This is a genomic window from Rhizobium terricola (genome assembly GCF_012927355.1).
Taxonomy (GTDB): domain Bacteria; phylum Pseudomonadota; class Alphaproteobacteria; order Rhizobiales; family Rhizobiaceae; genus Allorhizobium; species Allorhizobium terricola.
Genome location: NZ_JABBGK010000002.1, coordinates 262,037 through 373,755, shown reverse-complemented (window position 1 = coordinate 373,755; position 111,719 = coordinate 262,037). Strand labels below are relative to the sequence as shown.

The following is a 111,719-nucleotide window of genomic DNA, read 5'->3' as shown; positions in this document are numbered from 1 at the left end:
CGGCGAAGTCCAGGCAATCGTCGCTCTCGCGACCGATGCCGAACTCGATGCCGCCGTGCAGAACGCCAAGGCGGCTCAGCCGGGCTGGGCCAACACCAATCCGCAGCGCCGCGCCCGCGTCTTCATGAAGTTCGTCCAGCTGCTGAACGACAACATGGGCGAGCTCGCCGAAATGCTCTCCAAGGAGCACGGCAAGACCATCGAGGACGCCAAGGGCGACATCATCCGCGGCCTCGAAGTCTGCGAATTCGTCATCGGCATCCCGCACCTCTCGAAGAGCGAGTTCACCGAAGGCGCCGGCCCCGGCATCGACATGTACTCGATCCGCCAGCCGGTCGGCATCGGCGCCGGCATTACCCCGTTCAACTTCCCGGGTATGATCCCGATGTGGATGTTTGCCCCGGCGATCGCCTGTGGCAACGCCTTCATCCTGAAGCCCTCCGAGCGCGATCCGTCCCTGCCGATCCGCCTTGCCGAACTGATGATCGAAGCTGGTCTTCCGGCCGGTGTTCTGAACGTCGTCAACGGTGACAAGGGCGCGGTCGACGCGATCCTCAATCATCCGGACATCGGCGCGGTCTCCTTCGTCGGCTCGACCCCGATTGCCCGCTACGTCTATGCCGGCGCAACCGCCAACGGCAAGCGCGCCCAGTGCTTCGGCGGCGCCAAGAACCACATGATCATCATGCCGGACGCCGACCTCGACCAGGCCGCGAACGCCCTTATCGGCGCAGGCTACGGCTCGGCCGGCGAGCGCTGCATGGCGATCTCGGTTGCCGTACCGGTCGGCGAGGAAACCGCCAACAAGCTGATCGAGAAGCTCGTCCCCATGGTCGAGAAGCTCCGCATCGGCCCGTATAACGACGAGAAGGCAGATTTTGGCCCGGTCGTCACCAAGGAAGCCCAGACCCGCATCCTCGGCCTGATCGACCGCGGCGTCGAAGAAGGTGCCAAGCTCGTCGTCGACGGCCGTGGCTTCAAGCTGCAGGGTTATGAAAACGGCTACTTCGTCGGCGGCTGCCTGTTCGACAACGTCACCCCGGACATGGACATCTACAAGACTGAGATCTTCGGTCCGGTTCTGTCGGTCGTTCGCGCCTCCAACTACGAGGAAGCGCTGTCCCTGCCGATGAAGCACGAATACGGCAATGGCGTCTCGATCTACACCCGTGATGGCGACGCTGCTCGCGACTTCACCAGCCGCATCAATATCGGCATGGTCGGCGTCAACGTTCCGATCCCGGTTCCGCTCGCCTACCACTCGTTCGGCGGCTGGAAGGCATCGTCCTTCGGCGACCTCAACCAGCACGGCACCGACTCGATCAAGTTCTGGACCCGCACCAAGACCGTGACCTCGCGTTGGCCGTCGGGCATCAAGGATGGCGCCGAGTTCTCCATCCCGACGATGAAGTGACGTCCGTCACCGGTTGAGCCGATCTTCCTTTAGGTGGATCGGAAATACTTGGAAAGATTTGAAAACGGGCTCCGAAAGGGGCCCGTTTTTCGTTCGATCAACTTGCGGCGGGCAGAAAGCCGTGGCACCTCTGTCGATGCCGCACTGGTCGGGGGACAAGGTGGCGATCGATCATTGAGAGGGCAGGGGACATGGTGGAAGCAACGACCGCAGGCAACGTTACGAGAGGCGAGTTTCGCGGACGCGCCGGCGAATATTTCGGCATCTGGATCGTCAACATCCTGCTGACCATCGTCACGCTGGGGATCTATTCGGCCTGGGCGAAGGTGCGGCGCAACCGCTATTTCTATGGCAACACCTTCGTCGACAATCACTCCTTCGACTATCATGCGCGCGGCATGCAGATCTTCATCGGTCGCGCGATCGTGTTCGGCTTCTTCATCGCGATCCAGATCGTCAGCGCCGTCTTTCCGCTGGTCGGCATCATCGTGCCCTTCGTCGTGCTGCTGGCGCTCCCGTGGCTCTTGTCTCGCGGACTGCGTTTTGCCGCGCGCGTGACGAGCTATCGCAACATCCGTTTCGACTTCAAGGGAACCGCCTGGGGTGCGTTCAAGTCGGTCATTCTCGGCGGTCTTGCCGCTTTCGTCAGCTTCGGTATCCTCGCGCCGCTCGCCAGCCGTTGGCTCTATCGCTACATCTTCAACAACCTGCGTTATGGCGACCGCTCCTTTTCGACCGATCCGCAGCTCGGCAAGCTTTACCGGGTCTGGGTTTTGCCGATGATCGTGATGATTATCGGCGCGGCAGTGGCCGTGGGCATCGGGACGATGCTCTACATGGCGGCCAGCGCCGCCGAAGCCTATTCCGACGCGGAGGACGCCCCCGTCCAGATCATTGCCATGGTCTACGGCACCCTGATCCCGTTGCTGCTGATCTACAGTATCGCTGCCGTGCTCTACCGGATCGGCGTGCGTAACGTCGTGATGAATGCGGCTCTGCTGGATGGTCGCCATAGGCTGTTCAGTGACATGTCTCGCTTCCGCTATCTCTGGATCATGGTTTCCAACCTGGTGGTCTCGATGTTGACCTTCGGTCTGATGCGTCCCTGGGCCGCCATCCGCGAACGGCGCTACATGGTCGAGCATTCGGGCATTATATTCGACGGCGACATCGGCGAGGTCATGGCCTCGATCGAGGAGACGGGATCGGCCGTGACGGCGGAGTATCTCGATATGGAAGGTTTCGATTTTGGCTTCTGACGCTGAAGAGATCGCACGCGGGCACTGGCATCCGCCGCGCTCCAGCCGCGCCTTGCCGGCGCGGCTCGTCGCCCATGGCAAGACCCTGGTCGTGCGGCTCGACGGCGTGGCCGGAGATCCGGTTGCCGTCAACGACGCGTCGACGGTGACGATCTCGTCACGGGTCGGTCAGGTGCCGAGGCGCATCGGCTTCGTCGACGGATCGCTTTTCGAGACGCCGGACAACGATGCCGTGGATCGATGGCTCGCCGCCCGCCGGCTCAATCGCGGCGGCTTCGTCCACGAACTCGAGCGTTTCCACCCGAGACTTGTCGCCTTGGTTCTGGTCGTTTTCCTGCTTGCGGGGGCAACCTATCGCTACGCCTTGCCGGCTCTGGTCGAGGTAGCCGTCTGGATCACGCCGCCGGCCGTCACGGAGGCCATGGCTGCTGGAACGCTTGCATCTCTGGACCAGACGATGCTGTCGAAAAGCGAATTGCCGGATGGCAGGCAGACGGAGATCCGCGACAAGTTCGAGGCGATTGCGGCCCATTCCGCGCGCGGCGCGGACGGCTACAATCTCAACTTCCGCAAGGGCGGCTATGTCGGCCCGAACGCCTTTGCCCTGCCGGACGGCAGTCTGGTGCTGACCGACGAACTGGTGGAACTCGCAAAGGGGGACACCGAGATGATCCTCGGCGTGCTGGCCCACGAGATCGGCCATGTCGAGCGGGACCACTCGCTGCGGCAGTTCTACCGGGCGGCAGGCACGGCCGGCCTCATCATGCTGATCGCCGGCGATGTCGGCAGTGCCGGCGAGGACATCCTGACCAATGGTGCGGCCCTGCTGACGCTCTCCTATTCCCGCTCCGCCGAGAGCGAGGCCGACCGCATCTCTGTCGACCTGATGGCCAAGGCCGGTCACGACCCCGCCGCCATCGGTCGCTTCTTCGAGATCATCGAAAAGGAACTCGGCGATCACGGCGAGACCTCGATGTTCTCGACCCATCCCGGAACGCCGGACCGCCGCCGCCAGATCGACGAATGGGCGGGTGAGGCGAAAAAGCAAGAGGGCGGCCAGTAGCCGCCCTCTCCTGAATTCCTGTGTCGGACGCCGAAGCGATTACTGCGTCGGACCTTCGTTGAGACCGACCTTGTCGACCAGCTCGGAGGCCGCCTTGCGGTTCGCCGCGATATCGGTGAGCGGCAGCGTGTCGGGTTTGATCGGGCCGAATGAGGCGACGACGTCGGAGACCTTGGCGCCCGGCAGGACCGGATATTCGAAAACCTGCTCGGCATAGATTTCCTGCGCCTTGCCGGACGCGAGGAATTCCATGAACTTGACGGCATTGTCCTTGTTCGGCGCGTATTTTGCGAGCGCCATGCCGGAGATGTTCACATGCGTGCCGCGGTCGGCCGCATTGGGGAACAGGATCTTCGTCGCTGCCGCCCATTCCTTCTCTTCCGGATCCTTTTCGTTGGTGATCATCAGGCCGACATAATAGGTATTCCCGAGCGCGATGTCGCATTCGCCGGCCATGATGGCCTTGGCCTGGCTGCGGTCGTTGCCGTCCGGCTTGCGCGCGAGGTTTTCCTTCACGCCGGAGAGCCATTTCTCCGTGTATTCTGCGCCGTGATGGGCGACCATCGAGGCGAACAGGCCGATATTGTAGGAGTGCTGGCCGTCACGCATGCACAGGCGGCCCTTCCACTTCGGATCAGCCAGTTCCTCATAGGTGATGGCGGTTTCCGGTACGCGTTCCTTCGAGGCATAGACGACGCGGCCGCGCGTCGTGAGGCCGAACCACTCGCCTGCCGGGTCACGATACTGCGCGGGGATGTCCTTGTTGATGATGTCGCTCGAAAGTGGCTGCGTCACGCCGCCGTCCTTCGCCTCGACGAGGCGGCCGATGTCGACGGTGAGGATCACGTCAGCCGGAGAGTTCGCACCCTCGGCGGCGATGCGTTCGACGAGGCCCTTGTCGAGGAAGAGCACGTTGGCCTCGATGCCGGTCTCCTTGGTGAATTCGTCGACCAGCGGCTGGATCAGCTCCGGCTGACGGTAGGAGTAGATGTTGACCTCTCCGTCGGCGAGCGCCGCACCTGCCGTCGCGACGAACGCGACCGAGCCGAGCAGCATGTTGCGCAAGATGTTTGCCGGTATCATGGCGTATCCTTCCCTCAATACCTATATTTGTTGAGCGTGATATTCATGAATTGACCATGGCTGTCAATCTCGCCAGATTTCGGGTCACGGACACGTGATTTGTGAACTTGAGTATTTTGGAATTGTTCAAAACTAAGAAAGCCGCTATATAACGGTCGTTACGAGGCAAGGAGTCGGGCATGCGGTTGACAAAGCAGACGAATTACGCGGTGCGCATGCTCATGTACTGTGCGGCGAACAAGGATCACCTGAGCCGCATTCCGGAAATCGCCAAGGCTTACGGCGTCTCCGAGCTTTTCCTGTTCAAGATCCTGCAGCCGCTGAACAAGGCTGGACTGGTGGAAACCGTGCGCGGTCGCAATGGCGGCGTGCGCCTCGGCCGCCCGGCCGACAAGATCACGCTGTTCGATGTGGTCCGGGTGACCGAAGACAGCTTCGCCATGGCGGAATGCTTCGAGGACGACGGTGACGTCGATTGTCCGCTGATCGACAGCTGCGGCCTCAATTCCGCACTGCGCAAGGCCCTCAATGCCTTCTTCAACGTCTTGACCGAATACACGATCGACGACCTCGTGAAGGCGCGCCCGCAGATCAACTTCCTGCTCGGCATCGACGAGTTCGGCGGCAAGCCGGGTATCCGGGTTCCGAGCGCCTCGGCGCCGGCCGCCTGATCAGGCAATTCTCTCTCGATAGACCCGCTGCGCTCTCGCCAGCGGGTTTTTTCGTGTCCGCCGATGCCGGGAAAGGTTGGAAAAATCTCTTTTGTCGGTCTTCAGGCCCTTGAGCATCACTCGGCTCCGAAATACGTTTACGTAAACGGAAGCTTGGTTCGAGGCTTCGTGCGAGGTCGCCAGGATGCGGCCGCGGGGCTGGCTTTGGGAGGGGCGCCTTGCATGTTCGATTATGTGATTGCCGGCGGCGGCTCTGCCGGTTCCGTTCTTGCCGCGCGGCTCAGCGAAGACAAGGATCTGAAGGTCTGCCTGATCGAGGCCGGCGGGCTCGGCCGCGATCTCCTGTTGCGCGTGCCGTCCGGCGCCGCGGCGATCGTGCCGGGCCGACTGCGTTCCGCCAACTGGTGTTTCGAGACTGAACCCCAGCCGGGGCTCAACGGCCGGCGCGCCTATCAGCCACGGGGCAGGGGACTTGGCGGTTCGAGCCTGATCAACGCCATGCTTTATGTTCGCGGCCATGCCTCGGATTACGACGATTGGGCGGCGGCCGGCTGTGACGGCTGGTCCTTCGCGGACATGCTTCCCCACTTCCTGAAGTCCGAGGATAATGAGCGCGGCGCCTCCGCTCTCCACGGCGCGGGCGGACCGCTGCAGGTCAGTGAGGCGGATTGGGCCCGTCCGATCAACCAGGCCTTTATCGAGGCGGGCGTCTCGCGCGGCTTTGCCCGCAACGACGATTTCAACGGCGCGGATCAGGAGGGGCTCGGTCTCTACCAGGCAACCCAGTTCTGGAAGGGTCCGAAGAAGGGCGAGCGCTGTTCGGCGTCCGCCGCCTATCTGCACGACCATCTCGATCGTCCGAACCTGACGATCGTCACCGGCGCCAGGGCAAGCCGCATCCTCGTCGAGAACGGAAGGGCGGTCGGCGTCGCCTACCGCATCGGCCGCCGTGAGGAGATTGCAAGGGCTGCCCGCGAAGTCGTCGTGTCCGGCGGCGCCCTTCAGTCGCCCCAGCTTCTGATGCTGTCCGGCATCGGGCCAGCCGACCATCTGGGCCGCCATGGCATTCCGGTCGTTGCGGACAGTCCCGACGTCGGCGCCAATCTCCAGGACCATCTCGATTATACGAGCGTCTATCGCTCCGACGACACGAACATGATCGGTCTCGGCTATGCGGGCCTGCGCGACATGGCGCTCGCTTCCGGCGAGTGGCGCCGCGAGGGAACGGGCCTCCTGCGCTCGACCTTTGCCGAATCCGGTGCCTTCCTGAAGACCGACCCGGCGCTCGATCGTCCCGACATCCAGCTGCATTTCGTCGTCGCCATGGTCGATGACCACGCGCGGCGCATGCACCTCGGCTACGGCTATTCCTGCCATGTCTGCCTGCTCCGCCCGCATTCGCGCGGCCGCGTCTCGCTGAAAAGCGCCGATCCGCTTGCCGCGCCGTCGATCGACCCGGCCTATCTCTCCGATGGGCGCGATCTGGACGGCATGGTGGCCGGCACTAGGGTCATGCGCGACATCATGGAAGCCGGTCCGCTCGCCCGCTACCGGCGGAGCGAACTCTATCCGGCCGGCCGCAATGACGCGGAGCTTGCCGCCGCGATCCGTGCAAGGGCGGAAACCATCTATCACCCGGCCGGCACCTGCCGCATGGGGGCGGACGACGCTTCGGTCGTCGATCCGCAATTGCGGGTGCGGGGCGTCGATGGTCTGCGCGTCGTCGATGCCTCGGTTATGCCAACGCTCATCGGGGGCAACACCAATGCCCCGGTGATAGCCATGGCCGAGAAGCTCGCAGCCTCGATGCTCGCGGTCTGAACGCAGGCCACGGGTGCCGGTGGATGGCCTGATCCGGCGGGTTGGAATTCGCCGGTCCGCTGGCTAAGGTCTCGGCAGACCGCCCGTTGCCGCATCAGGGAGTGCATGATCTTGCCGCAAACGTCACCCAGCCGACCGACCGCGATCATCGTCATGGGGGTGAGTGGCTGCGGAAAGACGTCTGTCGGTGCGGCTCTTGCGGAAAGGCTCGGCCTTTCCTTCGTCGAGGGCGACGTGCTGCATCCGCCGGCCAATGTCGAAAAGATGGCCAAGGGAACGCCGCTCACCGATGCCGACCGCTGGCCATGGCTCGACATCATCGGCGCTGAGATGGCCACGGCCCTGGCGCGCGGCGAAGGCATCGTCGTGTCCTGCTCGGCCCTGAAGAAGATCTACCGCGAGCGCCTTCGCGCCGCGACCGGCGGAAGGCTGCGCTTTGTCTATCTCTCCGGCTCGCGCGAACTGCTGACCGAACGCATGGGCGCCCGCACCGGCCACTTCATGCCGCTCTCCCTGCTCGAAAGCCAGCTGGCGACGCTGGAAGTACCGAGTGGAGAGGAGGGCGTGGTGACGGTCAATATCGACCAGAGCGTCGAGGGGATTGTGACCGACGCCGCGATCGGTCTCTCGACCTGATCGCAGCTAGGCCTCTCGGTGAACGTTAGCCCTCGAAGTAATGTCCAGCGTCGAGATCGTCGATAAGGCTCATACCCTTGGGCATCCAGCCTGTCTTCTCCCGCGTGATGGCACTTGAGGCGCGGCAGTCCATCGCCGCGAAGTGGGCAAACCAGCCGAAGTGATCTGCGGCCTCTTCTGCCGGCTTGCCCCTAACGGGAACGCGGAGGCCGCGGCCGATCGCTTCGGCAATGTCGCGAAAATCGGTCCCTTCATCGGCCGCCGCGTGGTAACGCGCGCCCGCCTCGCCTCTCTCGACCGCCAGTCGGAACAGCGCGGCTGCGTCGTGGCGGTGCACTGCCGGCCACTGGTTGGAGCCCTTGCCCACATAGGCAGAAACGCCCTTGGCTCGCGCGATGCCGATCAGCATCGGCACGAACCCGTGGTCTTCCCTGCCATGCACGGACGGCGGTAGGCGTAGGATCGAGCAGTTGATGCCACGGGCGATCAAATCCTCGGCCGCTTGTTCTGTTGCGACACGCGGGGTCAGCGCGTCCCTCGGATAGCTTTCTGTCTCGACAATGGGATGGTCGGAGCGAAAGAGCCCGATACCTGAGGTTACGACAAGCGCTTTGCTGCTGCCTGTGAGCGCCTCGCCCATCGCCTCGATCGCGCGGCGATCGTTCTCGCAATTCTCGGCGAATTTCGAAAAGTCGTGGTTGAACGCGGCATGGATGATGGCATCGGCCATTTCAACACCCTGCCTGAGGCTGGCGAGGTCGGTGACATCGCCACGCAGCGCCTCGGCACCTGCAGCCGTGAGGTTAGCCGCCGATTGGTCCGAGCGCGCGAGGCCGATGACAGTGTGTCCGGCCGAAATCAGTTCTCGGACGACGGCCGATCCGACGAAACCCGTGGCGCCAGTTACGAAGATATGCATGGATTTTCTCCCGTCTTGTGCGATGCCGACGAGCCTCTGCCCCGGCCAGGAAGGGAATAAGGGATGGAATGTGGATGATCCATGCGATAGAGTTCGCAATATCTCTTCGATCGTCCGGAGTTGTGGATGGATCCCCTGTCAGATGTACTGTCTCTGCTTAAGCCCGAGAACCACATGTCCGCCGGCTTCGACGTCGCCGGCCCTTGGTCTATCGCTTTTCCAGATCAGCAAAAGAGTATCAAGTGCGGCGCGGTGGTCACTGGTACCTGCTGGCTGGCGGTCGAGGGGTTGGCCGGTGCGGTTCGTCTCGAACCCGGCGATGGTTTCCTTCTGCCGAGCGGCCGGCCTTTCAGGATGGCGAGCGACCTAGCTTTGGAACCAACGGAGGCGGGAGCGATTTTCGCGCCTGTGCGCACGGGCGGCATCGTTACCCGCAATGGTGGAGGAGGCGACTTTGTCGTGAGCAGCCGTTTTGGCCTCGGCGGCGAACATGCAGACGTTCTGCTCCGGATGCTGCCGCCGATCGTACGAATTCCTGCGGAAGCGGACCGAGGCGCCCTGCGCTGGGCCGTCGAACGCATGATGCAAGAACTTAAGGAAAACAGGGCGGGTTCTCATCTGATGGTACAGCATCTCGCCCATATGATGCTGGTCGAGGCTCTGCGTCTTCACCTCGAGGATCGGACGGGAAGCGAACGCGGCTGGCTCTTCGCGCTGGCCGACCGGCAGATCGGAACCGCGATGCGTGCCATCCATGACGGACCCGCCTATCGCTGGACACTCAAGGAACTGGCGGGCCTTTCCGGCATGTCGCGAACCAGTTTTGCCGAGAGATTTCGCGAGATCGTCGGAGAAACGCCGATCGACTATCTCATCCAGTGGAGGATGCGTCTTGCCGCTGATCGGCTCCTGCGCAGCGGGCAACAGGTTTCCGTCGTCGCTCTCGCGCTCGGCTACGAGTCTGAAAGTGCGTTCTCCACGACATTCAAGCGTGTCATGGGCAGTTCGCCTCGTCATTACGTGCGAGAGCGGCAGGACCGGCAGCCCGAGGAAGCAACCGGTGCATGACGTGGGATACTGAGACGGGTCGCGACGTCAGGTGACCCCGTCCATCGTCAAGAGAGGCGTATAAAGCTCCGGCCGCCGGTCGCGGAACAGGCCCCAGGCGGAGCGCTGTTTGGCGATGCCGTCGAGATCGAAGGTGGCCGTCAGCACGGTTTCACTCGTCCGGTCGGCTTCGGCCACCTTCTCGCCGGTCGGGCCGGCAATGAAGGACGAGCCGTAGAAGGTGAGTTCCGTACCCTTGCGACCGGGCTCCGTGCCGATCCGGTTGGAGGCGATGACGGGTATCACGTTGGCGGCGGCATGGCCCTGCATCACGCGCTGCCAGTGCGCGGCGCTGTCGATGGTCGGGTCCTGCGGTTCCGAGCCGATCGCCGTCGGATAGAACAGCAGTTCGGCGCCCTTAAGCGCCATGGCGCGGGCCGCCTCCGGAAACCACTGGTCCCAGCAGATGCCGACGCCGATCGTGGCGTGCTTCGTCTGCCAGACCTCGAAGCCGGTGTCGCCGGGCGAGAAATAGTATTTCTCGGTATAGCCCGGGCCGTCCGGGATATGGCTCTTGCGGTAGAGGCCGAGCACGCTGCCGTCGGCATCGATGATCCCGACGCTGTTGAAGAAGGCCTGGCCGGCCTTTTCGAAGAAGCTGATCGGCAGGACCACGTCGAGCTCGGCTGCAAGGGCTGCAAAATGCGCGATCAGCGGATTGTCCTCGAAGGGCTTGGCCATGTCGAAGAATTCGGCGATCTGGTCCTGGCAGAAATACGGCGCCTCGAACAGTTCTTGGATCAGCACGATGTTGGCGCCTTCTGCGACGGCCTTGCGGATCAGGCTTTCGGCGCGGGCGATATTGCCGGGAATGTCCCAGCTGCAGGCCATCTGGGTTGCAGCGACGGTGACGGTGCGCATGGGGGTTCTCCTTAAACGCCGAGCTTGTCGCGCATGCCGTACCACCATGCACCGAGCACGGTCAGCGGGACGCGGAAGGTCTTGCCGCCCGGGAAGGGCAGGGCGGTCAGCGACGACCACACGTCGTAGCGGCCGGAATGGCCGGCAACCGCCTCGCCCAGGATCTTGCCCAGCAGGTGCGTGGTGGTGACGCCGTGCCCGCTGTCGCCATGCGAGAAGTAGACGTTGTCGGCGAGCTTGCCCATGTGCGGGATGCGCGTCAGCGTCAGCGCGAAATTGCCGCTCCAGGCGAACTCGATCTTCGTATCGGCGAGCTGCGGAAAGGTCTTCAGCATGTTCGGGCGGATGACGCCGGTAAGGTTCGCCGGGTCCTGGCCGCCATAGCCGATGCCGCCGCCGTAGAGCAACCGGTTGTCGGCCGTGCGGCGGTAGTAGTCGAGCACGTAGTTCGCATCCTCGACGCAGTAGTTGGCCGGCAGCAGCTCTTCGATCAGCTTGGCATCGAGCGGTTCGGTCGCCATGACCTGGCTGGAGACCGGCATCATCTTGTCGGTGATCTTCGGCAGCATGGTGCCGAGATAGGCATTGCCGCAGACCAGCACATACTTCGCCGTGACGCAGCCCTTGGCGGTACGCACCACCGGATTGGCGCCGAAGTCGACGCCGATGACGCGCGACTGTTCGAAGATCCTGCCGCCGAGGCTTTCGACTGCTGCCGCTTCGCCGAGCACGAGATTGAGTGGGTGGATGTGGCCCCCGAGCCTGTCGATCATGCCGCCGACATAGCGGTCGGACTTCACATAGGTCCCGACCTCGGCCTTGGAGACCATTTCGAGGCCGGTGTGGCCATGCTTTTCCCAATGGGCCTTCACATGCGCCATCTCGCGCACCTGCTTGTCGGTGAAGGCGGCGAAGAACCCGCCGTCGACGAGATCGCACTTGATGCCGTATTTCGCCACGCGCTCGCGGATGATCTTGCCGCCTTCCAGCGACATTTCGCCGAGACGGGTCGCCTTGTCCGGGCCGTAGCGGCGGGCGATGGTTTCGAGATCGCGGCTGTATCCGTTGACGATCTGGCCGCCATTGCGCCCCGACGCGCCGAAGCCGACGCGCTCGCCTTCGAGCACGATGACGGAATAGCCGTTTTCGGCAAGCTGCAGGGCGGCCGAGATCCCGGTGAAGCCGGCGCCGATCACGCAGATATCGGCGCTCAGATCACCTTCGAGGCTAGGGCGAACCGTCTTGTCGTTGGCGGAGGCGGCGTACCAGGACGGTGCATGGCCCGGATTGGTGGCTGACGTGTTCATCTTGGTGTTCCTCTCACGCGGTCCGGATATAGGCGTCGTATTCGACATCGGTCACCCTGAGGGCGAATTCGGCCAGTTCCTGATGTTTGCAGGCCGCGTAGAGCCCGCGATACTGTGGGCCGAGCGCCGCATAGGCAAAGCTCGACTTGGCGAAGCGCTGCAGCGCGTAATCCCAGTTGGTCGGCAGCGGCTCGTGGCTGATGGCGTGATCGTCGCCGGAGATCGCGCCGCCCGGCGAGGTCTTCTCCTTCATGCCGGCGAGTGCTGCCGACAGGATCATGGCAATGACCAGATAGGGATTGGTGTCGGCGCCGGCGACGCGGTGCTCGATGCGGGTCGCCGGCTTCGAGGCGGTGATGACGCGCACGGCGGCCGAGCGGTTGTCGAAGCCCCAGGACGCATAGGTCGGTGCGTGTTCGGAAGGGGTCAGCCGCCGGTAGGAGTTCTGGTGCGGCGCGAAGATCGCCATGCTCTCGCCCATGGCTTCGAGCAGTCCGCCGACGGAATGCATCAGCCGCTCCGACGGGCCTTCCTCGCCGACATAGATGTTCTTGCCGTCCTCGTCGAGGATCGAGAAATGCACATGCATGCCGCTGCCGGCCTGGGTGCCGTAGGGCTTGGCCATGAAGGTGGCGTCGAGGTCGTTGCAGCGGGCAACGCCCTTGACGATGCGCTTAAGGAGCACCGCATAGTCCGCGGCGGCCAGTGCATCCGGCACGTGGTTGAGGTTGATCTCGTACTGGCCGGGGCCATTCTCGCGCAGCGTCGTGTCTGCCGGAACGTTCTGGGCGCGAGCGGCGGCCGAAATGCCATAAAAGACGTCTTCGAAATCCTGGAGCTCGGAGATCGACAGCACCTGGGTCTGGCCGGTGTGCCAGCGTCCGTCACGGGTGTTCGGCGGACGGACCGGATCGAGCGCGGACCGCACCGGATCGATCAGGTAGAACTCGAGCTCGGTCGCCACGACCGGCGTCAGCTTCAGCTTCTTGTAGCGCTCGAGCACGTTGGCGAGCACCTGGCGCGGATCGGCATAGAAGCCGGTGCCGTCCGGATTGCGCATCTCGAGTAGCACCTGGGCGGTCGGGCGCGACAGCCACGTGACGCGCGACAGTGTTCCCGGAACCGGGAAGCAAAGGCCGTCGGGGTCGCCGGTGCCTTCTGCAAGGCCCGCGGCATTGACGTCGCGACCCCACACGTCGAGTGCGTAGACCGAGCGTGGGATCGCCATGCCCTTGGTCAACACGTCAAGCGCCCGCTCGCGCGGGATCCACTTGCCGCGGGGAACGCCGTTCACGTCGATCACGAAGGCTTCCAGCACTTCGATGTCGGGATTTTCGGCAAAAAAGTTTCGTGCGTAACTATCGATATCCATGAGGCACCATGAAAGGAAAAGGGCAAACGTCTATTTGATCCGGGTGCGTGAAAACACGCGCGCAAAGATGCACCGCTAACGGTGGCCGGACTTCGCGTTATAGATCAGAAAGCGTGCCATGTTCCTTGCCAGTACCTGCGTAACCCCTCGACCGGTGGCGCCTCTTGTGCGCCGGTTCTTGTCCGGTCCGTCGTCTGCAGAAAACGACTTTTTGGTCGATCGACCGAAAATGACCATAGCACCGAATTTCCGGCATTTCCAGCCTGCACCGCGCACGAAGCGCAGGCAAGGGGATTTGCGAGCGACCATCGGCAGCAGGCGCCTGCAGAAACGCGAAGGGCCTTTCGCCTCCAGACACGTGGTGGGAGAGGCGAAAGGCCCTGCGGGCAAATCGTCTTCGAGATCCGTCGACCTTACGGGTTGAACCGCTCCGGGCGATAGGCAGACATGTCGAGGAAGGGTCTTTCGCCCGTCATCGCTTCGGCGATCAGGCGGCCGGTGACGGGGCCGAGCGTCAGGCCGTGATGGGCGTGACCGAAGGCGAGCCACAGGCCCTGGTGGCGCGGGGCCTTGCCGACGATCGGCATCATGTCCGGCGTGCAGGGACGGGCGCCCATCCACGGTTCGGCATCCAGCCGTTCGGCGAGCGGGAAGATGGTGCGGGCAACGCGCTCGGCGCGTTCGACCTGGACCGGCGACTTCGGCGCGTCGCGACGGGCGAACTCGGCGCCGGTGGTCAACCGGATACCCTTGTTCATCGGCGCGAGGAAATAGCCGCGCTCGTTGTCCATCAGCCAGTTGTTGAGGATCGCATTGCCGGCCGGCGCATAGTGCATGTGGTAGCCGCGCTTGACGCCGAGAAGGAAATTGTAGCCCAGCTTGCGGGTGACTTCTTCCGACCAGGGACCAAGCGAGACGACGACGTCCTTGCCCTCGACCAGGCCTTCATCGGTCTTGACCTGCCAGCCGGCACCGCCGGCGCGCGGGGCGAGCGTGGTGGCGTCGCCGACGACGAAACGGCCGCCCAGGCTTTCGAAATACTTGAGATAAGCCGCCGTCAGCCCGTGCGGATCGAGAACGTTCCACGGATCGTTCCACTTGAGGCCGCCGATGAAGTCACGGCTGAGATGCGGCTCTTCCTTGGCGAGTTCGGCCTTGTCGAGGCGCGTGTAGCTGATGCCGTATTCGCGGGCGAGGCGCTCGGCCTCGGCAAACTCGGAATCGCGCTTGGCATTGCTGCGGAAAGCCTCGACCCAGCCGCTCTTGCGGATCAGGTGTTCGGCGCCTGCCGCTTCGATCAGATCCTTGTGCTCGCTGATCGAGTTCTCGATGAGCGGCGCATAGGCGCGCGCGATGACCTGGTGCCGCGACTTGTTGGAGTTCCACCAGTAGCGCGACAGGAACGGCACCAGCTTCAGCATGGCACTCATGTGGTAATGCGCGTCGATGCGATTGTTCAATCCGTAGCGCAGGATCAGGCCAAGCTCCTGCGGGAAGCCGTAGGGCACGACGCCCTCGCGCTGAATGAGGCCGGCATTGCCGAAGGACGTTTCCTCGCCGGCGCCGCGGCGATCCACCAGCACCACCGACTTTCCACGACGCGCAAGATGGATGGCGGTGGAAACGCCGATAATGCCGGCGCCGAGCACGATGGTATCTGCAGACATGTTCTTAGAAATTCCATTTTAATGATGAAAGAGACGGGAACATGCAATCGCGACTGTTGTTGTGCAAACGAAAAATTGCCGCAATCCGGCATTTTCCGGAAGCCGTTGCAGAAATGCGGACACGGGGCGCCGCCCGGTCGGATTTCGCACCTGACGATTTGCGGGCGCGCGACCACGCGACGCACCTGTTGGGCGCGGCAAGGCTTTGCGGGCTGGTGCTCGGATAGACTATCTGATGATAATCCGGGTCTCGATCCGGTGCGCGGCCCGGTTCGCGGATAGGGCGCAATCGCGCCGGAGGGAGAGTGACGATGCGGATCCTGCTCCTGGCGGGTGGTTGGTTGATGGTCGGTATCGGCATTGTCGGCGTCTTCCTGCCGGTACTGCCGACGACGCCGTTCATGATCTTGGCCGCCGCGCTGTTCGCCCGCTCTTCGCCGCGCTTCGAGCAGTGGCTGATCGACCATCCGCGCTACGGGCAGCCACTCATCGACTGGCGCTGCGAACGGGCGATCTCGCGCAAGGCCAAGATCGCCTCTGTGTCGATGATGGCTGTCAGTTTCCTGATCGTCTGGTTCGTCGGTCCGCCGCAGCTCTGGCTGAAGCTCATGGTCGGCGCCATTCTCCTCGCCTGCTCCGCATTCGTCCTGAGCCGGCCCAGGCCGCACGGCTGATCTTTCGACGCAGTCCCCCTATTCGCTCAGTGCCCGGCGCAACCGCCTGAGGATGACCGCCCGCGCCTTGTCGTCGCCGGCCTGCTTGAGTTCGTCCTGAAGGTCGAGCACCAGGGATTGCAGGTCGTTGTGCCAGTCCTTGTGGCCGGGGCGGGCCGGATCGATGCGCGGTGGTCTGGTTGCGGAAATGTCGGCCGGGCCATCGGGTCTGAGTTCGAAAGCGGAATCGATGCGCGGCACGATGATCCGTTCGAGGGGCAGGAAGTCGGAGAGCCGCTGGCCCATCGCGGTCAGCGCCCCCTCTTCGCCGTGGACGAGGAAGGTGGCCGTGCGGATCGGTTGCCGGTTGCGCACCCATTCGGTGAGCTCGCGTCCGTCTGCATGGCCGCTATAGATGTCGAGTTGGCGGATACGCGCCCGAACCGTGATCTCGTCGCCCTGGATGCGAACGGTTGACGTTCCCTCCTGCAGCAGCCGGCCGAGCGTGCCGGTGGCCTGGTAGCCGACCAGAAGCACGGTCGCCTCCTCGCGCCACAGCCAGTTCTTGAGGCGATGCCGGATACGGCCCGCCTCGCACATGCCACTGGCGGCAATGACGATGTGGAAGCCGCGCATGTTGTCGATCGCCTTCGACTGTTCGACCGTTTCGGTGAAGCGCACATTATGCGCCTCCATTGCCTCTGCGAGCAGCTTTCCGTTCTCGAGCTCGCGGGCGTGACGGCGGAAGATCTCGCTCGCGCGCGTTGCGAGCGGCGAATCGATGATGATCGGGCAGGGCTCGATCGCGCCGCTTCGCATGAGGTGGACAAGGTCGGCCAGGAGCTCCTGGGTCCGCTCCACGGCGAAGGACGGGATGAGCAGTGCACCGTCCGGATTGCGCGCCATCTGCACCTCCGCCTCGAGCGCGTGGCGCCGTGCCCGTTCGTCGACGATGTCGCGGTCGGTGTCGCCATAGGTGCTTTCGCAGATCAGGTAGTCGAAATCCTGCGGCGCTTCGGGATCGAACTGCAAGAGCTTGTGACTCGGCCCGATGTCGCCGGAGAACATCACGCGCAGCCTTTTCTCCGGCGTTTCGATTTCCATCTCCACCGATGCCGAGCCGAGCAGGTGGCCGGCATTCCAGAAGCGGAAGCGGATGCCTTCGACCGCCTGCTGCCAGCTTTTCAGCGGAACGCTGCGCATCATCGTGACCGCCCGGGCCGCATCGAGTGCGTCATAGATCGGTTCGACCATGTCCCGGCCGCGCCGCTGGTTGCGGCGATTGAGCTGGTCGACTTCGCTTTCCTGGATATGAGCCGAATCCGGCAGCATGACCGAGCACAGATCGACCGTGCCGCGCGTCGCGAAGATCGGTCCCTCGAAGCCCGCCTTGGCGAGCTTGGGCAGAAGGCCGGAATGGTCGATATGCGCGTGGGTCAGGATCACGGCGTCGATTTCCGACGCGACGAAGGGGAATTCGCGATAGTTCAGCTCCTTTTCGCTCTTCGAGCCCTGGAACATGCCGCAGTCGACCAGCACCTTTGTTTTTCCGAGATCGATCAGGAAGCAGGACCCCGTCACGGTGCCGGCGGCACCGTGGAAGCGCAGGATGGGATGGCGTGTCATCGGATGTCCCTCTCGTCGTCTTCGGCATTCTTTTCGTGGAACCCGCCTGCGCCCGATGCTGGAGCATCGGCGGCAGGCAAGGGATGTCGGCGTGACTGTCACGCCGATGCCATGGTGCGTCAAGACTGACCGGGATGGCAGCTGTGGAACGCAAATTTGTGACAGGTGATTGCGCCGGTTCTCCTTCGCCACTATCAAACGTCGAAGAGAACTTGGTAGGTTCCCGCAAGAGAGAAGGCGGACGGAGTGAAGATAGGCGTCTATGTCATCAATCTCGACCGCTCTGTCGCTCGCCGAGAGGCGCTCTGGCAGCAGGCGGCGGCACTCGGTCTTGAACTGCGCCGCGTCGAGGCGGTGGACGGTCGCGCGATCGACCCGAAAGACTGGGTGGATCTCGACGAAGAGAGCTTCAAGCGCAACAACGGGCGTTCCGTCGTGCCGGGTGAATACGGCTGCTACCGCAGCCACCTGAAGGCCTTTTCCACCTTTCTCGAAACCGACGACGACGCGGCGATCGTCATCGAGGACGACATCCAGCTGGTCGGCGACCTGGTCAAGCGTGCTGCCGCGATCCTCGACGCGGTGCCGAAGGCCGAGATGGTCAAGCTGTTCAACCACCGCACGGTCTGGTTCCACCGCACCGCCACCTCGCGCCTTGGCGACGAGGTCGGAAGGGCTTTCCATGGTCCCCAGGGGTCGGCGGCCTGCAATCTCTACACGCGGGAAGGGGCTCGTAAGGCCCTGCAGAACCTGAAGGTGATGCGCTATCCGGTCGACATCGCGCTGGAACGCGGCTGGCAGAGCGGCCTGGCCGTCTTCACGGTGCGCGAGGACATTGTGAGCCTCGGGGCGCTGAAAAAGCAGACCGAAATCGCCAGCATTGCCGACTATAGGAAATACAAGTTTACCGGTGCGAAGCGCATGGTCACGCATTTCGTCCGCGCCAGAGAATATTTGCGTCGGATCGGCTTTGCCCTTCGGGCCTGAGAAGCCCAATGTCAGCCGAAAGTTCCCGGGACCCGGTCGGGCCGGACCCCGGGGAGGTGTTGGGTATCAGGCCGCCCGCTTCAGGGCGTCGCCGAGGATCGAGACGATGGTGGCGATCTCTTCCTTCTCGATGATCAGCGGCGGCGACAGCGCGATGATGTCGCCGGTGACGCGGATCAACAGGCCGTTGCGGAAGCAGTCGACGAAGACGTCATAGGCGCGCGTGCCCGGTGCGCCGTCGCGCGACGTGAGTTCCACGGCACCGACGAGGCCGAGATTGCGGATATCGGCGACATGCGGCAGGCCCTTGAGGCTGTGCAGCGCCTCCTGCCAGGTTTCCGCAAGTCCGGCAGCGCGGGTCAGCAGGCCCTCTTCTTCGTATATCTCCATGGTGGCGATGCCCGCCGCGCTGGCGACCGGGTGGCCCGAATAGGTATAGCCGTGGAAAAGTTCGATCGCGTTTTCCGGACCGGTCATCAGGCCGTCATGCACCTTGCGGCTGGCGAACACGGCGCCCATCGGGATCGCCCCGTTGGTGATGCCCTTGGCGGTGGTCACGAGGTCTGGCACGACGCCGAAGTAATCGGTGGCGAAGGGGGTTCCGAGGCGGCCGAAGCCGGTGATGACCTCGTCGAAGATCAGGAGGATGCCGTGCTTCTCGGAGATCGCCCGGATGCGCTCCAGATAGCCCTTCGGCGGCAGGATGACGCCGGCGGAGCCGGACATCGGCTCGACGATCACGGCGGCGATGGTTTCAGCGCCGTGCAACTGGACGAGACGCTCGAGGTCTTCGGCAAGCTCGATGCCGTTGGCCGGCAGGCCCTTCGAGAACGCATTGCGGTCGAGATCCAGCGTATGGCGCATGTGATCGGCCGGGATCTGCGGGAAGACGCGACGGTTGTTGACCAGGCCGCCGACCGAAATGCCACCGAAACCGACCCCGTGATAGCCCTTTTCGCGGCCGATGATCCGGGTCCTGGTGCCCTGTCCGATGGCGCGCTGGTAGGCGATCGCAATCTTGAGCGCGGTATCGACCGATTCCGAACCGGAACCGGTGAAGAAGACGCGGTCGAGCTGGGCCGACGGACCGCCCGGCGACATCGTGCCGAGCTTGGCGGCGAAATCGAAGGCGACCGGATGGCCCATCTGGAAGGTCGGCGCGAAATCGAGGGTGCGCAGCTGGCGCTCGACCGCGTCGGTGATGCGCTTGCGGCCGTGCCCGGCATTGACGCACCAAAGGCCTGCCGTGCCGTCCATCACCTTCTTGCCGTCGATGTCCGTGTAATACATGCCCTCGGCGCCGGCGAGCAGCCGCGGCGCGGACTTGAACTGGCGGTTTGCCGTGAACGGCATCCAGAAATTGTCGAGGACCGGCATGTTGGAGGACGGGGTCTGAGGCATGATCGAAAGCTCCTTTGAGATTGCCTCGTGTGTCAGTCATTTTTCAACGTCCAACAAGTCCTTTTCTTGGTGCCGGCAAGCTATTGATTTTTAATGAGTGATGGGGTCAATGTTGCGGAAACCGCAACACCTGAAACAGGAGCGCTCGTGTCGGTCGATATCGGAAACCGCCTAAGACACCTCCGCATGGCGCACAAGCTTTCGCAGCGGGAACTTGCCAAGCGCGCCGGCGTCACCAATTCGACGATCTCGCTGATCGAATCGAATGCCTCCAACCCGTCGGTCGGCGCGCTGAAGAGGATCCTCGACGGCATCCCGATAGGCCTCGCCGAATTCTTCGCCTTCGAACCGGAGCGGCCGCGCCAGGCCTTCTACGCGGCAGACGAGCTGATCGAGATCGGCAAGGGCGCGATCTCCTACCGGCAGGTCGGCGAAAACCTGTTCGGTCGCAGCCTGCAGATCCTCAAGGAATGCTACCAGCCCGGTGCCGACACCGGAAAGGTGCCGCTCGTCCACGAGGGCGAGGAGGGCGGCATCGTGCTTTCCGGCCGGCTGGAAGTCACCGTCGACGACGAGCGCCGGATCCTCGGCCCGGGCGATGCCTACTACTTCGAAAGCCGCCGCCCGCACCGCTTCCGCTGCGTCGGCCCGGTCCCCTGCGAAGTCATCAGCGCCTGCACGCCACCGACGTTCTAGCAAATCCGGGGCGTGAGCCGAACGGAGGAAGCGCCGAGTCGAACGACCGCGCCGGTTGGGCGGTCGCTGAGGTTTTGTCTGGCTGTAAAGGAAGGAAAGATTGGCTAGGGCCTGGATTCTCGCATGATTTCAATGACCTAATGGAAAATCCTTGAAATTCCCTCTGTTTTCCCATCGCGAGCGACCGTGGATGTCACCTTTGCGCCCTGGCTTTGGGCCTCAGTCAGCGGGACGGGCGAGCGGCAATTATTTCCGCTTTCAGATCTCGCGTTTGCGGTGCTGCAGCGATAGAGCGTGCGGCAGCTTTGCGCCCAGAGCGGACATTCAAACATCTGCCGATGTGGTCTGAATTCGGCTCCTAAGCGGGCATTGGAGGCATCGAGCTGACAAGCGGCTGTGCGCCAAAAGCAGTCATGGCGCTCTTCCGCGAGGCTGGTCGTCCTCCCGCGATCCTCTTATGGGGCTGCCGAGCAGCCCCAGCGCGCAGTGCGTGATGGCGGCGTATAGGCCAACAATCGACGCGTATCCTATAAAAAAGCCAACGGTGTTCTCGCTGAAGTCCCACATATCCAGCGAATAGGTCAGCATCAGCTTGGTCCCGAAAGCCATCTCGAACGAGCTATTCACACCCCAGATCGCAATGGCCAAGGCCGTCGCTCTCACAACTATAGTGCGCGAGGGGCTTGGCGAGGCAAGGCGCAAGGTTGACTGGATCGTGTTCACCACCACGGTCCAGCGTGTTCCCAGATGGATAGCGATGATCAGCAAAACCCAGTATCCGGCGAACATATGGATTTCCCGCACCGCAAAGGCACCGCTGAGGGCGGTGAACGGGAAGAGGTCACGAGAGACCAGCAAGCTCGTCACCAGCATGACCATCATGCCGATAGCGAGGCAAAAAATGGTGACCAGGTTAAAGATGCGACTGGCATCCATTCGGCGCTTCGTCACGCCGCCGTACCAACGCCTGTTGAAGACGTTGTGCACGATCACGAGAACGAACAGGGCAGTGCCGAACAGCTCGTGGGAGAGATTGTCGAGCCACCAATATGCCAGGCAGGCGATGACGAGTACGACGGCCACGAGGTCCAGGAGCAGACGGATACGGAAGACGTTCATTCGAATTCGAACCGCCGCATGTCGTTGAAGGTGTAGAGGAAATCACGATCCGCGCGGGACATGTGGCAGCTCTGGCAACGGGCGGTGTTTTCGGCTTCGTTGATCGTGCCATCCGGCTTGAACCATTGGAACTGCCAGTCGGCAGTGCGGCGGTTTTCGTCGTAGTCCTGGCCCCAGTTTTCGCCCTTTTCCATGATGAAGTACCGGAACACTTCACCGTCGCGGTAGTCGACGAGCGCAACATGCGTGCCGTTCGGGATCGGGTCGCCGCGCTTGACGGCCTCGATCGCCTCGCGTGTCGTCATGATGTGTTCGGTGACTTCGCCGCGCGTCACCGTCGTGTAGTGGACGAGCTTCGCGATGTCCGGCATTGTCGCGCGTGTGGGCTCCGCATGGACCTGCATGCCGACCATGAGAACGGTCAGTCCTGCCAACGCAGCGCCGCCTATGCTGCCAATAATCTTTCTCATCCAGACTCCATTGATCAGCGCGGGGCCAAAACCTCAGCGCGTGTATTGTTCGTCGGTAACGTGTTCCATCCATTCGACTGACTTGCCGTCCAGCGCCTCGGAAATAGCGATGTGGGACATGCCTGTGGTCGCGGTTGCCCCATGCCAGTGCTTCACGCCTGGCGGAATCCACGCGATATCGCCCGGACGGATTTCCTGGACTTCACCGCCCCAGTGCTGGACGAGGCCGACACCTGCCGTGACGATCAGCGCCTGGCCGAGAGGGTGGGTATGCCAAGCGGTCGGCGCACCGGGCTCAAAAGTTACGGTCCCGCCACCCACTGTGGCTGGCGCGGTTGCGGAGAAACGGGAATCGACCCGGACGGCTCCGGTGAAATTTCTGGACGGACCCGCCGTCGACGGGCTCGTCCCCGCCCGTGTCACCGACACGACGTTGTCGGGTTCAGCAGCCGCTACGGATGTGCCAAGGGATAGGGCTACTGTCATTAGAATCCTCATCTTCATTTTTGCGACTGTTGCCGGGTATTTAACGCTTCGCTCGATCTAGTTTTCGGCGAAGACTTGCCTGGCGATCGCGACCGCCGACACAGCACTAGGCCAGCCGGAATAGAACGCCATGTGGGTGATGGTCTCGACGAGCTGTTCTTCCGTCAGGCCGTTGACCTTGGCGCACACGAGATGCGAGCGGAGCTGGTCCGGACGGTTTTGCGCGCTGACTGTCACGAGCCTTCGGTCGCGCCGGGAAAGCTGCGGCCGTTCCCAGATGCCGGCGTAGAGGACGTCGTCTGTCAGTTCTGCCAGTTTCGGTGCGATATCGCCCATCAATTGCCGGGTCCAGAGCTAGCGGATCTAGGTTCGAGGCTGGTTCCTGTGCCATGCTGGCCTCCATTCCGACTGATATGACGATGGCTGAAACCGAGATTCTCGACATAGGTTTCTTCAAGTTCGTTTCCTTCATTTTGCGGTCCTTCGGCATCTGGCGAAGAAGGGACGGCAGCGCAGACACGCGCCAATGCGTCAGTCGAGCTTCTTGTCGGTGAGGAACTTTGCGACCTGATCGGCGATCTCGACATTGTTCAGGTCTGACATCAGGAAGTGGGTGCCACCTTTGATGCCGATCTCCGGCAGGTGAACGAGCGTTGCGTCGCCGCCATGCTTGTTGACGGTGTCGACCCAGAGTTTCGCCATTGCCAGACGAACCCGCCAGTTGTCCTGACCGCGCTCTGTCGTCGGGTCAACCGGGAAATTATCCCCGTAGTAGATGACGATATGCAGCTTGGTCAGCTTCTCGAAATCGGCAACCGGGACGGCCTCGCCCTTGAGCGTGCCGGCGGCGCTCGGCATGTCGGCCGGCACTTCACCTTCCGGGAAGACGAAGCCGCTACCGGGCTCTATCGCGACGATGCCCTTGACGTTCGGATTCTTGATCGCCGTCAGCCAGCCGGGTCCACCTCCCTGCGAGTGGGTGAACAGGATGCCCGGTCCGGTCTTCTCGAACAGGGCCGACATGGCGTCCGAGATCACGTTTGCATCGAAGGACCCGGTGTTCGGGGTGACCGAACGAAACAACTGCTCAAGGGCCGCAGGACTGCGGTCGAACTGGACGTTCTCGAAGTAGTTGGGCCATTTTCCGAGACGGGACTGGTCGAAGAACAACTGGTCATAAGGTGTCGGCTCGATCGTCGCTGCAACGGTGCTGTTGCCCGCGCGGCCGCGGCGTGGCTGGTCGACGATGTAGGTGGAGAAACCCTTGCGCAGGAAAATGCTCTGGAAACCTTCACGGCCATCCGGTGTGGTCTCCCAGCTGCGGCCGGACTGGAAGGCTCCGTGCAGCATCACGATGGGCAGAGGCTTGGGGTCCTGCGGAACCTGATAGAAGACGTAGGCGTGGTCGCCGTGCAGCGACTGGCCCTCGGCCGTCGGGGCATTGTTGTTATAGGTGCCTTCCGTCTTCGAAACCGTACCGCCCACCGCAAAGCTGCCCTGCTCTTGAATAACGAGCGGTTCAGGCTTGGAAGCCGACTGCGCAAAGGCGAGCCCGGCGATGGCGATGGCGCTTGAGAAAGCGAGGACGGATAGGGTTTTGGCGAGTCTGCGGGGCATATCGATCTCACAATGATGAAGTTGAGAGAAGGGTATGCAGACATCACTCAGGTGATTAGCCGCCTATTTCCGATTGAGGCCATTAGTCCAACTTATTAATCACAAACGGTTGATTAGCGCGTTATCCGCGATACCGGAGAGCTTCGACGACCAACGCAAAAGCCGGCGAGGTGTGTCTGCGGTTCGGGTAATAGAGGTGGTATCCGGAGAACGGCGCGCACCAGTCCTCGAGTACCCGCACCACCTCACCGCGCTCGATCAGACCGGAGACCTGATCCTCGGGCATGTATGCCAGGCCAAGTCCTCTTCTCACAGCGTCGAGGCGCATCGCGATGTTGTTGAACACCAGTTGCCCTTCCACCCTCACCTTCAGTTCATGTCCGTCCTTCTCGAACTCCCACGAAAGGATGTTGCCGTGCGTCGGCATCCTGATCTGAATGCAGTTGTGCCCCGTGAGGTCCTGAGGCACTTCGGGCCACGGGTTCTGTCGGAAATAGGAGGGTGCGCCGACGACAGCCATGCGCATTTCCGGGCCGATGCGAATTGCAATCATGTCCTTGGCCAGTTGCTCGCCCAGCCGCACGCCTGCGTCATAGCGCTCGGCCACGATGTCCGTGAGCCCATAATCGACCGTGATCTCGACCTTGACATCGGGATTGTCGGGCAGGAATTTTTCAAGCGCGGGTGCCAGCACCGAGATTGCGGCATGCTCGCCTGAGGTAATGCGGACGGTTCCGGCAGGCTTGTCACGCATTTCCGCAAGGGCCGCCAGTTCCGCCTGAATGTCTTCGAACCTCGGACCAGCTATCCTGAGGAGGCGTTCGCCTGCTGCTGTGGGAGACACGCGGCGCGTCGTTCTCGTTAGCAGCCGAAGCCCCAGTCTCTCTTCAAGCCCGCGAACGGTCTGGCTGAGTGCCGACTGCGACACTCCCAGTTTGACCGCCGCTTTCGTGAAGCTCTCCTCGCGCGCCACCATCACGAAGGCGACCAGGTCGTTGAAGTTCTCCTGCGGCATTCATTAGACACCCTTATAGCTTCATCCCGATTACTGCCCCTAATCCAAAGGGTCGGCAAGCGATATCTTGTTCGCATCGAAACAGGCACCGCCGTGGAGGAGGGCGGTGTCGACACTGAACGGAACTCGAAATGCCAATCGGCCCTGATGAAACAGCCTCCGCGAATAAGACGGCCATCCTCGCAATCATCCTGATCAGCTACGTGATGATCGTCCTCGACATCTCCATCGTGCTGACGGGGCTGCCACGCATTCATGCCGAACTCGGCTTCAGCGATGCGGGCCTTGCCTGGGTCTCCACTGCCTACACGCTGACCTTTGGCGGCTGCCTGCTGCTGGGAGCGCGTGCGGGCGATATTTTCGGGCGACGCCGGATGTTTCTTGTCGGCTTGACGATCTTCTCGCTTGCCTCGCTTGTGATCGGCGTATCGCAGACACCTGCGGTCATGATTGCTGCAAGAGCCCTGCAGGGGCTGGGCTCCGCTATTCTCGCCCCCTCGACGCTCGCTCTCTTGCAGACCAGTTTCGAACCGGGTCCGGAGCGGACGCGCGCCGTATCCTACTATGCTGCCGCGGCAGGCGTGTCGGCCGCGTTCGGCCTGGTGATCGGCGGACTTCTTGCCGACGGGTTATCCTGGCGCGTGGGGTTCTTCATCAACCTCCCCATCGGCATTGCAATGATGATGGCCGCGAAACGCTATGTTCGTGAAACGGAGAGAACCCCCGGCACCTTCGATATCGCAGGTGCGATCATATCGACGCTCGGTATTGTCGCGCTCGTCTACGGCGTCATCCGATCGGCGTCCAGCGGATGGTCGGATGTGGCGACCCAGGCTGGCGTCGGTTTTGGCATCGTCATGTTGATCCTGTTTGCTGTCGTGGAATCGCGTGCAAGCCAACCGATCATGCCGCTATCCCTGTTTGCCGACCGGGAACGGTCAGCCGCATACGCAGCCCGCGCCCTGTTTCTCGGCGCGAATGTCGGATTTTATTTCTTTGTTGCTCAGTTCCTTCAGAGCGTGGTGGGTCTGAGTTCCTCGCAAGCGGGCATCGCTTTTCTTCCGACGACGGTGGTGAACTTCATCATTGCCATGTCGGCACCACGTCTGATCGGGCGGTACGGCGCTGGCAAAGTGCTTGTCACCAGCGTTGTGACGGGTCTGATCGGCATGATCTGGCTGAGCTTTGCCATGCAGCAGGCATCACTTCTCACACTCGTCATTCCGATGATGCTGGTCGGAGCTGGCCAGGGTGGCGCACTCGGACCGCTGACGGCCTCCGGGATCGTCCGCGTGCCGTCGGAGCGTGCGGGAGCAGCGTCGGGTGTGGTCAATGTGGCCCACCAGCTTGGCAGTTCGCTCGGTCTCGGCGTCCTCGTCGCCGTCGCCGCAATCGGCTCGCAAGGCCTGCAGGGCACGGAACTTCTGGCCAGACGTGCCAGCGTGGCGATGGAAACCGGATCGATCCTCATCGCCCTGACCTTGATCCTCGCCGTCGTGTTCATGGCCCGCCCCCGTGCCCGCCTCCTGGAAAAGTAACCGTCGACGGCCTGAGAACAGCCGCAATGAAAACTCGGAAGGAAAGACAGATGGAAAAGCGCAGGCTTGGAAAACACCTCGAAGTTTCGGCTCTCGGCCTCGGCTGCATGGGACTGAGCCACGGCTATGGCGCGGCAACCGACACCGGCGAAGCAATCGCCCTCATCCGCGCTGCCCACGACCGTGGCGTCACCTTCTTCGACACCGCGCAGGTCTATGGGCCGTTCACCAATGAAGACGTCGTCGGTGAAGCCCTTCAGCCGATCCGCGACAAGGTCGTGATCGCCACCAAATTCGGCTTCGAGCTTCCGAGCGCCGATGGCGGCCAGCATTTGAACAGTCGCCCGGACTATATCCGCCAATCGGTCGAGGCCTCCCTGAAGCGGCTGCGCACCGAGGTGATCGATCTCGTTTATCAGCACCGCGTCGATCCGAACGTGCCTATCGAGGATGTCGCGGGAACCGTCAAGGACCTCGTCGCCGAGGGCAAGGTCAAGCACTTCGGCTTGTCCGAGGCGGGCGCGCAGACGATCCGCAAGGCGCATGCGGTCCAGCCCGTCGCCGCGCTGCAGAGCGAATATTCCCTGTTCTGGCGTGAGCCGGAGAAGGAAATCATTCCGACGCTTGAGGAACTGGGGATCGGCCTTGTCCCATTCAGCCCGCTCGGCAAGGGTTTTCTGACGGGCAAGATCGACGAGACGGCGACGTTCGGCCCCGGCGATTTCCGCAGCGTGGTTCCCCGCTTCCAGGCGGAAAACCTGAAGGCCAACCACGCTCTCGTTGCCGCGCTGACGCAGATCGCGGAAACCAAGGGTGTAACGCCGGCCCAGATCGCGCTCGCATGGCTGTTGGCGCAGAAGCCCTGGATCGTGCCGATCCCCGGCACCACCAAACTTCATCGCCTCGAAGAAAACCTCGGCGCGGCGGATGTCGAACTCTCCCCGGAGGACGCCACGGACATCGCCACAGCGCTCGCGAAGATCAACATCGTCGGCGACCGATACCCCGCCCACCTTCAGGCCCGTGTGGGCAAATGACAACTCGCGGTGAGCCGCAAGCTCCCGCCTCCATGAAAGGAAATAAACATGACCAGCACAGTTCCGACAGTAAAGCTCAACAACGGGGTCGAGATGCCGATCCTCGGCTTCGGTGTTTTCCAGGTGCCCGATCCCGCCGAGTGCGAGCGCAGCGTCCGCGACGCGATCGACGTCGGCTACCGCCTGCTCGATACCGCCACCTCCTATGGCAACGAAGAGGCCGTCGGCAACGCCATTCGCAATCACGGCATTCAGCGAAGTGAACTCTTCGTCACGACCAAACTCTGGATCGAAGACGTGACCTATGAAGGGGCGAAGGCCGCCTTCGAACGGTCCCTGAACAAGCTGCAGCTCGACTATCTCGACCTCTGGCTCATCCACCAGCCCTATGGCGACGTCTATGGCGCATGGCGTGCGATGGAAGAATTGTACAAGGCGGGTCGCATCCGCGCGATCGGTGTCAGCAACTTCTATCCCGACCGCCTGCTGGACTTCGTGCTTCACAACGAGATCGTGCCGGCCGTCAATCAGATCGAAATCCACCCGTTCCATCAGCAGGAGGACGCTCGGACGCTGCTTCAGGAATACAACGTTCAACCGGAAGCATGGGGTCCGTTTGCGGAAGGAAAGAACGGCCTGTTTTCGAACGAGCTCCTGCAGTCGATCGGCCAGAAACACGGCAAGAGCATAGCCCAGGTCGTGCTGCGCTGGCTGATCCAGCGCAACATCGTCGCCATCCCGAAGTCGGTGCGCAAGGAACGCATGGCCGAGAATTTTTCGGTCTTCGACTTTGAGCTTGATCAGGAAGACGTCGCAGCGATCGCGTCGCTTGACCAGAAATCCAGCAGCTTCTTCGACCATCGCGATCCGGCCATGGTGAAGTGGCTTGGCACGCGAAAGCTGTAGGCCGATCGCGTCGCGTATCGGCCTGTCGGCCTTTCGTTTTTGAACGCGATGCCGTTGGCCCGGCCTGGGACATTGAAGACGCCGGCGCCCCTCGGCGCCAACACCAGAGCGCCTGCACCTGGGCCCGCGGATCGTCTTGACCGCACCGATCGGCGGTGCCGCGATGCCTCGATCGCGACACCGAGAGCGTGAGCTTCCCACGACGGAACCGAGCAGCGCGTCGAGGTGTCGGACAATTTCGGGACGAGGTCTCCACCTGAGACAAGGATGATCGACATGGAAACCGAAGCTCGTTTGCGAGGAGGACGCCTTTGAACGGCCTCAAGACCATTCTTCTGGCTTCGTTGCCCTTCCTGTTCGGTCCCGCCGCAGGGATAACCGAATCGACGATTCCACAGTCAGAGCAAGCCCAGAGTACCGAGCGCCGGCTCCTATCCGCGACGAGCACGGTCGGTGACATCCTGCGCCATCCGGCATTCTCGGGATACGCCGATCGCGTCCTGCCTTGGGACGATCGTCCCTATGACGAGACAATGAAGCTGAGCGAAATCGGCAGGCTTCTTCCGTATCACAGTGCCGTCGAAACTGGCCCGGTGCTAGGCGGACTGAACCGGATGATCGAGGATGTCGCAGCGGGCCAGCAGGTATTTTACGACATCTATTTCGACGCCGACAAACGTGCAGACCCGAGCAAAGAGAACACGGGTCTGTTTTTCTTCCGCGGCCGGCCTGGTGCGCCCTTTGCGATCGTCTCCCCGGGCGGCGGATTTGCCTATGTCGGATCCGTCCACGAGGGGTTTCCCTATGCGGTCGAGATCAACCGACAGGGCTATAACGTCTTTGTCCTGAAATACCGTGTCGGCCAGGGCGGCAGGGTTGCAACGCAGGACCTCGCGGCCGCCATTTCCTATGTCTTCAGGAACAGCAGGACCCTTGATGTTGCGACCGAAGGCTATTCCGTCTGGGGCAGTTCCGCAGGCGCGCGCATGGCGGCGTTTATCGGATCGCACGGGGTCGCCGCATTCGGCGGGGATGCCCTACCCAGGCCTGCGGCGGTTGTCATGGCCTATACCGCGCATGCCGACCATTCCGACAGTGAACCGCCAACCTTTGCGGTCGTGGGGTTGGATGACGGGATCGCGCCTCCATCCTCCATGGAAAGCCGGATCGCCGAACTGAAGCGGCTCGGTTCCACCGTCGAATACAGAGAATTCCCGTTAGTCGGCCATGGTTTCGGCACGGGAGCAGGCACCAGCGCCGAAGGCTGGATCACCGAGGCCACGCGCTTCTGGGAACGGTCGCTCTGACCGCTGGACATTCCGATACGCTCACCACCAACGAAAGGAAAACGGATATGACCATGAAACATGGACCTGAGCTAAATCGGCGCGGATTGTTGCTCGCTGCTGGAGGTTTGGCTGCTGCGGCAACCGTCGACGTGGCAAATGCCCAGACAGCCACGCAGCCGACCGCTTCCACAGCGGCGTCCACATCGGCAATCGGACGGCGCAGGCTCGGCGCGCTGGAGGTTTCCAGTGTCGGCCTCGGCGTCCAGAACATGAGCCGCACCTACCAGCAGACGATCCCGACGCGAGCAGAGATGCACAACATCATCCGCGCCGCCTTCGACAACGGGCTGACCTTGTACGACGCCGCCGAAGCCTATGGTCCCCACGAAGTCGAGCGCATCCTTGGCGAAGGCGTCGAGCCGTTCCGCGACCAGATCGTCATCGCCACCAAATTCGGTTGGAACATCGATCTCGAGACGGGCGAGCGCAAGCCGGGCCTCAACAGCCGCCCGGAGCACATCAAACTGGTGGTCGAAGGTATGCTCAAGCGTCTGCGCACCGACCGCATCGATCTGCTCTATCAGCACCGTGTTGATCCGCAGGTTCCGATCGAGGATGTTGCGGGCGCGGTCAAGGACCTGATGGACGAGGGTAAGGTCCTTCATTGGGGCTTGTCGGAAATGGGCCTCGAAACGCTACGGCGCGCGCATGCGGTTCTGCCTATCACAGCGGTCCAAAGCGAATATTCCATGCTGTGGCGCGGTCCGGAGACCGGGGCAATTCCAGTCTGCGAGGAGCTTGGCCTTGGCTTCGTTCCCTGGAGCCCGCTCGGCGTCGGCTTCCTGAACGGCGCGATCGATGCGCGTACGCGCTTCGCCGAGGGAGACATCCGCGGCGTTGAGGGTCGCTTTGCACCGGAGAACCTGCCAAACAATCTGGCGCTGGTGGAACTGCTGAAGGTCTGGGCTGAACGCAAGCAGGCTCGTCTTGGTCAGATCGCCCTGGCTTGGCTGCTCGCCCAGAAACCGTTCATCGTTCCGATCCCCGGCACAACTCAGATGGCGCACATGATCGAGAACATCGGCGCGCCCGCGATCAGTTTTTCGTCTTCCGAAATCGTGGAACTGAACGCGGCAGTGGCCGCCATCGAGATCAAGGGGGAAAGACTTCCCGCCGCCGTCCAGGCGTTCTCGGATGTCGAGTCCCCCGTAAGATCCTGATCCTTGACAGGACGGCTGGCTGACCCCGGCCTTGAAGGGCGCTCGATCCAATCTGGCAAGCGTCCTTCTTGTTTCTGACGTCACTGTTCACTGAGACTGCAGAGCCAATGCATGCTGCCCATCAAGTATGCGTTGGCGGAGCCGAAGAGATTGCCTCCTGAGCCGCGATGCCGCCGCGTGACGCACGTCGCGTCGCAATGACCGCTTTGGGCCGAACTCAGGCAACAACCCGAGATGCTTAGATGTGCGCTCTTGCCTTTCGGCAACCCAACATCAGACAGTCCGTATCCGGCCCCAAAATGGCCATCGAGACAGCCAACGCCTGACTTGCTGAGGAGTTTTGTTTGAGCCGGCGTGCCAAATTCCGGGGGCGTCGGTTCGAATCCGTTCAAGGCGAAGACGACCGGCCATGCCCATGTGTGGCCGATGCCTATGGCAGGCTGTTACGAGCGCTTGGCCTGCAGGGGAGCCGGTGTGGTTCAGTCAGCGCGCCGGGGGGGCAGGCAGTCGCGGTGGTGAAAAGAACTCTGGGGTTGCAACCAGCTGCCGAATATTTCGGAAGTCGAAAACTAAAAGTTGACAATCCCTCCGCAAGAACTTATATGTCCATTATCGATATTTGCTTGCTTAGCTTTGGTTGTCGCGCATTTAGCACCGCGCCCTGAACGAACCTTTTCTTTCAAAAATCGCTATCACATCTGCAACGCAGCGTGCGTTGTGGTTCTCTTATTGCTATGAAAGGGTTCATCATGACCACTGGCACAGTTAAATGGTTCAATTCCACCAAGGGCTTCGGCTTCATTCAGCCTGACAATGGCGGCTCCGATGCGTTCGTCCACATCTCTGCCGTCGAGCGCGCCGGAATGCGCGAACTCGTGGAAGGCCAGAAGATCGGTTACGAGTTGGAGCGCGACAACAAGTCGGGCAAGATGTCGGCCTGCAACCTCCAGGCCGCCTGAATCATCCCGGTATCCGCTCTCCCTTGACCACGGATGTACTGGCACTGTCGAGAGTATGATACCAGCAAGGTCAGGCAGTTTGCCTGGCCTTTTTTGTTGCCGCTCTGCGGCGTCCCATCCGGAAAAATCCATGTCACAAACACCCAGCAAATCCCGCCAGAAGGCGGAGATTGCGTTTGCCGATGCGCAATCGCAATTCTTCGCCCGCAACAGTGCCGTAGAGGAACTCGATTCCCTCGTTCTGGCCCGCGAAGAAAAGACGCGGCGACTTCGTGAAGCCCGACTTGCGAAAGAATTGAAGGACCGCGAGACGGCGACCGCCTCTCTTCTCGCCAAACGGGCAGAGCGACCTGACCTCACTGCAACGCTATTTACAGGACAATGATTTGAAGAACGCCAGAACCAATGACCTTTCCGACCGTCGTACAGCGGCCGCGGAAGCCAAGGTCGCTCTCCTGAACGCCTATCGTACGGCAAAGGCTGTCGATGAACCCGCCAGATCGGCGAGACAAGCAGAACGCATGGCCGCCGCGGTTGCCAGGGAAGAGCGACGTCTAGAACGCGAACGGATCAAACGCGACGAGGCCGAGCGCCGGATGGCCGAGGCAATTGAGCGGGAGGCTGCCGCAGATGCGGCGGTACGCGCCGAAACAGAAGCGCGAGAGACCGTGGAAAAAAACCGTATTGCACGGGTGCTCGAGGACGAGGCCGCTCGCAAGGCTGAGCGTGATCGGCGCTATGCCAACCGTAAGGCCAGACGCGCCTAGCATTCGGGTTTTCGGACATTCGATCGAATCTGCGGGGCCTCGGGGCCCTGCGGCGTCTGGCGAAGACGGAGCCCTCCGGCCGTCTCCTCACGTGCAGTTGCAATCGGGCCCACAATCGCGGTGTAACCGCTGTCAAAGATCCGTTACATCGGAAGGAAACCCCATCGATGGCAGAAGACCCCGGCGAACTTCAGGCAATCAACACAGCCTGGCAGATCGCGATTCAGGAAATCCTGCGGATGGTACTCCGCGACATGTACCACGCAGGCGGAGAGGAAGCCTTCCGGGCGAATATCAAGCGTATCGAGGAGGCTGCGGTGGACAGCATCTATTCCGACCTGCGGCTACGTGGCACAAATGAATGGACCGAAGTGCTCGTAAAGGACAAGGCGAGCAATTTCGTCACGTCATTGCTGACGTCGTTTACATACGATCGCTCTTGACTAAAGGGTGAGACGACCGATCGACTCTGCCTCATGTCGTGATCGGAACGAGCGGCAAGCTTCGCCCAGCAAGGAAAGCGCCTTGGACGGCGGCAATGAGGTCGAAATCGGTCATGAAGGTCGCCCGCGCTTACGGCAGCTAGTTCTTCCAAACTCCGGGATCGGACAGTCAGGAAGCGGCCTTCGTGCCGTCGTTTGTCACAGACTTTGTGGAGCAATAAACAGGGTCCCCAGCCGTGTTTCCTAGCCGTGATCGAACACGGCCATGACGAATGCCCTGTCGTTCCCCTCAAGATTCGCCCATCGCGCAAATTTCGCGTGGGCATCACCTGTGGGCTACAGTTCTGGGCATCAGGTCGCCAATGACGCCAAAACGGTATCCCGCGCGACTGCAAAATCAAGGAATTAACGGCTTTTGGGAGAATTGGCTGGGGAACCTGGATTCGAACCAAGATTAACGGAGTCAGAGTCCGTCGTTCTACCGTTGAACTATTCCCCAGCAGGGGGTTACGAGCTTGCGTGACCCGTCGGTGAGGCGGGCTTATAAACAAAAGCCGGGCGATTGCAAATACCTGTTTTCAAAAAAAATCGCATGGCGGCGGCAGCGCGGCTGAAAGCGCCTGCTGCGCGAAGCGTGCCGCTTCCGGAGCCTTGTGGAAAAACAGTTTGGCGAATGGGCCTGGCGCTGTTATCATTTTCCCAACGAAAATCGAACATGGCGCCAGCGGCATGCCCAAGAGGCCTTGCGCGGTGCAACGGAAAAGTTCAGTGACAGACCCCGATCGCGGCCCGCGGCCGCCAAGCGAGGGACCGTCGACGGGTAAACGCAAAGGCGGGGGGTCCCGCCGGCGCGGCAAGGCCGGAAGGGGCGCTCCGAAGCATTCGGGCGTCGCCGCTTCGGCTTTGGAGGCGGTGGCTCTGGGGCCACAGGCGCCGCGACGCTCCGAAATCGACGAGGCCGAAGGTCCCGTCCGCAAGCGCAAGCGCCGGCGGCGGAACAAGGCAGCCCAGGTCCCAGCCGTTTCCAGTGAAATTGCACCTCCGCCACCGCGGACCGCGTCTCCGCAGCAGCCGGTTCCGCAGGCCGAGGACAAGCCGGGCAAGAAGCGTAAGCGCAACCGTTCGCGCCGCGGTCCCCAGGGACGTCCGCTTGCTCCTGCCGCGCCGCTTCCTGCAAGGCAGCCGGCCGCTGCCGTGCCGGTGGCACCTCCGTCCGGCCACAACACCCATCATGCGCAAGGCCCCCGTCGCGGGCCGGTGACGGCCGAACGGCCGCGTCCGCACGCCCCGGCGGAACAGTGGTCTGACGATCTCTATGCCGCGCTCGATCTCGGCACCAACAACTGCCGCCTGCTGATTGCGCAACCGACGCGCCCCGGCCAGTTCCGCGTGGTCGATGCCTTTTCGCGCATCGTGCGCCTCGGCGAGGGGCTGGGCGCCCATGGTCGGCTTTCCGCTGAAGCGATGGACCGTGCAGTCGAGGCGCTGCGCGTCTGCGCCGCCAAGCTGTCGGGCCGCCAGATCCGCCGCATGCGGCTGATCGCCACCGAGGCCTGCCGTGCTGCGGAGAATGGCGAGGAATTCCTGTCGCGCGTTACCGTCGAGACGGGGCTCGAACTCGAGATCATCAATCGCGAAACCGAGGCGCGGCTCGCCGTGTCCGGCTGCTCGTCGCTGGTCGGTCGCGAGGCCCGCTCGGTGGTGCTGTTCGATATCGGCGGCGGCTCTTCCGAAATCGCCGTGATCCGCATCGGCGACAACCGCTCCAGCCGGCTTGCCAACCACATCACCCACTGGACCTCGCTTCCGGTCGGCGTGGTCACGCTGTCCGAGCGCCATGGCGGCCGCGATGTGACGCCGGACGTCTTCGAAGCGATGATCGGCGAGGTCGAGGCCATGCTGTCGCGCTTCGAATGCCCGCCGCTTGCCGGACTGGATGGCCTTCCGCCTGAGGATTTTCATCTGATCGGCACATCCGGGACGGTGACGACGCTCGCCGGCGTGCATCTCGACCTGCCGCGCTACGATCGCCGCAAGGTCGACGGTCTCTGGCTCTCCGATGCCGAGGTGACTGCGATGCAGGCGAAGCTCCTTTCCTGGGATTATGCCGGCCGCGCCGCAAATCCCTGCATCGGCCCGGACCGTGCCGACCTCGTGCTGGCAGGCTGCGCCATTCTGGAGGCGATCCGCCGCCGTTGGCCGTCGAGCCGCATGCGCGTCGCCGATCGCGGCCTGCGCGAGGGGCTGTTGACCGACATGATGGCTGACGATGGCGTCTGGCGCAGGAACCGCCGCCGCCCGTCGCACGACAGGGAGCGCTGACGACGCATGACCAAGCCACCGATCGGCCGCAAGCTCGGCCAGAAGGTCAAGAAGGGCAAGCTGAAGGCGTCGTCGCGACGCTGGCTTGAACGCCATATCAACGATCCGTATGTCCAGCGCGCCAAGCTCGAGGGGTATCGCGCCCGCGCGGCGTTCAAGCTGCTCGAGATCGACGAGAAGCACCACATCCTCAAGGGCGCCCGGCGCATCATCGACCTCGGTGCCGCTCCGGGCAGCTGGTCGCAGATTGCCGCCAAGGTCACCAATTCGACGGACGAGGATGTCCGCGTCGCCGCGATCGACTTTCTCGAAATGGCCCCGCTGCCGGGCGTCAAGATCCTGCAGCTCGACTTCCTCGACCCGGCGGCCCCCGAGAAACTCATGGAGGCGATCGGCGGCACGCCTGACCTCGTCATTTCCGACATGGCGGCGCCGACCACCGGCCACCAGAAGACCGACCACCTGCGCACCATGCATCTTTGCGAAGTGGCGGCCCATTTTGCCGTCGAGGTGCTGGCCGAGGGCGGGCACTTCCTTGCCAAGACGTTCCAGGGCGGCACGGAGAAGGAACTGCTCAACATGCTGAAGCAGAATTTTCGCCAGGTGGTGCACATCAAGCCGGGGTCGTCGCGCGCCGAATCGGTCGAGATGTTTCTGCTGGCCAAGGGCTTCAAGGGCCGCCCCGCGGCTGCGGCCGGCGAGGCGGAAACCGACAACGACGAGGCCGGTGCCGAAGCCGAATAGGCCCGGACCAGAGGAACGGGCAGGGGAGGTCAGACCGCGATGCTGCTATACGTGACGGTCGGAACCAATGATCTGGCGCGCTCGATCGGATTTTACGACGCGGCCCTCTTGCCTCTGGGATTGAAGCGGCAGCGCACTGAACCGGTGGAAGCGGGCTATGGCGCAGACGATGACACGCGTTGCCGTTTCTGGGTGACGAAGCCTTTCGACGGTAATGCGGCGACCTTCGGCAATGGCTCGATGACCGCGCTCGAAGCGCCGAACCGCGCCGCGGTCGATGCCTTCTATCGCGCTGCCCTTGCCCATGGCGGATCGGACGAAGGTGCGCCGGGATTGCGGCCTTTTCATCAACACTTCTATGCGGCCTATGTCCGCGATCCGGATGGAAACAAGCTCTCGGCCGTGTGCGAGAGACCCGAATAGTCTCACTTCACGGTCATTTCCTCGGCAACCTCGCGCCGTCTGCCATGTCCGGAGACCGCGGCACCCGCATCGCGGGCCAGGCCGATGAAGGGCAGGACGGCGATCAGCGACAGGCCAGCCACCGCCGCGAAGGCGAGATGGAAGTCATCGAGGGCAAGCGGCCTGCCGTGATACGCGGTGCTGGCTTCGAGGATCGCGGCTGCTACCGCGACCCCGAGCGCCAGGCTGATCTGCTGCAGCACCGAACTCATCGACGTCGCCTGGCTCGCTTGCCGGTCGTCGATCTCGGCATAGGCGAGCGAATTGATGCCGGTGAAGAAGAAGGACCGGCAGAAACCCGCGGCAAGCAGGAAGCCCATGATCACCATGATCGGTGTGGCGGGCGAAAAGAATGCATTGGCAGCCGTGGTCGCCGCACCGGAGATCGCCGCGACGATCAGCACGCTGCGGAAACCGGCGGCGGCAAAGACCCGCCGCGCCAGAACCTTGGTGGTGATCGCTCCGATCGCCCCGATGAAGGTGGTGAGGCCTGATTGAAACGGCGACATGCCGAAGCCGAGCTGAAGCATGAGCGGCATCAGGAAGGGAATGGCGCCGGCCGCGATGCGGAAGATCGAGCCGCTGAGCGCCGAGGTGCGGAAGGCGGCATTGCGAAACAGCGAGAGATCGAGCAGCGGCGTCGGATGACGAAGGGCGTGAAGCAGGTAGAGCATGCCGGCGATCACCCCGATCACCGTCGCTCCGATCCCGGCCGCGACCGGTAGTGCCGGCAAGCTCATCACCGACAGGCCGAAGACCACGCCGGAGGCGGCGATCGCGCTGAGGAAGAAGCCCTTGAGGTCGATTGGCGGCGTCTCGACCGCCGGGACCTCGGGCAGGTAGATCGTCGACAGCCAGACGCCGGCAAAGCCGATCGGCACGTTGATCAGGAAGATCCAGTGCCAGCTGAAATAGGTGGTGATGAAACCGCCGACCGGCGGGCCGGTGAGCGGTCCGACGAGCGCCGGGATGGTGAGCAGTGCCATGGCCGAGACCAACTCGCTGCGCTTGGTCGTGCGCAACAGCACCAGTCGGCCGACCGGCGTCATCATCGCCCCGCCCATGCCCTGCAGGAAGCGGGCCGCGACGAAGGCAAGGAGGGAGCCGGAGACCGCGCAGAGGATCGAGCCGGCGACGAACACCAGGATGGCGATGCGGAAGATCTTCTTGGCACCGTAGCGGTCGGCCATCCAGCCCGAGACCGGAATGAAGATCGCGAGCGCCACCATGTAGGACGTGAGCGCCAGCTTGAGCGTGATAGGTCCGACGCCGAGGTCGGCGGCAATCGCCGGCAAGGCGGTCGAGATGACTGTCGAATCCATCTGCTCCATGAACAGTGCCACGGCGAGGATGAGGGGCGTGATGCGGTTCATCGGGGATGGCCTTGGGGGGACGGCGGGGGGCGATGGGGGCTTGCGCAAACGCGGAGAGCTTTAGATGCCGCGGCCGTCCCTGCCAATGCCTAGATATTGCGGTCTCAGCGGGATCACGACTTGGTGATGCGGGTTTCCTGCGGGCTGTCGGCTTCTATCTTTGCCTCGAACCCTCTCGGCCGAGAGGTTCAGGGACGGACAGAGGAGATTTCCAGATGGTGACGATCAACAGACGCATTCTCCTGGGCGGCGCGGGCCTGGCGCTTGCTGCCCCTTCGATCATGACAAGGGCCGCGCTGGCACAGGGCACCGATACCATGACGAGCATCGACCACGCCATGCCGCCCGAAACCCATCGGTTCAAGCTCGGTGCCTTCGAGGTGGTTGTCGTCAAGGACGGTGCGAGGCCCTCGGAAAAACCGGGCGAAACCTTCGGAACGGACCAGCCGCCGGAAGCCGTCGGTGAACTGCTCGAAGCAAACTTCCTGCCAGCGGACAAGTTCGTGAACAGCTTCGCGCCCGTGCTGGTCAATACCGGCTCCGAGGTGATCCTGTTCGACACGGGTCTTGGCGAGGGCGGGCGTGTCAACGGCATGGGGCGATTGATCGAAGGTTTGACCGCGGCAGGCTATACCCGCGAGGACGTCACGATCGTGGTCCTGACCCACATGCATGGTGACCATATCGGCGGCCTGATGGAGGGCGGAAAGCCGGCTTTTCCCAATGCGCGTTACGTGGCGGGCCAGGCGGAATACGACTTCTGGGTCGATCCGGCCCGCGCCGGCACACCGGCGGAAAACGGCCAGAAGGGTGTGCTTGCCAGCGTCAAGCCGCTCGCCGAGAAGACGACCTTCATCGGTGACGGAGCGGATGTCGTGAGCGGCGTGACCGCCATGGCGGCTTTCGGCCATTCTCCGGGCCACATGATCTACAGGCTGGAATCGGAAGGCCGCCAGCTCGTGCTTGCCGCGGATACCGCCAATCACTTCGTCCTGTCGCTGCAGCGTCCCGATTGGGAGGTGAAGTTCGACATGGACAAGGCGGCCGCCGCCGCGACCCGCCGCAAGGTGTTCGACATGATCGCCGCCGACAGGCTCGCCTTCCTCGGCTATCACATGCCGTTCCCGGCGGTCGGTTATGCGGAGAAGCTGGACACCGGCTATCGGTTCGTGCCGAAAGCCTACCAGTTCGATATCTGACGAAGATCAAAGGCCGCGGCTCCGCGCCGCGGCCCTGGCGGGTTGGTCAAGCGGACCGGCGGAGCTCGTCCGAAGCCTGGTCGAGAAACTCATCCATGCGTCGGCCTAGATCGGCTTCGGTGACGGTCACGCCGGCGAGAGCCAGATCGCGTTTCAGCCGGTCGAGAAGACGGTGCGGCTGAACCACCTGTTCTGCGGCAAGCGTCGAGGCATAGGCCTCGACCTCGTCGAGTCCCATGACATAACCGGCCCAGCGGCCGATCATTCGGTCGCGGCGCGCAAACGTCTTGAAGCGCAGCTCTTCCTGCCGGGCGTACTGGAATTCGAGAGCCTGGGCCCGTTGTTTCAATGCTGTCATGATAACCCCCATGTTTGTTGGTTTTTGGTTCCTTCCCCAAGGAACGCGAACACCATCGCATGGCGCTCTTTCAGGCTTCGTATGGGCCAATGCTAAAATTTGAATGATCTGTCGATTTTTGTGGGGGCCGCCGCATATTCGGTGCGCTGGAATTCAGGCAGGTCGTACAGGACGTTTTCTCTATTCCCTTCCTGTCATGAACGTGTTACCAGCCCTCGCCAACTTCCAAGCAATCTTGCAGGAGCAAGCGGGACGTATGATTCGTTCCCGAGCGTTTCCGGCATTCTCAAATGAAGGAATTGGCAATGGCACGCATCGTAATGTCGGCAACCGGAGCGGAAGCGCTCACCTTCGACGACGTCCTCCTGCAGCCCGGACATTCCGAGATCATGCCGGGTCAGACCAACATCTCCACCCGCATCGCAAAAGACATCGATCTTTCGCTCCCGATCCTGTCGTCCGCCATGGACACCGTGACGGAGAGCCGCCTGGCGATCGCCATGGCCCAGTCCGGCGGCATGGGCGTCATCCATCGCAACCTGACCCCGATCGAGCAGGCCGAGGAAGTCCGCCAGGTCAAGAAGTTCGAGAGCGGCATGGTCGTCAACCCGGTCACCATCGGGCCGGAAGCCACGCTTGCCGAAGCCAAGGCCCTGATGAGCGCCCACGGCATTTCCGGCATTCCGGTCGTTGAAGGGGCGAACCGCCCGGGCCGCCTCGTCGGCATCCTGACCAACCGCGACGTCCGCTTTGCCTCCGACCCCAGCCAGAAGATCTACGAACTGATGACCCGCGAGAACCTCGTGACGGTCAAGGACGGCGTCGACCAGCAGGAAGCCAAGCGCCTCTTGCATTCGCACCGCATCGAGAAGCTGCTCGTCGTCGACAATGACGGCCGTTGCGTCGGCCTGATCACCGTGAAGGACATCGAGAAGTCGCAGCTCAATCCGCATGCCGCCAAGGATGCCCAGGGCCGGCTGCGCGTCGCCGCCGCGATTTCGACCGGCGATGACGGCGTCGAGCGCGCCGAGCGCCTGATCGATGCCGGCGTCGACGTCATCGTCGTCGATACCGCCCATGGCCACAGCCAGAAGGTTCTCGATGCCGTCGCCCAAGTGAAGAAGATGTCGAACGCCGTTCGCATCATCGCCGGCAATGTCGCCACCGGTGAGGGGACCCTTGCCCTGATCGATGCCGGCGCTGACTGCGTGAAGGTCGGCATCGGCCCTGGCTCGATCTGCACCACCCGTATCGTTGCCGGCGTCGGCGTTCCGCAGCTCGCCGCCGTCATGGCCGCGGTCGAGGAAGCCAACAAGCATGGCATCCCGGTCATCGCCGACGGTGGCCTCAAGTTCTCCGGCGACGTTGCCAAGGCGATCGCCGCCGGCGCATCGGCCGTCATGGTTGGCTCGCTGCTGGCCGGCACGGATGAGAGCCCGGGCGAGGTCTATCTCTACCAGGGCCGTTCCTTCAAGGCTTATCGCGGCATGGGCTCCGTTGGCGCCATGGCGCGCGGCTCGGCCGACCGCTATTTCCAGGCCGAGGTCCGCGACACGCTGAAGCTCGTGCCGGAAGGCATCGAGGGCCAGGTTCCCTACAAGGGCCCGGTCTCGGCGGTCCTCCACCAGCTTGCCGGCGGCCTGAAGGCGGCCATGGGCTATGTCGGCGGCGTCGACATCAAGGATTTCCAGGAAAAGGCGACATTCGTGCGCATTTCCGGCGCCGGTCTTCGTGAAAGCCATCCGCATGGCGTGACCATCACCCGCGAAAGCCCGAACTATCCGGGCGGTGCGTGAGGACTGGCTGATGCGGCGGAGCGGCAGATGGGAACGAACAAGGTGATCCTGCTGCTGCTCGCCCTCTCGGGCGCCCTTCTCGCCTGGATGTTTTTCGGACTGGATCCGGAGTTCCAGCGCTTGAGCGGGGCAGGGAGCTTTCTCGATGCCCGGCTGTCCGGCTATGAGACCGATGCGGTGCTCGGTCTTCGGGCGGCGCTTGCCGATCCGGCGCGGGCCGATGCCCGCGACCTTCTCCAGCAGATGTATCTAGGCCCCGACCTCGTCCTGCCCTTGGTCCTGACGCTTTCGCTCTGCCTGCTCTTTCGCGGCTACGCCCCCGGCGCCGTGCTCTATGGCCGGCGCCTCGAGGTTCGCCAAGCCCGGCTGCTCTGCCTCTTGCCGATCGCCTACGGTCTTGTCGACTATGCCGAGAATGCGAGCTTTCTTTTCTACTTCCCGCCGGCGACGCCCGGACCGACGCTGTCGGCGCTGATCCCCGAGCTTCTTCCTTGGATGACGCGGGTGAAGCTCCTGTTCCTCGCCGTTTCCGTCATTGTGGTGCTGCGCCTCGCGCTGTTCAAACCGCCGGTCACGCGCGGGTAACGGACATTTGTTGTCGCGCCGTCGGCAAGCTGCCCTATCCTTCCAGAACGTTACCCCGCGCGTGGACGCGGCGGTCGTGTTCCGGAACGGAGGTCATCATGGAAACGCCGAAGATCACCCAGGCGATGATCAACGCCTATGACGAATATACCCACCTGACGCTCGATCGGCGTCGCTTCATGGAAAAGCTCACTTTGCTGGCGGGATCCGGCGCGGCTGCCGCCGCCATCGCGCCGATGCTGGCGGCCAGCGGCGCAAAGGCTGCCATGGTCGAGGAAATGGATGCGCGCCTGACGGCCGAGGACATCACGTATCCGGGCGCGGGCGGCGAGATGAAGGGCTATCTTGCCGTGCCGAAGGATGCGTCGGGAAAGCTGCCCGGCGTGATCGTCATCCACGAGAACCGCGGTCTCAACCCGCATATCCGCGACGTCGCCCGCCGCATGGCGCTGGAAGGTTTCGTCGCGCTGGCCTCGGACTTCCTCTCGCCGCAGGGCGGAACGCCCGAAAACGAGGACAAGGCGCGCGAAATGTTCTCGACCCTCGACATGGGTGCGACGGTCGCCAACGGCGAGGCGACCCGGGCCTTCCTCGCGGCCCATGACAAGGTCAACGGCAAGGTCGGTGCGATCGGCTTCTGCTGGGGCGGCGGCATGGTCAACCGGATGGCCGTTGCCTCTCCCGAACTCGGCGCGGGCGTTGCCTATTATGGTGCGCAGCCGCCGGCCGAAGACGTGCAGAAGATCAGGGCGCCGTTGATGCTGCACTATGCGGGCCTGGACGAACGGATCAATGCCGGGATCGGGGCTTATATGGCCGCGCTCGAAAAGAATGGCAAGACCTTCGAGATCTTCGTCTATGACGGCGTCAACCACGCCTTCAACAACGATACGTCGGCGGCGCGCTACGACAAGGCGGCAGCCGAACTTGCCTGGTCGCGCACGGTCGCATTCCTGAAGAAGAACCTGGCCTGATCGCAGGTTCTGACGTGACTGATTTTCGAGTGTCGCAGATTTGCGACGTTGCGAACGGCCCTTTCATGACAATCGAATGAAACTTTTCGGTGTTTGATATTGATCAAGTTGCGGGCCGGATGACGCGACTAGCCTTTTCCTCAACCGGCGCCTGCACGTGCCGGGTCATTCGTTTGGCTTCAACGATTTCAGGGAGAATGTCATGGCATCGACAATGAAGGCCGCCGTGGTGCGGGAGTTCGGCAAGCCGCTGGTGATCGAGGAAATGCCGATTCCGGATCCCGGTCCGGGCCAGATCCTCGTCAAGTACGAAGCCACCGGCGTCTGCCACACCGACCTGCACGCCGCCAACGGCGACTGGCCGGTCAAGCCCAATCCGCCGTTCATTCCGGGTCACGAGGGTGTCGGATACGTCGCCAAGCTTGGCGTTGGCGTTTCCCGCATCAAGGAAGGCGACCGTGTCGGCGTTCCGTGGCTGCACACCGCCTGCGGTTGCTGCTCGCCTTGCCGCACCGGCTGGGAGACGCTGTGTGGCAGCCAGCAGAACACCGGCTATTCGGTCAACGGCACCTTTGCCCAGTATGGCCTCGCCGATCCGGATTTCGTCGGCCGCCTGCCGGACAATCTCGAATTCGGTCCCGCCGCCCCCGTGCTCTGCGCCGGCGTCACCGTCTACAAGGGCCTGAAGGAAACCGAAGTGCGCCCCGGCGAATGGGTCGTCATCTCCGGCATCGGCGGCCTCGGCCACATGGCCGTGCAATACGCCAAGGCGATGGGCATGCACGTCGTTGCCGCCGACATCTTCGATGACAAGCTGAAGCTCGCCAAGGACCTCGGCGCCGACATCGTCGTCAACGGCACCGCCAAGGACGCCATCGAACAGGTGCAGAAGGCGACCGGTGGCGTGCATGGCGCCCTCGTTACCGCCGTGTCGCCCAAGGCCATGGAACAGGCCTATGGCTTCCTGCGCTCCAAGGGCACGATGGCACTGGTCGGGCTGCCCCCGGGCTTCATCTCGCTGCCGGTCTTCGAAACCGTCCTGAAGCGCATCACCGTGCGCGGCTCGATCGTCGGGACGCGCCAGGATCTCGAGGAATCGCTGGTCTTCGCCGGCGAGGGCAAGGTCGCCTCGCACTTCTCCTGGGACAAGATCGAAAACATCAACGACATCTTCCACCGCATGGAAGAAGGCAAGATCGACGGCCGCATCGTGCTTGATCTCAACGCCTGAGAGCGCTGAATGACAGAAGGGCTGGCGGCGCGCGATGGCGTGCCGCCGGCCTCTTTCTTTGCGTTCAGGCCTCGGCGCGTGCAGCTTCCGTCGCCGGCTCAGCAGTCGCCGCCAAATTCACCGTCTTCTGGCGGCTGGCGAGGATGGCCGTGGCCAGGGCCTCCATGTCGGCGCGGCGGGGGCTGGATCGGCGCCAGATGAGGCCGATTTCGCGCGAGGGCGGCGGATCCGCGAAGGGCACGATGCGGATCGATGTCCGTGCCGTTTCCGTTTCGATCGCCATTTCGGGGATCAGGGTAAGCCCCATGTCCTCGGAGACCATCTGCAAAAGCGTGGTCATTGAAGTCGCGCCGAAATTGACGAGGCTGCGCCGGCTCGCGGCCTTGCAGACCGAGAGCGCCTGCTCGCGCAGGCAATGGCCTTCCTCGAGCAGAAGCAGGCGATCCGGATCGACCTGCGTTTCGGTGAGTGGCGAGAGCAGCACCTCGGTGTCGTTGCTTGATGTCGCCATGTAGAACCGGTCGATGAACAGGCTGCGCGTCGCAACGTTGTCGGCCTCGATCGGCAGGGCGGCGATGATCGCGTCGAGCCGTCCTTCCCCGAGATCGGAAAGCAGACGATCAGTGATCGCCTCCTTGAGCTCCAGTTCGATCAGCGGATGCTCGCGCCGCAGATGCGGGATCAGTTTCGGCACGAGATAAGGCGCGACCGTCGGAATGATGCCTAGCCTCAGCAGGCCCTCCAGTGTTCCCGTCGAGTGGCGGGCGGCTTCTTCCAGCCGGTCGACCCCGGCGAGAACGGCACGCACATGGACCAGGAGTTCCCGGCCCTTGGCCGTCAGCAGCGTGTTGGATCGGGTTCGCTCGACCAGCCGGACACCAAGGTGTTTTTCCATCTCCATGATCTGCGCGGACAGCGCCGGTTGGCTGATATGCACCATTTCGGCAGCGCGGCCGAAGTGCAGCGTGGTGGCGAGCGCCTCGAAATAGCGCAGTTGACGGATGCTAATCATGATAAGTTTTTCCTATCAAAAATCACATTAAATACAATTGGAAATTATGGAACGTTTCGCCGAAGGTGGTCTCGGAAACACTCGTATCTGAGAAAAGAAACAGGAGGCGAAGATGAACGAGCACGTCAAATCAACCGGCAAATGTCCGGTCATGCATGGCGGCAACACCGCCATGGGCAAGTCGGTCATGGAATGGTGGCCGAATGCACTGAACCTCGACATCCTGCACCAGCACGACAGCAAGACCAATCCGCTGGGCAAGGACTTCAACTATCGCGAAGAACTGAAGAAGCTCGACGTTGCGGCACTGAAGGCCGATCTTCGCGCGCTGATGCTGGACAGTCAGGAATGGTGGCCGGCCGATTGGGGCTCCTATGTCGGCATGATGGCCCGCGTTACCTGGCATGCCGCCGGCTCCTACCGCGTCACGGACGGCCGTGGCGGCGCCAACACCGGCAACCAGCGCTTTGCGCCGCTCAACTCCTGGCCGGACAACGTCAACACCGACAAGGGCCGCCGCCTGCTGTGGCCGATCAAGAAGAAGTACGGCAACAAGATCTCCTGGGCCGACCTGATCGCGCTCGCCGGCACCATGGCCTACGACGTCGCCGGCCTGAAGACCTTCGGCTTCGCCTTCGGTCGCGAAGACATCTGGCATCCGGAAAAGGACACCTATTGGGGTGACGAAAAGGAATGGCTGGCGCCGAGCGACGGCCGCTATGGCGACGTGACCAAGCCGGAAACGCTGGAAAACCCGCTCGCCGCCGTGCAGATGGGTCTTATCTACGTGAACCCGGAAGGCGTGAACGGCAAGTCCGACCCGTTGGCGACCGCCGCCCAGATGCGCGAGACCTTCGCCCGCATGGGCATGAATGACGAAGAGACCGTCGCGCTCACCGCCGGCGGCCACACGATCGGCAAGTGCCATGGCAATGGCAGCGCCGCCAATCTCAGCCCCGATCCGGAAGCAGCCGGCCCCGAATTCCAGGGCCTTGGCTGGATGAACACCAAGGGTCGTGGGGTTGGCCGTGACACCGTCGTCTCCGGTCTCGAAGGCGCCTGGACCAGCGAGCCGACCAAGTGGGACAACGGCTTCTTCAAGATGCTGTTCAGCCATGAATGGCATCTGGTGACCAGCCCCGCCGGCGCCCACCAGTGGGAACCGATCGCGATCGCCGAGGAAGACCGTCCGGTCGACGTCGAGGATCCGTCGATCCGGCGCAACCCGATGATGACCGACGCCGACATGGCCCTGCGCGTCGATCCGATCTACCGCGAAATTTCGTTGAAGTTCCGCGACGATCAGGAGTACTTCTCGGACGTCTTCGCCCGCGCCTGGTTCAAGCTGACCCACCGCGACGTCGGCCCGAAGTCCCGCTATTTTGGCCCGGACATTCCGGCAGAAGACCTGATCTGGCAGGACCCGATCCCGGCTGGTCGCACCGACTACGACGTCGTCGCGGTCAAGGCCAAGATCATCAACAGCGGTCTGTCGATCGCCGAATTGGTCTCCACCGCCTGGGACAGCGCACGCACTTTCCGTGGCTCCGACAAGCGCGGCGGCGCCAATGGTGCCCGCATTCGCCTCGCCCCGCAGAAGGATTGGGAAGGCAATGAGCCGGCCCGTCTGGCCAAGGTACTTTCGGTCCTCGAAGGCATTGCCGCCGAGACCGGTGCCAGCATCGCCGACGTGATCGTGCTCGCCGGCAATGTCGGTGTCGAACTGGCGGCCAAGGCGGCCGGCTTCGATATCACCGTGCCCTTCGCGCCTGGTCGTGGCGACGCCACTGCCGAGCAGACCGACGCGGAAGGTTTCGCCGTGCTCGAACCGCTCGCCGACGGCTTCCGCAACTGGCAGAAGAAGGACTATGTCGTCAGCCCCGAGGAAATGCTGCTCGACCGCGCCCAGTTGATGGGGTTGACTGCCCCGGAACTGACCGTGCTCATCGGCGGCCTGCGCGTGCTCGGCACCAATTACGGCGGCTCGAAGCAGGGCGTGTTCACCGACCGCGTCGGTGCGCTCACCACCGACTTCTTCACCACGCTGACCGACATGGCCTATTCCTGGGTCCCGACAGGCAGCAACTCGTATGACATCCGTGACCGCAAGACCGGCGCGACCAAGTATACGGCCTCCCGCGTCGATCTCGTGCTTGGCTCGAACTCGATCCTGCGTGCCTATTCGGAAGTCTACGCCCAGGACGACAACAAGGAGAAGTTCGTGGCGGACTTCGTCGCTGCCTGGGTCAAGGTGATGAACGCCGACCGCTTCGACATTGCCTGACCCCGGTCCGGTGACCGGCTCCGGCCGGCCACCACCCAGGTTGTCGAAATGTGATGCCGACCGTCGGAATGGCACAGCCGCTCCGACGGTCGGCGCACTTTTTCAGCTATCGTTAAAGTGCGATCTTTCCTTTTAAGTCAAAGGGGCTAAAACGACGTCTAAGCGTACCGTGTCGGTATGCTGTAGGCTCTTGCCGCGGCGGGAGTCTGGGACAGGTGTGATGAGTACCAAGAAGTCGAATGGCCGCCTGCAATTGCGCAAGACGCCGCAGCAGGAACGAAGCATTCAGCGTCTGGAAGCCATTCTGGAAGCCGCTGTCGAGATGATCGCGCAGAATGGCGTTGGTAATCTGAAGATGACGGATCTTGCCGCCCGTGCCGGTGTTCCGATCGGATCGCTTTACCAGTTCTTCCCCGAACGTGCGGCCGTCGTCCGCGCCTTGCACGATCGTCACACGGAGCGTGTCGAGACCGGCGCGGAGCGGGTCTTTTCGAAGGTGACATCGATAGCCGAGGCCGAAACCTTGATGGAGTCGGCGGTCGATGTCTTTTACAGCACCTTCCGCGGCGATCCCGTCTATCTTCCTGTCTGGCTGGCGGCGATTTCGGATCCGGATCTGCAACGGCTCAACACCGATCACCAGGCCCGGCTGACCGCCATCATGTGCAAGATCTTCCGCCCTTTGCTGCCCGAAGGCAGTACGATCGATCTTGAAATCCGCGTGATGCTGTTCGTCTATCTGACCGGGGCCACGGTCCGCCGCGCGATGATCGAGGACGACAGCACGGCCCGCCGGATTCTTGATGAATTCAAGAGCAGCGTTCGAAAGGCGATGTTTACGCCCTGACGGCGAGTGCCTCCCGAAAGGAGGCCGCGTACCCCGTGCTTACCAGCCCGGCATCATGTTGCCGGTCCTCAGCCGCGGAAAGTAGCGCGGATAGGTCTTCACGTCGCTTTCCAGATCGTCCTCGACGACCGTCGGCGTGATGTTGTCGAGGCAGGCCGAAATATGGTCCGTGATCGCATTCATCAGCGACGTCGACAGGCCGGGACGCTTCATCAGGCCGATCTGCACCGGCGGAAGCGGCGGGAAGCCGTCGCTCTGCGTCAGCACCTTCATGCCCGTTCTGAGCGCCGATTCCGGCAGGATCGACACGGCCATGCCGGCGAGAACGGCCGCGGCGACGACCGTCGATGACCAGCTGGTGAACAGGATCTGGTAGTCGCGCCCGTCCGCGTCGAGCGCCGAGCAGGCGAGTTGCCGCCACTGACAGTCGCGCCGCCCGACCGCGAGCGGCACGGGGGCATCGTCCTTGAGTGGATGGTTGGCAGATCCTACCCAGCACAGCGGCTCGGTGCGCACGACGTCCGACTGCCGAAGCAGCGGATTGTGGGTGACGAGCGCGATGTCCAGCTCTCCCTTTGCCATCTTCTCGGCCAGGTCGACGGATGGCTCGCAGACGATGTAGAGCTCGACATTCGGATGTGTCTTGGCAAAACGCCCGATGATCTCCGGCATATAGCGGTCGGCATAGTCGTCCGGCGTACCGATGCGCAGCGTGCCTTCGAGGCGGTTGTCGTCGAAGGCGGCGATTGCTTCCGAATTCAGGCGGATGATCCGGCGTGCATAGTTCAAAAGCTTGTCGCCTTCTGCCGACAGCCGGTTGCCGCGCCCGTCCTTGATGAAGAGCTGCTTGCCGATACGCTCTTCGAGGCGCCGCATCTGCATCGATACCGCCGACTGGGTCTTGAATACCCGCCCCGCAGCCTTCGTGAAGCTGCCGGTATCGACGATGGCGACGAAGGTCTGCAACTGGTCAATATCGAGAGGAGCCGACATGAGGAAACATCCATAAGAACGATTGATGCTTACTATTAGAAACATTCGTTGGACTGATCAATACCATTTTGCCATTGTCAATTTGCAAATCAGCAATCAACGGCGGTGCCTTCTGCGCCGCAAACAGGTTTCGGTTGCACCCTGCCGCCATGCGACAGGGGCTGCCTTTTCTCGTGCCAATCGAAAGGATGACCACAATGCGCACGACCGAACGGATGATCGAGCTCGACATTATCGAACCCCGGCAGGCGTTTTTCGCCCGCCTCACGATGTCGCTCACCCATTTTCAGTCCGTCTGGCGTGCCATCCGCAACCGACGTGCAGCGAACCGTCTTGCCGATCTCGATGACTTCCAGCTGCGCGACATCGGGCTCAACCGCAGCGATGTCGAGCAGATCCTGAGGTCTTCCGGCGTGACGGACGATCCTTCGCTGCAACTGACGCGTTCGGCCCGCATGCGTGCGCGCCGCTCGCTTCATGGCTTGCCGATCGATTGATCGCCTTTCCAGAATCCCCGCAGGGTGACAGCCAATAAGCCCTGCTTCTTGCCCGGTATGGTTCAGATCCATGCCGGGCTTTTTTTGTTATGGATTATGCGCAATTTTGTTCTTTATCCACAAGCAAGGGATGCAAAAGTAACGGCTTGCTAACGCTGATCTGGAACGATGCCGATCCTCACGCGGCCTAACGCCAGTTCAGCGGAGCCATAGCTATGCGCCTTTCCAGGAAGTTGCCGATCGCGGCAGCACTTTTCGCCTTCGTCTCATTGAGCGCCTCTATGGCGATCAATTTCTATCTCGAAAGCCTCACGCTGACGGATCAGGTCTACCAGAAGCTCGAAGCGACGGCCGACGGTCGCCGCAACGAGGCGCGCGGTTATCTCGAATCCATCCGGCTGGACATGGCGGCGCTTGCGTCCACCTTCACGACGCAGCAGGCGTTCTACGGCTTCAACGGTGCGATGAGCTTCCTCGGCGAGGATCCGGCCAAGGAGCTCCAGGCGCGCTACATCGACGGCAACCCCTTCCCGGAAGGCGAGCGTTACAAGTACGACACCGCGAAAAAGGACGTCTACGACCGCTCCCACAAGCAGTATCACCCAGGCTTCCTGAAGCATCTGCAGGCCCAGGGCTACAGCGACCTGTTCCTCATCAATCCGGAAGGCATGATCGTCTACACGGCGATGAAGGAACGCGACCTCGGCACCAATCTGGTGACAGGCCCCTACAAGGACACGGGTCTCGGCGTGGTCTTCCAGAAGGCGCTGAAAGCCGAAAGCGGCGCTGCCGCGATGTCGGAATTCGAAGCCTATCAGCCGTCGAACGGCAGGGTTTCCTCGTTCGTCGCCGTGCCGATCCTGCAGAACGGCCGCGCCATCGGCGTGCTCGCCTATCAGATCCCTAATGATCAGTTCACCGCGATGTATTCCAACAAGAAGGGTCTCGGCGAAACGGGCGAGACAATTCTGGTGAGCGCACGCGGCGAGGTGGTCAACGACAGCCTCCACACCACCGAGAACGACGCGCTCGTCGCCCGCATCGACTCGGCCCTCGTCTCGGAAGCCGTTGCCGGCCGCGAGGCCAAGGGAAGCGTTGCCGGTTACCGAGACATGTCGAGCTATGCCGCGTCTTCGCCGCTCGAATTCGCCGGCACACGCTGGGCCGTGATCGCCCTTATCGACGAAGACGAAGTCGGCGCCGAACTCTGGTCCGCGGCGCTCGCCTCGATCGGCGTCGGTCTCGTGCTGGTCGTGATCGGCTCGGCCGTCGCCGTCCTCTATTCGCGAACCCTGACCCGCCCGATCTCATCGCTGGTCGGTTCGATGGGAGAACTCGCCAACGGCAACACGGAAATTGCCCTTGACGGCGAAAACCGCCAGGACGAAATCGGCGACATGGCCCGCTCGGTCGCGGTCTTCCGCCAGGCCGAAATCGAGAAGCGCGAGCTCGAGAGCGAAGCCGAGCATCGCCGCTCGGCAAGCGAAGGCGAACGGCGCGAGCGCGATGCCGAAAAGGCTGCCGAGCAGGCCCGCCTGACCGAGACCGTCGAAGTTCTGGGCGCCGCGCTCCAGCGGCTGGCGAGCGGTGACCTCACGGCAACCATCGACAAGCCCTTTGCCAGCGGCCTCGACCGTCTGCGCGTCGACTTCAACGCCTCGCTTGAACGCCTGTCGCGCACCGTCTCGGCCGTGCATTCGAACGTATCCGAGATCAATCACAAGAGCGGCAAGGTCTCTTCGTCGACGTCCGATCTGTCCAAGCGCACCGAACAGCAGGCCGCGGCCCTGGTCGAGACCTCGTCTGCGATCCGCCAGATCATGGATGCGGTTCGCCATTCGACCGAGAAGGCCGAAACCGCGTCGAAGCTCGCCCGCGAGGCGCGCGTCAATTCAGACCGGTCCGGCGAGATCGTCGGCGGCACGGTCGATGCCATGCAACGCATCGAAAGTGCCTCGAGCGAGATCTCGAAGATCATCAACGTGATCGACGAAATCGCCTTCCAGACCAACCTGCTGGCGCTCAACGCCGGTGTCGAGGCGGCCCGTGCCGGTGAAGCCGGAAAGGGTTTTGCCGTCGTCGCCCAGGAAGTCCGCGAACTGGCTCAGCGCTCGGCGAATGCCGCAAAGGATATCAAGGCCCTGATCACCAAGTCCGGCGAAGAGGTCGCGAACGGCGTCGGCCTGGTCAAGCAGACCGGAGAGGCGCTGTCCTCGATCGCCAGCCAGGTCGTTCAGATCGGCGACCATATTCACACGATTGCCGGCGCCGCGCGCCAGCAGTCGAGCGGCCTCAACGAGGTCAATGCCGCCGTCGGACGCATGGAGGACGTGACCCAGCAGAACGCCCGTGCCGCGGAGCAGACCAATGCCGAAATGTCGGCGTTGACCCGCGATGCCGAGATGCTCGCCGGACTGGTCGGCCAGTTTACCTTCGAGAAGGGGATGGCGCCTTCGGTCACCAAGTTCGCCGACATGCGCGAGACGAGCTTCACGCGTCCCGAAACGAGCTTTGCCCGCAACGACAAACCCATGGGTTCGAACGTGAAGCCGCTCGTTCCGCGCGTCATCCCTGCCGGTCCCAACACCCGTGCGGTCTCCTCACCGGCAAGGGCGCTTCTGAACAAGCTGTCCTCGGGCATAGGCAAGCCGCAGGCACCATCGACGTCCAAGGAAGATGGCAACTGGGAAGAGTTCTGAGCCCGGCTGATAACATTTGAACGCAGAAAGGGCGGCCTCGGGCCGCCCTTTCTGCATGTTATATGGAATGCTCAGGCCTTTGGCGCTTCTTCCGGTCCGTCGGCTTCCGGCTCCGCCTTCTTCTGCCCGTTGCCTGAGAGATAGCTTTCGAAGATCTGCTCCATGCTCTTCTGGTAGTTCTTCTGAACCTCGAGCCCGCTGTCGAACATCGCATTGACCAGGTCCGCCATGCCGGCTGCTGCTGCAGGGGCCTCCGGGCCGGGCTTCGCCGTTTCCTTTGCCGCTGCCGGAGCCGAGCCGTAACTCGCGCTCATCATGTCCTGGAACGCCTTCGTGAAGGGATTGTCGAACAGCGGGTTGGTCTGAGCCGGTTGGGGTTTCGGCTGTGCACCCATCATGTCCTGGAAGGCCTTCATGAAGGGATTGTCGAAGAGGTTGACCTCAGGCTTCGGGGTAGCCTTCGGCTGGAAGCCGGTGCTTTCCAGCCACTGCTGCATCATCGCACCCATCGGCGTGCCGGCGAAGGGATTGGTATCGGCCATCTGGCCGGTCGTCTGCTTGAACAGGCCGCCCATGATGGTGTCGGCCATCACCGGCAGCATCTGCTTGAGGATTTCCTGGCCGACGCCGGTGAACTGGGCCGCCTGCGCGGCAATCGCCCGCGACACTTCCTTGGAGCCGAACAGCTTTTCGAGCACCTGGTTGCCATCGGCGATGCCCTGCGGCGTGAACGCCTTGCTCATGTCCTCGAAATATTTCGCATACTGGCCCGAGGCCATGGAGGAGAAGAGGGCGGAGAAGTCGTAGGGATTGGCGGTGTTGCGTTTCAAACCGGAGGAAAAGGCAGGCATCAGTGCCGCCATGGCCTTTGCCACCTGATCCTGCGCCAGATTGAACTGCGCGGCCATCGCCTCCATGGCGTTGCCGTTCTGGGCCCGCAGCATCATATCGAAAAGTGGCAGCATCGGCGTTCCTTCCCCCGTGAGTGCGAAGCAGATGTCACGCACTATATCCGGAAAAGGTCGGTCGCAAACCGCTAATTTGCCACGCGCGGTTGCCGGCGGCTTAGATGACGGGCCCGGCATCGGATGCCGGGCATCGCAAGGGGACGATCAGTACTGGTATTCGTCGAAGACCGGATCGACCTTGCCGTTCCAGCGGCCGTGGTAAAGTGCAAGGAGATCGTCGGCGAGCGTCGACTTCTTGGCCAGCACTTCCTCAAGCGAGGCGAGGAAGATGCTTTCGTCCTGCCCCTCCGCGTTCAGCCTGTTGCGGCTCTTCAGGCCGTTCCGCGACACACCGAGCACCTCGCGTGCGACGTCGAGAAGGCTGCGGCCGGCGATCTCTGCCGTCAGACCCTTGGCCGGAACGGCATCGCGAAGTGCGTTGACGTCGGCGAAACTCCAGCCCCTGGTCAGTACATCTGCCGCCTCGAGTGCAGCGTCGTCATAGAGCAGGCCGACCCAGAAGGCCGGCAGCGCACAAATCCGGCGCCACGGCCCGCCGTCGGCGCCTCGCATTTCGAGGAAGCGCTTGAGGCGGACGTCGGGAAACAGCGTCGAAAGATGGTTGGTCCAGTCGCCGAGCGTCGGCTGCCAGGCCGCGATCTCGCCCTTCAGGGCGCCGGCCATGAACTGCCGGAACGTGACATGTGTGCAGTCGTGATAGCGTCCGTCGCGAACGACGAAATACATCGGCACGTCGAGTGCCCATTTTGCATAATCCTCGAAACCGAAATCGTCATCGAGAGAAAAGGGCAGGACGCCGGCACGCGCGTTGTCGGTGTCGCGCCAGATTTCTCCGCGCCAGGACAGGAGGCCGTTCGGCTTGCCTTCGGTAAAAGGCGAGGAGGCGAAGAGTGCGGTCGCCAGTGGCTGCAGCTTCATGCCGACGCGCATCTTGCGGCGCATGTCTGCCTCCGACGAGAAGTCGAGGTTCACCTGGATAGTGCAGGTCCGGTACATCATGTCGAGGCCATGGCTGCCGACCTTCGGCATGTATCGCGTCATGATATCGTAACGCGACTTCGGCATGCGCGGCGTCTCGGCCAACGTCCATTTCGGGCTGCCGCCGATGCCGAGGAAGCGGATGCCCATCGGCTCTGCAATCTCGCGCAGTGTCGCAAGATGCTGGCTGGACTCGCGGCAGGTGTCGTGCAGCGTCTCGAGCGGGGCGCCGGACAGTTCAAATTGTCCGCCGGGCTCGATCGAAATCGCGCCCATGCCGCTCTTTTCCCCGAGCCCGATGATGTTTTCGCCGTCCATGATCGGATCCCAGCCGAGCTTCGACTGCATGCCCTTGAGAAGGGCCGAGATGCTGGCGTCGCCGAAATAGGGAACAGGGCTATTGTCCGCCCGGAAGAAGGCGAATTTCTCGTGCTCGGTACCGATCCGGAACGCCTCTTTCGGCTTGCAGCCTGAAGCGAGGTATTCAGCCATCTCGGCGACGGACGAGAGAGGCGTATCATCGGTGGTATCACGAGCCATGGATCAAACCTTGTTTGGCGTTACCGGCACGCGCACCGGCCCATTGTGCAAGGTGATTGGACCGGATTTCAGGGCGGCGCAAGTGAAAATCTTTCAAGATCTGCTCAAAAAATCGGATCGTCGCAAAGACCGATACCAATGTCGTTATGGACCGCCTGAAGCCGCTTCAGCGCCAGTCGCCGATCGCCGCCTGAACGACCGCCAGGGCCGCAACGGCCGCGGTATCCGCCCTCAGGATACGCGGTCCGAGCGGGATCGCCGTCACGAAGGGAAGGGACCTTAGGAGCTCGCGTTCCTCGTCGGAAAAGCCTCCCTCCGGACCGACCAGCAGTGCGAGCTGGCGTTCTTCGATGCGCGAAAGCGCCGGCAGCGGGTTCTGCGTCTCGCTGTCCTCGTCGCAGAAGATGATCCGCCGGCTGGCGGGCCACCGTTCGAGAAGATCCTTGAGCTTCTGTGGTGCGGCAACCGTCGGGATCGCGAGCACGCCGCATTGTTCGGCGGCTTCCACCGCATTGGCTTGCAGCCGCTCGATGCTGGTGATCTTGCCCTGCACATGCTGGGTCATGACCGGCTGCAGAATACCTGCCCCCATTTCGACCGCCTTCTGTACGAGATAGTCCATGCGGCCCACCTTGAGCGGTGCGAACAGGAAATGCAGGTCGCAGTCTCCGGGTTGCGGCCGGGTCTGTTCGACCGGCATCAGGACGATCTTCTTGCGGGTCGGGAAGGCAAGCGCGGCCTTCCATTCACCGTCTCGTCCGTTGAATGCAAGGATCTCGGCGCCCTCGGTCAGGCGCAGGACGTTGGCGAGATAGTTGAACTGATCTGGGCTTACCTCCACCCCCTTGCCGAGGGCGAGGTCCGCCTCGACGTAAAGCCTTTGCATCCGGTAGTTCGCGCGCATTTTCTTGATCCGTCTCAGAAGAAGAGCTGGAACATAACCCAGTAGATCAGCGCCGCAAGCCCCGCCGAAGCCGGGACGGTGACGACCCAGGCGGCGATGATCGTCATGAAATGCGAGCGCCGCACGAGGCGACGCCGGCGCGTTTCGTCGGGATTGTGTTCGCGGCGGTCCTCGATCTCGAAATGCTCCGCCTTGAGGCGCATGTACGCGATGCGCCGTTTGGAGTTGCGGGTATACCATTCGCGGAAGAAACCGACCCCGAAGACCGCACCGACGGCGATGTGCGTCGAACTCACCGGCAAGCCGAACCAGGACGCGATGATGACGGTGAGGGCCGCCGAAAGTGCCACGCAATAGGCGCGGACCGGATTGAGCTTGGTGATCTCGGAGCCGACGAGACGGATCAGTTTCGGCCCGAACAGCAGCAATCCCATCGAGATGCCGAAAGCGCCGATGACGGTGACCCAGGTCGGGGCGACGAGAATGGCGGCCACGTCACGAGAGCGCTCGGCGTGCACGATCGCGGCAAGCGGGCCGATGGCGTTGGCAACGTCGTTGGCGCCGTGGGCGAAGGAAAGCAGTGCCGCGGAAAAGACCAGCGGCAGGCGGAACAGCTTGCGCAGCGATTGGTTCCGGTTCTCCAGTCCCTCCGACTGCCGGCGGATGAGCGGCACGCTGCCGAGCCAGGTCAGCACTCCAATTCCGACCCCGCTCAGCATGGCCGTGCGCATGGTGACGTCGATCACCTGTCCCACACCCTTGACGGTCAGATAGCTGGCGAAGGCGCCCGCCATCAGCGCCATCAGAATGGGCACCCAGAGGCGCGCGGCAGCGATCTTGTCTATACGGTAGAGGATCATCTCCTTGATGAAGAACAGGATCAGCGCAGCGACCGCACCGCCCAGCAGCGGCGAGACCGTCCAGCTGGCGGTGATGCTCACCATGATGCTCCAGTTCACCGAGGAGAAGCCCGCGGCTGAAACGCTTGCACCGAGCACCGCCCCGACGATCGAGTGGGTGGTGGAGACAGGTGCGTTCGTCCATGTGGCAATGTTCACCCAGAGCGCGGAGGCGAGCAGCGCGGCGATCATCGCGAAGGTGAGAACGTCCGGATCGGAGACGAGAGTCGGATCAAGAATGCCTTCCGATATGGTGCTGATCACGTCGCCGCCGGCGATGAGTGCGCCTGCGATCTCGAACACCGCCGCCAGGATCAAGGCGCCGGCCATGGTGAGCGCACGCGCCCCGACCGCCGCGCCGACATTGTTGGTGACGTCGTTCGCACCGATATTCATCGCCATGTAGGCGCCGATCGCCGCGGCGATGACGATGATGAGGCCACGCGGCTGATCGATCACGAAAGCGCTGGCAAAGAGCATCGCCAGCAAAAGGAAGATCAGTCCGATCCCGAAGGGAACAACGCCACGCCAGACCTGCTGTGCAGCTTCCTCGACATAGGAAACCTTGTCCAGGTCCTTGTCGAGTGTCGGCTTGAGCAGGGTTGGTGGCGACTTGGCCATTGATGTGGCGTCTCCAGCTGCGACAGGCGCGGCCGTCGAGCCAAGGATAGAGGGATTGCAGTGAACGAAACCGTTTACCGGCAAAGCCGGTGCCGTTCAAGCCGGCGGCGAGGAACTGCGCGGCTGTCAGTCGGCCTCGGGTCCCTCGTTTGCGTCGGTCGGAATAGCGCCGTTGCGCATCTTCTGTGAGAGGACGTGGAACAGCACCTTGAGCTCTGGTTCCTGCACACGGGCCGCCGCTTCCTCGCAACTGACCCATTCCAGCCGGCGCGTTCCCTTTTCGGGAAAGTCTTCGAGCATCTGCTTGACCGCCAGTGGGTGCACCTGCACCCGGCAATTGACCTTGAGCCCGTCGTTCATGCCCTTGTGATAGGAATAGTAGCCGATCGGTTCGCGGCATACCTTGCCTTTGACGCCTGCCTCCTCATAGGCCTCGCGCTCGGCGACGGCATGCGACTTCTTGCCGTTCATCGGCCAGCCCTTGGGGATTACCCAGCGCCCCGTGTCGCGGCTGGTGAGGAGCAGCACTTCCAGTTCACCCGGCCTGTCGACCTTGCGATAGCACATCGCGGCATATTGCTGCCGCGGCGGGCGCCGCAACATCAGCTGAACGTCGGACGCGATCCGGCTCACAATGGACAATGGGTGAATACCTCTTCTTTCTAAAATAAGATGCTACATTGATTCGCCGGAATTTCCTCATCTTCCGTGCGCCGTCTTGCCCGCGATAGGCGACGATACCGGCAGTTTTGTGAGCGTCGGCGCCGGCGTCAATGCCGTGCCGTCATGGACCCGAAAATGGCCGGGACGAACCGCCTATGACTTAAGAAGCCGGGGCCGGAATTTCCATCCAGTGACGCAGGCCCTGGATGACGCCGTCGGCCTCGCGGCCGGCAGCCTCGAAGACATGATCCGTGCCCGCAAAGCGTTCTCGCAACTCGTCCCGGGCATTGGCGGGAAGGATGCCCCTGACACCATCGATCGCGAACATGTCGCTGTCGTTTCCGGTGTCGCCGGCGACGACGACCTCGTCCAGGCTGTAGCCGAGCTTCCGGCAGAGCCATATGAGGGCATTGCCCTTGTCGGCATTGGCGGGAAGAATGTCGAGGTCACGGTTGCTCGAATAGACGATCTTCACCTGCAGTCCGTCCCGGTTGAACGCGTCCGCCAGGTCTTGCAGGCGCTCGGGGCTCGCCCCTTCGAGGAACCAGCTGGATTTTCGCTCATGCTGGTAACGTTCCGGCTGGCGTTCGAGATCGGGCAGGGGGGCGACAAGGGCCGCGATGCGGTCGGCATCATAGCCGCCGGCAAGGAAGCCTGCATATTCCCGACCGAGCTGCGACATCCCGTCGGCCGCCAGCATTGTTCCCACGCCGCCGATTAGCAGGTCCGCCGGGGGCAAACCTTCTTCGGCGGCGAAGGCGATCATGTCGTTGACCAACCGGCCGCTGTTGTAGACGAGCAGCGGCCGTGTGCTGTCATCGAGACTGTTCCAGAAATCGGCAAAGCGCCGCGAAGCGGCGCGATGACCCGCAAGCGTGCCGTCGAGGTCGGACGAGAAGAGCCGGACGGGTTTCAATCGCCGTCGTTCCATGGCTCGGCCCAGTCGGTTTCGTCGAGTGCCTGCGCGACCGGACGTCCTTCGACGAGCGCGACCAGCTGCTGCGCGATGCCGGTCCAGGTGAACAGGCTTCTGGCCTTGTGGGCGCCCATCCGCGACAGCCGGCCATAGAGCCGCGGGTGGCGAAACGGCTTCATCATGGTGATGCCGAGGTCTTCCCTGTCGAACGGGTCGGCAAACAGCGCATGCCGGCCATAGCTCACTGCGCGGAACAGGCCTCCATGCACGGTGACGATGGTCGGCGTGCCGCTCGCCATCGCCTCGATCGCGGTCATGCCGAAGGGTTCGTAGCGGCTCGACAGCACGAAGAGGTCGGCGGCACGATAATAGTCGGGCAGTTCCTCGTCGGGGATGAAGCCGGAGAAATCGACGCGATCCGTGAGGCCGAGATCAGCCACCTTCGCCTTCAGCCCGTCGAGGATGCCCTGTTCCTGCGGATCGAGGTTCTCGCCACCGAGCGCCAGCCTGAGCCGGGCCTCGGGCACTCGACTTGCCAGCACCGAAAAGCCGTCGATCAGCAGGTCGTAGCCCTTGTTGGTGGCGAGACGCCCGAGCGCCAGCACCACTTTGCCCTCGAAGCCAAGCCGCTGGCGGATCATCTGTCGCGAGGATTCCGAGACGGGATAGAAGCGGTTGTCATCATAGCCCGGCGGGATCATGTGCACGCGGTTGCGGTTGAGCCCGTAGTCTTCGAGCAGCATGTCGAGCTGGATCGGCGTGGTCGCGATCACCAGCTGGCAGCTGCGGTAGACGATCAGCTCGTGCTGGATCCGTTCCTTGAAGTTGAATTCCGTTTCGAACCTGTCGGCGCGCTCAGGATAGTCGGTTTCCATCTGCCGCTTCTTCCAGAGGCCGAGCGAGTGCGGCGTATGGATGTGCGGTATGTTCAGCGCTTCGGAAAGTCGCTGGCCGGCCACACCGGCGTCCCAGTAGTGGCTGTTGACGAACAGATAGGACAGCCCCTCACGCCGGATGTAGCGCAGGGCTTTTTCGTTCCACTCGTTGAGGTGACGGTGGAGATATTCCTTCGGGATGAAGTCCCGTCCACCGCACGGGATTCGAATGACCCTGACATCCCCGTCGACCTCGTCGATCTCGGGCTGGTCTTCGAAGCGGCGGGTGAAGATGTCGACCTTGTGCCCGAGCTGGGCGAGTTTCTTGGCCAGCTCCAGCACATAGACCACCTGGCCGCCGGTATCGGCGGCGCCGAGGGGCGGGTGGGCGGCGATATATCCATGGGTGGAAACGAGCGCGATCCGTGGCGCATCGCTGACTTCATTGTAATTCGGCATGTCTCTCACAATCGAAAATCGTTCCGGAAATACATTTCGCAAACGACTCGACGTAGAGATTGTTCCCTAGAAAAAGCGACCCGCTATCCGAGGGCAGGCGAACCGGCGCCGATTGCCCTCGGCGCCGGCAAGGCGGTCAGTGGGCCGAAGCCTCTCCGACGATGACGATATGCAGTGCCCTGGGGCCGTGTGCGCCGAGCAGCAGCGTCTGCTCGATGTCGGCGGAGCGCGACGGGCCCGTGATGAAATTCACCGTGCGTGGCATCGATGTTCCACGCGCTTCGCGGAGCCGGCTCCAGATGGTTTCCATGTCCCCGGCGATCTCGTCGGCCCGCACCACGACGATGTGGTGCTCGGGCAGGAAGTTCAGCGTCACCGGATTGTCGGGGCCGGAGAGGACACAGAGAGTGCCGGTCTCGGCAAGGGCGCCGAAGGCATGGCTGACGGCCGCAAGGTCGTGTCCGTCGGATGCCCCGTGCCGGATCTCCAGCGTGGCCTCGGCAGGCCACCGCGCATCCGCAAGCCGCGGATCGCTCCCGATCCGGATAGCGGCCGGCAGGTTGCGGCCTTTCAGATAGCCGGAAACTGCGGCCGGAAGCGCCGTGAGGCTATCGATCCGCTCCGTCGTGGCGTTGTATTTCTCCGCCATGGCGCGGAACAGCTGGACGCGTTCTTCCGCCGGCAGCTGGCCGCGGGCCGGGATGATGCCTTTCGGCGGCTCGCCGAGCCGTTGGGCGACGGTTGCCCGCCGTTCGTCGTCCCCGCCGGGAACCTTGAGCGAGGCGCGGATCTTCGCGAGGATTGCCTGTCTTGCATCCATGGTCAGGCTCCCTGGCGCTTGGCCTGGCGTGCCGCCCAGGCCTGGGTGAATGTCTGTCCCTGCGGTGCCGGAAGATCGCGATACTTGGTCCAGCCACCGGCCAAAGGCAGCGCGGCGATGCGGCCCTTGCCGCCGCCGAGCCGCGACAGGAGGCCGGCCCCGATCGAGGCCGCCATCCGGTAGAGCGTCGGCCGTTTGGCGAAGAAGGCCCAGACGGACAGGCCGTAGCGGGTGGCCGCAGGTGTAAGATGCCGCTCGAATTCCTTCTCGCGCCAGTGCCGCATCATCTTCGGCAGCGGGATATGCATCGGGCAGACGCTCTCGCAGCGCCCGCAGAAGGTCGAGGCATTGGGCAGATGGCCGGACTTGTCGACGCCGAACAGCGACGGTGTGAGCACCGCGCCCATCGGCCCCGGATAGACCGAGCCGTAGGCATGGCCGCCGACGGCATGATAGACGGGGCAATGGTTCATGCAGGCGCCGCAGCGGATACAGCGCAGCATCTCCTGGAACTCGGTGCCGAGCATCGAGGTTCGCCCGTTGTCGAGCAGAACGACATGGTATTCGTCCGGACCGTCCGGATCCTCCGGCCGCTTCGGCCCGGTGGAAAAGGTGGTGTAGACCGACATGTCCTGGCCGGTCGCCGAACGGGCGAGCAGACGCAGGATCTGCGAACAGTCCTCGAGCGTCGGCACGATCTTCTCGATCGAGGCGACCACCACATGCACCTTGCCGAGCGTCTGGGTGAGATCGCCGTTGCCCTCGTTGGTGACGATCACCGACGACCCCGTCTCGGCGATCAGGAAGTTCGCCCCGGTGATCCCGACATCGGCCTGGAAGTAGCGCTTGCGCAGCACTTCGCGCGCCTCGGACAGGAGCGATTCCGGCGCGGTCAGGTCGCGCTTGGCGTCGAGATGGGTGTGGACGCGGCGGAAATCCTCTTCCACCTGTTCCTTGTTGAGGTGCACGGCCGGCGCGATGATGTGGCTCGGATGCTCGCCACGGAGCTGGATGATGTACTCGCCGAGATCCGTCTCGACCGGCTCTACGCCCTGTGCCTCGAGGAATTCGTTGAGGTTGATCTCCTCGGTGATCATCGACTTGCCCTTGGTGACGGTCTTTGCCTTCACCCTCTGGCAGATGTCGAGGACGATCCGGCGCGCGTCCTCGGCGCTTTCGGCCCAGTGCACATGCCCGCCGGCCGCCGTCACCTTTTTTTCGTAGGCTTCGAGATAGAGGTCGAGATGCGCCAGCGTGTGGTTCTTGATCTCGCGTCCTCGGTCGCGCAACTGATCAAACTCGGGCAGCGCGGCTGCGGCGGCGGCGCGCTTGGCGATGAAGCCCTGTTCGACGTTTTTCAGCGCCTTCTGCAGTTGCGGATCATGAAGCGCCTGGGCGGCGTTCTGCTTGAAGAGGGGGGCGGTGAACTGCATGGTCCTCAATCCCTCACTTCGACGAGCCGGCGATCGGCGCCGTGTCGGTCATGCCGGCCAGCACCTCGGCGACGTGGCGCACCTCGATGGACGAACCTTCGCGTTTCAGCTTGCCCGCCATGTTCATCAGACAGCCCATGTCGCCGGCAAGCAGCATGTCGGCACCGGTCGCGGCGATCGTCGCGGTCTTCTTGGAGACGATCGTGCCTGAGATGTCGGAATACTTGACGCAGAAGGTTCCGCCGAAGCCGCAGCAGACGTCACTTCCCGCCATCTCCTTGAGCTCCAGCCCCTCGACGGTTGCAAGCAGCTTGCGCGGCTGCTTCTGCACGCCGAGTTCACGCAGGCCCGAACAGCTGTCGTGATAGGTGACCGTCCCCTCGAAGGCGGCGTCCACCTTGGGCACGAACATCACGTCGGTGAGGAAAGACACGAGCTCGAAGACCTTCTCCGAGAAGCGCCGACAGCGTTCTTCCCACTTCACGTCACCCTTGAAGATTTCCGGGTAGTGATGCTTCAGCATCGCCGCGCATGAGCCGGACGGCGCCACGACATAGTCGTAGCCTTCGAAAAGCTCGATCACCTGGATCGCCAGCGCTCGCGCATCCTTGCGGTCGCCGGAATTGTAGGCCGGCTGGCCGCAGCAGGTCTGTGCCATGGGCACGTCGACGTCGCAGCCCGCGTCTTCGATCAGCTTCGCGGCGGAGAAACCGACGCTCGGGCGGAAGAGATCGACCAGACAGGTGGCGAACAGGCCGACCTGCGGTCGCCGCATCGGGGTTTGCGAATTCATCGGGAAGGCTCCGTCTTGTCCTGGTTGTTCGGGCGCGAAGCGCGCGCCGTCGTCGGATTGTTGTCGCGGCGGATCAGGCGAAGTTTCGCCACCCGGCCCCATTCGTCCGCCCGTGCCGCTTCGTCGACGGCCTGCATGACGAAATCGATATGCGCCTGGGCGGCCTCTTTGGCCGCTTCGCCGTCGCCGGCCATGATGGCGGCATGGATCGCGAGGTGCTGCTCCAGCAGCCGCTCCCGCGCATTGGCGAGCGCGAACACGGCCTTGCGGTTGAAGAAGATGCCCTCCGACAGCAGCCGGTAGCACGCCCGCATGGTATGCAGCAGGATGATGTTGTGCGCCGCCTCGCCGATGGCGTTGTGAAACTCGACGTCGGCGGCGAGTTCGTCTTCGGGATTGCCGTTCTCGTGCGCCCGCCGCATGTCCTCGACGATGCGTGACAGAAGCGCCCTGTCGGTGTCGGTCGCGCGCCGGGCGGCAAGCTCGGCGGTCAGGCTCTCGAGCTCGCGGCGATATTCGAGGTAGTCGCGCGTCGCCCGCGCATGGCGCGAGATCAGTTCGGTGATCGGCCTGGAAAACACCTGGCCGATGATGTCGGCCACATAGGTTCCGCCCCCGTGGTGGGAGACGAGCAGGCCGCGCGCCTCGAGTTCCTTCAGCGCCTCGCGCAGGATCGGCCGCGACACGTCGAGGTCCTGGGCGAGATCGCGCTCGCCCGGCAGCCGGTCACCGTCGCGCAGCACCCCGTCGAGGATCAGCAGTTCGATCTGCTGAACCACCTCGCTCGCGGTGCGGCTATGGCTGATCTGGGCGAAAAGCCCTTCGTCCCTGTCTGTCACGTCATCCTCCTGCAGGGGGAGAATTAACAAGGAAGGGGATGATTGGTCAATTTATTTGTCCACTTTGCATCCGGGCGAAAAGCCGGCCCGGATGCATGGCGGGCGGGTGTCTTCAGCCGAACTTGAGGAAAAACTTGGAGTAGGGCGCCTTCAGGCCGCCGATCGCGGCCTTGACCTCTGTGGCGTCGCCGGTTTCCGAAGCGCTCGTCAGCTTGGCCACGCTTGCCTCGACTGCGCCGAACAATGCCTTGAAACTGTCGTCCGCCTCCTTCGGCGGGTGGGCGCCGATGTCGGCCAACAGGAATTCGAGAACCGCCGCTTCTGCGCGAACATGGAGCGCATCGGCCGGATCCATGCCGAGAACCTCTTCCATTCGTGCATGATAGGCGTTCATCCGGTCGGAGATGCCGTAGAGACCATTGCGGATGTGAAGATCGCCGATCTGGTCGCGAATGCCTTCCAGTGTTGCATGGGCCTTGGGAAGTTCTCCAGCCTCGACTTCTGCCGTTGCCTTACCGGCGATCGCCGTTACCGCCTGCAGCGTTGCGCCATAACCACCATCATCGACATATTGCGGCGGCGCGGGTTGTGCCGCGAGCGCAGCCCAGGCCTCGCTGAACTTGCCAAGGGAGGCCTTGGATTCCTCCGCCTTGCCCATGTTGGTGGTGAACAGGGCGGTCCTGTAGTCGCCATAAGCCGCTCGCAGTTTGGCCTCGAAATCCCCGACCTCACCCGCCCAGACGGGAAGGCCGATCGAGATCGCGAGAATACCGGCGGAAATCACTCGTCGCATGTCGTTTCTCCGTTGTTCGAAGTGCGAAGCCGCGCCTGCCGGATGCATGGCAGCGGGCTCTGATCGCCACGGCCGGATACTTGTCGACTTTCCGGGTTCGGGCAAGAATATATTTTAAAAACACTATATGTCGAGACAGGCGTTGCCCCTCGATCTGCGCGGTTGGCGCAGGCCTGCATCATCGCGACATTCTGCGTCGAAGCGACCCCTGCCATTGCGATCTTGCTTTTGCTAAGGATGGCCATGATCACGGCGCCGGGAGACAATGGGTGACCAAGGGTAATTTTGCATTTCCGATTGCGCCGGAGCGCGCACTGGCGCTGGGCGAGATCCATGCCCGTCCCTACGCACTGGTGAAGTCGGAGCGCGTCATCGTCCAGCTCGCTTTCATGATGGACGGCGGCTCGGCCGTGCACCACAGCGTGCTTGCCGAACTGTCGCGCGCCCGCGGCGTCGCCGTCCCGGACCGCAATGCCCGTCATCATGCCATGACCTGGGCCCAGGGAACGCTGCGCTGGGAGCGTCACACGGAGTTTTCCACCTGGTTCTGGGACGGCCCGTTACCGGATGCCTTCGGCGGCGAGATCATAGGCCATCCCTTCGGCGACGGATTTTCCGCGCCCGGACCTTTGATGTCCGGCATCCGCCTCGAGATCCGCCGCGACGGACCCGAGATCGCCGCGGCGATCGAGCTCTTCGACCCGGCGAGCCTCTGTTACAGCGACGTGAAGAATGGACAGGCGACGGTGATGACCGATTTTCGCCAGGATGGCGACGGGCTCACCCGCATCCTCGTCGTCGATCGCAGCCTGACCGAAGCCGGGCGTGGCGCGCTCGTCCAGCGCCTGCTCGACATCGAAACCTATCGCACGCTTGCCATGCTCGGCCTGCCACTCGCCCAGACGCTCTCGCCCGAGATCCGCCGCGTCGAGGACGGCTTGACCGCCGTCACCCAGCGCATGAAGGCCCATGCGCGCGAAGAGGCCGACACCATGCTGTCCGAACTGACACGGCTTGCCGCCGAGTTGGAAGCCAATGCGGCGCTCAGCCTCTACCGCTTCGGCGCCAGCCGCGCCTATGACGGCATCGTGCGCGAGCGCGTCAAGGCGCTCGACGAGGCCCCGAAGCCGGGCTACGAAATGCTGGGTTCCTTCCTGGAGCGCCGCCTCGCTCCGGCGATGCGCACGTGCCAGTCGATCGAGGAGCGCCAGGCGAACCTGTCGCGCAAGCTGTATCGCGCCACCGGACTGGTGCGCAGCTGGATCGACGTGGAGCTGGAGCGGCAGAATTCCGACCTGCTCGCCACCATGAACCGCCGCGCCGAGATGCAGCTGCGCCTGCAGCAGACGGTCGAAGGTCTCTCCGTCGCGGCGATTTCCTATTACATCGTCGGCCTGATCGGCTATGCGGCGAAGGCCGTGAGCCACGACCTTCTGCCGGTCGATCCCGCCGTCATCACCGGTCTTTCCGTTCCGGTCGCCGTGCTTGCCGTCTGGTGGGTGGTACGCCGCATCAGGAGGAGCCACGAGGAGCGGCATTGAAGGTCAGCTGGCGAAGCCGCAGCTCGTGAAAGCGTGACGTTTGTCCCACAATCAGCGTTCTGCCGCTTCCTCGATGACGTCGGATATCCACTCGTTGAGGCTCTTCTGCTGCGCCTTGGCCGCCAGCACGGCCGCTTCGTGCAGTTTCGGGTCAAGCCGAACATTGAACCTGCCCGAGAACTGTCGGAAGGGAGAAATTCCTTTCTCGGTGCACATATCCAGAAAAACCTTGAACGAGGCGGCGCCTTCCTCCCGAAGCTTGTCGATGCTGTCGGCATAGAAATCCGCCCCACCGTTCAGGCCGAGGAACTCCCCACGCAGCAAGCCGATTTCCGGGTCAAGCGACACGACTGCTTTCTGGCCTTCGATCTCGATGATGTTGTTCATGGCACGATTCCATTTTCTTCCAACCATTTGCGGATACTGGCGACGGCGCCCTTGTCTGTGTCAGGCGACGGATGGGGTCGGTGGAAGACCCGGATCTGATCGAACAGGTAGACGCCGATACGCGAGCCGTCTCGTTCTGTCACCTCGGCGCCGAGCGAGACGAACAGGGCTTCTATGTCGGTCCAGCGGATAGAACCGCTGAGCGGTCGGGAGAAGATCTGCTCAAGTGTCGCGCGGTGTTTCCGCTTCATCTGATTTTGATACCGCAAAATGGTACCATATTGCAATATCACGAGGCCGAGGCGGCATACCTTGCCGCCCCGCGCTTGCGAAATCTCCTTGCCCACCGTTGCCGTCCGTCGGATATAGGCGGCAATCGCAATGAACGGCACAATTGGAACGGAATGGCCCGGCAGACGCGCGCAAAACTCGACCGGAAGGGCTTGAGCGGCCTTGGTCTCGACAGGCTGGTCGACATCCTGCTGGAGGAAGCCTCCGCCAACAAGGCGCTGAAGGCGCGGTTGCAGGCAGCCCTTGCCGGCGGCACCGGACCGGCGGAAATGGCGCGGCTGATCGACAAGCGGCTCGAGGCCCATGAAGAGGCGCGCACACGGATCAACAATGCCCGTGCCAAGGATCTGGCGATCGAGTTCGCCGGACTTGCCCGCACGATCCTGTCAGAACTCGGTACCGTCGACCCGGCCGGTGCGGCCGAACGTATCCTGCGGTTGCTGGCGCTGCGGTTTCCGGTCTCGGTCCGGCTCGTCTCGGACAATGCTCGCCTGTGGAAAGTGTTCGATGACGCGGAGACAGCAGCGGCCGAACTGATCTGCGCGCTGCCGCCGGTCGATCAGGTGCCGCTTGCGCCTCTGCTCGAAAGGCTGCGGCTGCGCGACCGCTATGGTGAGCATGTCGGCTTCCTCCGCGGCCTGATCGTCGGTCTGGCCAGGCCGGCCGCCGACGCATGGAAACCACTTCTCGCCGAGGCGGTGCCGAAGGAGCCCGGCAAGCTCGGTGCCGTCGATCTGTTGCAGGCGCTTGCCGTCCATCAGCAGGATGCCGATGCCTTCGTGGCGCTCGAAAACGCCAAGGCCGAGAACCGCCGCGACACGCTGGCGGTCGCGCGCCTGCTTCATGAGGCGGGTCGCCACGAAGAGGCGCTGGAATGGGTGAAGATGCGCCCGAACGGCATGCGACTGTTGCCCGTCGGCGGCGAGATCGTCTCGGTCGGCCCGGAATATGGCGCGCGCGAGCGCCGCCTCCTGGAGGCGGACATCCTCGAGCGCCTGAGGCGAAAGAGCGATGCCCAGGAACTTCGCTGGCGGGAGTTTGCCGAAACGCTCGATCCCCAGGTTTTGAGGCTCTATCTATCGAAACTCGACGACTTCGCCGAATTCGACGAAATGGACAGGGCCTTCGCCTTCGTGATGGAGGCCGGCGACATCTACGGGGCTCTCGACTTCTTCGTGTCCTGGCCCAGGCTCGATCGCGCCGCGGATCTGGTGCTTCGCCACGAGGATCGCTGGGAAGGCCGCTATTACGAGGATCTGGCGCCCGCCGCCGAGGCTTTGGCCGACCAACAACCCCTCGCGGCGACGGTGCTCTACCGCGTGCTGATCATGGACATCCTGCGCCGTGGCATCGGCGTCGCCTATCCGCACGCCGCACGCTATCTCGTGGAACTGACCCGCCTCGTGCCGCATCTGCCCGCCGACGCGCGGCTCCGGCATCACGAGGATTTCGTCGACGACCTCCGGCGCACCCATCCGAAAAAGTTCGGTTTCTGGAGCGCCGTGCCCGAGGCCCTGCGCTGACCTCTCGGCTCAACGCTCCCAGTAGGGTTCCGGACCATAGAGTTCGGCGAGATAGTCGATGAACAGGCGAACCTTGGCCGGCAGGAACTGGCGGCTCGGATAGACCGCCGAAAGCGACACGCTGCGCGATCCTTCATAGGCCGGCAGCACCTGAACGAGCTTGCCGGATTTCAGTTCTGGACCGATATCCCAGGTCGAACGCAGGGCGATGCCGAGGCCGGCAATGACCGCCTCTCGGATGACCTCGCTCGAATTGGTGATCAGCATGCCGTCGGGACGGATGCTGAGCGAACCCTGCGGCCCTTCCAGCTTCCAGGCGTCATAGTTGTGGGCGGGCAGGCAGCGATGGTGCTTGAGGTCGTCGATCGACTGCGGCGTTCCATGCGCGGCGATGTAGTCGGGCGAGGCGCACAGGATGCGCCGCACCGGCGCCAGTCGCCGCGCGACCAGCGTCGAATCCGTCAGTTCGGCGATGCGGATCGCGAGGTCAAAGCCGCCGCCGACAATGTCGGTGAATTCGTCGGAGAGAACCAGATGGATGGTAAGATCCGGATGGGCCTCCATGAAGGGCTTCAGATTGGGGGCGATATGGAGCCGGCCGAAGGATGTCGGCGCCGAGATCTTCAGCGTGCCGGCGACTTCGGAAGAGCGGCCGGAGGCGTAGGCCTCCGCCTCCTCGAGGCCGGCGAGGACGGCAAGCACCCGCTCGTGAAAGCCCTGTCCGGCTTCGGTGAGCGAGATCTGCCGGGTCGTCCGTTGCAGCAGGCGGGTGCCGAGCCGATCCTCCAGCCGCTTGATCCGCTTCGACACGACTGCTGGCGATAGGCCGAGATCACGCGCCGCCGTCGACATGCTGCCGGCCGCGATCACCCGCGCAAAGACTTCCAGATCGCCGAGATTGGTCATCGCCTCGTCCACTCTTTCCGATTTCGTCATAAGTGCATAGCATTTGCTCGACTTTTGTTGAAGTGGTAAAGAAAAGATACCAGTTGAAGGCGAGGGGGCGGCGGTGTATGCCAAAATGCCTGAGCCAGGGAGGAAACCATGTCCGAAGCCATCCAGTTTCTGGAGCCGAATGCCGCGATCCTCTCGCGCCGCAGGGAGATCGTCGCGGACCTTGCCGAGCTTGTCCCGGCGGAGCGCCTGGTGCACGAGCCGGTCGAACTCGTTCCCTTCGAGACGGACGGCTTCCTCGCCTATCGCCGTCGCCCGCTTGCGGTCGTCCTGCCCGAAACGACGGCCCAGGTCGCAGCCGTCATGAAATATTGCCACCGATATGGCATTCCGGTCGTTCCGCGTGGCGCGGGGACGTCCCTGTCGGGCGGTGCGATCCCGCAGGAGGATGCCGTCGTGCTCGGCCTCTCGGCGATGACCCGCATTATCGATGTCGATTACGCCAATCGATGCGCCACCGTTCAGGCCGGCGTCACCAATCTTTCGATCTCCGATGCGGTTGGCGCGGACGGTTTCTTCTATGCGCCGGACCCGAGCTCGCAGCTCGCCTGTACGATCGGCGGCAACATCGGCATGAATTCCGGTGGCGCGCACTGTCTGAAATACGGTGTCACCACCAATAACCTGCTCGGGGTCAAGATGGTGCTGGTCGACGGCACGGTGATCGAGCTCGGCGGCAAGGCGCTCGATGCCGCCGGCTATGACTTGCTCGGCCTCGTCTGCGGTTCCGAAGGCCAGCTCGGCATCGTCACCGAAGCCACGGTCCGCCTCTTGGCCAAGCCGGAAGGTGCGCGCCCCGTGCTGTTCGGCTTCGACAGTGCCGAGGCCGCCGGCTCCTGCGTCGCCGACGTCATCGGCGCCGGCATCGTTCCGGTCGCCATCGAGTTCATGGACAAGCCGGCGATCGAGATCTGCGAAGCCTTTGCCCATGCCGGCTATCCGCTCGACGTCGAGGCGCTGCTGATCGTCGAGGTCGAGGGGTCGGATGCCGAGATGGAGGCCATGCTCGCCTCGATCGTCGAGATCGCAAAGCGCCATGGGGTGAAGACCGTCCGGGAAAGCCAGTCGGCCACCGAGGCCGCGCTGATCTGGAAGGGCCGCAAGTCCGCCTTCGGTGCGACCGGTCGTATCGCCGACTATATCTGCATGGACGGCACGGTGCCGCTCAGCCAGCTTGCCTATGTGCTTCGGAAGACGTCGGAAATCACCGACCGCTACGGCCTGCGGGTGGCCAATGTCTTCCACGCCGGCGACGGCAACATGCATCCTCTGATCCTCTACAACATCAATGACCCGGACGATGCGGCAAGGGCCGAGGCCGCCGGAATGGAGATCCTCAAGCTCTGCGTCGACGCCGGCGGCTGCCTGACCGGCGAACACGGTGTCGGGATCGAGAAACGCGACCTGATGCGCCACCAGTATGCGGATGCCGATCTCGCCCAGCAGATGGCGGTCCGCGCCGCCTTCGATCCGGCCTGGATCCTCAATCCCTCCAAGGTCTTTCCGCTGGAGGGCCGGTCATGAGTCACGGATTTCGGACCCGCCGGCGCGAGGCCCCTCATCCGCCTGCCGGCACCTTCTCCCCGTCGAACGGGGAGAAGGTCGGTGGGGGCATCCTCGTGGTCCACTCTTCCGCGGATGTGGGACCAACACGTGCGCCGTCGCGCAGTTTTGATGTCCGAGCGCCGTTTTGGGGTGCTGTGGCTCGCGGCACGGTTCCTTCTCCCCGCCTGCGGGGAGAAGGTGGCGGCAGCCGGATGAGGGGCGGCACCTCTGCGCCGAATGCCGGGAGACAACAAACTCTGGAAAGGCGCGCGTCATGCTGATCCCGCAGACTGAAATCGAAGCCGCCGGCCTGATCCGCGACCACGCTGAACGGGCGGCGCCGCTTGCCATTTCGGGCGGCGGTACGCGGGCCGGCTTTGGCAATGCCCTGGCCGCCGCTGCAACGCCGCTCCGCTCGACCGGCCTTGCCGGTATCGTCGCCTACAATCCGGCCGAAATGGTGCTGACGGCCCGGTCCGGCACACCGGTCGCCGAGATCGAGGCGGCGGTCGCCGCCAACGGCCAGTCCCTCGCTTTCGAGCCGCCGGACCATCGCGGCATGATGGGAACGACAGGTGAGCCGACGATCGGCGGACTGTTTTGCGTGAATGCCTCCGGTCCCCGGCGCTTCACAGCCGGCGCCGCCCGCGACCACCTTCTCGGCCTGCGCGTCGTCAACGGCCATGGGGAGATCGTCAAGGCAGGCGGCCGCGTGATGAAGAACGTCACAGGCCTCGACCTCGTCAAGCTGCTCGCCGGTTCCTACGGCACCCTCGGCTTCCTCACCGAAGTGACGTTCAAGGTTCTGCCGTCGCCGAAGACGGCCGTCACCATCGTCGTGTCCGGCCTCGAGGACGAGCAGGCCGCCCGCGCGATGGCCGCCGCGATGGCGACGTCGGTCGAGGTGTCCGGTGCCGCCCACCTGCCGGAAAGCGTACGCGGCCGTTTCGTCGCCGGACGCCTGCCGGACGGCGCGGCGACCGTGCTGCGGCTCGAGGGACTCGAGGCCTCCGTTGCCGTTCGAGCCGAGACGCTGGCGCGCGCAATGGCCGGCTTCGGCCCGGTATCGAGGCTCGATGAGCCCGACACGAAGGCGCTCTGGCGCGAGATCCGCGATGTGGCGCCCTATGCCGACGGTTCGCAACGCCCCCTCTGGCGCGTGTCCGTCGCTCCATCCGAAGGCTGGAAACTGGTCGCGGCACTCCGCCTCGAATCCGGCATCGATGCCTTCTACGACTGGCAGGGCGGGCTGATCTGGATGCGGATGGAAGCCGATCCGGAGGCAGACCTTCTGCGGCGCTATGTGAAGGCGGCCGGCGGCGGCCATGCAACGCTCGTCCGTGCCACGGATGCTATCCGGGCCGGTGTATCGGCCTTCGAACCGCAGTCGCCCGCGGTGGCATTGCTTTCGCAGCGGGTGCGGGAGAAATTCGACCCGCGCGGCATCTTCAATCCCGGCCGCATGGTGACAGGAGAAGCAGCATGACCGAACCGACGAACCAGCCGGACCTGACCCGCCCGGAAAACTGGCTGCAGCCCGGCAAGCTGAATGTCCAGCTCGTCTATATCCTCTATCTCGTCAGCTTCCTGATCGGCATTTCCGGCCTCGTCGGCCTGGTGCTTGCCTATCTCAACCGCGGCAAGGCCGGCGGCTGGATCGAAAGCCACTACACCTATGCGATCCGCACCTTCTGGATCGGCCTGCTCTACGGTCTGGTGTCGGTGGTTCTGACCTTCGTCTTCGTCGGCGTGCTGCTGGCGCTGGGCACTGTTGTCTGGGTGGTCGTCCGCTGCGTGATCGGTCTGCAGAAGGCCAATGCCGGCGAGCCGATCGCCAAGCCCGAGACCTGGTGGGTGTGACGGGGCGCATGCCCCCGCAAGGAGCGAATTGATGCAGACCAGTTTCACTGCCGAACAGCTTGCCGATCCGCATGTGGCCGAAGCCGAGAGCATTCTGCGCAAATGCGTGCATTGCGGCTTCTGCACGGCCACCTGTCCGACCTATGTGACCCTCGGCAACGAGCTCGACAGCCCGCGCGGCCGCATCTATCTCATCAAGGACATGCTGGAAAACGGCCGCCCGGCCGACAAGCAGATCGTCACCCATATCGACCGCTGTCTTTCCTGCCTTGCCTGCACGACGACCTGTCCGTCGGGCGTCGACTACATGCATCTGATCGACCATGCCCGCATCCATGTCGAGAAAACCTATCGGCGCCCCCTGGTCAACCGGCTGACGCGCGGCATCCTGGCGATGACCCTGCCTTATCCGGCCCGCTTCCGCGCGGCGCTCGGCCTGGCACGCCTCGCCCGGCCCTTGGCCGGCCTGCTGAAGCGCTTTCCGGCATTGAAGCCGATGGGCGCCATGCTCGACCTCGCACCGCGCAGCATCCCGGCGGCCGGGGACAGTGCTCGTCCGGGGGCCCGCGCGCCGCAGGCTGAAAAGCGGGGCCGCGTCGCGATCCTCACCGGCTGTGCGCAGCCCGTGCTCGATCCCGGCATCAATGCCGCGACGATCCGCCTGCTCACCCGTCTCGGCATCGAGGTGGTCGTGCCCGAGGGGGAGGGCTGCTGCGGCGCCCTGGTGCATCACATGGGCCGCGAGGCGCAGGCGCTCGACAGCGCACGCCGCAATGTCGACGTCTGGACCCGCGAGATCGAGCGCGGCGGTCTCGACGCGATCATCATCACCGCATCCGGCTGCGGCACGACGATCAAGGACTACGGTCACATGCTGCTCCTTGATCCGGCTTATGCCGAGAAGGCGAAACGGGTTTCGGCCCTGGCAAAGGACGTGACGGAATATCTCTCGACCCTGGATCTGCCGCAGCAGGAGAGGAAGGGTCTGACCGTCACCTACCATTCGGCCTGTTCGATGCAGCATGGCCAGAAGATCACGATGGCGCCGAAGATTCTCTTGAAGAATGCGGGCTTCACGGTGCGCGATCCGGCCGAGGGGCATCTTTGCTGCGGTTCGGCCGGCACGTACAACATCATGCAGCCGGAGATCTCGGCCAAGCTGAAGGCCCGCAAGGTGAAGAACCTCGAAGCCACCCGGCCGGACGTCATCGCCACCGGAAACATCGGCTGCATGACCCAGATCGGCTCCGGCACCTCGGTGCCGATCGTCCACACGATCGAGCTGCTCGACTGGGCCTATGGCGGCGACAGGCCGGCCGGACTGCCGGCCGCTTGATCGGAACGCTGCTTTCGGTCTTCAATGCTGCCGTGATCCGCACCCGGAGGAACGGCATGAAGCACGCAGCAAGCATGGTCCTGTTCTGTCTCGCGGGGCTGGCCTCGACGCCGGCCTTCGCGACGGCTCGTTTCGACTGCACGATCGCCGACGCCGATTTGACGCTAGACGTCACCGGCATCGTCGGCGACGGACTGGGCGATGTCATCAGCGGGTTTGCCGGCACGCTCGCCTTTTCCGATGCCCTGCTGGGCGAGCGCCTGCCGACCTTCGAGCTGACCGGCGAGAACCTCCCGCATCACTGGCTGTTCGACGGCGAGTTCCGGCTCCATGTTCACGTGCCGGCGCCGGCAACCACCGCGCTCGGCGATCTCGATCTGGCCCTTGTCACGATCGGCGGCGGGGATGACGAGACGCATTTCTCCGGCGAATACCGTCTTCATTTGCTGGCGACCGGCCATGACGGCCTTGAGGTTCGGCATGATCGCGTCGGTCGGGTGACCTGCGTGATGGGCTAGGACCCTGAGCGTCGGAAATCGGCGGCACTGGACGTCGTCTCGGAAGAAATATGCCGACCGGGTTGCCGATCGCTCTCGCGATTCATGAAGTTTAAGATATTGCTGATATGATGATCCTCCGAAATACCGGAATCTGTTTCCGGAGGAGAGTCCGATGCGTGCCCTGGTTCTTTCGCTTGCTGTCGCCATTGCCGTAGGCGCACCACCGGCCAGTGCGGCGGTGGGCATTTACTGCGCCGCGTCCGACGATGTCCTGAAGCTCTCGATAGAGAGTGGGTTCAGCGCGAGGGACGGACGCAAGCTGGTACATTTCCGCGGCATCGCCGATGTGTTGGCCGAAAAGGCACCGGCGGCCTTCCACAATCTGAAGCTCAATTCGGGCATGCTCAAGCAGAGCTGGGTCGACAACGACGAACTGCGCCTGCAGATCTACACCGACACGCGCAGTGCCGAACCGTTCGAGATCTTCGAGTTGTCGATCCTGACGACGGCAAGCGGCAAGAACCCGCACCGCCTGACGGGCCGCTACTTGCTGAGGCTCAGTGCTGCTGACACAAAGAAAACGGCCCCGCGCGACATTGTCCTGTCACACGAGGCCGCGGTTTTCTGCGACATCAAATAGGAGGCAGGTCTAGACACCCGCCTAACGATCAAAAGTGGAAGCTGACGCCGGCGTTGATCGCGTTGGTCATCACATTGGTCTTGAGGGTGGCGCCGCTGTCGATGTCGACGTCGACCCACGAATAGTTGCCCTTGTATTCCACGAAGGTCGACCAGCGGTCGTTGAACTTGTATTCGACGCCGGCCTGGGCCTGCACCGTTGCGCCGCCGAGCTGGTAGTTGAAGGTCTCGCCGGAACCACGCGTGACTTCGACATGCGGAATGTTGACGCCGGCGCCGAGACCAGCATAGGGCACGAACTTGGTGCCTTCGATCGGCATACGGTAGAGGGCGTTCAGCGTCAGCAGGTTGATGCCGTCGGAGAATTCGAAATGGCTCCAGCCAGCTTCGGCAAGCGTCGAGTCGTCGGCGTAGACCTTGGCGTGGGTGAAATCGAGCGACACGCCGAGGTTCGGCTGGCCGAGATCTTCCATCCACCAGGTGCCGCGAACGCCGTAATAGGGAGGCATGGCGAAGGACTTGCCTTCCCAGCCGGCCGTGAAATCGGCCTGGTCCGAAACCTCGACGTCGCTGTGCGGAGCCGTCTGGAAACCGCCATAGACGGAGACGGCCATTTCAGCACTGGCAAACGAGGCGGACAGGGCAAGCACGCTTGCCGCGACAGAGGCGCCGAAAAGGGCACGAAGCTTGGTGTTCATAGGACGCGATCCACGAATCTGATTTTGATGTAAGACTAGATAGGAGATTTTCGCCGGAAAGTCTGTTTCCCATTTGCTACACCGCAGGGCGAATGGCCAAAATTGGGCCTAGTTTTGGCGATCGTCAATTCTGCGGGCGGAACTCTGGCAACCAGGCGGGGCGGCCAAAAAGGAAAAGGCGCGGAAGCCTTGGGCTCCGCGCCTTCGCTTGAGACGGTGGCGTGATCAGCCGCCGAACATCGTGCGCAGGATGTCGATGCCCTTGTCCTCGAAGCTGACCTTGCCCTGGCGGTTGCCCGGGCCGATGACGATGACCTTGTTGCCGATGTCGGCGCGCTCGTAGAGGTGCTCGACGTCCTTGTTCATCATGCGGATGCAGCCGGACGACATGTTGAGCCCGATCGTCCAGGGCTGGTTGGTGCCGTGGATACGGAAGATCGTGTCGCGACCGCCCTTGAAGAGATACATGGCGCGGGCGCCGAGCGGATTGTCGATCCCGCCTTCCTGCACGACCGGCAGCATGTGACCCTTGGCGGCCTCGCGGCGACGCATTTCCGCCGGCGGACGCCAGCTCGGCCACTCTTCCTTGCGGCCGATCTTGACGACGCCCGACCAGCCGAAGCCCTCGCGGCCCACGCCGACGCCATAACGGGTGGCGCGATTGTTGGCCTCCACATAGTAGAGGAACTTGTTGTTCGTATCGATGATGATGGTGCCGGGCTTCTCATCGGTGATCAGGCGGACGACGCGGCGCTTGAACTTCTCGGCCGGCTGCTTCTGCTGGGCGACGAGCGTGACGTCGCCCTGAACTGCCGGATGGTTGCCGTTGATCGCGCCGGCGGAGGCGGGCGCGGCGAAGCTGCCGATGGTGATCGATGCGGCCGCAACGGCGACCAGAAGTTTCTTCATGTCGGTATCCCCCAAATCAAAGTGCAGGGAGGTTAACCAACTCGTGTGCCGATGCAAGTCCCCCTGCATTGCATCATAAGAAAATGAAGCCGCGCCAGGTGGACTTGGCGCGGCAAGAAGAGTGCGGTGATTTACATCACGATGACGGTGGTGCCGACTTTGACGCGCTCGTAAAGATCGACCACGTCTTCGTTGCGCATGCGGATGCAGCCGGAGGAAACGCCGTTGCCGATCGTCCAGGGCGCATTGGTGCCGTGGATGCGGTAGAGCGTGGAGCCGAGATACATGGCGCGCGCACCGAGCGGGTTTTCCGGTCCCCCGTCCATGCGTGCCGGCAGGTAATGCCCTTTGGCGGCTTCGCGGGCGATCATCTCCTGCGGCGGCGTCCAGTCCGGCCACTCCTTCTTGGCGGTGATCTTGTGTTTGCCGGCCCATTCGAAGCCGGGCTTGCCGACGCCGACGCCATAGCGGCGCGCCTGGCCATTGCCCGCAACCAGGTAAAGGAAGCGGTTGTTGGTGTCGATCACGATCGTGCCTGGCTTGTGCGGTGTGTCATAGGCGACCGTCTGCGGCAGGAACATCGGGTCGAGCCTGGTCTTCATCGGTGCGTTCGGGCGCACCGCGGCAGGCTGCACGAGGGCCGGCTGCTGCGGCGTGCGGCGCAGGATCTGGCGCTGGTAGGTGCGCGGCTGTGCGGCGCGCGGCGCATAGACGACCGGGCGGACGGCGCCGCCGAGCTGCATGACCCAAGGGGCCGAAAGATCGGGGCTGACGATCACCGGCGGACGCGCCTGGTAACGGTCGTTCGCCTGGGCTGGTGCCACGACGGAAAGGCCGACAAGCGCGGCCAGAACAACGGATTTCTGAAACATTCGGACAACTCGCTACATGGGACCGAAGACGAAGCCGGACAGGCTCTGGCGCCGATGATGCCGCGGCTTCCGGGACATTTGGTAAACGCGTGTTCATTAAGATGCGAGAGCACCCGTAAACCTTTCATCAGGGTTAGCGGTGCGTTTGGAAAAGTGGTGAACAAATGGTAAACGCAGCAGCGGCGCAACGGAGGAATCATCATTCATGGACAAGACCGGCCTGATCACCGGCGACGACGGCCGCGATCGCTGCTTCTGGCATGGCGGCCTCGACGACTACCGCCGGTACCACGACGAGGAGTGGGGTCGTCCCGTCACGGACGACAACAGGCTGTTCGAGAAGATCTGCCTCGAGGGCTTCCAGTCCGGCCTGTCCTGGCTGACGATCCTGCGCAAGCGCGAGAATTTTCGCGCCGCCTTTGCCGGTTTCGATTTCGAAAGGGTTGCCGCCTTTGGTGACGAGGACGTGGCCCGCTGCCTTGCCGATGCCGGCATCATCCGCCATCGCGGCAAGATCGTCTCGACCATCAACAATGCCCGCCGGGCGATGGCGCTGAAGGATGAATGGGGATCGCTCGCACGCTATTTCTGGAGTTTCGAGCCGGGGCCGGAAGAACGTCCCGCCCGGATGGACTACGCGACGCTGCGGGCGAACCCGACCTCTCCGACCTCCGTTCGACTCTCCAAGGATCTGAAGAAGCGCGGCTGGACCTTTGTCGGCCCGACAACGGTCTACGCCTTTATGCAGGCCATGGGGCTGGTCAACGACCACATAGAGGGCTGCTGCTGCCGCGACGAGGTGGAGGTCCTTCGTAGGCTCTGTAAGCGCCCCTGATCGAGGTCGGACGGGTTAGGGTCTTGATAAGCGGCGCGGGATGCCTCTCGTGAAGAAGCTTTCGCGACGCCTTGCATCTCGCGGCTTATGAAATTTAGTACATTATTAAATTCGAAAACTTATGGTTCCTGCTGAAGTGGGAGGCGATGAGAATAGATGTTTTCGAGGTTCAGACAGCAACAATCGAGCGCAGCCATCAAGATGGAGGATGCGCAACCGCTAGATACCCTTCCTGAGCCAAAGTCTCCGCCGACCCTGGTGCCGTTAGAATACGAACATGCTGACCCGTTCGTCGAGGCTGCAGACGAAATGATGCGTGTGGTGCGCACCACCGCGGCCCTTGCGGATCTTTCCTCCGATGCGTTCAGCTTTGCCGGGCGTCCCGCACGTCTTGCCATGGCTTATGTCTCGCCGCATGTGGATTTCAACGCCGTGGTGGAAGGCCTGCGCCGAAGGGCCGACGGCGTTCCGGTCATCGTCTCGACCACGGCCGGCGAATTGTGCAGCACCGGCACATCGGCCTCCGAGCCGCTCTATTGTACCGCCGGCAATGGCTGGGACAACGTGGTTGTGCAGATCTTCAGCCCCGAACTCCTTTCCGAGCTTTCGATCCAGTCCATCCCGCTTGCAAACGAGGACATACGGGCGGGTCGACCGACGAAGAGCCATGAGGCGCGCATCGGTGAAATCGAACGCAACCTCGCACGCGTGCGGGTGCCATTCGAAATTCGTTCGGATGACACTTTGGCGCTGACGCTGATCGACGGCTTGTCGGCGTCTGAGAACTACTTCATGGAAGCGGTCTATCGCACCGACCGCTTTCCTTGCCTGTTCATCGGTGGATCGGCTGGTGGAAAGCTCGATTTCAAGCACACCTACATCTTCGACGGTCAGCGGGTCCTCGAGAACCACGCGGTGGTCGCGTTCGCCAAGGTCGCGCCCGGCGCCCGCTTCGGTATCCTCAAGACGCAGAACTTCACGGAGACCGGAAAATCGATCGTGGTCATCGAGGCCCAGGCCGAGACCCGGCAAGTCAGGGCGACGGTCGACACCGCGACGGTCGAAGTTGTGCCGGTTATCGACGCACTCTGCCGGATGATGGGCTGTGCGCCGCACGATCTGTCGAAACGGCTGGAGGGCCACACCTTCGCAGTGCGCATGAACGGCGAATTGTTTGTTCGCTCGGTCGCGGGGATCGACCTCGAAAAAGGTGTCGTCAGCTTCTATTGTGACGTCAATCCCGGCGACGAACTGCATCTCGTCAAGGCGACTGATTTTGCCGGGCAGACCCGTCGCGACATGGAACTCTTCTTCCGTGACAAGCCGGCGCCGGTTGCCGCCATTCTCAACGATTGCATTCTTCGGCGCCTCGGCAACGATCGCGAACTGGGCCGGCTCGCCGGCAGCTGGAACATTCCTGCCGCCGGGTTCTCGACCTTCGGCGAACTGCTGGGCATCAACGTCAACCAGACGCTGACGGCTGTCGTCTTTTTCAAGGTGCGCGATGGCGAGCGTTTCCGGGATCCCTTCGTCGACCAGTTTGCCATTCACTACGCCCGCTTCTCGCGCTACTTCACGGAAACGCGGTTGCTGCGCCAGCAACTGATCAACCAGATGCGCAAGAAGGTCATCGGCCGGTTGACGGAGTTCATCCAGCGCACCTCGATGCTGAGCGGCCAGCTCGACCAGGTCGTAGGACGCACCGACGAGATGCGCCAGAACGTCGAGACCATGCAGGCAGACATGGAGGAACGCATCCGCAGCGTTGCCCATGTCGAGGAGCAGGGCGTGCTTGAGGAAGAGTTCCAGAAGGTCGCGGCAATGATGCAGCGGCTGAACGACATTGTCGGCATCATCGACAAGATCACCATGCAGACCAATCTCCTGTCGCTCAACGCCACCATCGAGGCGGCACGGGCGGGTGAGGCTGGACGTGCGTTCGCCATCGTTGCCAACGAGGTGCGGGCGCTTGCCACCAACACCAAGCAGACCCTCGACACCAGCCGCGAATCCCTCTCGCAGGTGGACGCCTCGATGAAGGTGCTGGGCGAGCATATCGCTGCATCTGAAACGAAGCTGTCGAGCGCCGAGGCAGGCTACAGCGACATCTTTGGTCAGCTTGGATCGTTGTTCTCGTCCTTCTCCAGGATCAATGAAGTGATGAGCGAACTCGGCACCATGTCCCATCACCAAAAGTCGATGATGGGACAGGTCGAGCTCGACATCGAGCGGTTGCGACGTATCGAGGGCTGACGGGCTGCTGCCCTCAGTCGATGCTCATCGCGAGCACCCGGCTGATCTCGGTCAGTGAGCGACCGGACTGTGTCCGCCAGGTGTTGAAGGCGACCTGGACGGCCGCCTTGTCCCGGGCCGAAGTCGGCGCCTTGGTGATCACGCCTTCCGCAATCAGCCGGTTCACCACGCTCGCCGAAAGGATGAAGCTCTCGACACCGGCGAAACGCAGGAAATACTGGCCGGTATTGCCGCCGAGCCGCGATCCCTTCTTCTGCAGGAGATCGAGAAGGCCGACATAATCTTCGGCCGGCCAGCCGGCAAGGAATGCGCCGGCGCTGCCGTGATCGCGGGAAAGCCCGGCGAGGAACACGGCGTTTTCCTGGACGGATCGGATCTTCGGCCCGTGCCGGACGATGCGGGTGTCGGAGACCAGCCGCTCGAAGTCCTCGTCGTGCAGCATCGAGCAATAGCCGATGTCGAAACCCTCGAAGGCGGCCTCGAAGCCGGGCCACATCGCTTCCACGACCTTCCAGTTGAAGCCGGACTGGAAGATGCATTTGGTCATAAGCGACAGGAAACGGTCGTCGGGCGTGGCCGCGATCTCGTCCCGGGACTTGGGAAACTGCATGGCTTCGCGGATGGCTGCCTCGCCCTTTCGTTCGACGGCGATGGCGTGGATCTCGTCATAGGAGCGCATGTCCGGTCCTGTCCCTATTGGCCGATGGTGTCGATCAGCGGAATGAGCCCCGCCAGGTCCGCAATCTCGCGGAAGCGCGGCGCCTCGGCAGGCTTGTCGACGTGCTCCACGACCCAGGTCAGCTCATGCGGCACGAAGACCCCCCACGAGCCGGCAGCGATCGCCGGCACGATGTCCGACTTCAGCGAGTTGCCGACCATCATGGCCCGCTCGGGTGCGTGGCCGGTCTTGCCGAAGATCCGGCGATAGGTGGTCGCGGTCTTGTCCGAGACGATCTCGACCGCATCGAAATAGTCGCCGAGCCCCGACTGGGCGAGCTTGCGCTCCTGGTCGAACAGGTCGCCCTTGGTGATCAGCACGAGAAAATAGTCGCCGGCGAGCGCCTCGAGCGTTTCACGCGCATGCGGCATGGTCTCGACGGGATGGCCGAGCAGGTCGCGGCCGATCGACAGGATCTCGCCGACTACCTGGCTGGACACCCGGCCTTCGGTGATCTCGAGCGCCGTCTCGATCATCGACAGGGTGAACCCCTTGATGCCGAAACCGTAGTGCTGGAGATTGCGCTTTTCCGCTTCGAGAAGCCGCTGCGACACATGCTCGCCCTCGGCGAACTCGGCGAGCAGTTCCTTGAAGCTCTCTTCCGTCAGGCGGTAATACTGCTCGTTCTGCCAGAGCGTGTCGTCGGCGTCGAAGCCGATCACGGTAAGGGGACGCATGCTCATGGAAGGCTCTCGCTGTTGACAACGTTTCGGCAAAATAGCGCCTTCGTTCGGCGATTGCGAGACCGGCGGTTTCGGGTCACGCCATGCCGATCAGCGTGATCATCCCCAGGCTCAGGCCGCAGAGCGTGAGCAGCGAGGCGAGCGCCGCCAGCACCACGCGGCCGCCGGCCTGCCGGAGCTTGCGCAGGTCGACGCATAGTCCGAGACCTGCCATGGCCACGATGGTGAGCATCCTGGAAGACGATGACAATAGTGACAGTGTGGCCGGGCCAAACAAGTCTGCTGACCGCAACCCCGCCATGATGGCAAAGCCGACAATGAACCAGGGGAGGACATGGGAGACGGACAAGCGCCGTCCGCCCAAACCCCGTGCAAGACCAACAAGAAAGAGCAGCGGCCCGAGCATCAGCACCCGGATGAGCTTCACCAGCGTTCCGGTCTGCAGGCTGACGGCACCGATCGGCGCCGCCGCGGCGAGCACTTGCGGCACGGCATAAACCGTCATCCCGGCAAACACCCCGTATTGCACAGCCGAGAGATGAAACGCCACGGACAGCAGAGGCATGGCCACGACCGCTATCACGCCGAGCACCGCGGTAAAGGCAATCGATGCCGCCACGTCCTCCGCACTGGCGCCAACCACCGGAGCGGACGCGGCGATGGCGGAGTTTCCGCAAATCGAGTTCCCGAAGGCGATGAGAAAGGCGAGCTTTGGAGAAAGTCCGAACAGCCGGCCGATCGTGAAGCTTATGCCGATCGACAGGAGCACGACCAGGGCGATCCCTGCCACCAGCTGCGGCCCTGCCTCGCGGATGGCCGCGAAGCTGACCGAGGCGCCGAGCAGAACGATGGCCAGTTCCAGAAGAAAGTGTGCCGAGAGCGTGATGCCGGGATTGAATGCCGGAGAAAGTCTGAAGCCGGAGTTGACCGCCGTGCCGATCAGGATGGCGAGCACCAGCGCCTCGAGCGGATGAACACCGACGAGGATGAACTCGGCTCTTTCAACGAGCAAGCCAAGGCTCGCTACTGCGATGGAGAGGCCAAGGCCAGGAAGGTATGGGAGGAGGCGGGAGAACAGGAACATGACGATGGAGACCAGTGGCGAATGGCCGATTGTCCATCCGAAGATCGTCGACTTCCATTGCATAATTCTGTATTGATTGTTCGCTCAAAACGAATGATTTGCGATGACTTTCGAACAACTCTCCATCTTTGTCGCGGTAGCCGAGCGCGAACACCTGACCCGCGCCGCTGCGAGCATTGGACTGACCCCGTCGGCGGTGAGTGCCGCGATCCGCAATCTTGAAGCCTATTATCGGGTGGCGCTCTTTGATCGTGTCGGCCGCCGGATCGAGTTGACGGCGGAGGGCCGGCTCTTTCTTGAGGAGGCCCGCGCCACGCTGGCCCGCGCTCGGGCTGCCGAACTGCTCTTGTCGGAACTGGGCGGGCTGTCGCGCGGCCGACTGGCCGTGCACGCCAGCCAGACGGTGGCCAGCCATTGGCTACCCCCGCTGCTGATGCGGTTCCGCACCGCATACCCCGGCATCGAACTCGAGCTGACGATCGGAAATACGCTTTCGGTCGCCCGAGCGGTCAACATCGGGACCGCCGACATCGGCTTCGTCGAGGGTCGGATTTCCGATCCTGCTTTGGCCGAGGAAAAGGTCGCGGACGATGCCCTGCTCGTTGCGACGGGGCCGGATCATCCGTTTGCCGACGGCAGACCGCTTACGCCCCGGCAATTGGTCGAGGATACCGGGTGGGTGATGCGCGAGCCGGGTTCAGGCACCCGCTCTACATTCGAGGAGACCCTGAGACGGCTCGGCGAGGACCCGGGGCGCTTGCGCACGGTACTTACACTGCCGTCCAACGAGGCTGTTCTTTCGGCGGTCGTTGCTGGACCTTGTGCGGCGGTTGTGTCGGGGGTTGCTGCTGCCTGCAGGATCAGCGACGGCAACCTTGTTGCCGCGAATTTTACCCTGCCTTCCCGGCAGTTCTCCCTTTTGCGCCACAAGGAACGCCGCCCAAACCGGGCGGCGTCCATGTTGGAGAGGATGAGCCGGGAAGCGTCCCCTCTTCCGACCAAAGGTTAAATCAGGTTCGGTCCGGCCGGCTTACTTGCCGTGCTTGGCGAGCCAGTCCTTCATCATGGCGATCTCGCCCTCCTGGGCCTTGATCACCTCTTCGGCCAGCTTGCGGATTTCCGGATCCTTGCCGTATTGCAGCTGGATCTTTGCCATGTCGATCGCGCCCTGGTGGTGCGGGATCATACCGCGCACGAAGTCGACATCGGCATCGCCGGTCGGCTCGATTGCCATGTCGGCATGCATCTTGGCGTTTGCCTCCATGAAGGCGAGGCTGGAGGGCGATTGGTCGCCTGCCGGTGCGCTCATGTCCATGGTGCCGTGATCGTGGGTCATGGTCTCCTGCGCCTGCACCGAGGAGGCGACGAGGAGGGCGGATGCGGTGAAGAGTGCTTTGATAAGCATGGTTTGTCCTTGTCTTCAAATATGTAGTTGGGGATCCGGCGCGTGCCGTGCCGTGCCGGTCGGGGAGATCCGGAGACTCAGGCGCGGGGAGGCGGCAGCAGTGGCGGTGCCGTTCGCGAAATCAATTGGTGTTCGGGTGCTGCCGCTTCCACCGGCCTTGGCGGCTTGCCCTCGTTCTTGAAGGCCGGTTCGACCGGAAGCGTCAGGCAGGCGGCACAGTGAAAGTCGCCTGCCGGGGTTTTGCCGGGATGCGGACAATCGCCACCGGAGGGGGCGTCCATTGCCGTCTGGTGGCCCGAGGCTTGCGCACCATCGTGAGGCCCTTGCCCGTGCATGGTGTGGTTCGCATCGCCGCCCGCCTCGACGGTCGCCATCGCTATCCGTGGCACGCCGGCCATCGCCATACCGGCAAACGGCATGGCCGCATAGGCAAGGGCGGCAATCAGGACGGTGATGCGCATCAACGGCTTCATGGTGCGGAAGGTAAGGCCGATTCCGGCGAAAGCAAGGTCGGGGGGCGCCGGGCCCCGCGCCAGACGGCGGCGGTTCAGACTGAAATGACCCGGTGCACGATCCGATAGTCCTTGCTCTCCTCCCCGATCGGCACGACCGGCCAGTCCCACGCCTGCTGGTGCTCCGGCACGGCGATGCCGTGCAGCAGGTCGAAACGCTCGTGGACGTGGCCCGTGCGGTCGATCACCTCATAGGCGATGTCGGTCAGCAGGCTGTAGCGGCAAGTCAGTCCGTGAAGCCCGTCGAGATGCGCCTTGATCAGGCGCGCCACGCTGTCGGGCGGCATTCTTCCCGATGTGTCCGCCTCCAGCCGCTTGCGCGCGCCCGTGCCGATCTGCGACAGGAGGTTCGCGGAGATGACGAGGTCGAGATAGGGCACCTGCCGCAGGAAGCCCAGCGGATCGGGCGTCTCGCCCCCTTTGATCGCCTCGTAGCCGGAAAGATCCCGCTCGATCAGCCGGACGTTCTTCAGTCCCTTGAGCTTGAGCCAGGCCCGAACGCTGGCGAGATGGACGAGATCGATGAGAACGACGGTGTCGAAGCTTCGTGAAAGTTCGATGATCGGTACGTCACGCAACAGGCCGGACCCGAGCACGACCACGGTCCGGCGTTGCCGGAGCGAGCTGACCGCGGCGAGGATCGAGGCTTTGCAATTGTCCTCGTGTGCCTGCCAGTCCCCTGCACAGCGATTGGCGCGCGCCCACAGGTTGACCGAATAGCGGATCGCCTTGCGGTGTCCGGCCGTGGTGAGCGGCCAGGTGGCGGCATAATTCAGGGCTTCGAGGATCATGGATTTCGGCAGGCTTTTGCGCGATGTGCGACGGTCAGGGGTCGGTCTTGCCTGCCGAACCGGCATCGACTTCCGCGCCGGTCTCGTGAGGGGAATGTTCGCGCGATACGCGGGTGATCACGACGCCGGTCAGGTATTCCTCGAGTGTCATGCCGGCTGCCGCAGCCTGCCGCTCGAGCTCGGCATGCATTTCCTCTGACATTTCGATCGTCATTTGCCTGTTCATAAGCCTGTCCCTTTATTAGACACAATATAGCATTGGCCCTCGTCGCCTGCCAGCCTTCACCCTTGCCGCCAAAACCTTGATCCTCTAAGACACCGGCACGCCAAATTCAAAAAAAGTCCGGTGCCTGCCTCATGAACGAGAAGAACAAGAAGCCGCAGAAACTCAAAGCCCGCCTGCCGCGCGGCTTCGTCGATCGCGCGACTGCCGACATCCGCGCCGCCAACCAGATGATGGAGACCATCCGGGAGGTTTACGAACGCTATGGTTTCGACCCGATCGAAACCCCGCTGTTCGAATACACGGATGCGCTCGGCAAGTTCCTGCCCGATGCCGACCGGCCGAACGAGGGCGTCTTCTCGTTGCAGGACGACGACGAGCAGTGGATGTCGCTGCGCTACGACCTGACGGCACCGATGGCCCGGCATGTCGCGGAGAACTTCCAGGAAATCCAGCTGCCGTTCCGCACCTATCGCGCCGGCTATGTCTTCCGCAACGAGAAGCCCGGCCCCGGCCGCTTCCGCCAGTTCATGCAGTTCGACGCCGACACCGTCGGTGCCCCGGGCGTCCAGTCGGATGCCGAGATGTGCATGATGATGGCGGATACGTTGGAGGCCCTCGGCATCAAGCGCGGAGATTATGTGATCCGCGTCAACAACCGCAAGGTTCTCGACGGCGTGATGGAAGCGATCGGTGTCGGGGGTGATGACAATGCGGGGCGCCGTCTGGGCGTGCTGCGCGCCATCGACAAGCTCGACAAGTTCGGCACCGAGGGCGTCACCCTGCTGCTTGGCGAGGGCCGCAAGGACGAGTCCGGCGACTTCACCAAGGGTGCAGGCCTGACCCCCGAGCAGATCGAAAAGGTTCTCTTCTTCGTCGGGATCACCGACTACGCCGAAAGCGCCGTTCATCTGGCCGAGCTCGTGGCCGGGACGGAAAAGGGCGCCGAGGGCGTCGATGAGCTCAACACCATCCGCAGCCTCGTGCTGGGCGCCGGCTACGGTCCCGATCGCATCAAGATCGATCCTTCCGTCGTCCGTGGCCTCGAATACTATACCGGCCCCGTCTACGAAGCCGAACTCACCTTCGACGTCACCAACGAGAAGGGCGAGAAGGTTGTCTTCGGCTCGGTCGGCGGCGGCGGGCGTTATGATGGTCTCGTCTCGCGCTTCATGGGCCAGCCCGTTCCGGCGACCGGCTTCTCGATCGGCGTCTCGCGGCTGATGACGGCGTTGAAGAACCTCGGCAAGCTCGGCCAGGACGAAGTCGTCGGACCGGTTCTCGTCACCGTCATGGACGGCGACGTCGAAAGCATGGGCCGCTACCAGCGCTTCACGCAAGCACTGCGCGCCGAAGGCATCCGGGCCGAAATGTACCAGGGCAACTGGAAGAAGTTCGGCAATCAGCTGAAATATGCCGACCGCCGCGGCGCGCCGATCGCCATTATTCAGGGCGGCGACGAGCGTTCTCAGGGCGTGGTGCAGATCAAGGACCTGATCGAGGGCAAGCGCCTCTCCGGCGAGATCACCGACAACGCCGAATGGCGCGAGGCCCGCGTGGCGCAGGACGTCGTGGCCGAGAGCGAACTGGTCGCCAAGGTGAAAGAGATCCTCGCTGCCCAGGCCGAGGATCGCCGTCGGGCGAAGGGGCTTTAAGTTGTTGCTCCGCTGCTACCCCCCTCTGCCCTGCCGGGCATCTCCCCCTCAAGGGGGGAGATCGATCCGCGGCAGGGGCGGCATGCTCCCGCCGATCTCCCCCCTTGAGGGGGAGATGTCACGAAGTGACAGAGGGGGGTGTTCTTTCGACTGTGGTGTACCATGCCCCTGACCGACATGCCCGATTTCGCCGGCACCATCCTGCAGGAATTCACGTCCCGTGGCACGACGCGGGTGGACACGCCCGTGATCCAGCCGGCCGCACCCTTCCTGGACATGGCCGGTGAAGACCTGCGCCGCCGGATCTTCCTGACCGAGAACGAGCGCGGTGAAAGCCTCTGCCTCAGGCCCGAATTCACCATTCCCGTCTGTCTGCGCCACATCGAGACCGCGACCGGTACGCCGAAGCGCTACGCCTATCTCGGCGAAGTCTTCCGCCAGCGCCGGGAAGGACCCCAGGAATTTTACCAGGCCGGCATCGAGGATCTCGGGGACATCGCGATCGCGGCCTCCGACGCGCGCGCCGTCGCGGACAGTCTGCAGATCCTCACCCGCCTCCTGCCGACGAAGCCGCTCGCCGTCACGCTCGGCGACCAAGCGGTGTTCGAAGCCGTCGTCAAGGCGCTCGGCCTGCCGGCCGGCTGGCAAAAGCGCCTGATCCAGGCCTTCGGCAATCCGGACCAGATCGACCAGCTGCTGCGCAAGCTTGCGACACCGAGCCCCGTCCCGGGGCTCGATCCGGCCGTGTCGGCGCTTCTGGTCAGCGGCGACCAGGATGCCCTGATTGCCCATATCGACCGCACCATGCAGGAAACCGGCTACCTCACCAATGCGAGCCGCACACCGGTGGACATCGCCCGCCGCCTCAAGGAGAAGCTGGAGCTTTCCGAGACGCGGCTCGACGGTGCCGCCCTCCTTCTGCTGCGGGAATTCCTCTCACTCGAATTGCCGCTCGCCGATGCGTCGGCGGCTCTCGCCGGTTTTGCCGATGCGGCGGGCCTGAAGCTCGGCGCGGCGCTTGCCCGCTTCGACGAGCGGGTCGCGGCCCTCGCCAATACCGGCGTCGATCTCGCCCGTATCACCTATCGCGCCGCTTTCGGCCGTCCGCTCGACTATTACACCGGACTGGTCTTCGAGATCGCGGTTGAGGGCCAGCCCGCCGTGCTGGCCGGCGGTGGCCGTTTCGACCGGTTGCTGACCCTGCTCGGCGCCGAAGATCACATTCCTGCGGTCGGCTTTTCGCTCTGGCTCGATCGCATCGAAACTGCGAGGACGCAGGCATGATTACCATCGGGCTGCCGTCCAAGGGCCGCATGAAGGACGACGCCTCGGCGATCTTCGAACGCGCGGGCATGAAGATCGTCGCCGTCGGCAACGACCGCTCCTATCGCGGCCGCGTCGAGGGCGCCGACGACATCGAGATCGCCTTTCTCTCGGCCTCGGAGATTTCCCGTGAGATCGGTGCAGGCACCGTCGATTTCGGCGTCACCGGCGAGGACCTGATCCGCGAAGGCCTCGCCGAGGCCGACAAGCGGGTCGAAGTCTGCGTGCGCCTCGGCTTCGGCCACGCTGACGTGGTGGTCGCCGTTCCGGAAATCTGGCTTGACGTCGACACCATGGCCGACCTCGGCGACGTGGCCGCCGATTTCCGCGCCCGCCACGGACGCCGCCTGGCGATTGCCACCAAATACTGGCGCCTGACGCAACAGTTCTTCTCCAGCCAGCACGGCATCCAGCTCTACCGCATCGTCGAGAGCCTCGGCGCCACCGAGGGCGCGCCCGCAGCCGGCCAGGCCGACATCATCGTCGATATCACTTCGACCGGCTCGACGCTGAAGGCCAACCACCTGAAGATCCTCTCGGACGGCGTGATCCTGAGGTCCGAGGCCTGCCTGGTGCGGGCGAGAAAGCCCGAACACGAGGGCGATCCGCGGATCGCCGAGGTGATCGCGGCGGTCCGCAAGGCCCTGTGAGGCGGTGATGGACGACGCGGAGCGGGTGATCGGCCTCTACGAGCGTCACGCCAGCGCCTTCGACGATATCCGCTCAAAACATCTCTTCGAAAAGCCGTGGCTCGATCGCTTCGCCGGGCAGCTGCCGCAAGGCGCCTGCGTGCTGGACCTCGGCTGCGGCTCCGGGGAGCCGATGGCGGCGGATCTCGTCGCCCGCGGTCTCTCCGTGACGGGGATTGATTCTTCCGAGAGCCTTATCGCGCTCTGTCGGTCACGCTTTCCCGGAGAAGCCTGGCATGTCGGCGACATGCGCCGGCTGGCCTTGAACCAGAGCTTCGACGCGATCCTGGCCTGGCACAGCTTTTTTCATCTGAATGCCGCCGACCAGCGTGCGATGTTTCCCGCCTTTGCTGCCCATGCGGCCGCGGGCGCAATGCTGATGTTCACCTCGGGGCCGGGGGAGGGTGTCTCGATCGGATCTTTCGAAGGGGAGCCGCTCCACCACGCCAGCTTGGCGCCGGACGAGTACAGGCATCTGCTGCGGGAGAACGGTTTCGAGGTGGTCGCCCATGTGGTCGAGGACCTGGCCTGCGGCGGCGCCACCGTCTGGCTCGCACGAAAGGCCTGAACGTTTCTAAAATCGAATGAACAGCAAAAAAGCCCGCCGGGGTGACCCCCGGCGGGCTTTCCGTTGCCGTGTGAGGCAGGGATGGCTCAGGCTGCGACGGCTGCACCGCGGCGGGCGTCGAGCGAGTAGGCGCCGGGGCCGAAGGTGGCGAGCAGGATGTAGGCGCCGGCCAGCGTGATGTTCTTCATCATCATGATCTGGTTCAGCACGGTCAGCCAACCGTTGGCGGCAGCCGGGAAATCCGGAACGTTGATGGCCGAGCCGTGGAAGACGACGCCGGTGAACACGCAGAACAGAGCGAGCAGCCAGCCGGTGATCTTGGTCTGGAAGCCGACGAGGACGAAGAGGCCGGCAACCAGCTCGAACAGGCCGGCGAGGTAAGCAAGCGCGGTCGCAGCCGGAAGGCCGGCGCCGGTGATCATGCCGGCGGTACCGGCCGGGTCGATGAGCTTGCCGTAGCCGGAATAGATGAAGATGAACGAGAGGAGGACGCGGGCGATGAGAATGATGGCGTTGTTGCTGCTGGACATGTTCGGCTCCTTGATGCACCGACGGCGGATCGTGGCCGGGTGCCTGTGGTGAATTTCTGGAGCGAGTTGTGCCACTTACGGCTTGTATGCGATAGATGGACAGTCTTTGACTGATCGTTCGACAATAGTGAACGAGATGGAATTGCCGGACCGATCAACCCAACCCTCCATTCCTGTTCGAACGGTGGGATGGGTGATGTTGCCGATACGGGTGGAACCGCAAGGAATGGTCAGGAATAGCTTCGCAGATGCGCGCCGGCCGCCAGCTTGAAGCGGGGGAAGACGAAGATGCCGAGCATGCTGCCCGTGCTCTTCTCTTCAAGGCCGTCAGACTCACCGATGCAGAAAACCGGCTGGCGCTGGCCGGAACCCAGGATGATGGTGGTCGAATAGCAGAAGTTGGACGACGAGGTCGCCGCCTGTTCGAACAGCTCGAGAATGTGGGCGCGGTCGTTCGGCTCGTAGCAGCGCATCATGCTGAGCAGGCCACATTCCGGATTGTCCAACCCGTGCAGCATCGTCGCTCGCTCTCCGAGCTTGATCACGCCGTTCGACAGGTCTCCGACCCAGCCTTCCGACACGCTGAACTGGGACGAGACATAGCTGTCGCCGTCGCCTTCTTCGGGTAGGCCCGAGGCGAAGGATGTATTCAAGTTGGCTCTGGCAATCTTAAACAAGGCAGTCCCCAAGAAAGCCGAATATGCGTTGTTGCGCTCGGACCAGTTTCAGATGCGGGCGCCGTAGGCGTCCGTCATTGCTCCGTCTGTATTCGGTGTTCCGGTCGCCGATGCTCGCTTTAACGCGCGCTCGCCCGACGAAACGCCGAACTGTCACCAACTAATGTGAACGCATGCTGTAGAGTAGGCGCATTCGCGCATAGGTTACAAGCACCCAATCCCCCATTTTACGCCCGGCCCCATGCCGGATTACCGATGGTGGTGCCGCCCCCGCAGCTTGTCACCCCAGCTTCTTGCCTTTGTTGCAGCGATATAAATTTTTCAGGTTGTCCGCAATGCGAATTTTTAGGTCAACCGTCAAATTTTCAGAATTGCCAGTCCACAGCAATAGCCCCTAGCGAACTAGGGATTTCGTTTCTGATAATACGGTGCGCCGTAAAATCGAAGCGCCTCGGATGCATCTATGAATACAGAAAAACTGCGGTTTGACAATTTTTTGTCGAGAATTTTATCAACTTCTTCGCGTCTTGCCGAATTGCGTGGCTTGGCCTGAAGCTTAGGTGTTTCCAGCGGGTTATATAATCTGCAATTTCATTAAGACATGCGAATTTAAGCATAGAAGGATTGTCGCACGTGACGTCCGGTTGCATCAGGTGTTGCTTGCCAAGATCCAGCTGATTCGATGAGAGGTTGGTGTACGGGACGGACTATGCTCGTCAGCCGCTCCGCTTCATCAGGTCGCACCTGTGTCGCCGTGTCAGCCAAGCGCAAAAAAGGGCGGCCCGAAGACCGCCCTTTCCGCAAACTGAACCGGATGGATCAGCGCGATAGGCTGGCGCCTATCACTATCCATGTCCATGCCGCCCGTTCAGCGCGCTTGACGCGCTGAACCACTTGAAGTGCTTGGGCGAAGCTTTATGGCCATGGCTGCGATAGGCTGGCGCCTATCACATCATGTCCATGCCGCCCATGCCGCCCATGCCGCCCGGCATGCCGCCGGCTGCTTCCTTCTTCGGAAGCTCGGCGATCATGGCTTCGGTGGTGATCAGCAGCGATGCGACCGAAGCGGCATCCTGCAGGGCGGTGCGAACGACCTTGACCGGGTCGACGATGCCCATGGCGATCATGTCGCCGAACTCGCCGGTCTGGGCGTTATAGCCCCAGTTGTCCTGATCCTTGTCGAGGATCTTGCCGACGATGATGGAGGCTTCGTCACCAGCATTCTCGGCGATCTGGCGGCAAGGAGCCTGCAGCGCGCGACGGATGATGTTGATGCCGGCTTCCTGGTCGTCGTTGACGCCCTTGACCGAGATCTTGACGGACGAGCGCAGCAGAGCCGTGCCGCCGCCCGGGACGATACCTTCCTGAACGGCTGCGCGGGTTGCGTTCAGCGCGTCGTCGATACGGTCCTTCTTTTCCTTGACTTCGACTTCCGTCGAGCCGCCAACGCGGATCACGGCAACGCCGCCAGCGAGCTTGGCAAGACGTTCCTGCAGCTTTTCGCGGTCGTAGTCGGAGGTGGTTTCTTCGATCTGGGCCTTGATCTGTGCGACGCGGCCTTCGATGTCGGACTTCTGGCCAGCACCATCAACGATGGTGGTGTTTTCCTTCGAGATCGAAACCTTCTTGGCGCGGCCGAGCATGTCGAGCGTGACGGTTTCGAGCTTGATGCCGAGGTCTTCGGAGATGACGGTGCCGCCGGTCAGGATGGCGATGTCTTCCAGCATGGCCTTGCGGCGATCGCCGAAGCCCGGAGCCTTGACGGCAGCGATCTTCAGGCCGCCACGCAGCTTGTTGACGACGAGCGTTGCAAGGGCTTCGCCTTCGACGTCTTCAGCGATGATGAGGAGCGGCTTGCCGGTCTGAACGACGGCTTCGAGCACCGGCAGCATGGCCTGGAGGTTCGAGAGCTTCTTCTCGTGGAGCAGGATGAAGGCGTCTTCGAGGTCGGCGATCATCTTTTCCGGGTTGGTCACGAAGTAGGGCGACAGATAGCCGCGGTCGAACTGCATGCCTTCGACGACTTCGAGTTCGGTTTCGGCGGTCTTGGCTTCTTCAACCGTGATGACGCCTTCGTTGCCGACCTTCTGCATGGCTTCGGCAATGTCGAGGCCGATCTGCTTCTCGCCGTTCGCCGAGATCGTGCCGACCTGGGCAACTTCTTCCGACGTGTTGATCTTCTTGGCCTTGGCCTGGAGATCCTTGACGACTTCTGCAACGGCGAGGTCGATGCCGCGCTTCAGGTCCATCGGGTTCATGCCGGCTGCAACAGCCTTGGCGCCTTCGCGAACGATGGCCTGGGCGAGAACCGTTGCGGTCGTCGTGCCGTCGCCGGCGATGTCGTTGGTCTTCGAAGCGACTTCGCGGACCATCTGGGCGCCCATGTTTTCGAACTTGTCTTCAAGTTCGATTTCCTTGGCGACCGAAACGCCGTCCTTGGTGATGCGCGGAGCGCCGAACGACTTGTCGATGATGACGTTACGGCCCTTCGGACCGAGGGTGACCTTCACTGCGTCAGCGAGGATATCGACGCCGCGCAGCATCTTTTCGCGCGCGGTACGGCCGAATTTGATTTCTTTAGCTGCCATTTTCAAAACTCCCGGGTTTCAGCCCAATGGTGATTTTGTTGAGGTGGGAAAGGATCGGCAATCAGCCGATGATGCCCATGATGTCGGCTTCCTTCATGATCAGAAGGTCTACGCCGTCGAGCTTGACTTCGGTGCCGGACCACTTGCCGAACAGCACGCGGTCGCCGACCTTGACGTCGAGAGCAACAACCTTGCCGTGGTCGTCGCGAGCACCCGGACCAACGGCGACGACTTCGCCTTCAGCCGGCTTTTCCTTTGCGGTGTCGGGAATGATGATGCCGCCCTTGGTCTTTTCTTCGGACTCAACGCGCTTGACTACAACGCGGTCGTGAAGCGGGCGGAAAGATGTGCTTGCCATTGTCTAATCCCTCGATCAAATGACATTCGCGGGTCGCGGTGGACCCGCATGGATACTGTTAGCACTCCCTGTCGGCGAGTGCTAGCGGGGTTGAGATAAGGACGGGTCCCGGATGAGTCAAGCGCGGCCTGTCGAAAATATTTCATCGACCATTGTTAACACCGCCGCATGACAGATCGTATGACGACGACGTTGCAGGACCCGCCGCAATCGGCTGCCTTTTCCGACATGTTCCGGGCCTTCCTGCGCATCGGCTTGATGAGCTTCGGCGGTCCGGCCGCTCAGATCGCCCTGATGCACCGCATCTGCGTCGAAGAGCGGCGGTGGGTGTCCGAGGACCGGTTCCTGCACGCCTTGAATTTCTGCATGCTCTTGCCCGGACCCGAGGCACAGCAGCTTGCCACCTATATTGGCTGGCTGACGCACGGCGTTCGGGGCGGCCTGGTTGCCGGCCTGCTTTTCGTCCTTCCCGGGCTCGCCGTCATTCTCGGCCTGTCGACGCTCTATGCCTACTATCATGACGTCGGCTGGGTCGCCGGCCTGTTTTTCGGCCTCAAGGCCGCGATCCTCGCGATCGTCGTCGAGGCCGTCGTGCGGATCGGGCGCCGTGCGCTAAAGACGGGCTTCCATCGCCTCGTTGCCCTTGTGGCGTTCCTGGCCCTCTTCGCCTTCGCTCTGCCCTTTCCGCTCGTCGTGTTGTTCGCCGGGCTCGCGGGTCTCGTCGAAGCGCGTGCCGTCACCCGCGATGCGCCGCCGCATGTCTTGGAAACGCGCGGCGTGGGTGCTGCCGCCGTCAGCCGGCCGGGGCGCTCGCTCGCCACGCTGGCCTTCTGGCTCCTCGTCTGGCAGGCGCCGCTTCTTGCTCTCTGGCTGTTCGCCGGTGACAGCGGTCTTGCCGAGATCTTCGCCTTCTTTTCCCGCATGGCGCTCGTCACCTTCGGCGGAGCCTATGCCGTTCTCTCCTATGTCGCGCAGGTGGCGGTCGACCAGTATCACTGGCTGAGACCCGGCGAAATGCTCGACGGCCTTGCGCTGGCCGAAACGACGCCCGGCCCGCTCGTCTTGGTGCTGTCCTATGTCGGCTTCCTCGCGGGCTTTCGCGATGCCGGCGGCCTGCCGCCTTTCTTGGGCGGCCTCCTCGGCGGTCTGCTCGCTGCCTGGGCAACCTTCGTCCCGAGTTTCGTCTGGATCTTTGCCGGCGCGCCCTATGTCGAGCGGCTGCGCGGCAATCGCTGGGTGACGGCAGCCCTTTCGGCGATCACCGCCGCCGTCGTCGGCGTGATCCTCAACCTCGCCGTCTGGTTTGCCCTGCACGTCCTGTTCACGACGGTCAACCGCTGGGTCATCTGGCCGTCTCCGGCCGGTGCGGGAGACGGTGAGGCGGCCGGGTTCTCGGTTTCGCTGCCGCTGCCGGAGCTCGCCACGCTCGACGGCGCAGCCCTCGTCCTTGCCGGGTTCTCGGCCGCGATGATCTTCGGCCTGCGGCAGGGAATGGGACGGACCCTCGTCGTCGCGGCCGGCCTCGGACTTGCCTGGCGTCTCATGGCGTGATGCCGCTGGCTTGCGGCTATTTTCCGCAAAAGCCCTTGCCTTCCCGACGTTCCTTTGCGATGTCAGCCTTGCATTTTTTCAGTCAGGAACAGCGCATGGCCGACCGCATTTCCACCTTGAGCGACGTCACCGAACGTTACGACGTCATCCTGTGCGACGTCTGGGGCGTCCTGCACAACGGGGTCGATGCCTTTCCCGCCGCATCCGAGGCGCTGACCGCCGCCCGCGCCGCCGGCGTAACGGTCGTCCTGATCACCAATTCGCCGCGCCGGTCTGAGGACGTCATCAACCAGCTGCGGATGATCGGCGTCGCCGATACCGCCTATGACCGTATCGTCACCTCCGGCGACGTCACCCGCACGCTGATTGCGGCCGGCCCGAAGCGTATCTTCTTCCTCGGTCCGGATCGCGATCTCAACCTGCTGGAAGGCCTCGGCGTGACGGCCGTCGCGCCCGACGACGCCGAGGCGATCGTCTGCACCGGCTTCTTCGACGACGAGACGGAGACGCCCGAGGACTATCACGACGTGCTTGTGGCCTTCGCGGCCCGCAAGGCGCCGCTCATCTGCGCCAATCCGGACCTGATCGTCGAGCGCGGCCACCGCATGATCCCCTGCGCGGGCGCGGTTGCCGCCTATTACGAACAGCTTGGCGGCTCGACCCGCATCGCCGGCAAGCCGCACCGCCCGATCTATGAAGCGTCACTTGGCGCAGCACGCGAGGAGCGCAAGGGCGAGGTCGCCAGGGATCGCATCCTTGCGATCGGCGACGGCATGCCGACCGACGTGCGCGGCGCCCTCGACGCAGGCCTCGACCTTCTCTACATCTCCGGCGGCATCCATGCCGCCGAATACACCGTCAACGGCAAGCCGGACGAAGCGATCCTCAACGCCTGGCTGAAGCGCGAGAATGCCGCGCCGAGCTATTGGATGCAGAGGCTCGCCTGACACGAGGGCCGACCAGATGAACTTGCTGCAATTCACCCCCCTCTGCCCTGCCGGGCATCTCCCCCTCAAGGGGGGAGATTGGCAAGACGCGCGGCTGGCATTCCCTGGTGTGATTTCCCTTGGACTGTATCGGGACCGGGCGGGGCATGACCCCGGATCGATCTCCCCCCTTGAGGGGGAGATGGCCGGCAGGCCAGAGGGGGGTACCCGGATGTTTCTCGGTCTACCGTCTCGTGGAGGCAGATCATGACGGTTTTTCATCGAAACGAGAAGAAGAACCCGCTGCCGGAGAAGCTGAAAGGCGGCGTGATCGCGATCGGCAACTTCGATGGCGTGCATCGCGGTCACCAGACCGTGCTGACCCGGGCGCTCGAGCTGTCGCAGAGCCGCGGCGTGCCGGCCCTCGTCCTGACCTTCGAGCCGCATCCGCGCAGCGTCTTCAATCCCGACAAACCGGTCTTCCGGCTGACCCCGGCACCGCTGCGAGCGAGCCTGCTCGAGGCCATGGGTTTCCACTCGGTGATCGAATATCCTTTCGACCGCGAATTTTCCGGCCGCTCCGCCGAGGATTTCGTCCGCTCGATCCTCGTTGAATGGCTCGGCGCGACCGAGGTCGTGACCGGCTTCGACTTCCATTTCGGCAAGGGACGTGAGGGCGGACCGGCCTTTCTCATGGACGCCGGGCAAAGGAACGGCTTCGGGGTCACACTGGTCGACGCCTTCCGCGACGAGGGCGCCGAGGTGGTGTCGTCGAGCCGCATTCGCCGCCTGCTGTCCGAGGGGAATGTCGCCGAGGCCGCAGGTCTGCTCGGCTATCGCTTCACCGTCGAGGCGGAGGTCATCAAGGGCCAGCAGCTCGGCCGCACTCTGGGCTATCCGACCGCCAACATGGCGCTTGCGCCGGAAGTCGAGCTGAAGCCCGGCATTTATGCCGTCCGTCTTCGGCGCACCGATGGTCGTCTCTACGACGGCGTTGCGAGCTTCGGCTATCGGCCCACGGTCACCGAGAACGGCGCGGCCCTGCTCGAAACCTATGTCTTCGATTTCGAAGGCAATCTCTACGGCGAGAACTGCCGGGTGTCCTTCTTCGGTCACCTGCGCGACGAACTGAAATTCGCCGGCCTCGAGCCGCTGGTCGCGCAGATCCGCAAGGACGAGGAGGAGGCGAGGGGGCTTCTCTCCGGTGTACGCCCGCTCGGCGAACTGGACGCGAAGATCGCCTTCTGATGTCGGGCGCCGTTCGTGCGGCAAAACATTTCCGATCGGACGCTACAAATATAAATATATACCTATGTAATTCGGACTGCCGCGCATAGATTGCCGCCGTCGGCACAGGCCGGCCTTCGTTATCGATCCCGGACCATCTTCCTTCATGACTGAATTCACGCCACTGCTGTCCTTCACCGGCGGCCTTCTCATCGGCCTTGCGGCCGTTCTCCTGATGCTCTCCTGGGGACGCATCGCCGGCATGTCGGCGATCGTCATCGGCGTCTTCCCGCCGCTCAGTGCCGACTGGGCCTGGCGTGCCGCCTTTCTCGTCGGCGCGATCGGAATGCCGGCATTGCTCCAGCTTTTCGGCTACGGCGCCGCTTTCTCCGCGCCGGTCTCGCTCGGTGCGCTCGTCGTCGGCGGCCTTGTTACCGGCCTCGGCGTGACTTTCGGCTCGGGGTGCACTTCGGGCCACGGCGTCTGCGGCATGGCGCGCCTGTCGCCCCGTTCGATCGCCGCGACCGCGAGCTTCATGGCCTCCGGCTTTGCCACCGTCTTCCTGATGCGCCACGTGTTCTGAGGGAGCGTCCGATGAAATATCTCGTTGCAGTGGCGATCGGCGCCATCTTCGGCCTCGGCATCGTGCTCTCCGGCATGGCGGATCCGGCCAAGGTCATGAATTTCTTCGACCTCGCCGGCTCCTGGGATCCGAGTCTGGCCTTCGTGATGGCGGGTGCTCTCCTGGTTACCGGACCGGGCTACGTGCTGGTCCAGCGCCGCCGCAAGGCACCGGTCTTCGACGACGGTTTCCACATCCCGGCCAAGGGCCGCATCGACGCCCGCCTGGTCGGCGGCTCGCTGCTCTTCGGCGTCGGCTGGGGTATTGCCGGCTTCTGCCCGGGCGGCTCCGTGCCGGCGCTCGGCCTCGGTCATCGCGAGGCCTTCGTGTTCTTCGCCGCCCTGGTCGTCGGCATGCTCGTCGCGCGCCGGCTGCTGCGCATGAATGTCTTCAGCTTGTCGGTCCGGCCCGCCTGATCATTTGCCACTGCCTCTTCACCGGGGGCAGGCTCCGCGTGCCATCGACCTGCATGTTAGCCGGACAAGGGAACCGTATGAAATCCTGATGTCCGCGGGCCGTCTTCGGCATCGATACCTGATCTGAGCCCGCCTAAGTTCATTCTTGTCTTCAACAAGGTGGACGAAAACGACTTTGCAGCAGCTCCGGCCTGTACATCCTTGTCGTCATGCCCGGTGCCGCTCCGCTCAGGCGCAGCGGTTTCAAGTCTGCAATGTCCCTTCGTCCTTCCGAAAGGGATGAAACTCATGCAAACCACCATCTTTTGCGATGGCGCCCCGCTGTCGTTGAGCGCGCGCGCCGACCTCCTGTCGGATCGCCTCGCGGAGCTTCCAAGGGCATCCGAGCATCATATCTGGGAAGCCTTCAACGTCCTGGATAGCCTTGCTGCCTGCCGTCAGAATCCAGTGGACCGTCGGCTATTTCGAGCAAAAATGGACGCGCTCGCTTACTTCGATGCGCTGCTGTTTCTCGTCGGCCGCTGCAATCCGCCTCTCGAACTGGCCGATCTGTCGTTCTCCGCCGAGGTCTGGTTCTGCCGGCTTGGCGCGCGCTCACCGGATCCTGCGGCTGGCGGTGCATCCACCCATCGCGATCGCAATGCCGCGGTATTGCTGGCCCTGATTGCGGCCTCGCGCCACGCGGCAGGATCCAGGTGAGGTTCGGTCCGATGTTTAACCCAGCAAACCTGCCCGATGGGCTCTACACGGAACTCGTCACGCCGTTTCGCGGAGGTGCCCTCGACCGCGTCGGATTGATGAGCCTGATCGAATGGCAGATACGTGGTGGTGTGGCCGGTATCTGCGTTTGCGGAGCAGCCGGAGAAACCTCGACCCTCACCCACGAAGAGCGAATGGATGTAATCCGGATCGCCGTCGAGGTTGCCGGCAGCGAAGTTCCCGTCCTCGTCGTCACCGGGACGAATTGCACGCGCACCACTGTCGAATTCACGCAGGAGGCGTGCGCACTCGGCGCCCGTGCCGCCGTGATCGTTGCGCCCTACTACTCCAAGCCGACCCAGGAAGGTGTGCTGCGCCATTTTCAGGTGATCAGCGAAGCCGTCGACATTCCGCTGGTGATCGCCAACGCACCGCTGCGCACGGCGATAGACGTCGGCCAAGGTCTGGTCGAACGGCTTTCCGGCCTGCCGAACGTCGTCGGCTTGATCGACTACACCGGTGACCTTGCGCGGCGCGGAACTTTCCCCGTCGCCTGCGGCAGGAGCCCACGGCACTATTCCGGCCATGAACTGACCGCATTGCCGTTCTGCCTCCTCGGCGGGCGCGGGGCCTTCTCCGTGGCCGCCAATGTGGCACCACGCCTGCTCACCTCGATGTTTCACGCCCAGCAGAGCGGCAACATCCCGGCGGCGTTGGAACTGAACCGAAGGCTTCTGCCGCTGGTGCAGGCGCTTGAGCAGGAACATTCCGTCGCTGCCGCCAAGCTGGCTCTGTCGTGTCTTCTCGGCCTGAGCCCCGAGGTACGCCTGCCGCTGACGCCGGTGGAGCCGTCGACGGAAGAGGCCATACGCGGTGCGCTCGCCCTTCTTGGCGACCATCGCCGGACCCGGGCAGCCAGAGCGTAATCGGATTGCAGTCCCAGATGAAGAGGAAACACGAAACCATGAACGCTCAAACCGCACCTGTCGACCCTGCCGGGGGCGCGACCCGTTTTACTGTCGGGCGTGATCGTCACGGATGGTGGGTCGTACACGACGCCGCCGGGCTGGTGGGTGGGATCTTCGCGAACGAAGAAGCGGCGATCCATTTCGCGAGAGGGGAATGCGGGAACGGCACCGGCAGGGTACGGCGCGCAGGACATCGCGAGATCGTCGAGCTCGAAGGCCTTACCGGTGGCCGCCTGCCGGCCAGGACCGTACCGGTGCGCCGATGCTCTCCCGCGGCGCGATGATGGCGTAGGCCGGTCTCTGCGGCGCGGAACGATCAGCTTGTAGCGTTCGGCGCTATCGCGGCGCGGCCGGCCGTTTCGCGTCGGCCGCCGGATGGAGCCGCATAAACCTGTGCGGCCCCCTTCCTTTTCGCGGTAAAAACCCTTAAACAACCGCCACAATGACCAGGGTTCGGCTGACCATATCCCTTCGAATTATTGGCCCGGCCTTCCGCGCGCTTTGAGAGCTGCCGGAGGGTCCGGGTTTTCGGCGTTCTTCGCGACGCTCTCCGTCACCACGAATTCCAAGACAAATACGCGACCGCCTCCCGGTCGCCCTTCGATGGCAAGATCATGACCGACACCACTGAAAAAGTTGACTACTCGTCCACCCTCTACCTGCCCCAGACCGAATTCCCGATGCGCGCCGGACTGCCGCAGAAGGAACCAGAGATGGTCAAGCGCTGGCAGGAAATGGGTCTCTACAAGAAGTTGCGCGCTTCTGCCGCCGGCCGGGAAAAATTCGTCCTGCACGACGGCCCGCCCTATGCCAACGGCAACATCCACATCGGCCACGCGCTGAACAAGATCCTCAAGGACGTCATCACCCGCTCGTTCCAGATGCGCGGCTACGACTCCAACTACGTTCCCGGCTGGGACTGCCACGGCCTGCCGATCGAGTGGAAGATCGAGGAAAAGTACCGCGAGAAGGGCAAGAACAAGGACGAGGTTCCGGTCAACGAATTCCGCCAGGAATGCCGCGACTTCGCCGCCGGTTGGATCAAGATCCAGTCGGAGGAGTTCAAGCGTCTCGGCATCGAGGGTGACTTCGACAATCCCTACACCACGATGAACTTCCACGCCGAAAGCCGCATCGCCGGCGAGCTTCTGAAGATCGCCATGAGCGGCCAGCTCTATCGCGGCTCGAAGCCGGTCATGTGGTCGGTCGTCGAGCGCACCGCGCTGGCCGAAGCCGAAGTGGAATATGCCGACGTCGAGAGCGACACGATCTGGGTGAAGTTCCCGATCGTCGAGGGCCCCGCCGACCTCAAGGGCAACTTCGTCGTCATCTGGACGACTACCCCCTGGACCATCCCGGGCAACCGCGCGATCGCGTTCTCCTCGCGTTACCCCTACGGCCTGTTTGAGGTTGAAAGTGCTACGAACGACTTCGGTCCGCAGCCCGGTGAAAAGCTGATCTTCGCGACCCGCCTTGCCGACGATGCGGCCGCCAAGGCCAAGGTGACGCTGAAGCTCGTGCGCGACATCGCGCCTGAAGAGCTCGCAGCCCTCACCTGCGCCCACCCGCTGGTCGACCTCGGCTACGACTTTGCCGTTCCGCTTCTCGATGGCGACCATGTCACCGACGACGCCGGTACCGGTTTCGTCCACACCGCGCCCAGCCACGGCCGCGAGGACTTTGACGCCTGGACGCACCACGCCCGTGACCTCGAGGCGCGCGGCATCTCGTCGAAGATCCCGTTCCCGGTCGACGATGCCGGCTTCTACACCGCCGATGCCCCCGGTTTCGACGGCGCCCGCGTCATGGACGACAACGGCAAGAAGGGCGATGCCAACGATCGCGTCATCAAGGCGCTGATCGCTGCCGAGCGCCTCTTTGCCCGCGGCCGCCTGAAGCATTCCTATCCGCATTCCTGGCGCTCCAAGAAGCCGGTCATCTTCCGCAACACGCCGCAGTGGTTCGTCTACATGGACAAGGACCTGGCCGACGGAACGACCCTGCGTTCACGCGCGCTGAAGGCGATCGACGACACCCGTTTCGTTCCCGCCGCCGGCCAGAACCGCCTGCGCGCCATGATCGAGACGCGTCCCGACTGGGTCCTCTCGCGCCAGCGCGCCTGGGGCGTTCCGATCTGCGTCTTCGTCGATGAAAACGGCGAAGTGCTGCAGGACGATGCCGTCAATGCCCGCATCCTCGAAGCCTTCGAGGCCGAGGGCGCCGATGCGTGGTTCGCCGAAGGCGCCCGCGAGCGCTTCCTCGGCAACCGCGCCGGTGAGGGCTGGACGCAGGTCCGCGACATTCTCGACGTCTGGTTCGACTCGGGCTCCACCCACACCTTCACGCTGGAGGACCGCCCGGACCTCAAATGGCCGGCCGACGTCTATCTGGAAGGCTCCGACCAGCATCGGGGCTGGTTCCATTCGTCGCTGCTCGAAAGTGCCGCGACCCGTGGCCGCGCGCCCTACAACGCCGTCATCACCCATGGCTTCACCATGGACGAGAAGGGCGAGAAGATGTCGAAGTCCAAGGGCAACGTCGTGGCCCCCCAGGACGTCATGAAGGAATCGGGCGCCGACATCCTGCGTCTCTGGGTCATGACCACCGACTATTGGGAAGACCAGCGCCTCGGCAAGACGATCATCCAGACCAACATCGACGCCTATCGCAAGCTGCGCAACACCATCCGCTGGATGCTCGGCACGCTGGCGCACGACATGGGCGAGGAAATCGCGATCGCCGACATGCCGGAACTGGAGCAGCTGATGCTGCACCGCCTGGCGGAACTCGACAAGCTGGTGCGCGAAGGCTACGACGCCTTCGACTTCAAGAAGATCGCCCGTGCGCTCATCGACTTCTCCAACGTCGAGCTCTCGGCCTTCTACTTCGACGTTCGCAAGGACGCGCTCTACTGCGACGCCCCGTCGTCGCTGCGCCGTCGTTCGGCGCTTGCGGTCATCCGCAAGCTGTTCGATTGCCTCGTCACTTGGCTTGCACCCATGCTGCCCTTCACCACCGAAGAAGCGTGGCTCTCGCGCAATCCACAGGCTGTTTCGGTTCATCTCGAACAGTTCCCGACGGTCCCGGCCGAATGGCTGAATCCGGCGCTGGAAGCGAAGTGGGACAAGATCCGTCAGGTTCGCACCGTCGTCACCGGCGCTCTCGAAATCGAGCGCCGCGAAAAGCGCATCGGTTCGTCGCTGGAAGCGGCCCCGGTCGTGCACGTTGCCGACCCGGACCTGTTCAAGGCGCTGGAAGACCAGGATTTCGCGGAGATCTGCATCACCTCGGCGGTCTCGGTCGTCGCGGACGAAGGCCCGGCGGATGCCTTCCGCCTGGCCGAAGTCGCCAAGGTTTCGGTCGAGCCGAAGCTGGCCGAGGGCACGAAATGCGCCCGCTCCTGGAAGATCACGCCGGACGTCGGTTCCGATCCGGACTACCCGGATGTGTCCGCACGCGACGCGGCGGCACTGCGGGAACTGGCTGCCCGCCATTAATGAAATGTTACCGGATGATTTGCTCTTTGGCGTGTCATCCGGTAAATGTGCCTGAAAATGGCCGGAATCTTCGCTCAGGCGAGTATCGAAGACAGTCGGCGGAAGCATAAACAGCGGCGAGGCTCGTAGGCATTCATGAAATCGGCAGATCTGTTCAGAGTTGGTGTCGGGATGACCGGCCTGCTTGTCGCTTGCTCCATGTTGGCCGGCTGCGTCGGCAGCCCGACCTACGGCACCGACAAGACGGCCATGGAGCAGCTGGTCGATGACGTCGGCTCCGCCGTTTCCCTCGGCTCCGATCCGAACAAGAACAAGGGCACGAAGTACAATCCGCGCCCGGCACTGGTGATGCCGCCGGAATCGGCCAAGGCCAGCCTGGCTGCCCCGCAGCAGTCGCTCGCCGGCAAGGACAATCCGGAGTGGCTCGAGACGCCGGAAGAGGCCCGCGAACGTCTGGTCGCCGAGGCCGACGCCAATGCCAACAATCCGCGCTACCGTTCGCCGCTGCTCGCCGGTTACGGCACCAACGGCACCATGACCGAGAGCCAGAAGTGGCAGGCCTTCCGCGAGGCACGCCAGCTGCAGAAGGGCGCGTACCTCGACCAGCGCCGCTTCCTCTCCGACCCGCCGACCGAATATCGCCAGGCGGACGAGACGGCTCTGACCGATCTGGGCGAACCGGAAGCCAAGAAAGAAAAGCGCCGCAAGAAGCTGGCCAAGGCTGCCAACCAGCAGAACAATCAGTGGTGGATGCCTTTCCAGTAAGTCTGGCGGCTGCATCGCATTCGAACGGACAGGGCAGGGCGGAAACGGCCTGCCCTTTTTCATGGCCTGACACCTGGGGAACCCGATGAACTTCACCATCCGCGACGCCACGCCCGACGATGCCGGCACCATCCTGCGCTTCATCACCGAACTCGCCGTCTTCGAAAATGCCGGCCACGAGGTCGAGGCGACGGAAGAGAGCCTGAAGGCATCCCTGTTCGGCCCCGGTTCCGTCACGGGCGCGGCCATCATCGAGGCGGATGGCCTACCCGCCGGCTTTGCCGTCTGGTTCTTCAACTATTCCACCTGGCAGGCGAAGAACGGTCTCTATCTCGAGGATCTCTACATTTCGCCCGATTACCGGGGCTCGGGCGCCGGCAAGCGCATGCTGCGTCATCTGGCGAAGATTGCCGTCGACAAGGGGTGCGGCCGGTTTGAGTGGAGCGTCCTCGACTGGAACGAACCGGCGATCCGCGTCTATGACGCCATCGGCGGAGAGCCCCAGAATGAATGGATCCGCTATCGCCTTGCCGGCGACCGCCTGAAGGCCTTTGCCGAAGGCGCCTGACCGGCGTTCCTTCCCGGGAGAGTTTTTTCGAGCGGTATCATGTTGCGTTAACCCGTCGGGCATAGCGTGCGCGCATGCGTGCCATCAGCCGGAAAACAATCGTCAAATCAGCGGTCACGACGCTCGCGTCGGTGCTCGCTTCCGTCTCTATCGTTCTTCTGGTGGTTCCGCTGCTGGGCGGCCATCCGGACGGTCCCGGTTTCTGGATGAGCGTGTTCTGCCCGCTGGTCATCGCCGGGCCGGCAAGCCTGTGGCAGTTTCACCAGACGGATGTGATCGAGCGGCAGCGCGACGAACTCGCCCATATGCATGTCGCATTGGAGGACATGCATATCGAGCTTCGACGTCTGCATGACGATCTTCGCTGGCGGGCCCGGCGCGATGCTCTGACCGGCGGATTGAACCGCGAGGCGCTCTTTGCCGCTCTCGACGACCTGGCCGGACGTGACCCTGGGCCGGTGGCACTGCTGATCGCCGACGCCGATCACTTCAAGCGCATCAACGATACCTTTGGCCATCTGGTCGGCGACGAGGCCCTGCGCCGCATTGCCGCGACGATCGATGCAACATTGGGGCCTGACGATCTGTGGGGCCGCATCGGCGGAGAGGAGTTCGTCATCTTCCTCGCCAAGGCCGATCCGGAGCAGGCCCGCCGGATTGCGGGCAGCATTCGCCGCGCCGTCGCAGACGTGGAGCTCCAGGCAGACGGACGCCGCGTGCCGCTGAGCGTGAGCATCGGCGCCGCTTCGACGACCGGTGTCTTCGACCCGATCGATCTTTTCCGTCAGGCCGACCAGCACCTCTACGGCGCCAAGGACGGGGGCCGCAACCGTGTCGTCATCGACGGACGCGAGATCGACCCGGTCACCGCCTGACACGAGCCGCGCGTAGACAATCGGCCGCCAGTCCTACCGCCGGCTCTGGAAGAAACGCTTCAGGAGGTCCGCGGACGACGTCTCGCCGATCCCCGCATAGACCTCGGGCGCATGGTGGCAGGTCGGCTGCGCATAGAAGCGCACGCCGTTGTCGACCCCGCCGCCCTTCGGATCCTCCGCGCCGTAATAGAGCCGGCGGATCCGGGCAAAGGAGATCGCCGCGGCGCACATGGTGCAAGGCTCAAGCGTGACGTAGAGGTCGGCGCCCGTCAGCCGCTCGTCACCGATCGCCGCCGCGGCCCGGCGGATCGCGAGGATCTCGGCATGGGCGGTGATGTCGTTCAGCGCCCGTGTTTCATTGCCGGCGCGCGCCACGATCGCGCCGTCCGAGACGACGACCGCGCCGATTGGCACCTCGCCGCGCTCTCCGGCTGCCCGTGCCTCATCCAGTGCGGCAGCCATGAAACCGTTCGTCTGCGCCACTTCCACAACTTTCCTCTTAACCAAGCGGTCTTGACCTGATAGGACAGCCCAAACCACAGGCAAACAGCAAATGACATTCAAAGACAAGTCCAGACGCCCCGGACCGAAGACGTCCGACCGCGGCGGCAAGCCGTTCACCCGCAAGCCGAGCGCGGAATCCGACAAGCCCGCGCGCAAGCCGGCCAGGGTCGAGGCCACGATCGCCGCCGATGAAACCAAGCCCGAGCGCATCTCCAAGCTGCTCGCGCGCGCGGGCGTTGCCTCGCGTCGCGACGTCGAGCGCATGATCATGGAAGGTCGCGTCACCCTGAACGGCAAGGTGCTCGATACTCCGGTCGTCAATGCGACGCTCTCCGACACGATCGAGGTCGACGGCGCGGCGATCCGCGGCATCGAGCGCACCCGCCTCTGGCTCTATCACAAGCCTGCCGGCCTGGTGACCACCAACTCCGATCCAGAAGGCCGTCCGACCGTTTTCGACAACCTGCCGGAAGAACTTCCCCGGGTCATGTCGATCGGCCGCCTCGACATCAACACCGAAGGTCTGCTGCTGCTGACCAATGACGGTGGCCTGGCGCGCGTGCTCGAATTGCCGACCACAGGCTGGCTGCGTCGCTACCGCGTTCGCGCCCATGGCGAGATCGACCAGGCGGCACTCGACAAGCTGAAGGACGGCATTGCCGTCGACGGCGTGCTCTACGGTTCCATCGACGCGACGCTCGACCGCACCCAGGGCCACAATGCGTGGATCACGATGGGCCTGCGTGAAGGCAAGAACCGCGAGATCAAGAACGTGCTCGGCGCGCTGGGTCTCGAGGTCAATCGGCTGATCCGCATCTCCTACGGTCCGTTCCAGCTCGGCGACCTGCCGGAGGGCAAGGTCATCGAGGTGCGCGGCCGCATGCTGCGAGACCAGCTGGGGCCCCGCCTGATCGAGGATGCCAAGGCCAATTTCGATGCGCCGATCTACAGCGCCGGCCCGGTCGGCGACGAGGATGATGCCGCCCCCGCCAAGGTGCCGGCAAAGGCCGAGCGTTCGAAGTGGGCCAAGCCCGAGGACCGCCGCGAACAGGCTCTCGGTCGTCTCGACACGAAGCGCGACGGCGACCGTGATGGCCGCAAGGGTTCCTTCGGTGGCAAGCGCGACGATCGCGGCGGAGACGATCGTCGTGGTGGTTACGGCGACAGCCCAGACAAGCCGAAGCGCCGCACGCCGGGCTCGACCCGGACCGCGAATGTCTGGATGGCGCCCGGCGCCCGCCCTGTCTCCGAGAAGAAGGCCGCCGAGGCGGAAGCTGCCGAGAAGCGTGCAGCTCGCGCCCGTCCCGACGGCGGTGCCGACAAGCGCTACGGCCGCACGAAGGATGGCAAGCCGACCAAGTCGCTCAACCGTTTCGACCCGGACCGCAAGGGTGGCAAGCCGGAATACGGTCGTCCGGATCCGGGCCCCCGCGTACAGGTCAGCCGTACCCGGGACGAAGAGGGCGAATGGATCCGCGCCGAACAGCCGGCCCGTCGCAAGGACGATGAAGGTTTCGGCGGCCGGCGCAGCTTCGGCGATCGTCCGGAACGCGGCGATCGTGGTGACCGTGGTGACCGTCCGGCCCGTGGTGGCGATCGCCCTCGTGGCGAACGCGCCTTCGGCGACCGTCCCCGTGATGACCGTCCCCGCGATGATCGTCCCCGTGAGGACCGCCCGCGCGGTGACCGGCCTTTCGGCGACAAGCCGCGCGGTCCCCGCTCCGAGGGCCGTCCGGGCGGTGACCGTCCGTTCGGCGACAGGCCCCGCGGTCCGCGCAGCGCCGACAGCCGCCCCACCGGAGATCGCGCCTTCGGTGACAAGCCGCGGGGCGCAAAGCCCTTCGGCGGCAAGCCGGGCGGAAAGCCGGGTGGCGCGAAGTCCTTTTCCGGCAAGCCCGGCGGCGGACGTCCCGGTGGCGGCAAGCCTTCCGGCGGCCGCGGTCCTGCCAAGGGCAAGAGGTAAGGCGCGGTGCGGATTGTCGGCGGTGAATTTCGTGGCCGCGCCCTGGCCGCGCCGAAATCCAATGCGATCCGGCCGACCACCGACCGGACGCGCGAAAGCCTGTTCAACATCCTCGCGCATGCCCATCCGGGCGTGCTCGACGGCACCCGGATCCTCGATCTTTTCGCCGGTACCGGCGCGGTGGGCATCGAAGCCCTGTCGCGGGGCTGCAAGTCGGCGCTGTTCGTCGAAAACAGCGTCGAGGGCCGCAGCCTGCTCTGGGAGAACATCGATGCGCTCGGCCTGCACGGCCGGGCCCGGATTCTCCGGCGTGACGCCACCCAGCTCGGGCAGGCATCCAACATAGAACCCTTCGATCTCGTCTTCGCCGATCCGCCCTATGCCAAGGGCCTGGGCGAAAAGGCCTTGCTCGCCGCCCATCTCGGCGGCTGGCTGGCGCCGGGCGCGATCGCCGTGCTCGAGGAGCGCGCCGATGTCCTGGTCGAGGTGGATCCCGTATTCGCCTTCATCGAGGACCGCAGCTTCGGTGACACGAAAATGTACTTCTTTTCCTATAAGCCTGCCTGACGTTCCATCCGGGGAAGTCTGCCATGCAAGAAAACATCGCCTTGACCGTCGCTCCGACTGAGCAATCGGCCGGGGCGCCTTCCATCGCGCTTGCGCTCGGGGCGGGCGGTGCGCGTGGCTTTGCTCATATTCCGGTCATCGAGGCGTTGGACGAACTCGGGATCCGCCCGACGGTGATCGCAGGCTCGTCGATGGGGGCGATCATCGGCGCCGGCATGGCTGCCGGCATGACCGGCAAGGAAATCCGTGACTACACGGTCCAGACCATCGGCCATCGCGGCACGGTCGCCAATCGCCTGTGGAGCCTCGGCCCGTCCACCATGCGCGATGCGGTCGGCGGCTTCAAACTCGGCCAGTTCAATCTGGAGCGCATCCTCAAGGCCTTCCTGCCGGAGGCGATCCCCGCGGATTTTTCCCAACTCGGCATTCCCCTGAAGGTAATCGCCACCGACTATTATGGCCAGTGCGAGGTGGTTTGCGAGAGCGGCGATCTCTACGAGGCGCTGTCCGCTTCGGCCGCCATTCCGGCGCTCTTCATGCCGATCCATCGCGACGGCCGGCTGATGATCGACGGCGGGATCTTCAATCCGGTTCCCTATGACCATCTGATCGGCCAGGCCGACATCGTCGTCGGTGTCGACGTGATCGGCGGCCCGGAAACCACCGGCAGCTTCGTCCCGAACCGCATCGACAGCCTGTTCGGCGCGACCCAGCTCCTGATGCAGTCGAACGTAGCGCTGAAGATGAAGCTGTGCCAGCCGGACCTTTATCTCAGACCCGAGGTTAATGCCTTCCGGGTGATGGATCTGCTCAAGGCCCGCCAGATCATCGAGTCGAACGAGGCGATCAAGGACCGTTTCAAGCGCGATCTCGAAGCGCGGATCGAGGACCTTGTTCGCCGTTGAGGCGGCGGGTAGCCGGAATCGTTTCGCAGGTCTGGGTCAGCTCGGACTGAAATCCCTGTTGGATTCCTGTTCCTCGGTCAGCGCCGTCGTCCGTTTGGGCTTGAGCAGCGGCTCCGGACGGACCGGGCGGTTGTGCAGCATGTGGCGCCCGGCATGCACGCCTTCTGCCGACTGGATCTTCAGTCGCTCTTCGTCGCGCCGGCGAATATCCTCGCCGATCTTGTAGGCATCCTCTTCGCTCATCCCGAGCGCCTCGATCGTGCGTCGCCCGAACAGCAGGCCGGACTCCAGCGTCTCGCGCAGCTCGTATTCGATGTCGCGTTTCCGGAGCGAAATGCTGTGCAGGCGGTCATAGGCGCGCACGAAGAGCCGCGCATCCGGAAAGTCTGCGCGTACCAGATCCACGATCTTGTCTGTCACCTCGCGCTTCTGG

At 63.3% G+C, this 111,719-nt stretch carries 109 protein-coding genes, 1 tRNA gene and 1 pseudogene (2 of these 111 running past the window's edge); 61 read left to right on the top strand and 50 right to left on the bottom strand.

All coding sequences use genetic code 11. The features are described from left to right. From HHL25_RS11555 to HHL25_RS11545, 3 genes are all read left to right on the top strand, one after another. Positions 1–1,414 carry the 3' portion of a CoA-acylating methylmalonate-semialdehyde dehydrogenase gene (locus HHL25_RS11555; protein WP_169590522.1) on the top strand. Its footprint begins 83 nt before the window's first position, so only the last 1,414 of its 1,497 coding nucleotides appear in the window; its start codon lies off the left edge, out of view; the stop codon is at positions 1,412–1,414. 191 nt (positions 1,415–1,605) lie between these two features. Beyond that, a complete protein-coding gene (locus HHL25_RS11550) occupies positions 1,606–2,673 on the top strand; it encodes a YjgN family protein (protein WP_169590520.1) in 1,068 nt (355 codons plus the stop codon). Then, entirely contained in the window at positions 2,663–3,736 is a 1,074-nt protein-coding gene (locus HHL25_RS11545) for a M48 family metallopeptidase (RefSeq protein WP_169590517.1), read from the top strand. The genes HHL25_RS11550 and HHL25_RS11545 overlap by 11 nt, the downstream gene beginning before the upstream one ends. A gap of 39 nt (positions 3,737–3,775) precedes the next feature. On the opposite strand, the gene HHL25_RS11540 is transcribed toward HHL25_RS11545, so the two are convergent. After that, positions 3,776–4,792: a Fe(3+) ABC transporter substrate-binding protein gene (locus tag HHL25_RS11540; protein WP_246701817.1), complete on the bottom strand. Its 1,017-nt coding sequence runs from the start codon at positions 4,790–4,792 to the stop codon at positions 3,776–3,778. Between the two features lie 206 nt (positions 4,793–4,998). Here HHL25_RS11540 and rirA point away from each other — a divergent pair, with 206 nt between their 5' ends. From rirA to HHL25_RS11525, 3 genes are all read left to right on the top strand, one after another. Continuing rightward, a complete protein-coding gene (gene rirA / locus HHL25_RS11535; RefSeq protein ID WP_169590512.1) occupies positions 4,999–5,490 on the top strand; it encodes an iron-responsive transcriptional regulator RirA in 492 nt (163 codons plus the stop codon). A gap of 222 nt (positions 5,491–5,712) precedes the next feature. Next, positions 5,713–7,311: a GMC family oxidoreductase gene (locus HHL25_RS11530; RefSeq protein ID WP_169590510.1), complete on the top strand. Its 1,599-nt coding sequence runs from the start codon at positions 5,713–5,715 to the stop codon at positions 7,309–7,311. 105 nt (positions 7,312–7,416) lie between these two features. Further along, a complete protein-coding gene (locus tag HHL25_RS11525) occupies positions 7,417–7,947 on the top strand; it encodes a gluconokinase (protein ID WP_246701783.1) in 531 nt (176 codons plus the stop codon). 25 nt (positions 7,948–7,972) lie between these two features. On the opposite strand, the gene HHL25_RS11520 is transcribed toward HHL25_RS11525, so the two are convergent. After that, positions 7,973–8,866, bottom strand: coding sequence for an SDR family oxidoreductase (locus HHL25_RS11520; protein ID WP_169590508.1), 894 nt, complete (start codon positions 8,864–8,866; stop codon positions 7,973–7,975). A 126-nt stretch (positions 8,867–8,992) separates the two neighbouring features. On the opposite strand from HHL25_RS11520, the gene HHL25_RS11515 reads away from it, so the two are divergent. Next, entirely contained in the window at positions 8,993–9,934 is a 942-nt protein-coding gene (locus HHL25_RS11515) for an AraC family transcriptional regulator (protein ID WP_169592801.1), read from the top strand. Positions 9,935–9,961: 27 nt separating this feature from the next. Here the strand turns inward: HHL25_RS11515 and aguB are convergent, their stop codons facing one another. The 4 genes from aguB to HHL25_RS11495 form a co-directional block, all read right to left on the bottom strand. Next, the gene (gene aguB / locus HHL25_RS11510; RefSeq protein WP_169590505.1) at positions 9,962–10,834 is read right to left on the bottom strand and encodes an N-carbamoylputrescine amidase; all 873 of its coding nucleotides are present in this window, start codon (positions 10,832–10,834) and stop codon (positions 9,962–9,964) included. 11 nt (positions 10,835–10,845) lie between these two features. After that, positions 10,846–12,141 carry an NAD(P)/FAD-dependent oxidoreductase gene (locus HHL25_RS11505; protein WP_169590502.1) on the bottom strand — a complete coding sequence of 432 codons (1,296 nt, stop codon included), beginning with the start codon at positions 12,139–12,141 and terminating at the stop codon, positions 10,846–10,848. Between the two features lie 13 nt (positions 12,142–12,154). After that, positions 12,155–13,513, bottom strand: coding sequence for a glutamine synthetase family protein (locus tag HHL25_RS11500; protein WP_169590499.1), 1,359 nt, complete (start codon positions 13,511–13,513; stop codon positions 12,155–12,157). 413 nt (positions 13,514–13,926) lie between these two features. Further along, positions 13,927–15,180, bottom strand: a complete 1,254-nt coding sequence (locus HHL25_RS11495) for an NAD(P)/FAD-dependent oxidoreductase (protein WP_169590497.1) — start codon at positions 15,178–15,180, stop codon at positions 13,927–13,929. Between the two features lie 311 nt (positions 15,181–15,491). On the opposite strand from HHL25_RS11495, the gene HHL25_RS11490 reads away from it, so the two are divergent. Next, positions 15,492–15,854 carry a YbaN family protein gene (locus HHL25_RS11490; protein ID WP_169590494.1) on the top strand — a complete coding sequence of 121 codons (363 nt, stop codon included), beginning with the start codon at positions 15,492–15,494 and terminating at the stop codon, positions 15,852–15,854. An 18-nt stretch (positions 15,855–15,872) separates the two neighbouring features. Here the strand turns inward: HHL25_RS11490 and HHL25_RS11485 are convergent, their stop codons facing one another. After that, positions 15,873–17,459, bottom strand: a complete 1,587-nt coding sequence (locus HHL25_RS11485; RefSeq protein ID WP_169590491.1) for an MBL fold metallo-hydrolase RNA specificity domain-containing protein — start codon at positions 17,457–17,459, stop codon at positions 15,873–15,875. 246 nt (positions 17,460–17,705) lie between these two features. Between HHL25_RS11485 and HHL25_RS11480 the strand changes: the two genes are divergently transcribed. Then, complete coding sequence (locus HHL25_RS11480; RefSeq protein ID WP_169590489.1) at positions 17,706–18,446, top strand: glycosyltransferase family 25 protein; 741 nt, start codon at positions 17,706–17,708, stop codon at positions 18,444–18,446. Between the two features lie 66 nt (positions 18,447–18,512). Here HHL25_RS11480 and HHL25_RS11475 read toward each other — a convergent pair whose 3' ends face one another. After that, complete coding sequence (locus HHL25_RS11475) at positions 18,513–19,847, bottom strand: aspartate aminotransferase family protein (protein ID WP_169590487.1); 1,335 nt, start codon at positions 19,845–19,847, stop codon at positions 18,513–18,515. A 147-nt stretch (positions 19,848–19,994) separates the two neighbouring features. Here HHL25_RS11475 and HHL25_RS11470 point away from each other — a divergent pair, with 147 nt between their 5' ends. Next, a complete protein-coding gene (locus HHL25_RS11470; RefSeq protein ID WP_169590485.1) occupies positions 19,995–20,543 on the top strand; it encodes a cupin domain-containing protein in 549 nt (182 codons plus the stop codon). 411 nt (positions 20,544–20,954) lie between these two features. On the opposite strand, the gene HHL25_RS11465 is transcribed toward HHL25_RS11470, so the two are convergent. From HHL25_RS11465 to HHL25_RS11440, 6 genes and pseudogenes are all read right to left on the bottom strand, one after another. Further along, on the bottom strand, positions 20,955–21,662 hold the full coding sequence (locus tag HHL25_RS11465) for a DUF4405 domain-containing protein (RefSeq protein ID WP_169590482.1): 708 nt from the start codon (positions 21,660–21,662) through the stop codon (positions 20,955–20,957). After that, on the bottom strand, positions 21,659–22,132 hold the full coding sequence (locus tag HHL25_RS11460) for a cytochrome P460 family protein (RefSeq protein WP_169590479.1): 474 nt from the start codon (positions 22,130–22,132) through the stop codon (positions 21,659–21,661). The genes HHL25_RS11465 and HHL25_RS11460 overlap by 4 nt, the downstream gene beginning before the upstream one ends. A gap of 33 nt (positions 22,133–22,165) precedes the next feature. Next, complete coding sequence (locus HHL25_RS11455) at positions 22,166–22,636, bottom strand: (R)-mandelonitrile lyase (protein WP_169590477.1); 471 nt, start codon at positions 22,634–22,636, stop codon at positions 22,166–22,168. 39 nt (positions 22,637–22,675) lie between these two features. After that, positions 22,676–22,963, bottom strand: a pseudogene (locus HHL25_RS11450) (carboxymuconolactone decarboxylase family protein); the annotation flags it as partial. 186 nt (positions 22,964–23,149) lie between these two features. After that, entirely contained in the window at positions 23,150–24,235 is a 1,086-nt protein-coding gene (locus HHL25_RS11445; RefSeq protein ID WP_169590472.1) for an alpha/beta hydrolase, read from the bottom strand. A gap of 121 nt (positions 24,236–24,356) precedes the next feature. Next, a complete protein-coding gene (locus HHL25_RS11440) occupies positions 24,357–25,250 on the bottom strand; it encodes a LysR family transcriptional regulator (protein WP_169590469.1) in 894 nt (297 codons plus the stop codon). Between the two features lie 131 nt (positions 25,251–25,381). Between HHL25_RS11440 and HHL25_RS11435 the strand changes: the two genes are divergently transcribed. The 9 genes from HHL25_RS11435 (at position 25,382) to HHL25_RS11395 (ending at position 33,409) form a co-directional block, all read left to right on the top strand. Continuing rightward, positions 25,382–26,788 (top strand): MFS transporter, encoded by a 1,407-nt coding sequence (locus HHL25_RS11435; protein ID WP_169590466.1) that lies wholly within the window; start codon positions 25,382–25,384, stop codon positions 26,786–26,788. A gap of 50 nt (positions 26,789–26,838) precedes the next feature. Beyond that, the gene (locus HHL25_RS11430; RefSeq protein WP_169590463.1) at positions 26,839–27,825 is read left to right on the top strand and encodes an aldo/keto reductase; all 987 of its coding nucleotides are present in this window, start codon (positions 26,839–26,841) and stop codon (positions 27,823–27,825) included. A gap of 48 nt (positions 27,826–27,873) precedes the next feature. Continuing rightward, a complete protein-coding gene (locus tag HHL25_RS11425; RefSeq protein WP_169590460.1) occupies positions 27,874–28,731 on the top strand; it encodes an aldo/keto reductase in 858 nt (285 codons plus the stop codon). A 311-nt stretch (positions 28,732–29,042) separates the two neighbouring features. After that, the gene (locus tag HHL25_RS11420; RefSeq protein WP_246701782.1) at positions 29,043–30,038 is read left to right on the top strand and encodes an alpha/beta hydrolase; all 996 of its coding nucleotides are present in this window, start codon (positions 29,043–29,045) and stop codon (positions 30,036–30,038) included. A gap of 47 nt (positions 30,039–30,085) precedes the next feature. Continuing rightward, entirely contained in the window at positions 30,086–31,240 is a 1,155-nt protein-coding gene (locus tag HHL25_RS11415; RefSeq protein ID WP_169590457.1) for an aldo/keto reductase, read from the top strand. 749 nt (positions 31,241–31,989) lie between these two features. Next, positions 31,990–32,199: a cold-shock protein gene (locus HHL25_RS11410; protein ID WP_169590455.1), complete on the top strand. Its 210-nt coding sequence runs from the start codon at positions 31,990–31,992 to the stop codon at positions 32,197–32,199. A gap of 130 nt (positions 32,200–32,329) precedes the next feature. After that, the gene (locus HHL25_RS11405) at positions 32,330–32,584 is read left to right on the top strand and encodes a hypothetical protein (protein WP_169590452.1); all 255 of its coding nucleotides are present in this window, start codon (positions 32,330–32,332) and stop codon (positions 32,582–32,584) included. Position 32,585: 1 nt separating this feature from the next. Next, positions 32,586–32,966, top strand: coding sequence for a DUF6481 family protein (locus tag HHL25_RS11400; protein WP_169590450.1), 381 nt, complete (start codon positions 32,586–32,588; stop codon positions 32,964–32,966). A gap of 167 nt (positions 32,967–33,133) precedes the next feature. After that, positions 33,134–33,409, top strand: a complete 276-nt coding sequence (locus HHL25_RS11395; protein WP_169590448.1) for a hypothetical protein — start codon at positions 33,134–33,136, stop codon at positions 33,407–33,409. Positions 33,410–33,834: 425 nt separating this feature from the next. Here the strand turns inward: HHL25_RS11395 and HHL25_RS11390 are convergent. Next, a tRNA-Gln gene (locus HHL25_RS11390) sits at positions 33,835–33,908 on the bottom strand. A gap of 230 nt (positions 33,909–34,138) precedes the next feature. On the opposite strand from HHL25_RS11390, the gene HHL25_RS11385 reads away from it, so the two are divergent. The 3 genes from HHL25_RS11385 to HHL25_RS11375 are packed head-to-tail and all read left to right on the top strand — an operon-like array spanning position 34,139 to position 36,898. Beyond that, complete coding sequence (locus tag HHL25_RS11385; protein ID WP_169590446.1) at positions 34,139–35,731, top strand: Ppx/GppA phosphatase family protein; 1,593 nt, start codon at positions 34,139–34,141, stop codon at positions 35,729–35,731. Positions 35,732–35,737: 6 nt separating this feature from the next. Then, complete coding sequence (locus tag HHL25_RS11380) at positions 35,738–36,475, top strand: RlmE family RNA methyltransferase (RefSeq protein ID WP_169590443.1); 738 nt, start codon at positions 35,738–35,740, stop codon at positions 36,473–36,475. A 39-nt stretch (positions 36,476–36,514) separates the two neighbouring features. Continuing rightward, positions 36,515–36,898 (top strand): VOC family protein, encoded by a 384-nt coding sequence (locus HHL25_RS11375; RefSeq protein ID WP_169590441.1) that lies wholly within the window; start codon positions 36,515–36,517, stop codon positions 36,896–36,898. A gap of 2 nt (positions 36,899–36,900) precedes the next feature. On the opposite strand, the gene HHL25_RS11370 is transcribed toward HHL25_RS11375, so the two are convergent. After that, positions 36,901–38,310 carry a DHA2 family efflux MFS transporter permease subunit gene (locus tag HHL25_RS11370; protein WP_169590438.1) on the bottom strand — a complete coding sequence of 470 codons (1,410 nt, stop codon included), beginning with the start codon at positions 38,308–38,310 and terminating at the stop codon, positions 36,901–36,903. Positions 38,311–38,525: 215 nt separating this feature from the next. On the opposite strand from HHL25_RS11370, the gene HHL25_RS11365 reads away from it, so the two are divergent. After that, on the top strand, positions 38,526–39,509 hold the full coding sequence (locus HHL25_RS11365) for an MBL fold metallo-hydrolase (protein WP_169590436.1): 984 nt from the start codon (positions 38,526–38,528) through the stop codon (positions 39,507–39,509). A 46-nt stretch (positions 39,510–39,555) separates the two neighbouring features. Here the strand turns inward: HHL25_RS11365 and HHL25_RS11360 are convergent, their stop codons facing one another. Further along, positions 39,556–39,867, bottom strand: coding sequence for an ATPase inhibitor subunit zeta (locus HHL25_RS11360; RefSeq protein WP_169590434.1), 312 nt, complete (start codon positions 39,865–39,867; stop codon positions 39,556–39,558). Positions 39,868–40,172: 305 nt separating this feature from the next. Between HHL25_RS11360 and guaB the strand changes: the two genes are divergently transcribed. The 4 genes from guaB to adhP all read left to right on the top strand — a co-directional run bounded on the left by guaB (position 40,173) and on the right by adhP (position 44,453). Then, positions 40,173–41,663 (top strand): IMP dehydrogenase, encoded by a 1,491-nt coding sequence (guaB, locus tag HHL25_RS11355; protein ID WP_169590431.1) that lies wholly within the window; start codon positions 40,173–40,175, stop codon positions 41,661–41,663. A gap of 27 nt (positions 41,664–41,690) precedes the next feature. After that, entirely contained in the window at positions 41,691–42,248 is a 558-nt protein-coding gene (locus tag HHL25_RS11350; protein ID WP_169590429.1) for a hypothetical protein, read from the top strand. 98 nt (positions 42,249–42,346) lie between these two features. After that, a complete protein-coding gene (locus HHL25_RS11345; RefSeq protein WP_169590427.1) occupies positions 42,347–43,222 on the top strand; it encodes a dienelactone hydrolase family protein in 876 nt (291 codons plus the stop codon). 202 nt (positions 43,223–43,424) lie between these two features. Then, positions 43,425–44,453 (top strand): alcohol dehydrogenase AdhP, encoded by a 1,029-nt coding sequence (adhP, locus tag HHL25_RS11340; protein ID WP_169590425.1) that lies wholly within the window; start codon positions 43,425–43,427, stop codon positions 44,451–44,453. A 64-nt stretch (positions 44,454–44,517) separates the two neighbouring features. Here the strand turns inward: adhP and HHL25_RS11335 are convergent, their stop codons facing one another. Further along, on the bottom strand, positions 44,518–45,465 hold the full coding sequence (locus HHL25_RS11335) for a hydrogen peroxide-inducible genes activator (RefSeq protein ID WP_169590423.1): 948 nt from the start codon (positions 45,463–45,465) through the stop codon (positions 44,518–44,520). Positions 45,466–45,577: 112 nt separating this feature from the next. On the opposite strand from HHL25_RS11335, the gene katG reads away from it, so the two are divergent. Continuing rightward, positions 45,578–47,749: a catalase/peroxidase HPI gene (katG, locus tag HHL25_RS11330; protein WP_169590420.1), complete on the top strand. Its 2,172-nt coding sequence runs from the start codon at positions 45,578–45,580 to the stop codon at positions 47,747–47,749. 253 nt (positions 47,750–48,002) lie between these two features. After that, complete coding sequence (locus HHL25_RS11325) at positions 48,003–48,596, top strand: TetR/AcrR family transcriptional regulator (protein WP_169590417.1); 594 nt, start codon at positions 48,003–48,005, stop codon at positions 48,594–48,596. Between the two features lie 39 nt (positions 48,597–48,635). Here the strand turns inward: HHL25_RS11325 and HHL25_RS11320 are convergent, their stop codons facing one another. Then, positions 48,636–49,589, bottom strand: coding sequence for a LysR substrate-binding domain-containing protein (locus HHL25_RS11320; RefSeq protein ID WP_169590415.1), 954 nt, complete (start codon positions 49,587–49,589; stop codon positions 48,636–48,638). 197 nt (positions 49,590–49,786) lie between these two features. On the opposite strand from HHL25_RS11320, the gene HHL25_RS11315 reads away from it, so the two are divergent. Both HHL25_RS11315 and HHL25_RS11310 read left to right on the top strand, forming a co-directional pair. Next, positions 49,787–50,086 (top strand): DUF1127 domain-containing protein, encoded by a 300-nt coding sequence (locus HHL25_RS11315; RefSeq protein ID WP_169590413.1) that lies wholly within the window; start codon positions 49,787–49,789, stop codon positions 50,084–50,086. A gap of 215 nt (positions 50,087–50,301) precedes the next feature. Further along, complete coding sequence (locus HHL25_RS11310; protein WP_169590410.1) at positions 50,302–52,785, top strand: methyl-accepting chemotaxis protein; 2,484 nt, start codon at positions 50,302–50,304, stop codon at positions 52,783–52,785. A gap of 71 nt (positions 52,786–52,856) precedes the next feature. Here the strand turns inward: HHL25_RS11310 and HHL25_RS11305 are convergent, their stop codons facing one another. The 12 genes from HHL25_RS11305 to HHL25_RS11250 all read right to left on the bottom strand — a co-directional run bounded on the left by HHL25_RS11305 (position 52,857) and on the right by HHL25_RS11250 (position 65,286). Then, on the bottom strand, positions 52,857–53,750 hold the full coding sequence (locus HHL25_RS11305) for a DUF937 domain-containing protein (protein ID WP_169590407.1): 894 nt from the start codon (positions 53,748–53,750) through the stop codon (positions 52,857–52,859). 147 nt (positions 53,751–53,897) lie between these two features. After that, positions 53,898–55,271 carry a glutamate--cysteine ligase gene (locus HHL25_RS11300; protein ID WP_169590405.1) on the bottom strand — a complete coding sequence of 458 codons (1,374 nt, stop codon included), beginning with the start codon at positions 55,269–55,271 and terminating at the stop codon, positions 53,898–53,900. A gap of 166 nt (positions 55,272–55,437) precedes the next feature. After that, positions 55,438–56,175 carry a 16S rRNA (uracil(1498)-N(3))-methyltransferase gene (locus HHL25_RS11295; RefSeq protein WP_169590402.1) on the bottom strand — a complete coding sequence of 246 codons (738 nt, stop codon included), beginning with the start codon at positions 56,173–56,175 and terminating at the stop codon, positions 55,438–55,440. Between the two features lie 14 nt (positions 56,176–56,189). Beyond that, positions 56,190–57,695, bottom strand: coding sequence for an inorganic phosphate transporter (locus tag HHL25_RS11290; protein WP_169590399.1), 1,506 nt, complete (start codon positions 57,693–57,695; stop codon positions 56,190–56,192). A gap of 126 nt (positions 57,696–57,821) precedes the next feature. Further along, complete coding sequence (locus tag HHL25_RS11285; protein ID WP_169592794.1) at positions 57,822–58,298, bottom strand: NUDIX hydrolase; 477 nt, start codon at positions 58,296–58,298, stop codon at positions 57,822–57,824. A gap of 220 nt (positions 58,299–58,518) precedes the next feature. Next, positions 58,519–59,274 carry an HAD-IIB family hydrolase gene (locus tag HHL25_RS11280; protein ID WP_246701781.1) on the bottom strand — a complete coding sequence of 252 codons (756 nt, stop codon included), beginning with the start codon at positions 59,272–59,274 and terminating at the stop codon, positions 58,519–58,521. Next, a complete protein-coding gene (locus HHL25_RS11275; protein WP_169590394.1) occupies positions 59,271–60,608 on the bottom strand; it encodes a glycosyltransferase family 4 protein in 1,338 nt (445 codons plus the stop codon). Before HHL25_RS11275 ends, HHL25_RS11280 begins: the two co-directional genes overlap by 4 nt. Before the next feature lie 136 nt (positions 60,609–60,744). After that, positions 60,745–61,428: a LutC/YkgG family protein gene (locus HHL25_RS11270; protein WP_169590391.1), complete on the bottom strand. Its 684-nt coding sequence runs from the start codon at positions 61,426–61,428 to the stop codon at positions 60,745–60,747. A 2-nt stretch (positions 61,429–61,430) separates the two neighbouring features. Continuing rightward, complete coding sequence (locus tag HHL25_RS11265) at positions 61,431–62,861, bottom strand: LutB/LldF family L-lactate oxidation iron-sulfur protein (RefSeq protein WP_169590389.1); 1,431 nt, start codon at positions 62,859–62,861, stop codon at positions 61,431–61,433. A gap of 13 nt (positions 62,862–62,874) precedes the next feature. Next, positions 62,875–63,654 carry a (Fe-S)-binding protein gene (locus HHL25_RS11260; RefSeq protein WP_205927811.1) on the bottom strand — a complete coding sequence of 260 codons (780 nt, stop codon included), beginning with the start codon at positions 63,652–63,654 and terminating at the stop codon, positions 62,875–62,877. After that, positions 63,651–64,493: a FadR/GntR family transcriptional regulator gene (locus HHL25_RS11255; protein ID WP_169590387.1), complete on the bottom strand. Its 843-nt coding sequence runs from the start codon at positions 64,491–64,493 to the stop codon at positions 63,651–63,653. The genes HHL25_RS11260 and HHL25_RS11255 overlap by 4 nt, the downstream gene beginning before the upstream one ends. A gap of 112 nt (positions 64,494–64,605) precedes the next feature. Continuing rightward, on the bottom strand, positions 64,606–65,286 hold the full coding sequence (locus HHL25_RS11250) for a hypothetical protein (RefSeq protein WP_169590384.1): 681 nt from the start codon (positions 65,284–65,286) through the stop codon (positions 64,606–64,608). Between the two features lie 269 nt (positions 65,287–65,555). On the opposite strand from HHL25_RS11250, the gene HHL25_RS11245 reads away from it, so the two are divergent. Next, positions 65,556–66,827, top strand: a complete 1,272-nt coding sequence (locus HHL25_RS11245; protein ID WP_169590382.1) for a DUF3422 family protein — start codon at positions 65,556–65,558, stop codon at positions 66,825–66,827. Between the two features lie 51 nt (positions 66,828–66,878). Here the strand turns inward: HHL25_RS11245 and HHL25_RS11240 are convergent, their stop codons facing one another. Both HHL25_RS11240 and HHL25_RS11235 read right to left on the bottom strand, forming a co-directional pair. Next, positions 66,879–67,214 (bottom strand): type II toxin-antitoxin system HicB family antitoxin, encoded by a 336-nt coding sequence (locus tag HHL25_RS11240; protein WP_169590379.1) that lies wholly within the window; start codon positions 67,212–67,214, stop codon positions 66,879–66,881. Beyond that, on the bottom strand, positions 67,211–67,561 hold the full coding sequence (locus HHL25_RS11235; protein WP_315853062.1) for a type II toxin-antitoxin system HicA family toxin: 351 nt from the start codon (positions 67,559–67,561) through the stop codon (positions 67,211–67,213). Before HHL25_RS11235 ends, HHL25_RS11240 begins: the two co-directional genes overlap by 4 nt. Positions 67,562–67,618: 57 nt before the next feature. On the opposite strand from HHL25_RS11235, the gene HHL25_RS11230 reads away from it, so the two are divergent. Continuing rightward, positions 67,619–69,028, top strand: coding sequence for a DUF6880 family protein (locus HHL25_RS11230; protein ID WP_169590377.1), 1,410 nt, complete (start codon positions 67,619–67,621; stop codon positions 69,026–69,028). Positions 69,029–69,037: 9 nt separating this feature from the next. On the opposite strand, the gene HHL25_RS11225 is transcribed toward HHL25_RS11230, so the two are convergent. Further along, positions 69,038–69,934 (bottom strand): LysR family transcriptional regulator, encoded by an 897-nt coding sequence (locus tag HHL25_RS11225; RefSeq protein ID WP_169590374.1) that lies wholly within the window; start codon positions 69,932–69,934, stop codon positions 69,038–69,040. A 138-nt stretch (positions 69,935–70,072) separates the two neighbouring features. On the opposite strand from HHL25_RS11225, the gene HHL25_RS11220 reads away from it, so the two are divergent. From HHL25_RS11220 to HHL25_RS11195, 6 genes are all read left to right on the top strand, one after another. Beyond that, positions 70,073–71,506, top strand: a complete 1,434-nt coding sequence (locus tag HHL25_RS11220; RefSeq protein WP_169590371.1) for an FAD-linked oxidase C-terminal domain-containing protein — start codon at positions 70,073–70,075, stop codon at positions 71,504–71,506. 295 nt (positions 71,507–71,801) lie between these two features. Further along, positions 71,802–73,013, top strand: a complete 1,212-nt coding sequence (glcE, locus tag HHL25_RS11215; protein WP_169590369.1) for a glycolate oxidase subunit GlcE — start codon at positions 71,802–71,804, stop codon at positions 73,011–73,013. Then, complete coding sequence (locus HHL25_RS11210; RefSeq protein ID WP_169590366.1) at positions 73,010–73,387, top strand: DUF4870 family protein; 378 nt, start codon at positions 73,010–73,012, stop codon at positions 73,385–73,387. Before glcE ends, HHL25_RS11210 begins: the two co-directional genes overlap by 4 nt. 31 nt (positions 73,388–73,418) lie before the next feature. Then, positions 73,419–74,723, top strand: a complete 1,305-nt coding sequence (gene glcF, locus HHL25_RS11205) for a glycolate oxidase subunit GlcF (protein WP_169590364.1) — start codon at positions 73,419–73,421, stop codon at positions 74,721–74,723. 56 nt (positions 74,724–74,779) lie between these two features. Continuing rightward, positions 74,780–75,241: a hypothetical protein gene (locus tag HHL25_RS11200; RefSeq protein ID WP_169590361.1), complete on the top strand. Its 462-nt coding sequence runs from the start codon at positions 74,780–74,782 to the stop codon at positions 75,239–75,241. Between the two features lie 154 nt (positions 75,242–75,395). Then, a complete protein-coding gene (locus HHL25_RS11195; protein WP_169590358.1) occupies positions 75,396–75,863 on the top strand; it encodes a hypothetical protein in 468 nt (155 codons plus the stop codon). 28 nt (positions 75,864–75,891) lie between these two features. Here the strand turns inward: HHL25_RS11195 and HHL25_RS11190 are convergent, their stop codons facing one another. From HHL25_RS11190 to HHL25_RS11180, 3 genes are all read right to left on the bottom strand, one after another. Further along, positions 75,892–76,560 (bottom strand): outer membrane protein, encoded by a 669-nt coding sequence (locus HHL25_RS11190; protein WP_169590356.1) that lies wholly within the window; start codon positions 76,558–76,560, stop codon positions 75,892–75,894. Positions 76,561–76,785: 225 nt separating this feature from the next. Further along, on the bottom strand, positions 76,786–77,469 hold the full coding sequence (locus HHL25_RS11185; RefSeq protein ID WP_169590353.1) for a L,D-transpeptidase: 684 nt from the start codon (positions 77,467–77,469) through the stop codon (positions 76,786–76,788). Between the two features lie 131 nt (positions 77,470–77,600). Then, positions 77,601–78,341 (bottom strand): L,D-transpeptidase, encoded by a 741-nt coding sequence (locus HHL25_RS11180; protein ID WP_169590351.1) that lies wholly within the window; start codon positions 78,339–78,341, stop codon positions 77,601–77,603. A 205-nt stretch (positions 78,342–78,546) separates the two neighbouring features. On the opposite strand from HHL25_RS11180, the gene HHL25_RS11175 reads away from it, so the two are divergent. Next, the gene (locus HHL25_RS11175; protein ID WP_169590349.1) at positions 78,547–79,176 is read left to right on the top strand and encodes a DNA-3-methyladenine glycosylase I; all 630 of its coding nucleotides are present in this window, start codon (positions 78,547–78,549) and stop codon (positions 79,174–79,176) included. A gap of 309 nt (positions 79,177–79,485) precedes the next feature. Continuing rightward, positions 79,486–81,429: an FIST N-terminal domain-containing protein gene (locus HHL25_RS11170; RefSeq protein ID WP_169590347.1), complete on the top strand. Its 1,944-nt coding sequence runs from the start codon at positions 79,486–79,488 to the stop codon at positions 81,427–81,429. A gap of 13 nt (positions 81,430–81,442) precedes the next feature. Here HHL25_RS11170 and HHL25_RS11165 read toward each other — a convergent pair whose 3' ends face one another. From HHL25_RS11165 to HHL25_RS11155, 3 genes are all read right to left on the bottom strand, one after another. Continuing rightward, positions 81,443–82,108 (bottom strand): DNA-3-methyladenine glycosylase I, encoded by a 666-nt coding sequence (locus HHL25_RS11165; RefSeq protein ID WP_169590345.1) that lies wholly within the window; start codon positions 82,106–82,108, stop codon positions 81,443–81,445. 14 nt (positions 82,109–82,122) lie between these two features. After that, complete coding sequence (locus tag HHL25_RS11160; RefSeq protein ID WP_169590343.1) at positions 82,123–82,830, bottom strand: HAD family hydrolase; 708 nt, start codon at positions 82,828–82,830, stop codon at positions 82,123–82,125. 76 nt (positions 82,831–82,906) lie between these two features. Further along, the gene (locus tag HHL25_RS11155) at positions 82,907–83,914 is read right to left on the bottom strand and encodes a YeiH family protein (protein WP_169592783.1); all 1,008 of its coding nucleotides are present in this window, start codon (positions 83,912–83,914) and stop codon (positions 82,907–82,909) included. A gap of 103 nt (positions 83,915–84,017) precedes the next feature. Here HHL25_RS11155 and HHL25_RS11150 point away from each other — a divergent pair, with 103 nt between their 5' ends. Next, positions 84,018–84,923: a LysR family transcriptional regulator gene (locus HHL25_RS11150; protein WP_169590341.1), complete on the top strand. Its 906-nt coding sequence runs from the start codon at positions 84,018–84,020 to the stop codon at positions 84,921–84,923. 21 nt (positions 84,924–84,944) lie between these two features. Here HHL25_RS11150 and copM read toward each other — a convergent pair whose 3' ends face one another. The 4 genes from copM to HHL25_RS11130 all read right to left on the bottom strand — a co-directional run bounded on the left by copM (position 84,945) and on the right by HHL25_RS11130 (position 86,848). After that, positions 84,945–85,319, bottom strand: coding sequence for a CopM family metallochaperone (copM, locus tag HHL25_RS11145; protein WP_169590339.1), 375 nt, complete (start codon positions 85,317–85,319; stop codon positions 84,945–84,947). A 77-nt stretch (positions 85,320–85,396) separates the two neighbouring features. Then, positions 85,397–85,780, bottom strand: coding sequence for a hypothetical protein (locus tag HHL25_RS11140; RefSeq protein ID WP_169590337.1), 384 nt, complete (start codon positions 85,778–85,780; stop codon positions 85,397–85,399). Between the two features lie 86 nt (positions 85,781–85,866). Continuing rightward, on the bottom strand, positions 85,867–86,622 hold the full coding sequence (locus tag HHL25_RS11135) for a hypothetical protein (RefSeq protein ID WP_169590335.1): 756 nt from the start codon (positions 86,620–86,622) through the stop codon (positions 85,867–85,869). Between the two features lie 34 nt (positions 86,623–86,656). After that, on the bottom strand, positions 86,657–86,848 hold the full coding sequence (locus HHL25_RS11130; protein WP_169590333.1) for a hypothetical protein: 192 nt from the start codon (positions 86,846–86,848) through the stop codon (positions 86,657–86,659). Between the two features lie 131 nt (positions 86,849–86,979). Here HHL25_RS11130 and hisS point away from each other — a divergent pair, with 131 nt between their 5' ends. From hisS to HHL25_RS11110, 4 genes are all read left to right on the top strand, one after another. Next, positions 86,980–88,500 (top strand): histidine--tRNA ligase, encoded by a 1,521-nt coding sequence (hisS, locus tag HHL25_RS11125; RefSeq protein WP_169590331.1) that lies wholly within the window; start codon positions 86,980–86,982, stop codon positions 88,498–88,500. A gap of 162 nt (positions 88,501–88,662) precedes the next feature. Further along, complete coding sequence (locus tag HHL25_RS11120; RefSeq protein ID WP_169590329.1) at positions 88,663–89,784, top strand: ATP phosphoribosyltransferase regulatory subunit; 1,122 nt, start codon at positions 88,663–88,665, stop codon at positions 89,782–89,784. Then, complete coding sequence (gene hisG / locus HHL25_RS11115) at positions 89,781–90,473, top strand: ATP phosphoribosyltransferase (protein ID WP_169590327.1); 693 nt, start codon at positions 89,781–89,783, stop codon at positions 90,471–90,473. Before HHL25_RS11120 ends, hisG begins: the two co-directional genes overlap by 4 nt. 7 nt (positions 90,474–90,480) lie before the next feature. Further along, positions 90,481–91,080, top strand: a complete 600-nt coding sequence (locus tag HHL25_RS11110) for a class I SAM-dependent DNA methyltransferase (protein ID WP_169590325.1) — start codon at positions 90,481–90,483, stop codon at positions 91,078–91,080. Between the two features lie 86 nt (positions 91,081–91,166). Here the strand turns inward: HHL25_RS11110 and HHL25_RS11105 are convergent, their stop codons facing one another. The 4 genes from HHL25_RS11105 to groES form a co-directional block, all read right to left on the bottom strand. Next, complete coding sequence (locus HHL25_RS11105) at positions 91,167–91,610, bottom strand: DoxX family protein (protein ID WP_169590323.1); 444 nt, start codon at positions 91,608–91,610, stop codon at positions 91,167–91,169. 230 nt (positions 91,611–91,840) lie between these two features. Next, complete coding sequence (locus HHL25_RS11100; RefSeq protein WP_169590321.1) at positions 91,841–92,287, bottom strand: hypothetical protein; 447 nt, start codon at positions 92,285–92,287, stop codon at positions 91,841–91,843. Between the two features lie 947 nt (positions 92,288–93,234). After that, positions 93,235–94,875: a chaperonin GroEL gene (gene groL / locus HHL25_RS11095; RefSeq protein WP_169590319.1), complete on the bottom strand. Its 1,641-nt coding sequence runs from the start codon at positions 94,873–94,875 to the stop codon at positions 93,235–93,237. Between the two features lie 61 nt (positions 94,876–94,936). Next, positions 94,937–95,233 (bottom strand): co-chaperone GroES, encoded by a 297-nt coding sequence (gene groES, locus HHL25_RS11090; protein WP_112830927.1) that lies wholly within the window; start codon positions 95,231–95,233, stop codon positions 94,937–94,939. Positions 95,234–95,401: 168 nt separating this feature from the next. Between groES and chrA the strand changes: the two genes are divergently transcribed. From chrA to HHL25_RS11030, 12 genes are all read left to right on the top strand, one after another. Next, positions 95,402–96,784, top strand: a complete 1,383-nt coding sequence (gene chrA, locus HHL25_RS11085; protein WP_169590317.1) for a chromate efflux transporter — start codon at positions 95,402–95,404, stop codon at positions 96,782–96,784. A gap of 95 nt (positions 96,785–96,879) precedes the next feature. Continuing rightward, entirely contained in the window at positions 96,880–97,731 is an 852-nt protein-coding gene (locus HHL25_RS11080; RefSeq protein WP_169590315.1) for a TIGR01459 family HAD-type hydrolase, read from the top strand. 246 nt (positions 97,732–97,977) lie between these two features. After that, positions 97,978–98,958, top strand: coding sequence for a bifunctional riboflavin kinase/FAD synthetase (locus tag HHL25_RS11075; RefSeq protein ID WP_169590313.1), 981 nt, complete (start codon positions 97,978–97,980; stop codon positions 98,956–98,958). Positions 98,959–99,103: 145 nt separating this feature from the next. Further along, entirely contained in the window at positions 99,104–99,520 is a 417-nt protein-coding gene (locus HHL25_RS11070) for a YeeE/YedE family protein (RefSeq protein WP_169590311.1), read from the top strand. A gap of 11 nt (positions 99,521–99,531) precedes the next feature. Then, a complete protein-coding gene (locus HHL25_RS11065; RefSeq protein WP_169590309.1) occupies positions 99,532–99,975 on the top strand; it encodes a YeeE/YedE family protein in 444 nt (147 codons plus the stop codon). Positions 99,976–100,263: 288 nt separating this feature from the next. Next, positions 100,264–100,674, top strand: a complete 411-nt coding sequence (locus HHL25_RS11060) for a hypothetical protein (RefSeq protein ID WP_169590307.1) — start codon at positions 100,264–100,266, stop codon at positions 100,672–100,674. Between the two features lie 11 nt (positions 100,675–100,685). Next, positions 100,686–101,600 (top strand): 4-hydroxy-tetrahydrodipicolinate synthase, encoded by a 915-nt coding sequence (gene dapA / locus HHL25_RS11055; RefSeq protein ID WP_169590305.1) that lies wholly within the window; start codon positions 100,686–100,688, stop codon positions 101,598–101,600. 38 nt (positions 101,601–101,638) lie between these two features. Beyond that, positions 101,639–101,926 (top strand): hypothetical protein, encoded by a 288-nt coding sequence (locus HHL25_RS11050; protein ID WP_169589715.1) that lies wholly within the window; start codon positions 101,639–101,641, stop codon positions 101,924–101,926. A 330-nt stretch (positions 101,927–102,256) separates the two neighbouring features. After that, a complete protein-coding gene (gene ileS, locus HHL25_RS11045) occupies positions 102,257–105,139 on the top strand; it encodes an isoleucine--tRNA ligase (RefSeq protein ID WP_169590303.1) in 2,883 nt (960 codons plus the stop codon). A gap of 135 nt (positions 105,140–105,274) precedes the next feature. After that, the gene (locus HHL25_RS11040) at positions 105,275–105,904 is read left to right on the top strand and encodes a hypothetical protein (protein WP_169590301.1); all 630 of its coding nucleotides are present in this window, start codon (positions 105,275–105,277) and stop codon (positions 105,902–105,904) included. Positions 105,905–105,989: 85 nt separating this feature from the next. Beyond that, positions 105,990–106,472 (top strand): GNAT family N-acetyltransferase, encoded by a 483-nt coding sequence (locus tag HHL25_RS11035; protein ID WP_169590299.1) that lies wholly within the window; start codon positions 105,990–105,992, stop codon positions 106,470–106,472. Between the two features lie 74 nt (positions 106,473–106,546). Further along, on the top strand, positions 106,547–107,347 hold the full coding sequence (locus HHL25_RS11030; protein WP_169590297.1) for a GGDEF domain-containing protein: 801 nt from the start codon (positions 106,547–106,549) through the stop codon (positions 107,345–107,347). Between the two features lie 33 nt (positions 107,348–107,380). On the opposite strand, the gene HHL25_RS11025 is transcribed toward HHL25_RS11030, so the two are convergent. Further along, the gene (locus HHL25_RS11025) at positions 107,381–107,830 is read right to left on the bottom strand and encodes a nucleoside deaminase (RefSeq protein ID WP_169590295.1); all 450 of its coding nucleotides are present in this window, start codon (positions 107,828–107,830) and stop codon (positions 107,381–107,383) included. A gap of 70 nt (positions 107,831–107,900) precedes the next feature. On the opposite strand from HHL25_RS11025, the gene HHL25_RS11020 reads away from it, so the two are divergent. Genes HHL25_RS11020 through HHL25_RS11010 form a run of 3 tightly spaced genes read left to right on the top strand, consistent with a single transcriptional unit; the run spans position 107,901 to position 111,286 of the window. Beyond that, positions 107,901–109,814, top strand: a complete 1,914-nt coding sequence (locus HHL25_RS11020; protein ID WP_169590293.1) for a pseudouridine synthase — start codon at positions 107,901–107,903, stop codon at positions 109,812–109,814. A 6-nt stretch (positions 109,815–109,820) separates the two neighbouring features. Further along, positions 109,821–110,381 carry a 16S rRNA (guanine(966)-N(2))-methyltransferase RsmD gene (gene rsmD, locus HHL25_RS11015; protein ID WP_169590291.1) on the top strand — a complete coding sequence of 187 codons (561 nt, stop codon included), beginning with the start codon at positions 109,821–109,823 and terminating at the stop codon, positions 110,379–110,381. Positions 110,382–110,404: 23 nt separating this feature from the next. Beyond that, positions 110,405–111,286 (top strand): patatin-like phospholipase family protein, encoded by an 882-nt coding sequence (locus tag HHL25_RS11010; RefSeq protein WP_169590289.1) that lies wholly within the window; start codon positions 110,405–110,407, stop codon positions 111,284–111,286. A gap of 36 nt (positions 111,287–111,322) precedes the next feature. Here the strand turns inward: HHL25_RS11010 and HHL25_RS11005 are convergent, their stop codons facing one another. Continuing rightward, on the bottom strand, positions 111,323–111,719 hold the final stretch of the coding sequence (locus tag HHL25_RS11005; RefSeq protein ID WP_169590287.1) for a monovalent cation:proton antiporter-2 (CPA2) family protein. Its footprint extends 1,448 nt past the window's final position; 397 of the gene's 1,845 nt are visible here — the last part of the coding sequence; its start codon lies beyond the right edge, outside the window — the gene reads right to left on this strand; its stop codon occupies positions 111,323–111,325.

What these genes read in the sequence shown, in the direction of transcription:
- HHL25_RS11550 (WP_169590520.1), top strand. Translation starts at nt 1,606, where the DNA reads ATGGTGGAAGCAACGACCGCAGGCAACGTTACGAGAGGCGAGTTTCGC.
- HHL25_RS11540 (WP_246701817.1), bottom strand. Translation starts at nt 4,792, where the DNA reads ATGCTGCTCGGCTCGGTCGCGTTCGTCGCGACGGCAGGTGCGGCGCTC.
- rirA (WP_169590512.1), top strand. Translation starts at nt 4,999, where the DNA reads ATGCGGTTGACAAAGCAGACGAATTACGCGGTGCGCATGCTCATGTAC.
- HHL25_RS11530 (WP_169590510.1), top strand. Translation starts at nt 5,713, where the DNA reads ATGTTCGATTATGTGATTGCCGGCGGCGGCTCTGCCGGTTCCGTTCTT.
- HHL25_RS11525 (WP_246701783.1), top strand. Translation starts at nt 7,417, where the DNA reads ATGATCTTGCCGCAAACGTCACCCAGCCGACCGACCGCGATCATCGTC.
- HHL25_RS11520 (WP_169590508.1), bottom strand. Translation starts at nt 8,866, where the DNA reads ATGCATATCTTCGTAACTGGCGCCACGGGTTTCGTCGGATCGGCCGTC.
- HHL25_RS11515 (WP_169592801.1), top strand. Translation starts at nt 8,993, where the DNA reads ATGGATCCCCTGTCAGATGTACTGTCTCTGCTTAAGCCCGAGAACCAC.
- aguB (WP_169590505.1), bottom strand. Translation starts at nt 10,834, where the DNA reads ATGCGCACCGTCACCGTCGCTGCAACCCAGATGGCCTGCAGCTGGGAC.
- HHL25_RS11505 (WP_169590502.1), bottom strand. Translation starts at nt 12,141, where the DNA reads ATGAACACGTCAGCCACCAATCCGGGCCATGCACCGTCCTGGTACGCC.
- HHL25_RS11500 (WP_169590499.1), bottom strand. Translation starts at nt 13,513, where the DNA reads ATGGATATCGATAGTTACGCACGAAACTTTTTTGCCGAAAATCCCGAC.
- HHL25_RS11495 (WP_169590497.1), bottom strand. Translation starts at nt 15,180, where the DNA reads ATGTCTGCAGATACCATCGTGCTCGGCGCCGGCATTATCGGCGTTTCC.
- HHL25_RS11490 (WP_169590494.1), top strand. Translation starts at nt 15,492, where the DNA reads ATGCGGATCCTGCTCCTGGCGGGTGGTTGGTTGATGGTCGGTATCGGC.
- HHL25_RS11485 (WP_169590491.1), bottom strand. Translation starts at nt 17,459, where the DNA reads ATGACACGCCATCCCATCCTGCGCTTCCACGGTGCCGCCGGCACCGTG.
- HHL25_RS11475 (WP_169590487.1), bottom strand. Translation starts at nt 19,847, where the DNA reads ATGCCTCAGACCCCGTCCTCCAACATGCCGGTCCTCGACAATTTCTGG.
- HHL25_RS11465 (WP_169590482.1), bottom strand. Translation starts at nt 21,662, where the DNA reads ATGAACGTCTTCCGTATCCGTCTGCTCCTGGACCTCGTGGCCGTCGTA.
- HHL25_RS11460 (WP_169590479.1), bottom strand. Translation starts at nt 22,132, where the DNA reads ATGAGAAAGATTATTGGCAGCATAGGCGGCGCTGCGTTGGCAGGACTG.
- HHL25_RS11455 (WP_169590477.1), bottom strand. Translation starts at nt 22,636, where the DNA reads ATGAAGATGAGGATTCTAATGACAGTAGCCCTATCCCTTGGCACATCC.
- HHL25_RS11445 (WP_169590472.1), bottom strand. Translation starts at nt 24,235, where the DNA reads ATGCCCCGCAGACTCGCCAAAACCCTATCCGTCCTCGCTTTCTCAAGC.
- HHL25_RS11440 (WP_169590469.1), bottom strand. Translation starts at nt 25,250, where the DNA reads ATGCCGCAGGAGAACTTCAACGACCTGGTCGCCTTCGTGATGGTGGCG.
- HHL25_RS11435 (WP_169590466.1), top strand. Translation starts at nt 25,382, where the DNA reads ATGCCAATCGGCCCTGATGAAACAGCCTCCGCGAATAAGACGGCCATC.
- HHL25_RS11430 (WP_169590463.1), top strand. Translation starts at nt 26,839, where the DNA reads ATGGAAAAGCGCAGGCTTGGAAAACACCTCGAAGTTTCGGCTCTCGGC.
- HHL25_RS11425 (WP_169590460.1), top strand. Translation starts at nt 27,874, where the DNA reads ATGACCAGCACAGTTCCGACAGTAAAGCTCAACAACGGGGTCGAGATG.
- HHL25_RS11415 (WP_169590457.1), top strand. Translation starts at nt 30,086, where the DNA reads ATGACCATGAAACATGGACCTGAGCTAAATCGGCGCGGATTGTTGCTC.
- HHL25_RS11410 (WP_169590455.1), top strand. Translation starts at nt 31,990, where the DNA reads ATGACCACTGGCACAGTTAAATGGTTCAATTCCACCAAGGGCTTCGGC.
- HHL25_RS11405 (WP_169590452.1), top strand. Translation starts at nt 32,330, where the DNA reads ATGTCACAAACACCCAGCAAATCCCGCCAGAAGGCGGAGATTGCGTTT.
- HHL25_RS11395 (WP_169590448.1), top strand. Translation starts at nt 33,134, where the DNA reads ATGGCAGAAGACCCCGGCGAACTTCAGGCAATCAACACAGCCTGGCAG.
- HHL25_RS11385 (WP_169590446.1), top strand. Translation starts at nt 34,139, where the DNA reads ATGCCCAAGAGGCCTTGCGCGGTGCAACGGAAAAGTTCAGTGACAGAC.
- HHL25_RS11380 (WP_169590443.1), top strand. Translation starts at nt 35,738, where the DNA reads ATGACCAAGCCACCGATCGGCCGCAAGCTCGGCCAGAAGGTCAAGAAG.
- HHL25_RS11375 (WP_169590441.1), top strand. Translation starts at nt 36,515, where the DNA reads ATGCTGCTATACGTGACGGTCGGAACCAATGATCTGGCGCGCTCGATC.
- HHL25_RS11370 (WP_169590438.1), bottom strand. Translation starts at nt 38,310, where the DNA reads ATGAACCGCATCACGCCCCTCATCCTCGCCGTGGCACTGTTCATGGAG.
- HHL25_RS11365 (WP_169590436.1), top strand. Translation starts at nt 38,526, where the DNA reads ATGGTGACGATCAACAGACGCATTCTCCTGGGCGGCGCGGGCCTGGCG.
- HHL25_RS11360 (WP_169590434.1), bottom strand. Translation starts at nt 39,867, where the DNA reads ATGACAGCATTGAAACAACGGGCCCAGGCTCTCGAATTCCAGTACGCC.
- guaB (WP_169590431.1), top strand. Translation starts at nt 40,173, where the DNA reads ATGGCACGCATCGTAATGTCGGCAACCGGAGCGGAAGCGCTCACCTTC.
- HHL25_RS11350 (WP_169590429.1), top strand. Translation starts at nt 41,691, where the DNA reads ATGGGAACGAACAAGGTGATCCTGCTGCTGCTCGCCCTCTCGGGCGCC.
- HHL25_RS11345 (WP_169590427.1), top strand. Translation starts at nt 42,347, where the DNA reads ATGGAAACGCCGAAGATCACCCAGGCGATGATCAACGCCTATGACGAA.
- adhP (WP_169590425.1), top strand. Translation starts at nt 43,425, where the DNA reads ATGGCATCGACAATGAAGGCCGCCGTGGTGCGGGAGTTCGGCAAGCCG.
- HHL25_RS11335 (WP_169590423.1), bottom strand. Translation starts at nt 45,465, where the DNA reads ATGATTAGCATCCGTCAACTGCGCTATTTCGAGGCGCTCGCCACCACG.
- katG (WP_169590420.1), top strand. Translation starts at nt 45,578, where the DNA reads ATGAACGAGCACGTCAAATCAACCGGCAAATGTCCGGTCATGCATGGC.
- HHL25_RS11320 (WP_169590415.1), bottom strand. Translation starts at nt 49,589, where the DNA reads ATGTCGGCTCCTCTCGATATTGACCAGTTGCAGACCTTCGTCGCCATC.
- HHL25_RS11315 (WP_169590413.1), top strand. Translation starts at nt 49,787, where the DNA reads ATGCGCACGACCGAACGGATGATCGAGCTCGACATTATCGAACCCCGG.
- HHL25_RS11310 (WP_169590410.1), top strand. Translation starts at nt 50,302, where the DNA reads ATGCGCCTTTCCAGGAAGTTGCCGATCGCGGCAGCACTTTTCGCCTTC.
- HHL25_RS11305 (WP_169590407.1), bottom strand. Translation starts at nt 53,750, where the DNA reads ATGCTGCCACTTTTCGATATGATGCTGCGGGCCCAGAACGGCAACGCC.
- HHL25_RS11300 (WP_169590405.1), bottom strand. Translation starts at nt 55,271, where the DNA reads ATGGCTCGTGATACCACCGATGATACGCCTCTCTCGTCCGTCGCCGAG.
- HHL25_RS11295 (WP_169590402.1), bottom strand. Translation starts at nt 56,175, where the DNA reads ATGCGCGCGAACTACCGGATGCAAAGGCTTTACGTCGAGGCGGACCTC.
- HHL25_RS11290 (WP_169590399.1), bottom strand. Translation starts at nt 57,695, where the DNA reads ATGGCCAAGTCGCCACCAACCCTGCTCAAGCCGACACTCGACAAGGAC.
- HHL25_RS11285 (WP_169592794.1), bottom strand. Translation starts at nt 58,298, where the DNA reads ATGTTGCGGCGCCCGCCGCGGCAGCAATATGCCGCGATGTGCTATCGC.
- HHL25_RS11275 (WP_169590394.1), bottom strand. Translation starts at nt 60,608, where the DNA reads ATGCCGAATTACAATGAAGTCAGCGATGCGCCACGGATCGCGCTCGTT.
- HHL25_RS11270 (WP_169590391.1), bottom strand. Translation starts at nt 61,428, where the DNA reads ATGGATGCAAGACAGGCAATCCTCGCGAAGATCCGCGCCTCGCTCAAG.
- HHL25_RS11265 (WP_169590389.1), bottom strand. Translation starts at nt 62,861, where the DNA reads ATGCAGTTCACCGCCCCCCTCTTCAAGCAGAACGCCGCCCAGGCGCTT.
- HHL25_RS11260 (WP_205927811.1), bottom strand. Translation starts at nt 63,654, where the DNA reads ATGAATTCGCAAACCCCGATGCGGCGACCGCAGGTCGGCCTGTTCGCC.
- HHL25_RS11250 (WP_169590384.1), bottom strand. Translation starts at nt 65,286, where the DNA reads ATGCGACGAGTGATTTCCGCCGGTATTCTCGCGATCTCGATCGGCCTT.
- HHL25_RS11240 (WP_169590379.1), bottom strand. Translation starts at nt 67,214, where the DNA reads ATGAACAACATCATCGAGATCGAAGGCCAGAAAGCAGTCGTGTCGCTT.
- HHL25_RS11230 (WP_169590377.1), top strand. Translation starts at nt 67,619, where the DNA reads ATGGCCCGGCAGACGCGCGCAAAACTCGACCGGAAGGGCTTGAGCGGC.
- HHL25_RS11225 (WP_169590374.1), bottom strand. Translation starts at nt 69,934, where the DNA reads ATGACCAATCTCGGCGATCTGGAAGTCTTTGCGCGGGTGATCGCGGCC.
- HHL25_RS11220 (WP_169590371.1), top strand. Translation starts at nt 70,073, where the DNA reads ATGTCCGAAGCCATCCAGTTTCTGGAGCCGAATGCCGCGATCCTCTCG.
- glcE (WP_169590369.1), top strand. Translation starts at nt 71,802, where the DNA reads ATGCTGATCCCGCAGACTGAAATCGAAGCCGCCGGCCTGATCCGCGAC.
- HHL25_RS11210 (WP_169590366.1), top strand. Translation starts at nt 73,010, where the DNA reads ATGACCGAACCGACGAACCAGCCGGACCTGACCCGCCCGGAAAACTGG.
- glcF (WP_169590364.1), top strand. Translation starts at nt 73,419, where the DNA reads ATGCAGACCAGTTTCACTGCCGAACAGCTTGCCGATCCGCATGTGGCC.
- HHL25_RS11200 (WP_169590361.1), top strand. Translation starts at nt 74,780, where the DNA reads ATGAAGCACGCAGCAAGCATGGTCCTGTTCTGTCTCGCGGGGCTGGCC.
- HHL25_RS11195 (WP_169590358.1), top strand. Translation starts at nt 75,396, where the DNA reads ATGCGTGCCCTGGTTCTTTCGCTTGCTGTCGCCATTGCCGTAGGCGCA.
- HHL25_RS11190 (WP_169590356.1), bottom strand. Translation starts at nt 76,560, where the DNA reads ATGAACACCAAGCTTCGTGCCCTTTTCGGCGCCTCTGTCGCGGCAAGC.
- HHL25_RS11185 (WP_169590353.1), bottom strand. Translation starts at nt 77,469, where the DNA reads ATGAAGAAACTTCTGGTCGCCGTTGCGGCCGCATCGATCACCATCGGC.
- HHL25_RS11180 (WP_169590351.1), bottom strand. Translation starts at nt 78,341, where the DNA reads ATGTTTCAGAAATCCGTTGTTCTGGCCGCGCTTGTCGGCCTTTCCGTC.
- HHL25_RS11175 (WP_169590349.1), top strand. Translation starts at nt 78,547, where the DNA reads ATGGACAAGACCGGCCTGATCACCGGCGACGACGGCCGCGATCGCTGC.
- HHL25_RS11170 (WP_169590347.1), top strand. Translation starts at nt 79,486, where the DNA reads ATGATGCGTGTGGTGCGCACCACCGCGGCCCTTGCGGATCTTTCCTCC.
- HHL25_RS11165 (WP_169590345.1), bottom strand. Translation starts at nt 82,108, where the DNA reads ATGCGCTCCTATGACGAGATCCACGCCATCGCCGTCGAACGAAAGGGC.
- HHL25_RS11160 (WP_169590343.1), bottom strand. Translation starts at nt 82,830, where the DNA reads ATGAGCATGCGTCCCCTTACCGTGATCGGCTTCGACGCCGACGACACG.
- HHL25_RS11155 (WP_169592783.1), bottom strand. Translation starts at nt 83,914, where the DNA reads ATGTTCCTGTTCTCCCGCCTCCTCCCATACCTTCCTGGCCTTGGCCTC.
- HHL25_RS11150 (WP_169590341.1), top strand. Translation starts at nt 84,018, where the DNA reads ATGACTTTCGAACAACTCTCCATCTTTGTCGCGGTAGCCGAGCGCGAA.
- copM (WP_169590339.1), bottom strand. Translation starts at nt 85,319, where the DNA reads ATGCTTATCAAAGCACTCTTCACCGCATCCGCCCTCCTCGTCGCCTCC.
- HHL25_RS11140 (WP_169590337.1), bottom strand. Translation starts at nt 85,780, where the DNA reads ATGCGCATCACCGTCCTGATTGCCGCCCTTGCCTATGCGGCCATGCCG.
- HHL25_RS11135 (WP_169590335.1), bottom strand. Translation starts at nt 86,622, where the DNA reads ATGATCCTCGAAGCCCTGAATTATGCCGCCACCTGGCCGCTCACCACG.
- HHL25_RS11130 (WP_169590333.1), bottom strand. Translation starts at nt 86,848, where the DNA reads ATGAACAGGCAAATGACGATCGAAATGTCAGAGGAAATGCATGCCGAG.
- hisS (WP_169590331.1), top strand. Translation starts at nt 86,980, where the DNA reads ATGAACGAGAAGAACAAGAAGCCGCAGAAACTCAAAGCCCGCCTGCCG.
- HHL25_RS11120 (WP_169590329.1), top strand. Translation starts at nt 88,663, where the DNA reads ATGCCCCTGACCGACATGCCCGATTTCGCCGGCACCATCCTGCAGGAA.
- hisG (WP_169590327.1), top strand. Translation starts at nt 89,781, where the DNA reads ATGATTACCATCGGGCTGCCGTCCAAGGGCCGCATGAAGGACGACGCC.
- HHL25_RS11110 (WP_169590325.1), top strand. Translation starts at nt 90,481, where the DNA reads ATGGACGACGCGGAGCGGGTGATCGGCCTCTACGAGCGTCACGCCAGC.
- HHL25_RS11105 (WP_169590323.1), bottom strand. Translation starts at nt 91,610, where the DNA reads ATGTCCAGCAGCAACAACGCCATCATTCTCATCGCCCGCGTCCTCCTC.
- groL (WP_169590319.1), bottom strand. Translation starts at nt 94,875, where the DNA reads ATGGCAGCTAAAGAAATCAAATTCGGCCGTACCGCGCGCGAAAAGATG.
- groES (WP_112830927.1), bottom strand. Translation starts at nt 95,233, where the DNA reads ATGGCAAGCACATCTTTCCGCCCGCTTCACGACCGCGTTGTAGTCAAG.
- chrA (WP_169590317.1), top strand. Translation starts at nt 95,402, where the DNA reads ATGACAGATCGTATGACGACGACGTTGCAGGACCCGCCGCAATCGGCT.
- HHL25_RS11080 (WP_169590315.1), top strand. Translation starts at nt 96,880, where the DNA reads ATGGCCGACCGCATTTCCACCTTGAGCGACGTCACCGAACGTTACGAC.
- HHL25_RS11075 (WP_169590313.1), top strand. Translation starts at nt 97,978, where the DNA reads ATGACGGTTTTTCATCGAAACGAGAAGAAGAACCCGCTGCCGGAGAAG.
- HHL25_RS11070 (WP_169590311.1), top strand. Translation starts at nt 99,104, where the DNA reads ATGACTGAATTCACGCCACTGCTGTCCTTCACCGGCGGCCTTCTCATC.
- HHL25_RS11065 (WP_169590309.1), top strand. Translation starts at nt 99,532, where the DNA reads ATGAAATATCTCGTTGCAGTGGCGATCGGCGCCATCTTCGGCCTCGGC.
- HHL25_RS11060 (WP_169590307.1), top strand. Translation starts at nt 100,264, where the DNA reads ATGCAAACCACCATCTTTTGCGATGGCGCCCCGCTGTCGTTGAGCGCG.
- dapA (WP_169590305.1), top strand. Translation starts at nt 100,686, where the DNA reads ATGTTTAACCCAGCAAACCTGCCCGATGGGCTCTACACGGAACTCGTC.
- HHL25_RS11050 (WP_169589715.1), top strand. Translation starts at nt 101,639, where the DNA reads ATGAACGCTCAAACCGCACCTGTCGACCCTGCCGGGGGCGCGACCCGT.
- ileS (WP_169590303.1), top strand. Translation starts at nt 102,257, where the DNA reads ATGACCGACACCACTGAAAAAGTTGACTACTCGTCCACCCTCTACCTG.
- HHL25_RS11040 (WP_169590301.1), top strand. Translation starts at nt 105,275, where the DNA reads ATGAAATCGGCAGATCTGTTCAGAGTTGGTGTCGGGATGACCGGCCTG.
- HHL25_RS11035 (WP_169590299.1), top strand. Translation starts at nt 105,990, where the DNA reads ATGAACTTCACCATCCGCGACGCCACGCCCGACGATGCCGGCACCATC.
- HHL25_RS11030 (WP_169590297.1), top strand. Translation starts at nt 106,547, where the DNA reads ATGCGTGCCATCAGCCGGAAAACAATCGTCAAATCAGCGGTCACGACG.
- HHL25_RS11020 (WP_169590293.1), top strand. Translation starts at nt 107,901, where the DNA reads ATGACATTCAAAGACAAGTCCAGACGCCCCGGACCGAAGACGTCCGAC.
- HHL25_RS11010 (WP_169590289.1), top strand. Translation starts at nt 110,405, where the DNA reads ATGCAAGAAAACATCGCCTTGACCGTCGCTCCGACTGAGCAATCGGCC.